This is a genomic window from Anaerostipes faecis (assembly GCF_910574135.1).
GTDB classification, from domain to species: domain Bacteria; phylum Bacillota; class Clostridia; order Lachnospirales; family Lachnospiraceae; genus Anaerostipes; species Anaerostipes hominis.
This window is the reverse complement of the sequence record NZ_CAJSYK010000004.1, coordinates 1-115,343: the sequence shown is the minus strand read 5'-3', so window position 1 is coordinate 115,343 and position 115,343 is coordinate 1. Positions and strand designations below refer to the sequence as shown.

104 protein-coding genes, 1 tRNA gene and 3 pseudogenes (1 of these 108 running past the window's edge) are annotated in these 115,343 nt (G+C 39.3%); 17 read left to right on the top strand and 91 right to left on the bottom strand.

Annotation, left to right across the window (positions count from 1 at the left end):
• From QGT46_RS04715 to QGT46_RS04640, 16 genes are all read right to left on the bottom strand, one after another.
• Nucleotides 1–218, bottom strand: the beginning of a protein-coding gene (locus QGT46_RS04715) for an LTA synthase family protein (RefSeq protein ID WP_024726604.1). Its footprint begins 2,161 nt before the window's first position; the window shows 218 of its 2,379 coding nt (coding positions 1–218); its start codon is at nucleotides 216–218; its stop codon lies off the left edge, out of view.
• A gap of 49 nt (nucleotides 219–267) precedes the next feature.
• Nucleotides 268–1,434 (bottom strand): CDP-glycerol glycerophosphotransferase family protein, encoded by a 1,167-nt coding sequence (locus QGT46_RS04710; RefSeq protein ID WP_148458613.1) that lies wholly within the window; start codon nucleotides 1,432–1,434, stop codon nucleotides 268–270.
• Between the two features lie 14 nt (nucleotides 1,435–1,448).
• A complete protein-coding gene (gene galU / locus QGT46_RS04705) occupies nucleotides 1,449–2,342 on the bottom strand; it encodes a UTP--glucose-1-phosphate uridylyltransferase GalU (protein WP_148458614.1) in 894 nt (297 codons plus the stop codon).
• 16 nt (nucleotides 2,343–2,358) lie between these two features.
• Nucleotides 2,359–2,781, bottom strand: coding sequence for a glycerol-3-phosphate cytidylyltransferase (tagD, locus tag QGT46_RS04700; RefSeq protein WP_024726601.1), 423 nt, complete (start codon nucleotides 2,779–2,781; stop codon nucleotides 2,359–2,361).
• A gap of 26 nt (nucleotides 2,782–2,807) precedes the next feature.
• Nucleotides 2,808–3,554, bottom strand: a complete 747-nt coding sequence (locus QGT46_RS04695; RefSeq protein WP_024726600.1) for an ABC transporter ATP-binding protein — start codon at nucleotides 3,552–3,554, stop codon at nucleotides 2,808–2,810.
• A 9-nt stretch (nucleotides 3,555–3,563) separates the two neighbouring features.
• Nucleotides 3,564–4,346, bottom strand: a complete 783-nt coding sequence (locus QGT46_RS04690) for an ABC transporter permease (protein ID WP_024726599.1) — start codon at nucleotides 4,344–4,346, stop codon at nucleotides 3,564–3,566.
• A 22-nt stretch (nucleotides 4,347–4,368) separates the two neighbouring features.
• Nucleotides 4,369–5,394, bottom strand: coding sequence for a ribitol-5-phosphate dehydrogenase (locus QGT46_RS04685; protein ID WP_024726598.1), 1,026 nt, complete (start codon nucleotides 5,392–5,394; stop codon nucleotides 4,369–4,371).
• A gap of 1 nt (nucleotide 5,395) precedes the next feature.
• Nucleotides 5,396–6,106, bottom strand: coding sequence for a 2-C-methyl-D-erythritol 4-phosphate cytidylyltransferase (locus tag QGT46_RS04680; RefSeq protein ID WP_024726597.1), 711 nt, complete (start codon nucleotides 6,104–6,106; stop codon nucleotides 5,396–5,398).
• Nucleotides 6,107–6,191: 85 nt separating this feature from the next.
• The gene (locus QGT46_RS04675; RefSeq protein WP_024726596.1) at nucleotides 6,192–7,580 is read right to left on the bottom strand and encodes a polysaccharide pyruvyl transferase family protein; all 1,389 of its coding nucleotides are present in this window, start codon (nucleotides 7,578–7,580) and stop codon (nucleotides 6,192–6,194) included.
• 77 nt (nucleotides 7,581–7,657) lie between these two features.
• Complete coding sequence (locus QGT46_RS04670; RefSeq protein WP_148458615.1) at nucleotides 7,658–9,442, bottom strand: CDP-glycerol glycerophosphotransferase family protein; 1,785 nt, start codon at nucleotides 9,440–9,442, stop codon at nucleotides 7,658–7,660.
• An 18-nt stretch (nucleotides 9,443–9,460) separates the two neighbouring features.
• Nucleotides 9,461–12,280: a bifunctional glycosyltransferase/CDP-glycerol:glycerophosphate glycerophosphotransferase gene (locus tag QGT46_RS04665; protein WP_148458616.1), complete on the bottom strand. Its 2,820-nt coding sequence runs from the start codon at nucleotides 12,278–12,280 to the stop codon at nucleotides 9,461–9,463.
• Nucleotides 12,273–13,337 (bottom strand): acyltransferase family protein, encoded by a 1,065-nt coding sequence (locus tag QGT46_RS04660; RefSeq protein ID WP_148458617.1) that lies wholly within the window; start codon nucleotides 13,335–13,337, stop codon nucleotides 12,273–12,275. The genes QGT46_RS04665 and QGT46_RS04660 overlap by 8 nt, the downstream gene beginning before the upstream one ends.
• A gap of 202 nt (nucleotides 13,338–13,539) precedes the next feature.
• Nucleotides 13,540–14,835 (bottom strand): O-antigen ligase family protein, encoded by a 1,296-nt coding sequence (locus QGT46_RS04655; RefSeq protein ID WP_148458618.1) that lies wholly within the window; start codon nucleotides 14,833–14,835, stop codon nucleotides 13,540–13,542.
• A gap of 87 nt (nucleotides 14,836–14,922) precedes the next feature.
• Nucleotides 14,923–16,302, bottom strand: a complete 1,380-nt coding sequence (locus QGT46_RS04650; protein WP_148458619.1) for a glycerophosphodiester phosphodiesterase family protein — start codon at nucleotides 16,300–16,302, stop codon at nucleotides 14,923–14,925.
• 85 nt (nucleotides 16,303–16,387) lie between these two features.
• Nucleotides 16,388–18,232, bottom strand: a complete 1,845-nt coding sequence (locus tag QGT46_RS04645) for a polysaccharide biosynthesis protein (RefSeq protein ID WP_148458620.1) — start codon at nucleotides 18,230–18,232, stop codon at nucleotides 16,388–16,390.
• 63 nt (nucleotides 18,233–18,295) lie between these two features.
• Nucleotides 18,296–19,579, bottom strand: coding sequence for a hypothetical protein (locus QGT46_RS04640; RefSeq protein WP_148458621.1), 1,284 nt, complete (start codon nucleotides 19,577–19,579; stop codon nucleotides 18,296–18,298).
• A gap of 1,033 nt (nucleotides 19,580–20,612) precedes the next feature.
• Between QGT46_RS04640 and QGT46_RS04635 the strand changes: the two are divergent.
• The 5 genes and pseudogenes from QGT46_RS04635 to QGT46_RS04610 all read left to right on the top strand — a co-directional run bounded on the left by QGT46_RS04635 (nucleotide 20,613) and on the right by QGT46_RS04610 (nucleotide 27,873).
• A pseudogene (locus QGT46_RS04635) lies at nucleotides 20,613–22,090 on the top strand (transposase).
• Between the two features lie 392 nt (nucleotides 22,091–22,482).
• Nucleotides 22,483–22,902, top strand: coding sequence for an IS66 family insertion sequence element accessory protein TnpA (gene tnpA, locus QGT46_RS04630; protein WP_148458622.1), 420 nt, complete (start codon nucleotides 22,483–22,485; stop codon nucleotides 22,900–22,902).
• Nucleotides 22,896–23,240 (top strand): IS66 family insertion sequence element accessory protein TnpB, encoded by a 345-nt coding sequence (gene tnpB, locus QGT46_RS04625; protein WP_148458623.1) that lies wholly within the window; start codon nucleotides 22,896–22,898, stop codon nucleotides 23,238–23,240. The genes tnpA and tnpB overlap by 7 nt, the downstream gene beginning before the upstream one ends.
• Before the next feature lie 125 nt (nucleotides 23,241–23,365).
• Nucleotides 23,366–25,012 (top strand): annotated as a pseudogene (tnpC, locus tag QGT46_RS17470) (IS66 family transposase).
• 1,382 nt (nucleotides 25,013–26,394) lie between these two features.
• Nucleotides 26,395–27,873, top strand: a complete 1,479-nt coding sequence (locus QGT46_RS04610) for a nucleotide sugar dehydrogenase (RefSeq protein WP_148458624.1) — start codon at nucleotides 26,395–26,397, stop codon at nucleotides 27,871–27,873.
• An 80-nt stretch (nucleotides 27,874–27,953) separates the two neighbouring features.
• On the opposite strand, the gene QGT46_RS04605 is transcribed toward QGT46_RS04610, so the two are convergent.
• From QGT46_RS04605 to QGT46_RS04535, 15 genes are all read right to left on the bottom strand, one after another.
• Nucleotides 27,954–29,042: an NAD-dependent epimerase/dehydratase family protein gene (locus QGT46_RS04605; protein WP_270430847.1), complete on the bottom strand. Its 1,089-nt coding sequence runs from the start codon at nucleotides 29,040–29,042 to the stop codon at nucleotides 27,954–27,956.
• Between the two features lie 172 nt (nucleotides 29,043–29,214).
• Nucleotides 29,215–30,645 (bottom strand): flippase, encoded by a 1,431-nt coding sequence (locus tag QGT46_RS04600; protein ID WP_301589772.1) that lies wholly within the window; start codon nucleotides 30,643–30,645, stop codon nucleotides 29,215–29,217.
• Complete coding sequence (locus tag QGT46_RS04595) at nucleotides 30,632–31,105, bottom strand: serine O-acetyltransferase (protein WP_270430850.1); 474 nt, start codon at nucleotides 31,103–31,105, stop codon at nucleotides 30,632–30,634. The genes QGT46_RS04600 and QGT46_RS04595 overlap by 14 nt, the downstream gene beginning before the upstream one ends.
• 23 nt (nucleotides 31,106–31,128) lie before the next feature.
• Nucleotides 31,129–32,058 carry a glycosyltransferase domain-containing protein gene (locus QGT46_RS04590; protein WP_148458627.1) on the bottom strand — a complete coding sequence of 310 codons (930 nt, stop codon included), beginning with the start codon at nucleotides 32,056–32,058 and terminating at the stop codon, nucleotides 31,129–31,131.
• A gap of 12 nt (nucleotides 32,059–32,070) precedes the next feature.
• Complete coding sequence (locus QGT46_RS04585; protein ID WP_148458628.1) at nucleotides 32,071–33,177, bottom strand: EpsG family protein; 1,107 nt, start codon at nucleotides 33,175–33,177, stop codon at nucleotides 32,071–32,073.
• 28 nt (nucleotides 33,178–33,205) lie between these two features.
• Nucleotides 33,206–34,162, bottom strand: a complete 957-nt coding sequence (locus QGT46_RS04580; RefSeq protein WP_148458629.1) for a glycosyltransferase family 2 protein — start codon at nucleotides 34,160–34,162, stop codon at nucleotides 33,206–33,208.
• Nucleotide 34,163: 1 nt separating this feature from the next.
• Nucleotides 34,164–35,432, bottom strand: a complete 1,269-nt coding sequence (locus QGT46_RS04575) for a hypothetical protein (protein ID WP_148458630.1) — start codon at nucleotides 35,430–35,432, stop codon at nucleotides 34,164–34,166.
• Nucleotides 35,425–36,237 carry a hypothetical protein gene (locus QGT46_RS04570; protein WP_148458631.1) on the bottom strand — a complete coding sequence of 271 codons (813 nt, stop codon included), beginning with the start codon at nucleotides 36,235–36,237 and terminating at the stop codon, nucleotides 35,425–35,427. Before QGT46_RS04570 ends, QGT46_RS04575 begins: the two co-directional genes overlap by 8 nt.
• 12 nt (nucleotides 36,238–36,249) lie before the next feature.
• On the bottom strand, nucleotides 36,250–37,020 hold the full coding sequence (locus QGT46_RS04565) for a glycosyltransferase family 2 protein (protein ID WP_148458632.1): 771 nt from the start codon (nucleotides 37,018–37,020) through the stop codon (nucleotides 36,250–36,252).
• A gap of 7 nt (nucleotides 37,021–37,027) precedes the next feature.
• Nucleotides 37,028–37,711 (bottom strand): sugar transferase, encoded by a 684-nt coding sequence (locus QGT46_RS04560; RefSeq protein ID WP_148458633.1) that lies wholly within the window; start codon nucleotides 37,709–37,711, stop codon nucleotides 37,028–37,030.
• 26 nt (nucleotides 37,712–37,737) lie between these two features.
• Nucleotides 37,738–38,940, bottom strand: a complete 1,203-nt coding sequence (locus QGT46_RS04555; protein WP_148458634.1) for a DegT/DnrJ/EryC1/StrS family aminotransferase — start codon at nucleotides 38,938–38,940, stop codon at nucleotides 37,738–37,740.
• A gap of 959 nt (nucleotides 38,941–39,899) precedes the next feature.
• Nucleotides 39,900–42,701, bottom strand: coding sequence for a YfhO family protein (locus tag QGT46_RS04550; RefSeq protein WP_148458635.1), 2,802 nt, complete (start codon nucleotides 42,699–42,701; stop codon nucleotides 39,900–39,902).
• Between the two features lie 26 nt (nucleotides 42,702–42,727).
• A complete protein-coding gene (locus QGT46_RS04545; RefSeq protein ID WP_148458636.1) occupies nucleotides 42,728–44,707 on the bottom strand; it encodes a S8 family serine peptidase in 1,980 nt (659 codons plus the stop codon).
• Nucleotides 44,704–47,370 (bottom strand): YfhO family protein, encoded by a 2,667-nt coding sequence (locus QGT46_RS04540; protein ID WP_148458637.1) that lies wholly within the window; start codon nucleotides 47,368–47,370, stop codon nucleotides 44,704–44,706. Before QGT46_RS04540 ends, QGT46_RS04545 begins: the two co-directional genes overlap by 4 nt.
• A gap of 16 nt (nucleotides 47,371–47,386) precedes the next feature.
• Nucleotides 47,387–50,032, bottom strand: coding sequence for a YfhO family protein (locus QGT46_RS04535; protein ID WP_148458638.1), 2,646 nt, complete (start codon nucleotides 50,030–50,032; stop codon nucleotides 47,387–47,389).
• 196 nt (nucleotides 50,033–50,228) lie between these two features.
• Here QGT46_RS04535 and QGT46_RS04530 point away from each other — a divergent pair, with 196 nt between their 5' ends.
• Complete coding sequence (locus QGT46_RS04530) at nucleotides 50,229–50,654, top strand: GtrA family protein (RefSeq protein ID WP_137329606.1); 426 nt, start codon at nucleotides 50,229–50,231, stop codon at nucleotides 50,652–50,654.
• Between the two features lie 4 nt (nucleotides 50,655–50,658).
• The gene (locus tag QGT46_RS04525; protein ID WP_148458639.1) at nucleotides 50,659–51,408 is read left to right on the top strand and encodes a PIG-L family deacetylase; all 750 of its coding nucleotides are present in this window, start codon (nucleotides 50,659–50,661) and stop codon (nucleotides 51,406–51,408) included.
• A 17-nt stretch (nucleotides 51,409–51,425) separates the two neighbouring features.
• On the opposite strand, the gene QGT46_RS04520 is transcribed toward QGT46_RS04525, so the two are convergent.
• The 27 genes and pseudogenes from QGT46_RS04520 to QGT46_RS04390 all read right to left on the bottom strand — a co-directional run bounded on the left by QGT46_RS04520 (nucleotide 51,426) and on the right by QGT46_RS04390 (nucleotide 77,778).
• On the bottom strand, nucleotides 51,426–52,352 hold the full coding sequence (locus tag QGT46_RS04520; protein ID WP_095142868.1) for a glycosyltransferase family 2 protein: 927 nt from the start codon (nucleotides 52,350–52,352) through the stop codon (nucleotides 51,426–51,428).
• Between the two features lie 10 nt (nucleotides 52,353–52,362).
• A complete protein-coding gene (locus QGT46_RS04515) occupies nucleotides 52,363–53,592 on the bottom strand; it encodes a YbbR-like domain-containing protein (RefSeq protein WP_148458640.1) in 1,230 nt (409 codons plus the stop codon).
• The gene (cdaA, locus tag QGT46_RS04510) at nucleotides 53,570–54,394 is read right to left on the bottom strand and encodes a diadenylate cyclase CdaA (RefSeq protein WP_051405177.1); all 825 of its coding nucleotides are present in this window, start codon (nucleotides 54,392–54,394) and stop codon (nucleotides 53,570–53,572) included. Before cdaA ends, QGT46_RS04515 begins: the two co-directional genes overlap by 23 nt.
• Before the next feature lie 59 nt (nucleotides 54,395–54,453).
• Nucleotides 54,454–55,410: a hypothetical protein gene (locus tag QGT46_RS04505; protein ID WP_024726564.1), complete on the bottom strand. Its 957-nt coding sequence runs from the start codon at nucleotides 55,408–55,410 to the stop codon at nucleotides 54,454–54,456.
• Entirely contained in the window at nucleotides 55,388–55,843 is a 456-nt protein-coding gene (locus QGT46_RS04500; RefSeq protein ID WP_024726563.1) for a hypothetical protein, read from the bottom strand. Before QGT46_RS04500 ends, QGT46_RS04505 begins: the two co-directional genes overlap by 23 nt.
• Nucleotides 55,844–55,935: 92 nt before the next feature.
• On the bottom strand, nucleotides 55,936–56,856 hold the full coding sequence (locus QGT46_RS04495) for a metallophosphoesterase family protein (RefSeq protein ID WP_024726562.1): 921 nt from the start codon (nucleotides 56,854–56,856) through the stop codon (nucleotides 55,936–55,938).
• Entirely contained in the window at nucleotides 56,853–57,974 is a 1,122-nt protein-coding gene (locus QGT46_RS04490) for a DUF4474 domain-containing protein (RefSeq protein WP_024726561.1), read from the bottom strand. The genes QGT46_RS04495 and QGT46_RS04490 overlap by 4 nt, the downstream gene beginning before the upstream one ends.
• Before the next feature lie 236 nt (nucleotides 57,975–58,210).
• Nucleotides 58,211–59,680, bottom strand: a pseudogene (gene lysS / locus QGT46_RS04485) (lysine--tRNA ligase); the annotation flags it as partial.
• A 12-nt stretch (nucleotides 59,681–59,692) separates the two neighbouring features.
• Nucleotides 59,693–60,172, bottom strand: a complete 480-nt coding sequence (gene greA, locus QGT46_RS04480) for a transcription elongation factor GreA (RefSeq protein WP_024726559.1) — start codon at nucleotides 60,170–60,172, stop codon at nucleotides 59,693–59,695.
• A 115-nt stretch (nucleotides 60,173–60,287) separates the two neighbouring features.
• Complete coding sequence (locus tag QGT46_RS04475; protein ID WP_148458641.1) at nucleotides 60,288–61,214, bottom strand: glycosyltransferase family 2 protein; 927 nt, start codon at nucleotides 61,212–61,214, stop codon at nucleotides 60,288–60,290.
• Between the two features lie 11 nt (nucleotides 61,215–61,225).
• A complete protein-coding gene (gene dusB, locus QGT46_RS04470) occupies nucleotides 61,226–62,215 on the bottom strand; it encodes a tRNA dihydrouridine synthase DusB (protein WP_148458642.1) in 990 nt (329 codons plus the stop codon).
• The gene (locus QGT46_RS04465) at nucleotides 62,199–62,966 is read right to left on the bottom strand and encodes a type III pantothenate kinase (RefSeq protein WP_024726556.1); all 768 of its coding nucleotides are present in this window, start codon (nucleotides 62,964–62,966) and stop codon (nucleotides 62,199–62,201) included. Before QGT46_RS04465 ends, dusB begins: the two co-directional genes overlap by 17 nt.
• A 3-nt stretch (nucleotides 62,967–62,969) precedes the next feature.
• Nucleotides 62,970–63,299, bottom strand: a complete 330-nt coding sequence (locus QGT46_RS04460) for a DUF6145 family protein (RefSeq protein WP_148458643.1) — start codon at nucleotides 63,297–63,299, stop codon at nucleotides 62,970–62,972.
• A gap of 12 nt (nucleotides 63,300–63,311) precedes the next feature.
• Entirely contained in the window at nucleotides 63,312–64,295 is a 984-nt protein-coding gene (locus tag QGT46_RS04455) for a biotin--[acetyl-CoA-carboxylase] ligase (protein WP_148458644.1), read from the bottom strand.
• Nucleotides 64,296–64,298: 3 nt separating this feature from the next.
• A complete protein-coding gene (gene argF, locus QGT46_RS04450; RefSeq protein ID WP_148458645.1) occupies nucleotides 64,299–65,237 on the bottom strand; it encodes an ornithine carbamoyltransferase in 939 nt (312 codons plus the stop codon).
• Nucleotides 65,238–65,275: 38 nt separating this feature from the next.
• Entirely contained in the window at nucleotides 65,276–65,929 is a 654-nt protein-coding gene (locus QGT46_RS04445) for an SGNH/GDSL hydrolase family protein (RefSeq protein WP_148458646.1), read from the bottom strand.
• Nucleotides 65,930–66,003: 74 nt separating this feature from the next.
• Nucleotides 66,004–66,753, bottom strand: coding sequence for an amino acid ABC transporter ATP-binding protein (locus QGT46_RS04440; RefSeq protein ID WP_006565743.1), 750 nt, complete (start codon nucleotides 66,751–66,753; stop codon nucleotides 66,004–66,006).
• Nucleotides 66,743–67,426, bottom strand: coding sequence for an amino acid ABC transporter permease (locus tag QGT46_RS04435; protein ID WP_024726550.1), 684 nt, complete (start codon nucleotides 67,424–67,426; stop codon nucleotides 66,743–66,745). Before QGT46_RS04435 ends, QGT46_RS04440 begins: the two co-directional genes overlap by 11 nt.
• Before the next feature lie 11 nt (nucleotides 67,427–67,437).
• A complete protein-coding gene (locus QGT46_RS04430) occupies nucleotides 67,438–68,244 on the bottom strand; it encodes a transporter substrate-binding domain-containing protein (protein ID WP_024726549.1) in 807 nt (268 codons plus the stop codon).
• Nucleotides 68,245–68,317: 73 nt separating this feature from the next.
• The gene (locus tag QGT46_RS04425) at nucleotides 68,318–69,289 is read right to left on the bottom strand and encodes an SPFH domain-containing protein (protein ID WP_024726548.1); all 972 of its coding nucleotides are present in this window, start codon (nucleotides 69,287–69,289) and stop codon (nucleotides 68,318–68,320) included.
• Nucleotides 69,290–69,299: 10 nt separating this feature from the next.
• Nucleotides 69,300–69,725, bottom strand: a complete 426-nt coding sequence (locus QGT46_RS04420) for an NfeD family protein (protein WP_024726547.1) — start codon at nucleotides 69,723–69,725, stop codon at nucleotides 69,300–69,302.
• A 2-nt stretch (nucleotides 69,726–69,727) separates the two neighbouring features.
• Entirely contained in the window at nucleotides 69,728–70,501 is a 774-nt protein-coding gene (locus QGT46_RS04415; RefSeq protein ID WP_024726546.1) for a TrmH family RNA methyltransferase, read from the bottom strand.
• Between the two features lie 61 nt (nucleotides 70,502–70,562).
• Nucleotides 70,563–71,207: a potassium channel family protein gene (locus QGT46_RS04410; protein WP_024726545.1), complete on the bottom strand. Its 645-nt coding sequence runs from the start codon at nucleotides 71,205–71,207 to the stop codon at nucleotides 70,563–70,565.
• A gap of 23 nt (nucleotides 71,208–71,230) precedes the next feature.
• Complete coding sequence (locus tag QGT46_RS04405) at nucleotides 71,231–72,589, bottom strand: TrkH family potassium uptake protein (protein ID WP_024726544.1); 1,359 nt, start codon at nucleotides 72,587–72,589, stop codon at nucleotides 71,231–71,233.
• Nucleotides 72,590–72,657: 68 nt separating this feature from the next.
• Complete coding sequence (gene pfkA, locus QGT46_RS04400; RefSeq protein ID WP_006566089.1) at nucleotides 72,658–73,647, bottom strand: 6-phosphofructokinase; 990 nt, start codon at nucleotides 73,645–73,647, stop codon at nucleotides 72,658–72,660.
• Between the two features lie 81 nt (nucleotides 73,648–73,728).
• Nucleotides 73,729–77,190 carry a DNA polymerase III subunit alpha gene (locus QGT46_RS04395; protein WP_148458647.1) on the bottom strand — a complete coding sequence of 1,154 codons (3,462 nt, stop codon included), beginning with the start codon at nucleotides 77,188–77,190 and terminating at the stop codon, nucleotides 73,729–73,731.
• Nucleotides 77,191–77,208: 18 nt separating this feature from the next.
• Entirely contained in the window at nucleotides 77,209–77,778 is a 570-nt protein-coding gene (locus tag QGT46_RS04390; protein ID WP_235824517.1) for a GerMN domain-containing protein, read from the bottom strand.
• Between the two features lie 119 nt (nucleotides 77,779–77,897).
• Here QGT46_RS04390 and QGT46_RS04385 point away from each other — a divergent pair, with 119 nt between their 5' ends.
• The 3 genes from QGT46_RS04385 to QGT46_RS04375 all read left to right on the top strand — a co-directional run bounded on the left by QGT46_RS04385 (nucleotide 77,898) and on the right by QGT46_RS04375 (nucleotide 81,919).
• On the top strand, nucleotides 77,898–79,253 hold the full coding sequence (locus QGT46_RS04385; protein ID WP_148458648.1) for a UDP-N-acetylmuramoyl-tripeptide--D-alanyl-D-alanine ligase: 1,356 nt from the start codon (nucleotides 77,898–77,900) through the stop codon (nucleotides 79,251–79,253).
• Between the two features lie 410 nt (nucleotides 79,254–79,663).
• Nucleotides 79,664–81,052 (top strand): uracil-xanthine permease family protein, encoded by a 1,389-nt coding sequence (locus tag QGT46_RS04380; protein ID WP_148458649.1) that lies wholly within the window; start codon nucleotides 79,664–79,666, stop codon nucleotides 81,050–81,052.
• Nucleotides 81,053–81,076: 24 nt separating this feature from the next.
• A complete protein-coding gene (locus QGT46_RS04375; protein ID WP_148458650.1) occupies nucleotides 81,077–81,919 on the top strand; it encodes an MBL fold metallo-hydrolase in 843 nt (280 codons plus the stop codon).
• Nucleotides 81,920–81,977: 58 nt separating this feature from the next.
• Here QGT46_RS04375 and QGT46_RS04370 read toward each other — a convergent pair whose 3' ends face one another.
• From QGT46_RS04370 to QGT46_RS04360, 3 genes are read right to left on the bottom strand one after another with little or no spacing between them, the layout of a single operon-like run.
• Nucleotides 81,978–83,348 carry a sodium-dependent transporter gene (locus QGT46_RS04370; protein ID WP_148458651.1) on the bottom strand — a complete coding sequence of 457 codons (1,371 nt, stop codon included), beginning with the start codon at nucleotides 83,346–83,348 and terminating at the stop codon, nucleotides 81,978–81,980.
• Between the two features lie 2 nt (nucleotides 83,349–83,350).
• Nucleotides 83,351–84,712 (bottom strand): HAMP domain-containing sensor histidine kinase, encoded by a 1,362-nt coding sequence (locus QGT46_RS04365; RefSeq protein ID WP_148458652.1) that lies wholly within the window; start codon nucleotides 84,710–84,712, stop codon nucleotides 83,351–83,353.
• Nucleotides 84,709–85,383: a response regulator transcription factor gene (locus tag QGT46_RS04360; protein ID WP_024726535.1), complete on the bottom strand. Its 675-nt coding sequence runs from the start codon at nucleotides 85,381–85,383 to the stop codon at nucleotides 84,709–84,711. Before QGT46_RS04360 ends, QGT46_RS04365 begins: the two co-directional genes overlap by 4 nt.
• A gap of 121 nt (nucleotides 85,384–85,504) precedes the next feature.
• Between QGT46_RS04360 and QGT46_RS04355 the strand changes: the two genes are divergently transcribed.
• The 4 genes from QGT46_RS04355 (at nucleotide 85,505) to QGT46_RS04340 (ending at nucleotide 87,682) form a co-directional block, all read left to right on the top strand.
• The gene (locus QGT46_RS04355; protein ID WP_024726534.1) at nucleotides 85,505–85,981 is read left to right on the top strand and encodes an entericidin EcnA/B family protein; all 477 of its coding nucleotides are present in this window, start codon (nucleotides 85,505–85,507) and stop codon (nucleotides 85,979–85,981) included.
• A gap of 111 nt (nucleotides 85,982–86,092) precedes the next feature.
• Entirely contained in the window at nucleotides 86,093–86,743 is a 651-nt protein-coding gene (locus QGT46_RS04350; RefSeq protein ID WP_024726533.1) for an Ig-like domain-containing protein, read from the top strand.
• Nucleotides 86,744–86,762: 19 nt separating this feature from the next.
• Nucleotides 86,763–87,437 carry an Ig-like domain-containing protein gene (locus QGT46_RS04345; RefSeq protein WP_301589730.1) on the top strand — a complete coding sequence of 225 codons (675 nt, stop codon included), beginning with the start codon at nucleotides 86,763–86,765 and terminating at the stop codon, nucleotides 87,435–87,437.
• A 71-nt stretch (nucleotides 87,438–87,508) separates the two neighbouring features.
• The gene (locus tag QGT46_RS04340) at nucleotides 87,509–87,682 is read left to right on the top strand and encodes a YdeI/OmpD-associated family protein (RefSeq protein WP_022261054.1); all 174 of its coding nucleotides are present in this window, start codon (nucleotides 87,509–87,511) and stop codon (nucleotides 87,680–87,682) included.
• Nucleotides 87,683–87,736: 54 nt separating this feature from the next.
• On the opposite strand, the gene QGT46_RS04335 is transcribed toward QGT46_RS04340, so the two are convergent.
• From QGT46_RS04335 to QGT46_RS04235, 21 genes are all read right to left on the bottom strand, one after another.
• Complete coding sequence (locus QGT46_RS04335; RefSeq protein ID WP_301589727.1) at nucleotides 87,737–87,913, bottom strand: hypothetical protein; 177 nt, start codon at nucleotides 87,911–87,913, stop codon at nucleotides 87,737–87,739.
• A 338-nt stretch (nucleotides 87,914–88,251) separates the two neighbouring features.
• The gene (locus QGT46_RS04330; RefSeq protein WP_148458654.1) at nucleotides 88,252–89,043 is read right to left on the bottom strand and encodes an N-acetylmuramoyl-L-alanine amidase; all 792 of its coding nucleotides are present in this window, start codon (nucleotides 89,041–89,043) and stop codon (nucleotides 88,252–88,254) included.
• Nucleotides 89,030–89,347: a phage holin family protein gene (locus QGT46_RS04325; protein WP_148458655.1), complete on the bottom strand. Its 318-nt coding sequence runs from the start codon at nucleotides 89,345–89,347 to the stop codon at nucleotides 89,030–89,032. The genes QGT46_RS04330 and QGT46_RS04325 overlap by 14 nt, the downstream gene beginning before the upstream one ends.
• A 16-nt stretch (nucleotides 89,348–89,363) precedes the next feature.
• Nucleotides 89,364–89,648, bottom strand: coding sequence for a CTP synthase (locus QGT46_RS04320; RefSeq protein ID WP_118476334.1), 285 nt, complete (start codon nucleotides 89,646–89,648; stop codon nucleotides 89,364–89,366).
• Between the two features lie 620 nt (nucleotides 89,649–90,268).
• On the bottom strand, nucleotides 90,269–91,558 hold the full coding sequence (locus QGT46_RS04315; RefSeq protein ID WP_301589722.1) for a phage baseplate protein: 1,290 nt from the start codon (nucleotides 91,556–91,558) through the stop codon (nucleotides 90,269–90,271).
• A gap of 76 nt (nucleotides 91,559–91,634) precedes the next feature.
• Complete coding sequence (locus QGT46_RS04310; protein WP_148458656.1) at nucleotides 91,635–92,204, bottom strand: putative phage tail protein; 570 nt, start codon at nucleotides 92,202–92,204, stop codon at nucleotides 91,635–91,637.
• A gap of 13 nt (nucleotides 92,205–92,217) precedes the next feature.
• Entirely contained in the window at nucleotides 92,218–93,411 is a 1,194-nt protein-coding gene (locus QGT46_RS04305; RefSeq protein ID WP_148458657.1) for a baseplate J/gp47 family protein, read from the bottom strand.
• 14 nt (nucleotides 93,412–93,425) lie between these two features.
• Nucleotides 93,426–93,896 (bottom strand): DUF2634 domain-containing protein, encoded by a 471-nt coding sequence (locus tag QGT46_RS04300; protein WP_148458658.1) that lies wholly within the window; start codon nucleotides 93,894–93,896, stop codon nucleotides 93,426–93,428.
• An 11-nt stretch (nucleotides 93,897–93,907) separates the two neighbouring features.
• Nucleotides 93,908–94,204, bottom strand: coding sequence for a hypothetical protein (locus tag QGT46_RS04295; protein WP_148458659.1), 297 nt, complete (start codon nucleotides 94,202–94,204; stop codon nucleotides 93,908–93,910).
• Nucleotides 94,204–95,211 (bottom strand): XkdQ/YqbQ family protein, encoded by a 1,008-nt coding sequence (locus QGT46_RS04290; protein WP_148458660.1) that lies wholly within the window; start codon nucleotides 95,209–95,211, stop codon nucleotides 94,204–94,206. Before QGT46_RS04290 ends, QGT46_RS04295 begins: the two co-directional genes overlap by 1 nt.
• Nucleotides 95,212–95,223: 12 nt before the next feature.
• Entirely contained in the window at nucleotides 95,224–96,192 is a 969-nt protein-coding gene (locus QGT46_RS04285) for a PGRP and LysM peptidoglycan-binding domain-containing protein (protein WP_148458661.1), read from the bottom strand.
• A 15-nt stretch (nucleotides 96,193–96,207) separates the two neighbouring features.
• A complete protein-coding gene (locus QGT46_RS04280; protein WP_301589720.1) occupies nucleotides 96,208–97,950 on the bottom strand; it encodes a hypothetical protein in 1,743 nt (580 codons plus the stop codon).
• 32 nt (nucleotides 97,951–97,982) lie between these two features.
• Nucleotides 97,983–99,695: a hypothetical protein gene (locus tag QGT46_RS04275; protein ID WP_148458662.1), complete on the bottom strand. Its 1,713-nt coding sequence runs from the start codon at nucleotides 99,693–99,695 to the stop codon at nucleotides 97,983–97,985.
• Between the two features lie 161 nt (nucleotides 99,696–99,856).
• Complete coding sequence (locus QGT46_RS04270) at nucleotides 99,857–100,369, bottom strand: phage tail assembly chaperone (RefSeq protein ID WP_270433303.1); 513 nt, start codon at nucleotides 100,367–100,369, stop codon at nucleotides 99,857–99,859.
• Nucleotides 100,370–100,385: 16 nt separating this feature from the next.
• Entirely contained in the window at nucleotides 100,386–100,856 is a 471-nt protein-coding gene (locus QGT46_RS04265) for a hypothetical protein (RefSeq protein WP_148458663.1), read from the bottom strand.
• Between the two features lie 12 nt (nucleotides 100,857–100,868).
• On the bottom strand, nucleotides 100,869–102,278 hold the full coding sequence (locus tag QGT46_RS04260; RefSeq protein WP_148458664.1) for a phage tail sheath subtilisin-like domain-containing protein: 1,410 nt from the start codon (nucleotides 102,276–102,278) through the stop codon (nucleotides 100,869–100,871).
• 3 nt (nucleotides 102,279–102,281) lie between these two features.
• The gene (locus QGT46_RS04255) at nucleotides 102,282–102,452 is read right to left on the bottom strand and encodes a hypothetical protein (protein WP_158565688.1); all 171 of its coding nucleotides are present in this window, start codon (nucleotides 102,450–102,452) and stop codon (nucleotides 102,282–102,284) included.
• Between the two features lie 2 nt (nucleotides 102,453–102,454).
• Complete coding sequence (locus tag QGT46_RS04250) at nucleotides 102,455–103,141, bottom strand: hypothetical protein (RefSeq protein ID WP_148458665.1); 687 nt, start codon at nucleotides 103,139–103,141, stop codon at nucleotides 102,455–102,457.
• Nucleotides 103,142–103,594: 453 nt separating this feature from the next.
• Nucleotides 103,595–104,005, bottom strand: coding sequence for a DUF1492 domain-containing protein (locus QGT46_RS04245; RefSeq protein WP_270433298.1), 411 nt, complete (start codon nucleotides 104,003–104,005; stop codon nucleotides 103,595–103,597).
• 17 nt (nucleotides 104,006–104,022) lie between these two features.
• Nucleotides 104,023–104,295, bottom strand: coding sequence for a hypothetical protein (locus QGT46_RS04240; RefSeq protein ID WP_301589711.1), 273 nt, complete (start codon nucleotides 104,293–104,295; stop codon nucleotides 104,023–104,025).
• A gap of 86 nt (nucleotides 104,296–104,381) precedes the next feature.
• Nucleotides 104,382–104,594, bottom strand: coding sequence for a hypothetical protein (locus tag QGT46_RS04235; protein WP_148458667.1), 213 nt, complete (start codon nucleotides 104,592–104,594; stop codon nucleotides 104,382–104,384).
• 157 nt (nucleotides 104,595–104,751) lie between these two features.
• Between QGT46_RS04235 and QGT46_RS04230 the strand changes: the two genes are divergently transcribed.
• Both QGT46_RS04230 and QGT46_RS04225 read left to right on the top strand, forming a co-directional pair.
• Entirely contained in the window at nucleotides 104,752–105,075 is a 324-nt protein-coding gene (locus tag QGT46_RS04230; protein WP_148458668.1) for a helix-turn-helix transcriptional regulator, read from the top strand.
• Between the two features lie 7 nt (nucleotides 105,076–105,082).
• Nucleotides 105,083–105,802, top strand: coding sequence for an ImmA/IrrE family metallo-endopeptidase (locus QGT46_RS04225; RefSeq protein WP_148458669.1), 720 nt, complete (start codon nucleotides 105,083–105,085; stop codon nucleotides 105,800–105,802).
• A gap of 720 nt (nucleotides 105,803–106,522) precedes the next feature.
• Here the strand turns inward: QGT46_RS04225 and QGT46_RS04220 are convergent.
• From QGT46_RS04220 to uvrC, 9 genes are all read right to left on the bottom strand, one after another.
• Nucleotides 106,523–106,810: a hypothetical protein gene (locus QGT46_RS04220; protein ID WP_148458670.1), complete on the bottom strand. Its 288-nt coding sequence runs from the start codon at nucleotides 106,808–106,810 to the stop codon at nucleotides 106,523–106,525.
• Between the two features lie 119 nt (nucleotides 106,811–106,929).
• A tRNA-Thr gene (locus tag QGT46_RS04215) sits at nucleotides 106,930–107,002 on the bottom strand.
• Nucleotides 107,003–107,016: 14 nt separating this feature from the next.
• Entirely contained in the window at nucleotides 107,017–107,274 is a 258-nt protein-coding gene (locus QGT46_RS04210; protein ID WP_024726500.1) for an HPr family phosphocarrier protein, read from the bottom strand.
• The gene (gene whiA, locus QGT46_RS04205; RefSeq protein ID WP_024726499.1) at nucleotides 107,271–108,197 is read right to left on the bottom strand and encodes a DNA-binding protein WhiA; all 927 of its coding nucleotides are present in this window, start codon (nucleotides 108,195–108,197) and stop codon (nucleotides 107,271–107,273) included. Before whiA ends, QGT46_RS04210 begins: the two co-directional genes overlap by 4 nt.
• Nucleotides 108,198–108,200: 3 nt before the next feature.
• Entirely contained in the window at nucleotides 108,201–109,055 is an 855-nt protein-coding gene (gene rapZ / locus QGT46_RS04200) for an RNase adapter RapZ (RefSeq protein WP_024726498.1), read from the bottom strand.
• A gap of 11 nt (nucleotides 109,056–109,066) precedes the next feature.
• Nucleotides 109,067–109,975 (bottom strand): UDP-N-acetylmuramate dehydrogenase, encoded by a 909-nt coding sequence (gene murB, locus QGT46_RS04195; RefSeq protein ID WP_024726497.1) that lies wholly within the window; start codon nucleotides 109,973–109,975, stop codon nucleotides 109,067–109,069.
• Between the two features lies 1 nt (nucleotide 109,976).
• Complete coding sequence (locus QGT46_RS04190) at nucleotides 109,977–110,915, bottom strand: ROK family glucokinase (RefSeq protein WP_148458671.1); 939 nt, start codon at nucleotides 110,913–110,915, stop codon at nucleotides 109,977–109,979.
• A 5-nt stretch (nucleotides 110,916–110,920) separates the two neighbouring features.
• Nucleotides 110,921–111,856 (bottom strand): HPr(Ser) kinase/phosphatase, encoded by a 936-nt coding sequence (gene hprK / locus QGT46_RS04185; protein WP_148458672.1) that lies wholly within the window; start codon nucleotides 111,854–111,856, stop codon nucleotides 110,921–110,923.
• Nucleotides 111,857–111,885: 29 nt separating this feature from the next.
• The gene (gene uvrC / locus QGT46_RS04180) at nucleotides 111,886–113,769 is read right to left on the bottom strand and encodes an excinuclease ABC subunit UvrC (protein WP_148458673.1); all 1,884 of its coding nucleotides are present in this window, start codon (nucleotides 113,767–113,769) and stop codon (nucleotides 111,886–111,888) included.
• A gap of 225 nt (nucleotides 113,770–113,994) precedes the next feature.
• On the opposite strand from uvrC, the gene QGT46_RS04175 reads away from it, so the two are divergent.
• Nucleotides 113,995–114,942: an EcsC family protein gene (locus QGT46_RS04175; RefSeq protein WP_301589701.1), complete on the top strand. Its 948-nt coding sequence runs from the start codon at nucleotides 113,995–113,997 to the stop codon at nucleotides 114,940–114,942.
• Nucleotides 114,943–115,343: the final 401 nt, after the last annotated feature.

Genomic DNA, 115,343 nt, shown 5'->3' with positions numbered 1-115,343 from the left:
AAATACTTCAGTTCTCTCTGTGCTGCCGTAAACTCTAGCTTCTTCTCCCAGCCGTCACAAACTACTTCCGTCTCCGGCGAGTCAATCTTGTACGCCTTAAATATATCTCCCTGAAAAATCTTGTACTGGAATGCCGCAAAAATAAAGTATAGTATAATGACAGCCAATCCGATCCATTGGAAGATATGCTTCTTCTTCTCGTTTTTTCTCGTTAACATGCTGTTAAACCTTTCATATAGATAAAAAAGAAGAGTTTCCTCTTCTTTTTTATTGTCCTGTAATCTTTTTCACGATCTTATCTGCCGCTTTTCCATCATCCCTGCAGTTAAATTTCTCGTGATAAGCATCGTATTTGTCTTTCCACTGTACTGGATCATAAGTGAGGATGTCTTCGATCAGCTGGTCCGTATCCCTTGAAATAGGCCCCGGTACTTCATTGACAAAATCAAAATAGAATCCTCTTAAATTATCTTTATAATCCTCCAGATCATAGGCAAAGAAAAACATCGGACGTCTTAAAATACTGTAATCAAACATTACAGAAGAATAGTCCGTGATAAGAAGGTCAGACACCAGATAAAGCCATGCAATATCCTTTGTCTCATCAAACGTGTAGACAAATCCCTTGTATGGGCTCCAGTCAATGGACTCTGAGACGAGATAATGGTATTTTACGATAAATACATACTCATCTCCCAGTGCTTCTCTGGCCTTATCAAAATCCAGCTTTGATGCAAACTTATATTTTCCTTTAGAGTGGAACTCATTGTCTCTCCATGTAGGAGCATATAAGATAATCTTCTTATCCAGAGGAAGACCCAGCTTCTGCCTCATTTTCTGAATGGCTTCCGTATTGTCATCGTTGATCAAAATATCATTTCTTGGATATCCGATTTCCAGGATAGGTTTATCTTCAAAAGCAAAACAACTTTTAAATATCTCCGTGGAAAACGGATTCTGTGAGATGAGATAATCCCATAGAGACGTGGCCCTGCGGAACTTATTATGGTAGCCTTCGATATTCTGGCTTCCGCCCATATCCATCTTATCCATGTCCAGAGCAAGTTTTTTAAGAGGTGTTCCATGCCATGTCTGAATATACATACAGGAATCTTTTTTCCTCATGTACATAGGCTGCCTGCTGTCAAATACCCAGACTCCGGCCCTCATCAGATACCAGAAATATGGAATATAATTATTTCTTATTTTTTTGCAGCGGCCCGGGATCTCGATTGTGGTATCAAACAATAACCAGACCAGAGTATACTCTTTATCCAGCCCCTGACGCACCATCTCTTCATATATATATCTTGGATTTCCAGAATAATTTCTTCCGTTGCTGCTTTGGAATAGAATGATTTTTTTGCTTGTTGGTATAATATATGTTAATCTTTTGTATATCTCAATTATTAATTGTTTGATTTTTTGTTTCATAGTTGTCCACTCTCTTATAATTTCTGACTAATTTCTTTTAAATAAGCAGCAACTTGATCATACAGTTCTGGTCTTTCCAAGGCAAGATCAATAGTCGCTTTTATAAAACCAAACTTGTCACCCACATCATAACGGATACCCTCAAAGTCATATGCATAAACTGCCTGTGTATCTATCAGCCGGCAGATAGCATCTGTCAGCTGAATCTCCCCGCCTGCACCGACTCCCTGGCTTTCCAGCAGTTCAAAGATCTCCGGAGTCAAAACATACCGTCCAAGCACAGCCATACGGCTCGGAGCATCTTTCTGCTTTGGTTTCTCCACCATGTTATCAAGCTTTACAGCTCGTCCGTCTGCAGGTACATTTTTATTTGGGGCCACGATCCCGTATTTGCTTACTTGGTCCTCTGCTACTGTCTGGACACCTACAACAGATGCATGGTGTTTGTTATAAGCCTCTATCAACTGTCCAAGGGCCGGTTTGCCCCCTTTATTGATTACAACATCATCCCCAAGCAGAACAGCAAAAGGATCATTTCCAATAAATGATTTAGCACATAATACTGCATGCCCGAGCCCCTTAGGCTCTTTTTGCCTTACATAATAAATATTTGCGAGATTGGATATATCATTAATCATCTTGACTTGGTCCATTTTCCCTGATTCAGCCAAACGTTCTTCTAATTCGTATGCTTTGTCGAAGTGATTTTCCATACAGTGTTTATTAGAATTTGTAATAATCAAAATCTCCTCAATTCCACTGGATACCGCTTCTTCGACAATATACTGTACAGTAGGAACATCTACTATCGGAAGCATTTCCTTAGGAATCGCCTTTGTTGCCGGCAAAAACCTAGTACCTAATCCCGCTGCTGGAATGACAGCCTTTCTCACTTTCTGTGTATTCATAGAGCCCTCCTGTTTATTACAATTCACTTGATTCTTGTTTCTGCTCTCCCATTAATCCCAGATCTTGCTTTATTTTTGTGGTAGAAATACCTTCTGTTCTTGGAAGATATACCACATCACAATACTCTTTTAAAAAGTCAAATTTGCCTTCCCAATCATTTCCCATAACAAAAGTATCGACATGATATTCCTGAACATCGGAGACTTTTTGTTCCCAATTATTTTCCGGGATTACTAAATCTACATACCTGATAGCTTCCAGAAGCTTTTTTCTCTCTTCATAACTGAAATAACATTTCTTCTGCTTTTCGTTCCAGTTAAATTCATCCGTAGAAAGAACAACAATCAAATAATCTCCTAATTCTTTTGCTCTTCTTAATAAATTAATATGTCCTGCATGAAGCAAGTCATAAGTACCATAGGTAATTACCTTTTTCATTAAGTAAAACCTCCTCTATTTTGGCTCTAATTCGTTTTCTCTTCGTAAATCTTGCTGACTTCCTCTACTGTGCCACTCGCAATAATCTGTCCAGCTTCCAACAGTATGGCCTTATTGCACAATCTCTTTACCTGTTCTAACGAATGTGATACAAACAATACAGTAACTCCTTTGTCAAACATGTTCATGATCTTCTTTTCGCTCTTTTTTCTAAACTTGGCATCTCCTACAGACAATACTTCATCTAAAATCAAGATATCCGGCTCCACCAGTGTTGCTACAGAAAAACCAAGTCTGGTTTTCATTCCTGATGAATAATTTTTTACTGGGACATCAATAAACTTTTCCAGCTCTGAAAACTGTACAATTTCTTCATATTTTTCATCTAAAAATTTTTTAGAGAAACCTAGTACCGCACCATACAAATAGATATTTTCTCTTCCTGTATACTGTTGATCAAATCCTGCACCAAGTTCTAATAGGGGTGCAATTTTTCCTTTTGTGGTCACTGTACCTTCCGTCGCTTTCAGTACTCCGGCGATAACTTTCAGTAAAGTACTTTTACCTGCTCCATTGAGCCCCAAAATGCCCAGGCGATCCCCCTTGTTTAATGTAAAGTTTATATTTTTCAAGGCCCAAAATTCATTATATTGAAGTTCTCTTTTTAACAATTTAATTACATAATCTTTTAAATCATCAACTTTTTCCTGACTTAAATTAAATTTCATTCCGACATTTTCAACTTTAAGGACCTCTTTTTTTTGCTTAGCCATAGTATCCTCCTAAATGTGTAAAATAAATTCATCCTGCTTCTTGTAGAAGAAATAAAGACCTATGATTACAGAAAAAACAGCAAACACAGTCGATGCAAGGAGGAAGTGCGTATTCATTGGGCGACCATAGACAGCTTGACGGAAATTATGAATTAATAAGTATAGAGGATTACATTTCAGTACAAATTGATATATTCCTGGTTTATTTAATAATTTCTCTGCAGGATAAAAAATTGCTGACGCATACATAATTAACATTAATGCAACAGACCATAAGTATTCTAAATCCCTAAAAAACACTGCCATAGTAGATAAAATCATACCCACCCCGAATGCAGTTACCAAAATCAAAACCAGAGGTACAACAGCCTGCACAAGATATATTGTTGGATATACCTTAAGAACAACAGCAACTGCCACAAGAACAATCAAAGACAGCAGAAAAATAATATAATTAAAAAGTACACTGGACAAAGGGTATATATATTTTGGTACATAAACCTTTTTAATCATTCCTGCATTGTTACGTATCGACTTCATTGCCCCGCTCGTCGCAGAAGAAAAGAAAGTATACAACAGTCGTCCCGTCAGGATATATACAGGGAAGGTTGGATCTGGATTTCCAAACATTGAACCGAAAACGATTGTCAGCACAATCATTGTAAGAAGCGGCTCAAGAAGTGTCCAAAGAATCCCTAAATACGAACGCCTATATTTTAATTTTATACCTTTTTTTACAAGCTCCACTAAAAGAAATCTATATTTCTTAAAATTCTCAATATATGTCTTCACTTTCTTTTCTCCCTGACCCAAATCATTTTTTCCATACCATAATAGTCTTTCCAAAAGCTTTCTGGATATCTAATTCAAATGCCTTTGTCATATCTTTGATCGTATTTACTTCAACGACAGCTCCGACAATATTGCTGAGATAATCCACAATTTCAGGATTCTTTTCGAAAAGTTCAACTGTCTTAACAAAATCTTTTCTGCCACTTCGGCTGCTGCCAAACATACGCAGACCTTTTTCCAGTATCATTCGAGTCTCCACCGGTATCGGATACTCTGATACCCCTAAAATAGAAATAGTGCCTTCTGGATTTATAAAATCTATAATCTGTTGAATCGCCTTCTGAGAGCCGTCCCCTCCTACACATTCAATAGCATGATCAATGGACAGATCATCTGGGATTTCCCGAACAAGATAGGTCTCGTCAACGAATGAAAAGTCATCTAATTTGTCCTGATTTACACCAAAAACATATAGTTTTGTATCAGGGAACATCGCCTTAAATAATAATGCTGTAATGAATCCTAGATTTCCATCTCCCCAAATACCAACACTTTCACGCCTTTGATGAGCAATAGAATCAAATCTGCTCAATGCATGTACACTAACAGAAATAATCTCAGTAAACGCTGCAACTGTTTTATCTATATTTTCTGGCAGCCGTACAATGCGGTCTCTATCAAGAGCGACATTATCCTGCATGAATCCATCAAAGCCGCTGCCTCTGAATTTGCTGCTGCGTAAATAATTTTCAGATACAATATCATCACTTTCCGTTGGGGTATTCGGTACCATAACCACTGCATCTCCAGGCTGAAACTCGCCTTTCGGGTCATAGACCACCTCTCCGATCCCCTCATGAATTAATGCCATCGGTAATTTTTTAGCTAAAACTTCGGGTGCTCTTTTCCCTTGATAATATCTTTGGTCCGCATTACATATAGATAAATGGGTAGGTCTCACAACTACCTGTTCCCCAAATAAATCGATTTCATTAAACTCTACTTCAAAATGACGGGGTGCCGTCAAACGATAAACCGTATTTAGCATATTAGAGATCTCCTTTAATCATTGTCTCCATCACCTGTAAATCAAAAGGATAAGTTATTTTTGTATTAAATACCTCACCTTCCACAAGATATACTGGTTCTCCCTTTAATACACATATCCTACATGCATCAGGAAGAGTTTGTCTCTCTTCTTCCGATAAGGAATTATATAATTTTCTGATCTTTGCTGCCTGAAATGACTGAGGTGTCTGTCCCTGGCACATTCTTCTTCTATCCGGAATATCAGCAATCATATGGCCTTCTTCAGTTCTTTGTACAATTGTATCCGCTGCTGAAACAACTGTATCACATGCTCCATATTCCCGTGCTGCCTGTATATTTTCTTCCAGTATTCTATGTGTAACAAAAGGTCTCACTGCGTCATGCGTCACTATGATCGTGTCATCAGTGACACCATATTTTTTTTCAATATAGGTTACTGAAGCCATGATTGTTTCATTTCTTGTCTCTCCACCCTCAATAACTATAATTTTCTTATCATTATTCAAATATTTTTTTACTAAATTCTTTGTATGCCCTATCCATGATGGAGGACATAAAATGATCACTTCATCAAAATTCTTATTTACAAAAAACTTTTCCACCGTATGAATAATAACCGGTTTTCCTCCAAGATTTAAATATTGTTTGGGCTTTTCAACATTTCCCATCCTGCTGCCGATTCCACCTGCTAATATGACTCCGAATACCATAATACACCTCACATTTTATAATTGAAATTCTATCTAATCTATTCTACCGTAAATCTGCATTTAATTCAACTACTCTTGATGATTCCTACCTTTTCAACAATTTTCTCAAACTGACCGCATATTTTACGGGTTTACTTTCCAGAAGTTCTTTTCTGTACTGAGATTCCTTTTTTTCTCGATTACATTCCCTTTTTAAATCCCGAAAATCCACTCTTAATTGCTTTTCTCTTATTTCTCTTTCTCGATAATACTTGTCTACCCTGTGAATATTGTCTTCATAGCTGTGCCCATTTAATGTGTCAACTGGTGGGGGTAGTTTTACATTGTTTATCCTTTTATCCAAAGGTGCTTCTTTTGGATTCTGCCCATTTTTAAAAATATGTTCAATACCATTTTCCTCGAGAAACTTTAAATATGCGTGAAAGTTCTTGTCATGATCTTTTAATACGGACTTAAAATCAATCTTCTCTATTAATTCAAAAACATCCTGCCCTGGTCTTAGATCTTTTGCGTGGATATGAGGCAGGTGATGAAACTCAGTTAATTCTTTCATTCTGGAGTCATGAGGAATCAGCAAAGCCGGGGTCCCTGCAACAATTGACGCAATATTACCATGGAGCCTGCCGCCAATACTTAAGTCTACTTTTTCAAGAAAATCAAACCAAGTTTTCGCATTTAAAAAACACCTCACTCTGTTTTCCCTATAGACTTCATCCAACATACTATCTGGATAATCCTTTGCATGTTTCTGCTTATGGATGTAAGGCTCTCCTGCAAAAGTCATTTTCAATTCTTGAAGCCTTTGAGGCAAAAAATAATAGTCCGGTATTTGCCTCATCACATTACGCAAAAACTGATTGACATTGTTTGGTGCTACAACAGAAGCGTTGATCGAAATCCTTGAATCTGTTGACAATCTCGGCTGTCTGACTGTCAGATCCGCCCCATTGGTATACATGGAAGGGCACCCTATAACTGTAAAGTCTATTTCTTCTCTAAACCCAAGCTTTTTTAGATATGCTGCGGTAACTTCTCCCCGTATACCAATCTTGGCAGAATGGTCAAGAACTGCTTTAACAAATTCCTTTACCTCTTCATCAAACGGAAATTCTCTTGTTATATCAGCATCCATAGGTGCCCTCAATCCGACTCCAACAATGACTACAGGTATTCTAAGCTTACGGATAAGATGTGTTAAATCTTTAAGAGTATCGACCATATCTAATCGAAAAGCATCTGCAAACGGCATAACATAAGCATCATAGGTTTCGTTGATAAAATCAGCATGAACACTTTTTCTAAGTCTGTAGCGATTTGGAATTAATTCCTGATGATCTGTGGTCAATGCCCGATAAAAACCATTTAGATAGATTAGATTTCCTGTATTATCTCCTATTGCATTGTCTAAAATCACTTGTGCTGCATCAAAGTTTTCATATGGAGCCATTCCTGCTCTTGTTAAAATCTGTTTCATTTTCTCCCTCTATTGTTGTCATTTTTCTATTGCAAAATAGAGCCATACTCCATACATAAAGTATTGGCCCTAAATCGTTATCCATTCATAGTATCTAAGATCAACTCAGCTACTCTCTCAGATGATTTTCCATCCAGATCGTCAAAGAATCTAGTCTTAAAATTTTGAATCTTCTCTTCCTCAAAGTCCTTTTCTTCCATTGCAGTGAGCATCGCTTTCTCACTGTCTACAATTTTTCCTGGAACAAACAATTCATACTCATAGTAAAAACCTCTGGTAGAAATATATTGATGTAGATCAAAAGCATAAAAAAGCATCGGTATATCTAATAATGCCGCCTCAAATATAACAGAGGAGTAATCTGTTACCAATAAATCAGTAACAAACAGCAGGTCATTAATTTCTGCCTCCTCAGACAGATCGATAATATACTCTTTATACTCCTCTGGAATTTCATTCCGGTCTTGAACAAATGGATGATGTTTGATGATGATTGCATATTCTCCATTTAACGCTTCATACACCTTTTTCAAATCAAAACGGAAGACCGGATAATATCCGCTGACTTTTCCCTGTCCTCTGAAAGTAGGTGCAAACATAAGAATTTTCTTTTCTTTCAGCTTAGGATAGTGTTTATAAAATTCTTCCTGCATTCTCTTCTTATATTCTACGTCAAAGAATATATCCGTTCGTGGAATTCCAGTAGCCTTTGCCTTTTCAATAGATAGTCCAAATCCTTCTGCATAGAAATCAGCAATCTCCTGAGAGCTGACAATAGTATAATCATAGTTTCTATGACTTTTTTCCCTCTGCTTTTTCTTGCTTTTTATAAAATTGGCTCTGCTAAACCCAAATGTCTTAAATGCACCGCAAGCGTGCCACAATTGAAAAATTGAGGTCCCTTTTCTCTTAGGTATTTTGTAAAGCATAAAATAGAAATCATCGACTAAAATAATCCTAGATGTTGCCAAATATTCAGCCAGCTTAAATGATGTGGAAAGTTTCATTTCTTTTCCTTCAACAGAAGAATCTAATAGATATACAAAATCTAAACCTTGTCTTTGTCTTAGAACCTCATATACATATCCCAAATTTCCTGACAATTCATCCCTTCGGTTTGACAGAAACAAAATACGGTTTTTCTTTATTCTTCTTAGACACATAGCTTTATAATAGAATTTAAATAGATTCAGCTTAGCTCTTTTGACACCAAACTCCATACGAGAAAAATTACCATATCTCCATCGGATATGATTAAAAAATCGTTTTCCTCGATTCACTTTATTCTTAGGCGCCGATGCAGCACATTGAAACTGTTCTAGAACTGCCTCAGCAAAGAACACGGGTGTGAGCAAGACTGTTACAATCATCAAAATAAAATCCCAAATACCTCGTACACAGCTCGTGACAAATTCCATTATCTCATTGAGAATCTTAGTAGGCGCAAATTGGCTGTTTGTAATTTGTATTTCTCGTTTATTTTTTGATAGTACGGCTTTGTATTTATCATCTCCAGTTATCCTCATTCCATCTTCCAATTCAAAAGGAATATTTTTAATTCTTTCATCTCCATAGATAAACTCTAAATATACAGAGAAACTTTTTATTTCTTCTTCCCCATAGTAAATATAATTCAAATCATAGTTATGTTCTGCAAATAATACAAAAGTTTTTAAATCCTTTTTTGGATAATAGGATAAAATTCTCATTGGAATTCGGCGTATTTCCTTCCCATTATCAAAGAAAACTGCTATTTTGGGTTCTCGAACAATAGGCGAATACTCCCCTTCAATCTCAACCTGAATTTTCAACCCATCATTTTGTATATTAAGTTCCATTATTGTTAATTTATAACTATCCAACTTCAACCTCTTCTCGTGCTAATTTAAATATGATTTTATTAATTCCGCAACTCGTTCAGTAGCAAACCCATCACAGTTTCCCATTGTTTTTTTCCGAAACTTCTCAATTCCCGGAATCTCTTTCTTAGAAAGAGATTGATGAATACTATGAGGAAGTTCATTCGGATCTGTGATAAATTCTCCATATAAATCTTCTGGAAATCTGATATAAAAATCTCTTTCATAGTCATCATAATCCGGGCAATAAAAGATTACTGGTTTATTATATAAAGAATACTCAAATATGACGGAGGAATAATCTGTGATCATCAGCTCTGACACATTCATTAATGTGTACGTCGATATGTCATTTACATTCTTTATTTTAGAATATTTTTTGCCTCCGAGCAAATCATACTTCATAATGGGATGTTTTTTTATCAATAACACCTCATCATCATGTAAAGAATCATTTAAATCCTTCCAGTTAATTCTTGTATCATACTTAATTTGCTTATTCTTTTTCTCTCTGAATGTAGGACAAAAGATTATGATCCTTTTTCCCTTAAACTCAGGATATTTGTTAAAGAAATTGTCTCTGTCTTCCTGCTGTTTCCTTTTGTCTAATAAAATATCCGTCCTTGGAACCCCCAAAGCTTTTACTTTCTCCATACTAATTCCAAAAGCACCGGCGTAATATTTTCTTGTGTCCTCTGAGCTGACAATAACAGAAGAATACTGTGAGTGAGTAAATTTTTCCGTCCGCCGGTCGCTGGCCGGATAATCTAAACTAAATTTTTTGAAAGCGCCGCATGCGTGCCAAATTTGTACGACTTTCTGCTTTGGGCGAAGTTTTACTTCTCTTAAATATTTACAGTAATCATCTGTTACTATGACCTTACTCGTAAGCATGTTCCAGTAAATTCCTAATTTCTCTTTTTTGGTGTGTGGAAGACGACTTGCAAAGATGACTCTCTTAACGTCAGGTAAAGCCCGATAAACAGTCTCACTATTTTCTAAAAGAGCTCCGTCATTACGTATGCTGAAGAAAAATACTCTTCTAAATGTTGGAAGCACCGCTTTTAACAAACTGAAAAATTTACTTTTTCTAATCTGCTTTTTTTTAAGCAATTCTTCTTTGTGTCTTCGTTGATAAAGCTTCGTTCTTTTAAATTCAGTTCTGTATTTGTACTGATAAGTATAACGAATAGGAGCCAGGATAAAGATATGTCTTAAGAAATCCTTGTCACTTAAATTCGTAATAATTGGGTGGTCAATCAGCTTCTTAAAACGGAAATTACGATAAAGGTGCCTGGTGTCTTTCCATGGCTGGTCTGTAAATACAAAATTCCTATTTTTTAAAGCACTTAACCGTATAAGTTTATTTGAAAGAACATTATCCAGATGATTATAACTTGTCTTAGCCTTTGCTACCTGCCTGTAGCACAAGACATTCACAACTTCCTGTACATTAATATTCTGGATATTCCCATTGGCTAGCTGCTTCATTTTCATAACAGACATATCGATTTTATGCCCACTTAGTTCCTTATACATTCGTATCAGACTTTTGTTACCGAACAAACTTAATTGGTCGATAAACAAGACTGCCATTCCTTTTGCCACTTTCAAAGCCTGGTTTTTGGTTTCTACTGCACTTTTTGTATTTAAAGACTTTAAATTTAGTTTACTTTTATAGAATTCTTGTAATGAATCATACCTATTTTTCTGAACCAAAACTTCAAAAGCTGGAAAAAACTGATTATAAATAGAATCAACAACTAACTTTAGTTCATCTTCTTTTACATTATCTGTAATAACAATCGAGATTAAAGGTTTCTTTATCAGGTCCTTCGTTGAAAGAACAGTTTTGTTAATCCTCAGTTCCGGATTCTCTTTTTTCAATTCCTCCCACCGTTGAGGAATAATATAATTTCTATATTGCTTTACTTTTTCTAAAATTTCGTCAGTTACGTTATCATTCTCTTTCCATATCTGACGATAGAATTGATCTAGTATACTTTTCACAAGTTTTTCATATAAAGCTGAAATATAGCTAAGTTCTGTGTATCTTAATTGGAGCCCTTCCCTTGATTCCTTGTTGACAATATCTCCCCAATCTTTTTCTATTGATTTTTTTGCCATTTCAATAACATTCTCATATGCATAGATGAAGTCGTTAAATAATTCCCGGTTAACCATTTGTGTAACAGACTGACCTTCCCAGAAAAATCTCTTCCTATATTTGTTTGTTATTTCTGGACATCCTGCTATTCGATTGCTATGATAAACACACTTCATTGTAAAGATAGCATCTTCAGAATATTTAACTTTCTCAAACCTAACTTTATTTTCCTCAATTAACTCTCTCAAAAATAATTTGTTTCCAAGCATCATTGACCATATCAAATCTTCATCATACTTGCTTACAATCTTCTTTTTGGACAAAAGATCTGTATGCTTATATATTCTTTTTTTAGCAAGGCTGAATTCCTGCATCTTTCCTACAACAATCTGTGCCTTCTGTTCTTTTGCAATCCTGTACATGACTTCCAGTGACTTTTTAGGCATCAAATCATCACTATCCAAAAATGCAATGTATTCCCCTTGAGCCTTATCCAATGCATAATTCCTTGCCTTAGAAACGCCCTCATTTTTTTTAGAATAAGAAATGAATCTTGAATCTGCCCTAGAATACTTTTTCATTATCTCTAAAGAAGCATCTGTTGAGCCGTCATTAACCATCAAGACTTCATAGTCATCGAAAGTTTGATTTTGTATAGACTGTAATGAATCTTCTAAAAATAATTGTGAATTATATATTGGCATTACAATTGATATTTTTATATCGTTAATCATGCTTTTCCTCCACCTCTAAATCGTATAATAATGTTTTACCTATTCTCAGAAAAATAAACGAAATCTTTTTAAACCACTGACTAATCCATTCTCCAGACAAAAATATTGTAACAACAACTGATAAAATAATTAAAATTATTTTTCCCTGTAATGCATTTGCTATATCATAGACAAATTGTTTATGATTTAAAAAATATACATATATAAATGTATGTAATATATAAACTTGCAAAGTATTTTTTCCCCATTTTGTATATATGTGCTCATTTGGAGATATGATACACATAAACAAAACTCCAAACCACACTGCCAAAAGCAAAAAAAATCCCCTGAGTACAATTCCTTGCAGATTATTGACATTACATATATGATAGGAATATCTTCCTGTTGAAAATATCGTTAATTTCACTATATAATTGTGACAAATATATGTAAGAAAGAAGGATATTAACAATAAAATTCCTGCAAGTACCCTATACTTTTTACTTATTGTTATAAAAAATGGGGTCTTCGCTTGCTTAAAGTACATACCTCCATAAAAAAAGATACCAAAAACAAAGATTCTTGACAAGGCCATATAATCCCCGATACTCTGTACACACCCTGCTGCCAATCCGATAAGAATCAACACTATCTGTACCTTTTTTCTTTCCAAAAGTAGAATATATGGTATCAACAATTGCCAAATAATAAGAGCTATTAGATACCAAGGTACCCCTCCATCTAAAAATAACGAAAGTCTCGAACTACTTTCACCAAGCAAAAAGTAATGTTCAAAAAACAATCCAAATTTAAAAAGAATATACCATCCAAATAAATTAATTACTTTTAGAAAATTCTTTTTTATGCTAAATTTTTCATGATAAGAAAAATAACCCGACACGAACACAAAGAGAGGCATATGAAAAAAGTAAATTCCTGAGCGGATTACACTCATTATAAATGAAGAATCTTTTAATAAATCTGACATGTGTCCTATCACAACCAGTAATATTAAACCAAATTTCAAATTATCAAAATAAGGATTTCTGGTATATAAACAGTTCTTTTGTAACATGCAGCATTCTCCCCTACAACATATTTTTAATTTTCAGCATATTTTATCGTCAAATTTTACTAGTTACATTTCTAATCTTTCAGAATATTAAAACAGTCTTCTACATCCATTTAAGGCAAAAGCCAAAACCAGTCATTTTACTGAGGTGAAAAATAGGGTTATATCAAAACAATCTATGAATTTTTGTTTTGTACTTTGCCTTTTAAATCTTTCTCTCTATTCCTTCTTCCTTCTTAATCTTTGGATTTAATATCAGCATCAGCATTATTGCCGTCACAGGATAATTAGGTGATGCAATTAAAAATTGACACTCAAATAAATTAACCACTAAAAAGAAGCAAGCGCCCAAAGCCCATTTATCATTAGAAAGACGTTTAATTTTTAAAAACAGGATCATGATAAATAAAATAAAACATGGGATACCCACTACAAATAAAGTTCCAAAATATCCATTATGAAAATCAAATGTAGAATATTTTTTAAATCTTATCATCCCTAATTGTGGATTTGGATATTCCTTATTTATAATCTCTTTTCTTTCATTTTTGCTATTTTCTAAACTTCCAGAACCCCACAATAAGTTTTTTTTGGCTACATTCACATCATACTTCCATATAAGATATCTTCCAGTACTATAATTGTTTATCATTTGTTCTTTTTTAGTCATATCTTCTAATGGTTTCTTTCTACTGCTATTTTTTATAGCAAAGCTTCCTATTCCTAAAGTAGAAACGATGCTGGCCATTAATACGAAAAAAGCAAACTGCTTCCCATCCATATTAGTAAACCGAACAATTAAATAACCAATACCACAAGCTAATAATGCTACTTGCGCACTTCTACATTGTTGAAAATGAACAAACCACAGAGAAAAAATAAAATATATCCAAAATAGAATATTCCTCTTTTTAGACACTGCACATGCCAATATAATTGCAATCCCTGTTGCAACTCCTGCTATATTCGGATTTACATACAATGCTGAAAACGGATAAGTACCATAATTTCCGACTGTAGATACCCACTGAATAAAGAATGGGATTTTTGAAAAATACCCAGATGGTATACCTATATACACAAAAACTGTTCCTAAATTTAACAACAAATTAAGTATTATATAAAATCTAAATAAAAAAGTAATATTTGTTATATTTTTCAAACAAAAATGTCCAATTACAACCAAATACAAAAATTCGAGTAAAATGGTTTTATTTGTACTTACATTAACCGTAATTTTTCCCAAATAAAAACTAGCAATACGAATAATAAAATATAAAATGAGAATCCAATTTTTTTTAAGTAAATGAATCAATTCATTTTTCTCAGAATGAATTAATCCCCATATAAATGGAATCAAAAGCAGATATCCAATAAAAGAAACTATATTAAGTCTTAAATCCCATTGTAGCATTCTAGAAATCACAGTATAATGCAGAAAATATACAGATACTATAATCAAAAAAAACATATATGTTATTATATTATTTATTTTTTTCATTGTCTCTCCTCAAAACTTGCAGCCCTAGTCCTTAAAAGAGCTGTACGCATATCAAAATTGCGACAGCTCTTTATTATCTGATATAACTTACCACAATTTTGTATTTGTAGTAATGTAATCTGCGTCTCTCTGAATATAATTCCATGCAGTTTCTTTGTCATCTATCACCCATGCGCATATTGTCAGTCCAGCACTGTGAAAATCGCTAAGCGTATTAAGAGTTACATTTTTATAATTACAATCTAGCTGAATACCACGTCTTCTATAATATGATAGATTTTCCATATCAGGCGAATTCACTATATGACGAAGACTCACATTATCGGCATCATTATCTTTCTTTTTCAAGTGGCGCATACCAATGACTGTCTCTAGATTAAAGGAAGTAAATGTATAAGGTTTATTACCCATGATACGTTTTACCTCCTCATATAACCTCTTCATATCCTCATCTTTCATATTAAGCTTTTCACCGTTTTTTTGCTCTACCTTCAATTCAATCAGTGGAACTTTATCATATTTTATACATATTTTTAGATAATCTTCAATATCTGCAATTTGAGTTGCATCTTTGTTGTTTTTATATTTCGATATATTATTTCCACCAGTTATTTTCAATGCTCTTACTTCATCATAGGTCATATCTTCCGGTCTTTTATCTTTTCCACACATTTTTTTCAATGTAGTGTCATGAAGCAAAATAAACCTATTATCTTTTGTCATGCGAACATCCGTTTCCATACCCCAATATCCTTCCTTTGCTGCCAGTTCAAATGCCAGCCTTGTATTTTCTGGAGCTTGGGCACTTAGTCCTCTATGTGCAATAAATCGAGTGCTGTCACTTTTTATCTTCCCAATTACTCTGACTTTGTAACTGCCCTTTTTCTTAGAACCGTCTTTGGCGGTCGCTGTAATTGTAGCGTATCCTATTCCTCTGGCAGTTACTTTTCCTGTACTTGATACAGATGCAATTTTCTTATTAGATGATTTGTATGTAACACTTCTGTTATATGCATAAGATGGTGAAACACTCGGTTTCCTCGTATACGTCTGTCCAACCTCAAGACATTTTTGAGAAGAACTAAATTTTACGCTAGATACTTTTTTAGTCTTAACCGTAATCTTACATCTTACTCTTTTTGACTTTTGTGTCTTAACTCTGGCTGTCACATAAGCAGTTCCATTTCCAACAGCCTTGACCAAACCTTTTGAATTCACTCTGACAATTTTCTTATTACTGGAATACCATTGGAGTTTTTTCTTTTTTGCCTTTGATGGCGTAATTTTCACCTTAAAATATTTTGAGGTTCCCTTGTACATAGTTCTCTTTGTCTTTACATTAGACCATTTAATTTTTTTCACAGAATAACTTTTGGCAGATACGGAACTACTATTTGTTACAAGAAGGATTGCTATCAGCATAAAAATTGAACATAACCTAATAATCTTATTTTGAATTCTAACCATTAATAAATCTCCTCTCTCATAGTAACCATTTGTATCCTAACTTTGTCATTATATCATCTTTTTAGTAAAAACACTATCTTCGGATTCACTTTTCTATTTTATATGTATCCACTAAATCACCAACAAATTCTTTTATACTTTCTGTTTCAGAATATGCAGCATCATACAATATTTTTAATGAACTCATTAACCTATTTTTATCAATGTTGATTGGTTTTCCTATTTTAATCAATTTATTAGGTGTCGTTTTCATCCCTTCTTCACCCATCAACAATTCCTCATAAAGTTTTTCTCCCGGTCGAAGGCCTGTAAACTCTATTTTGATATCAACGTCAGGAGTATAACCAGAAAATTTGATTAAATTAGTTGCCAAATCCAATATTTTAACTGGTTCTCCCATATCCAATACAAAAATTTCTCCCCCCTTTGCATAAGCTCCTGCCTGCAGCACAAGGGAAACAGCCTCAGGAATTGTCATAAAATATCTAATAATATCTGGATGAGTAACTGTAACAGGTCCTCCTTCTTCTATTTGCTTTTTAAATAAAGGTATTACTGATCCATTTGAGCCGAGCACATTTCCAAAGCGGACTGCCACAAATTCTGTCTTTGATTTTCGCCCAAAAGTTTGTACAATCATTTCACATATTCGTTTGGTCGCTCCCATAATGTTCGTGGGATTTACAGCTTTATCAGTTGAAATTAAAATGAATTTCTCTGATCCATATTTATCTGCTGCTTTTGCAACGTGGAAAGTTCCAAACACATTATTTTTTACTGCCTCATTAGGCGAATCCTCCATCAGTGGAACATGTTTATGAGCTGCTGCATGATAAACAATATCTGGATGATATTTTGCAAACAATTTATCTATTTTTTTTGAATTCCGAACTGATGCTATTAACACTTTTAAATCCAGCATAGGATATTTGCGGATCAACTCCTGCTGAATATCATAGGCATTGTTTTCATATATATCAATTAACAACAACTGTTTAGGTCCATGCTTAGCAATTTGCCTGCAAAGTTCACTCCCAATAGACCCTCCTCCACCAGTCACCATAACAACTTTATTATTTACGTACCCCATAATTTCTTCAGTATTGATCTTGATTTGATCTCTTCCCAGTAAATCCTCAATTTCAACATTTCTTAGAGCACTGACACTCACATCACCATTTAAAATTTTGTACATTCCTGGCAAAACTTTTATTTTGCAATCTGTCTGACTGCAGATATCAATGATTTCTTTTCTTTCCAATCCAGTAATACTCGGAATTGCTATATATATCTCATCAATTTCATATTTTTCAGCCGTCTCTACAATCTTATCACGTTTTCCAACAACCTTTTTCCCCTGCAAATATCTTCCTTGTTTCGTCTCCATATCATCAATAAAACATACCACAGTTTTATTAATCTTATCTGATCCAGCAATCTCTTTTGCAATCTGGTTACCTGCTTCTCCAGCACCAATAATCATAATTTTACTTGCATCTTTATGAGACCTTTTGAATAGCCCTCTTTCCTGCAAATATAATCGAACAAACCGATAAAAAAATCGTACTCCTCCCGTTAAAGCTGTCAAAATTAGGGAGAAAATAAAGTACCATGACCGAAACATATTAACGCCCAATAAAACAAACATAACCATATTGAAAGCTGTCGTCATTAGATTACCAATAATTATATTCCTCAGTTCATAAATACTAGCATAGAGCCATAGACTAGTGTAAAATTTCATAAATATAAATATAAATATACATAAAATAACAACTAAATATATATATTTATTTAGTGCCTGGAGATAATATAATTCAATTTGTCCGTTAAAACGTATCCATAACGCTCCATAAGCCGCAATAAAAATTGAAATTATATCGAATATAAATAGGCTCATCCTCCTTATAGTAATGCTTTCAAATTTCATTTCTCTCTCCCTAATTTTTTGTAACTTGTATCAAATTTAACTGATTATTATTCTTTTGTTATATTATTTTAGAACTGCTGATCCCAAAATATTAATATTTAAATTTTCACATTTTTCGATTTCTAACGCAATATTTCGGTAATCTGAAATTCCAACTTTCTCAATTAATAATATATTTTCAAATTCTAATGCCTTTTTTAAGCTATCCTTTTCTGTTAAAATGCTTTTTCCTGCCTCAGCAATTATACCTTCCTTTCCTAAAATATCCACTAACTTTCGAATATAATCTCCAGTAAAGTTTGTCATGATATACAATTTAACAACTCCAGACTTTTTACAAAACATTGTTATTTCCGAAATTGTTTGTTCATTTAAGATCCCAAATAATTTAAGCCCAAAAATATCTCTCAATTCATACTCATGTTTTAGAGAGAAATCATGAGTATACTTAATAAAATATGCCATACACAACAGTAGAATGGCTGAGCATATTCCTACAAAAGTATACTTTATGTTAAACACTTTATATATTTTGTTTTTATCCTCATTTTTTTTATTTTCTTCCTTTTCCAAGACAAATTTTGCATTAGAACTTAAAGTTGTTTCCAATGTTTCTATCCCTGTCTGCTTTGTAGTTATAGAATTAATTATATCGTCCTGATATTTCTGAAGCTCCATATTTATATCTATTTTTGAACTTCTAGACAACATAACTAGTTTATAACTTTGCATTAATGTAGTAAATTTGTGTTTCTTGATACTTACATCTACCATTTCTGCAATTTGTTTGCACTTACTTTTGCTATAGTGAATGACTTCAACTTTAAAAGTAGTCTCAGAATTTTTTGTTCTTTCTTTTTCCGAACCATAAACAGTTATTAGCTCTCCTAATACTTCCTGTTCATAATTAAGTTTGGGGGCTATTTCATTAACTAGAGTTCCTCCCTTTATATATGTTTGATAAGCTTCTGAAATAGTCCCACTATCATCTTTTATACTTTTTATACTATACTGCAAAGTTACTTTAAATTGCCGATAAGCATTTATCTTCATGAGTTCTGAATTATTTTTATATTTTATTAAAGATTTTAACTGTCTCTTCATCAGTCTCATATTCTCAACATTTTCTTGTTCTTCCTTTGTCAGAGATTCTTCTGTAACTTTCTCTGATAAATTGCTTTTATCAGATTTAATATTCTTTATAAAATAGATACTATTAAACAAAATTACAAAAACTAATGAAACTACAACAAAAGATTTGCGCTTTGATAGAAAATAAAAAAACAATTCGGAAGCTCCAATTTCTCTCTGTTCTATTTTTTTTCTATGATCCTCACTTAAAAACATTTTCTCTTTTATAATGCTTTTCTAAAAAAGCACTATATTTCCTTTCTCTTTTATTAGTATTATTCCCATATATTATTTCACCGCTATGCAAATGCAAAATTTGGGGTTCTCTGCATTGTGATTATAACAGTTTGCTTTTATATTGTAAAGAATAGGGAAGAGTATTTTAATAAGAATACACCAAGTATTATATCTTGTATTAATAAATATAGCTTCTTCATATACAAAACCTACTGACATGCTGTTATCTGAAAATCTCAGTTGAGCAAATGATATCAATATCTACCAAGTAAATAAGAAGCAGAAAAACTAAATCAGTTATTTAATAACATATAAAATACTGTTCTCGAAATGTTTCTTAATTTCAATAATAAATTATAAGTATGCAGTGCCAAACCTCGTATCTTATTTATTGCTTAGCCCCCCGGAACTCTATCCATGACTGCCAAATTCGTTACATTGTTATTCATTTTCTTTTATTGTAAAAACTTTTATCGTCGACGCTGTAAAATTCGTTCAACAGTTCCTTGATCTACATATTTTTACAATGATTATTTCTTTCTTTACTAAAAAATATATAATATAAAATACTGGTTGAAAAGCGTGCAACAAAAATTAGAATAAACAAATTAATACAGATGACAGAAAGCTATGGAAGACAATCCTTCAGACTCAGAAGCAGTCTCTCCGAGATGGGATCACAGATATTCCTTCTCCCTTAAAAAATATGGAAGAATTCAAATCCGCAATGTGGACAATCATGTCCAATTCAGCTATCATTTCTCATAATCCAGAACTTAATAAGACACTTAATGCCCCTTATGTCATCTGATACTCAATTAAATTGCAACGGCGCTACCACCTTTGACTCCTCATATAATTATAAATCTTAGGCATTTGCGAAACGCCACAAGCCGCATAAATACGGCATTTTTTGTTTCTAAAAATCAAATAACTCCTCACTGGATATGGTACAATAGAGTTGTCTAAAAACTATAAACCACCATCCAAGAAAGGAGTTATTCTGATACCTATGATACCATATAAACAGCTTTCTTTGGCAGATATTTTTCAAGATTGCCAAAATAAATTTGATAATGACAAACCTGCGTTTCTTTCTCTATTGGAAACCCATATCGACATCGATGAAATTATTCCGATTTCTTTCAGAAATCATTTTTATGCATCAACGGGCAGAACCCGTAAATACCCTTTGCAAGCTTTCCTGTGGGCTTTGATCATTCAACGTATTTTCTCAATTCCTACAGACCAGCTTCTCTTGACTTTTCTCGCTTACTCAAAACCACTTCGTGAATTCTGTGGTTTTACCAAAGTCCCCGATGCTTCCAAAATCACTCGCTTCAAACAGGACTTTTCAGATGATTTGCAGCTCGTATTCGATCACCTTGTTGATGTTACAGAACCCATCTGCCAGGCCATCGATTCCACAAAAGCGGATATGACCATCTTTGATTCTTCTGGAATCGAAGCATTCGTTACCGAAAATAATCCAAAGTACGCTAACCGAATCATCAAGCAACTTAAAGCGTATGCGAAAGCCCCTGGCTTTGATAAGCCCTACGATCCTTATAAGGCTGCCTACGGTTCTATGCCTTCCCATGCTTCTGCAAATCCTGAAATCAAGCAACTGTATATCAATGGACATTTTTGCTATGTCTTCAAGTTTGGCATTGTCACCAACGGTCTCGGTATCATCCGTCATATCTCTTTTTATAACAAAGACTTTATGACGTCTCATCCTGATATTGTTGTTGAAAAGAAATCCGATTCCCCTGACGAAGATAAATGTGTTCACGATTCAAAACTTTTGATTCCAACACTGAAAGATTTCTTTTGCAAACATCCACTCCACTGTTCAATCCGAAAACATTCCTTGGTGATGCAGCTTTCGATACCGTAGGGCTCTATAAGAGCCTTCTTACCGGTAATACTTTTGGTGATAACAAACATTTCTCCAAAGCTTATATTCCTCTGAATGCAAGATCCGGACTTGAAAATCAGGATTATACCATCAATGAAGACGGTATTCCATGTTGTCCCAATGATTCTTCTTTATCCATGAAATACGAAAGTACTTCCAAACTTCGTAGCGGCGTGACAAGATATAAATTCGTCTGTCCAAAAATCAAATGGGTTCGGGATGATACAACCGGAAAATATCACAGACTTTGTTGTTGTGAAAATCCTTGTACTTCTTCATCGTACGGTCGTATGGTCTACATCTATCCGGAAAAGAATCTTCGTGCTTATCCCGGAACAATCCGCGGAACCAAAGAATGGGATAACACCTACAAAATCAGGACAGTTCTTGAAAGAGACATCAATCACATCAAGGATAATCTTTGTCTTGCAGGACGCCGAACTCAAAACGAGAATACTTTACATGCTGATCTGATCCTTGCCGGCATCACACAGCTTATTACTGTTGTCCTTGCAGATAAGATCAAACATCATGAATACATTCGTAGCTTGAAACCTCTCATTGCATAGGACTTACCAACTCCATAAAGCCTATGGCTTATTAAAGTGCGCCTAAAATGTCCGGTTATCCACATTTCATTCCAGAATTCGTGCAAAGCACGAATTCTTCCTTGTTTTGGTTCAAGATTGCGAACGAGCTTAGCGAGTTTCGCAATTACCTATTATAAATCTGATCCTTTTGTCAATCTTTTTAATATGTCCAAATTTACGAATTTCAGATTTTGTTAGCTGTTAACCAACAAAACTGTGTAAACTGCAACAAAGCGAAACCTATAGTAAGCGCTTAAATTTTGGTCGGGTCGACACTGGGTAGAAATTCCATCATAATGATAGTGATAGTTTTTTACTACAATACATAACAGGTAGTAGATAGACTTTTACTACAATTACGGAGGAGTTTCATGAGCAATGCTAATACACCCACTCGTTCTCTAAAAGAATGGATGGAACTGATCACAGAGTGTCGACAAAGCGGCCTGTCTGATGCCGCCCGGTGCAGGCAACACCAGATTTCGGTTAGCAGTTTTTACAATGCAGCAACCCGGCTTAGAAGAAAAGCCTGCACAATACCAGATCCGGTTGATAAACCGACCACGACCAAGCTTGACTTAACATCCAATCATCAGGATGTGGTTAAGATAGATATTCAATCTGAAGGACTCCAGCCTGATATTGTTCGGACTATGGATCCTTCCATGCACCTCGACAATACACATACGATCGAACTTAAGATGGATGACGTTTCCATTAAGATCAGCAATTCGGCAGATCCATTTTTGCTTCAACAGATCATCCGGATGTTGCGTCCGACACAATGTTAGCGGATATCTCCGGGGTCGATGCAATCTACATCGTGACCGGCTATACGGATATGAGAAAGTCTATCGATGGTCTGATGGCTCTTATCCAGGATCAGTTTCCGAAGAACAGTGATGAGAATGCACTCTTTCTTTTTTTTGGAAGAAAGAGTGACCGAATAAAAGCTATTCTGAAGGAATCTGACGGTATCGTTATGATTTACAAAAAACTGACTGCCCAGGGTCGCTACCGCTGGCCAAGAAACAAATCGGAGGTAAGAAATCTTACCTGGAGGGAGTTTGACTGGCTCATGTCAGGCATCGATATCGACCAGCCAAAAGCCATAAAAACGTCTTCATAAAGGGAATGAATTATGCCCATGAAAAGCTTGTTTTTCCCTTTATTTTCAACATTTTTCAGGCCTTGTTTTCCTGTAAAAACACATCTTTTTCTGGTATAATAAATGTCAGAAAAGAGGTGAAAACAGTGGCTCAGAATGCAAAAGACTTACAGCTGAGAGAGTTAAAAGACCTTGTAAATGAACTCAGGGAAACAACAAAACTTCTCAGAAAAACGCTCGAAGATGTACAAAAAGAAAAAGCAGCAATCCAGCAGGAACGTGACAACTTCAAAGAACAGGTGGACTATCTGACTAAGAAGCTTTTTGGTTCTTCCAGCGAAAAAGGCACCTGTGAAATCCCGGGTCAGATGAATCTCTTCAACGAAGCTGAGGAAGAAGCCACTGTTTCTCCGGATCCGGAAAATCCTGATGCAGCCACTGGAACCTCTGAAGAAACCAAACAGCGTCGGAAACGTTCTACAAACGAAGAGCGTTTTAAAGGTCTTCCTGTAAAAAAAGTAATGCTCGAACCGGACAAAGAGAATCTTGTCTGCAGCAAATGCGGCGGTGAAATGGTTCCAATCGGTACAGAGTTTGTACGCCGTGAGCTTAAGATTGTACCTGCCAGAGCAACAGTCATAGAATACTACAGCGTGAACTATGCCTGCAAAGAGTACAAAAAGAATGCCGAGGTTCCCACCATTGTTAAAGGTAAGGATGGAAAAGCCCATATGATGTATGGTATGGCATCAGCATCTACCGTTGCATGGGTGGTTTAGCAGAAGTTCTGTAATGGCATGCCTTTATATAGAATCTCACAGGATCTTGACCGGCTTGGTGCTAAAATCAGCCGTGCTACACTGGCAAACTGGGTAATCAAAAACTCGGATGCTTTCTTCACTCCGATGTATGACTTTTTTCGCAGGAAACTGTTGGAAAGAAAGTTTGCAATGGCTGACAAGACACCGGTACAGGTACTTCACGAACCAGAACGCCGTGCACAGACAAAGTCGTTTATGTGGCTGTTCCGCAGCGGTGAGGATGGTGAGCATCCGATCATCATCTACAAGTATTCCGAAACAAGAGCAGGTGATACAGCAGTAGATTTTCTGGATGGATTCGACGGTTATCTGATGTGCGATGGATACAGCGGTTACAACAAGGTAACAACTGCAACACGTCTTGCCTGTTGGGCACACATCCGAAGATACCTGATTGATGCAATTCCCAAAGGAAAACAGCTGGATTATACACAGCCTGCAGTGCAGGGAGTCATGTATACCAATCAGCTCTTTGATCTGGAAAACAAGATCCGAAACAAATATAAAACGTTCGATGCCATCAAGGAAGCCCGGCTGAAACAGGAAAAGCCGATCATTGAAGGCTTTTTGTCGTGGCTTGAGATGCAGGACCCGGTTCGTAATTCCAGACTGGACAAGGCAGTGACCTACATTCGTAACAGAAAGGATTATCTTTCCAACTATCTGGAAGATGGACGCTGCAGTTTCTCAAATAATCTGTCCGAAAACTGCATTCGCCCGTTCGTAGTTGGAAGAAAAGGATGGCTGTTCTGCGATACCCCTGCCGGAGCACAGGCAAGCGCCATAGCCTATACTATGGTGGAAATGGCCAAAGCCAACAACATTAACGTTTACCATTATCTAACATTTCTGTTTGAACATCAGACCAGTTTCCAGATGACAGATCAGGAACTGGAGAAGCTTACGCCATGGAATGAAAGTGTAAAAGCAGAAATTCAACGACGCGTCGATGTTCAGAACAACGATGTGTAATCAATAAGTTTAAACATATGTGAATTGTCAAGGTGCTTCAGGTGGATAAAAGTCCGGCTGAGGCATTTTTTATGCCTAACGGCTGAAATTTAAGCGCTTACAACCTATACGCAAAAAATAAAGATTTCTATCCTACAACAGATAACAAAAACAATGTACAGGAACACGAATATAACACCAAGAAAAATCTGCAACTATCCTTTGAAGAAGCCGAAAAACCAACTACCTCTCGAGAAGAATTGAAAGAAATCGAAGGATAGCTAAATGACATCAATCAACAGATTCATTATACCGACAGTATCTGGTAACTAAATCTTTTTTACAGACATTAAAAGCAAGAAATAAAAAAATTCATTAAAGAACATTCCACAGAAGCACCAATTTTATAAAGCTACCGTTAAAAATTTGAAGAAGAAAAATTCAAATGACAGCTATTCCTCTATGAGATTGATCAAAGAAAAAAGCTGACCATGAAACGTTCAGCCCAAAATAACAAATGTTCATATTTTAGATCTTATCATAAAGAACACTGTACTATATGTGCCAATGTCGATGATATTTTGGAGATATCCATACCCGTCAGCTGGAAGGAGAAAAATCTTAAGGCGTCTTATAATGACAGGGATCTGGAAAGCATTACTCCTCTAATTTTAAGGATATTCCTATTTTCCGAATTTTTCCTCACGGAGATTAGTACAATATGATCAGTGCTCCCTTTCATACAAACTCGACATACTAATAGACACATTCGGTTTTAGATATTCTTTTCAATATTATCTCACTTCACTTTACTGTTTTACAATATTTGAGATAAGTGGTATATAATATTTCAAATATATTTCATCATACTGCCTGCATTTGGTTAATCGCCCTAATTACCATTGAAAATAACATCTTAAAATATTATTCGTTATTACCACTTTCTACTATGTATGAACCTTAATAGGAGTGTTATCTATCTCCACAGCCATTTCCATTAAAAATACTCATTGTTAAAGTACTGCCAAAAAATGTGTTCAATTTACGACAAGAATTTCCATTATGATAGCTGTCAACAATCGCATCACATGATGTCAGTTCTTCTATTCCGAAAGATAAACCAGATTTCTGTAACTATTCTGATCGTGCCCTAATTTTTTCTACACTTTGTGTTTTATACCCTATTTTTATAAAATCATTCTTTCTTTTCTATACTCAAAACGTTTTTAGTCATTTAAAATAACTTTTTTATTTCTCTGTATATGCTATATTTTCATTTTTTGATAATATTCATTGCATTTTTGAGTTGAATTTGTTATAATAATATAGTTTTAAATTATAAATTGAGTATCATTTTTAGTCATTTTAAATGACCTTCATTATAAAATGAAAGGAACACACAAATGAAGAAATTATCTTTATCCCTTTTAGCAAAACAGATCCTAGATACCAGAAAAGAAAAAAAACTTTCCCAAAAACAATTATCGGAATTGACAGGGATCAACCGCGGAATGATTGTCCGTCTAGAAGCACAGGATTATATACCATCTATTCCACAGTTGGAAAGTCTTGGTGAAGTGCTTGATTTTGAGCCAACTTCTCTCTTTGTTAATGAAAGTAATGAAAATGCTTTAGAAAAATGTTCTCCACTGAATATTGCTGTGGCTGGAACTGGGTATGTTGGATTGTCCATCGCTACCCTGCTGGCACAACATAACCATGTAACAGCCGTTGACATTATTCCAGAGAAAGTGGAACTGATTAATAATAAGAAATCTCCTATCCAAGATGATTATATTGAGCAATATTTGACTGAAAAAGACTTAGATCTGACAGCCACTCTTGACGGAGAAGAAACCTATAAAAATGCTGACTTCGTTGTTATTGCTACTCCAACTAATTATGATAGCAAAAAGAACTATTTTGACACTTCTGCTGTGGAAACTGTAATAGAACTGGTCCATAGAGTAAATCCTAATGCAATCATGGTAATAAAATCCACTATTCCCGTCGGATTCACTGCTAACGTCCGTGAGAAATACAACACAAAGAATATTATTTTTAGTCCGGAATTCCTGAGAGAATCCAAAGCACTATATGATAATCTTTATCCAAGTCGTATTATTATGTCAACCGACAAATCAGATGAAAGACTGGTAAAGGCATCTCATACTTTTGCTGCATTACTCCAGGAAGGTGCTTTAAAAGAAAATATTAATACGTTATTTATGGGGTTTACAGAAGCTGAAGCAGTAAAACTCTTTGCTAACACTTATCTGGCTCTAAGAGTTTCCTACTTCAATGAATTAGATACTTATGCAGAGATAAAGGGATTAGATACTCAGGCGATTATCAACGGAGTATGTCTCGATCCACGAATCGGAACACACTATAACAACCCAAGTTTTGGCTATGGCGGTTACTGCTTACCAAAAGATACAAAACAGCTTCTTGCAAACTATAATGAAGTACCTCAGAACATGATAAGCGCTATCGTAGAAAGTAATAGAACCAGAAAAGATTTCATTGCTGACCGTGTGTTAGAACTTGCTGGGGCATATGAAGCAAACAGTTCCTGGGACGCAGCTAAGGAAAAAGAAGTGGTTGTTGGTGTATATCGGCTGACAATGAAGAGTAACAGTGACAACTTCCGTCAAAGCAGTATTCAAGGTGTTATGAAGCGAATCAAAGCCAAAGGTGCAACTGTAGTGATTTATGAACCAACGCTCGAAAATGGCACCACATTTTATGGTTCAAAGATAATTAATAATTTGGATGAATTTAAGAAAATCAGCAACAGTATTATTGCTAACAGATATGACACCAGCTTAGATGATGTAAAAGAAAAAGTCTATACAAGGGATCTCTTCATGAGAGATTAAAAATTTCATCCCAGGGCATTGTTGTAGCTCTGGGATAAATTTATGGCATGATTTTTTTGAATCAATGCATTAAAGCGTTCCTATACCTGATAGAACTTCTTATACCACTCGGCAAATCTGCGAAGCCCCTCACGAAGATTCGTACTTGGTTTAAAGCCAAAATCTCGTTCTAATGGGGTCGTATCTGCATAAGTGACAGAAACATCTCCCGGCTGCATTGCAACCAATTCTTTATGTGCCTCAAAATTATAGTCTGCTGGTAGCACTTCTGCTCCAATCAGCTCTTCCTGAAGGATTGTTACGAAATCAAGCAGATTTTCCGGCTTATTATTTCCAATATTATAAACTCTATAAGGTGGAATTGGTAGTCCATCTTCTCCCTTCTTTTTTTCAGGAGGTGCCTGCATTACACGTTTCACACCTTCTACAATATCATCTATATATGTAAAATCTCGTTTACAATTTCCATAATTAAAAATCTGAATTGTTTCACCTTTTAATAATTTGTTTGTAAATCCAAAATATGCCATATCAGGTCTTCCCGCAGGACCATACACAGTAAAGAATCGAAGTCCGGTAGATGGAATATTATACAACTTGCTATAAGCATGAGCCATCAATTCATTGGATTTCTTTGTAGCTGCATATAAAGAAACAGGATTATCCACCTTATCATCCGCCGAATATGGAACTTTTTTATTAGTGCCATACACAGAGGAAGAAGAAGCATATACTAAATGTTCCACTCCCTTTGCTGCATTGTCATAAGAATGACGGCAAGCTTCAAGAATATTGTAGAATCCAATCAAATTAGACTCAATATAATCATCTGGATTTGTTATGGAATAACGTACACCAGCTTGTGCTGCCAAATTCACCACAATATCAGGTTTATGCTCTTTAAATATCTTATCAACAAGTAATTTATCTGAGATAGAGCCTTTTATAAATTTCCACAATGAAGTCGGATAATTTTCGAGTTCCTTTTTTATTTCTGCAAGTCTCCACTCCTTAATACTAACATCATAATACTCATTCAAATTATCTACACCGATTATTTTAAGATTTGATTCTTTTTTTAGTAGATCCAAAATTAAATTCGAACCAATAAAACCAGCTGCCCCAGTAACTAAAATTGTTTTATTACTTATTTTTATATTTCTTAACATGGTTGTTTACTCCGTTCTTCACTTTAAATCACTTTTCTTCTTTGTATTTAATCTTCTCTAACATCCAAAATATTTTAAGCTTCTTTTCTATGTGCTCATATATTTAATCAACTTTACAGCAGTTCTGTATATTATACCAATTCATTGATTGATTTCATATATAGAATATTAATCAATGAATTAATTCCTTAATTGATATTTTTCTTATTCTAGTATAAATAAATGCTTGAAGCAACAAAGTTATAATATATATAAGCACACCAATAACTATTTTCAAAAACAGCAACCCTATAATTCTTATATCACTGCTATTGAAATTATAAATAATTAGAAACATAACAACACTAGAAACCAAAAACGGAACAGTTGTAAAAATATATTTTCCCAATTCTACTTTTTTTCGAATCATGTAAGATTGATACACACATACCACTATTTCTGAAAGCAATGTTCCAACAGCAGCTCCCACTGCAAAGTATTTTGGAATCAGTAATGAATTTACTATCAGATTAGTTACTGCGCCAAAAAAAGCAGATGTAACATATATTTTATCTAATTTTTTCGGAATCAAATATTGAGTTCGCAATACATTCCCGAATCCCAAGAAAAAACAACTTGGTAATAAAATCAAAAATAAATTAATACATTCCTCATAACCAGACCCATAAAAAATGGGAATAAATTCCTTTGAAACTCCCATTATTCCAGCTGCCATTGAACTTGATAAAAATGCAGCCAAGACAATACTTTTATAAAGCAAATTCTTTGTTTTATCACTATTTTTTTCAGTTGCAAACATATTTGTCATTCTAGGAAGCATGACTGTTCCCAATGAAGTAATAAGTGAAGTTGGAATAAGAATAATTCTTTCTGCTGACTCATAAAATCCCACTTGTGATGTATTCGATAACATTCCAAGCATAATTTTATCCATGATCTTATACAAACTAACTGCTATCACGGTTAAAAATAATACTAAATTAGGTTTTATATGCACTTTTATTTCAGAAAATGAAGGAAAATAAAAAGGAACTATTTTTTTTATGTATGGCCATAAAGCAATTTGACTTAAAAATATACCCATCACCATTATCAAACAATATGTGTATACATCTTCTGCGTTACGCACAAAAATAAATATACATGCTGTTGTTAATACTTTAATTAAAGTATTTCTGATTACTGTTGCCTTAAACATTTCTATCCCAAATAAAAACCAGTTAATATCAAAGCAAGCAGAAATCACGTAAATAGACATAATTAATGCAGCAAATGTATTTCTTGCAATACTGAAACAGTAAATAAAATATATTAAAGAAACAGATATACCTAAAAATAATTGCATGAAGTATATACTCCAAAAATTCTCTTTCAATAATTTTTTATCGTTTCTAATGCTTGCTATTGTTCTATTTCCATAATTATTCAATCCTAACATTATGAACAAAACATAATATTGAGAAACAGAATATGAATAAGAATAAACACCTATTCCATTTGCGCCTAATACTCTGGAAATGTATGGAGTTGTAATAAGTGGCATTGCTATAACCAGCAGCTGATAGATTGAATTGTAAATAAAGTTCTTTTTAATAGAATTCATTTTCATCCCCTCTATATTTTAATATTTTAGCTGGTATACCTCCAACTACAGCATTAGCTGGAACATCACTATTAACAAATGAATTTGCACCTATAATTGAGTTTTCACCTATAATTATTCCACCTACTATCTTCGCCCCGGGATAAATAATCACATTGTCTTTAACTGTTGGGTATTGCCCTTTATTCTGACCTAGTGTTACTTCGTGATATATTTTGCATTTCTTTCCAATAATCGAACCATTCCCCAATACTATCGCGTATGGATGCGGTAGCCATATATCATTCCCAATTTTTACATTGTCACCAATTTCAATATGTTCTTTCCGATTTAATCGCTTTCTCAATATGAAAGAAATAAATCTACTTCTCGTATTCACGGTCAACCAGACCATCTTTCCTAATCTAAATGCTCTATTTGAAACACACAAATATACATCACCCAAAATATGCTTTATCATAGTTTTCATCCTATACTTTACTATTAATGACTGTAAACTCTTATTTTAGTATTCTTATACAAATTTTTCCCTAATGTACCCACTTCGGATATTTTTATATTATTTTTCCATAAAATGAAAGGAAAAGATAGTTGATCTCTTAAACTTCCTTGTTTCAAAAATTCATCCCACCATTGATTATAAATCTCTTTTGCTTTTTTTGATTCTAATAAGGTTACCATTACTGTACATTCAATCATTCCATAGTGTTGTGGAAATCCTTGCTTTTCATATGAAAAAATCTGTTTACGCATTTCTTCTATTTTACCTTTTCCCTTTAATTCACAAGTTTTTTCCTCAAGATATATACAATCTCTAAATCGATGCTGATGGGCTGCTATTCCTATTTCCTTATTTAACATTTCACCAAATACAGATATGTCTGAAATTGTTTGTACATTTCCATCAATATATATTGCCAAATTGTACTCATCCTCAAACAATTCATGTGGATGCATCTTTATATACCGATTGATTAATATATTAGGATAATCAAGTAATTTTTCGGGAATTTCATGAATTTTCCACAATGAATTTGATAATTTATTTTTATCTATTCTATCTGTAAACATTATGTAATCTATATTATTTAATTTAAGCAATGGCTCTTTAGGAGAATCATAACCTCCTGTGATACATGTATATATTACAACTTTTTGATTTTCATTTCCAAAGTGAAGATATTTCTTCCAATCATTTTCTGAAATATTATCCGTTTCTTGGACATCATAAATTTTACTAGCTTTACGATGTTTAAAAAAGCCTGAAACATGAGAAAGTATTTCATGATTTTTAATAATTTCTTTCCACCTAAGAATTTTTTCCCCCTCAACATATTCTTTTGAGTCATACACATTTTTTAATTCTTTATTCATCATTTCTAATGCATATAAAAGTTTTTCATCCTTATTCATTCTTTAACCTCATCATATCCAACCAAATCTATTAATTACTCTTACTGCGTTACCAACTATAATTATAAAAAACAAAATAATTTTCCATGAACGAGAAATCGATCGTCTAGTATAAACCTCATGTAACATAGGTACATTCATTAACGTAAACAAATCTGTGATTCGGCTGAAACCTGGAATTGTTGCCAAAAAAAGCATAATAATAAATCCATAAAAATAGGGATTAAACAGTCTATAAATTTCATCTTCATCATAGATTGTAAATAAGGTAACTGTTCCTATTGCCCAATCTAACATAACAGCTTTTCCAGCTTCATTTACACCAACAGCTGCATTTACAAATCGAAGATAATCAAAAGCAGGAATTTTTTCAACAATAAATCCTATTATAGTACTCGAATAAGTATATAATATAGTAGAAAAATTTACAAACATTAGAATTCCTACTACAAACCAAGCAACTTGCATTATTTTCTTATCAATTTTTGGCGCAAAAATCATTATAAAAAATACGATAATAGTAATTATACTCAATTTATGAAAACTAAACCCCATGATAGTTAGTAAAATTGCACTTGGTATCTTTTTATTAATAAATCTTGCAAATGCAATCAACATACATCCTATAGCTATACCTGCTCTGATTGTCATTCCACAATAATACAGTCCAAAATATGATGTAAAAATGACGAATAGCATTGGCAAATTAAGCTCATACCTATCTTTGTCATTCCTATGAATATACGTAATTATTTTTAAAAGTCCATATAACCAAGAAATACAAATAAAAAATGATGACATGAAAAAAAACACTCTAGGATTTATCGAAATAAATTTTTTAAATAATACAATAAACCAGATAAACCCATATTCAAAACCAAATTTTCTATTATCACTTACAAACGAAAAGCCATAATTATTGCTTGTGCTTATTTGCTCAAAACTATAATTGTACCAATTTGTATCAGGTACTTCTAGACTTCTATTTGCCATAATTAACGATAATAAAAATGCTATAACCACGCAGAAAAAAAGCTTCATGCTTTTGTATTTAGGGAATTTCAACATGACAATAACAAGTATTGTAATTTCAAATATCAATATTCCTGCTGAAAACATATATTGTATTACTCCTCACTTTATTTCATTAATGAAATAATATAATAAATATATCCTTCATAAATGAATGTTCTGTTTTTGATGAATATTTCCCATAAGTTCCATTTAAACAGTTATGTATACTTTGAGCTAGTGAAATAATTCTTGATGTATTCAACAAATTGGATTTCCATTCATAAAAAGAATACGCATTTTTAAGTTCCTTACCAAACACTTCATTTTGGGAAGCTAAATTCATAACATCCGCGAATTTATTCTTATATCTATTATTACTTTTTTGAACATTATAAACTGTATCCTTAATGCTCACAAATTTTCTATGTCGAGAATCTCCTATAACATTATTCGAATGCTGACGATAATAAACTAATGGTTTATCTATATAATCGACCCTACCCTTCATTAAGGCATACCATCCAATGCACTCATCATGAAGCATATGTTTGCTAAACCAAAAACTATCATCTATTAAATTACGCCTGAGAGCCATGCACATACCCGTAAAAATATTTCTTTTAAGCATTTCTATTTGCAAACATTCTTCAAACTCTTGCTGTGAAGGTCGAAAGTTTATCGTATCCCATAAATATTTTCCTGTAGGCTTCAAGTCGACGTTTGTGATATATGCATTTGAAAACAACAAATCAACATCTTTCTCTTCCTTAAATTTTGATATAAAAGTAGCAACCTTATTAGGTAACCAAACATCATCTTGGTCACAAAAAAACACAATATCCCCTGTTGAAGCAAATAAAGCTTCTTTAAAACTCGACACAACCCCCTGATTAATGTCATGTTGCAATATACTGTATTTTATATTTTCTCCGCCTAGTTTATCGTTACAGATTTTGAGTGTTTCATCACTAGAAGCATCATCGCAAATTATGATTTCATTAACTCTAACAGATTGAGCCAAGATGCTCTCTAATTGTTCCTCGATGTATTTTTCCCCATTATATGTAGCAATTACGACACTTATATTCATATCAATCTACCTTTGTCATATTTAACGGCATCAAGCAAAGTGCCCTCGAACCAGTATGGCTTGAATCAAAACACAACCAGTTTGCGTCTGGACTTATACGAGGATGTAAATCACATGCCCAATGATGATAAACATCAGGTGATTGAAATTTTTTCGGTGATTTTACATCGACAAGCAACTCTACTTCATCAGTTTTTATATTAACCAAATAAATTTTACTTCTTCTACGTTTGTCAGGATAGGTATCCGTAACAAAATAATCTGTATCCGTAACATATGATTGATGTCCATCCGAATTCAAACTTGCACCAACTCTTTTTGCTGATTCCATTTTATAATCTGGAAATATATAATGTCCATCTTGTCCATCTACTTGGCAGTATGCCAAAATTCCATGTTTGTGATTCCAATCAAAATGTGATACCATACCAGTGGTACATGATACACGAATATCAGAACCATCTAATTTACAGGTAACTAACCTAGAGTATCTTTTATCAGGATTATCACCATACGTCCATCTATGCAAAAATGCAATTCTCGATCCATCTGGTGAAAACTGAGTGTGTGTGACAAAGTGATGTGCGCCATTCATCGTTTCATTCGGAATAATCTCAGATAATTCTCTTAACGAAACAATCAGTTTTTTTTCATTATTTTCAATATCACATAAATATAATCCCGTTTTATCTGAACTATTTTCTTCAAAGAAAGGTTCATCACTAAATAAATATCCATAGCCAGGCATATACCTATTTAACCGTTCATAGCTAAACGATGTTGCATACTTTCCATTTGAACTAATAGTGTCTATTGGGAAATCAACTACTATTATGTTTTTCTTCAAAAGCGAATATATTTTTGATACATAATGTTCATTCTCATAGTCATTAAAAATAAATTTATCGTTTGTTTCTCCAAGCCACTGTAATCTACATCCTTTATGGTAATTCCAAGCCTTTGTTTTGTCTACCACTGTAAACTCTGAAAAATTGCTATTCCAATAACCCACTTCTAACATTTCGTTTTCAACCGGCATATGAAGATCAACTAAAAGTTTATTTGCTAATATATATTTCTCATTTTGGGAAAACGGACTACAATCATGAAACCCAAAAAAGAATCCTTCCTTAACAACAGTTTGTTTTCTAAAAAAGTCTTCCTTATCTGGTAGCAAATCGAACATAGACTGATACGTGTTTCTAATTAAATTTTTTATTGCAGGATTTGACTTCACTAAGTCATACACAATTTTCTCTATTTTATTCATTGTAAAACTCCTTTATAATCATGTCTATCGATAGATAATTATATTTATAATACTCTTTGCTTTTCATTTTACCTGTACTAACATGATCCATATCTTCTACTATTAAATTATTATTATAATATACTTTTAAATGCATTTCATCTAACTTTTCAGCAATATATATTTCCTCTCCAAATAAAAAAACTGGATATTTTAAATCTTTAATAAATTGTCTTGCCGCATTAGTAAAAAGAATAAAAGAACCATGCGGTGCATAAATATATCCATTTGGATAATTTTGAATTTTATCCCTTCTTTTTTTATAAAAGATTTTTGTATACACTTGATTAATAATTGGATATTTGTACATTAATCTTAATATTTTTAATTTTTTTAGTTCATATCGATTAATGACTTTTGGATTTCTATCTATCCCTTCTGCTATAGAATATATTGATGGAGCTATACATCCTATATCTTCGGCAATAACTTCCTTTTTCAATTTCAAGAAAAAATCATTTTTTAATTTTAAATCTACATTTGATATAACAAAATAATTAAAATCATCCAATTCATTAATTAATTCATCTCTTAAATGCATTATACCACCAAAATATCCAAGATTTTGATTTGTAATATATTGTTTCACTGTTATTTGATTGTATTTAGATGTATCCAATTCTTTTACTTTTATTGAATTATCTGCAATACAAACTGTAATATCATCTGTTTTTTCCAGTACATTGGTTGCTAATTCTATTGAATCCAAATAAACATTTAATTCATCATATGAATTATAATTAACACAAAAAATAATAACTTTCATATTTTAATCACATCACTCTCTAATTATTTGCTCATATTTTTTTTTCTTTTGAATACCATATATCATATTCCAACACGCAAACCACATGGCTACCATTACTGGTTTTTTATCGCAATAGTGAAATAAATCATAATGACTTTTTAGTTTTTTAATCAGTTTATCATGTGAAATTGATTTCTTTCGAATACGATATTTTGCGAGATTCTCTTTCAACAAATAACAGTCAGCTTTTTTACATAATTTCAGAAGTATGGCGTAGTCATTATTTTTTTTGATATCCTTAATTTGTATCGTCCCCATAGCCTTCGCGCTGTACATGAATGTCAGACATCCCGGATATCCATAGTTATACATTTTTCTTTTTGTAACGATCTTTGGTCCTGTCACATATATATTTAAAGGATTTGACTCCTCATCAATTTTAACATAATCATGATATGAAAAAATTAAATTATGTTTCTTCATAAATAGGATTTGGTGCTCTAATTTTTTAGGCAACCATAAATCATCTGAATCCAAAAATGCAATCCACTCCCCATTCGCTTCTCGGAGAGCACGATTTCTAGTAATTGCAGCTCCGCTATTTTTTTCATTTTTAAAAAATTTAATTCTATCATCATTAAATTTTCTTACTACCTCATTTGTGTTATCTGTCGAACAATCATCTACTATTAAAAGTTCCCAGTTTGCATATGTCTGGTTTATAACAGACTCAATTGATTCCGCTATAAATCTTCCTGTATTCCACGAAGGCATGATAATTGATACTAATCCATCTATCATAATTGTTTCACCTCATAACCGCAAATACGGTTTTTATCATTGTCATTATTTCATTTACAAAACTAAATTTATTAATACTATCTAAATTATACTCCATTTTCCTTGGCAACACTTCCTTTACATATGTCTCATCAATATTATGAGTTGACTCAAGAAGTTTTTCTTCATCTTTATATTTAATACTTGCTTCTGAAGTTACCCCAGCTGGAAGAAGTAATGTTGCCATCATTTCAGGTGTATATCGTTTCACATATTTCGTGACCTCGGGTCTTGTGCCCACGTAGCTCATATCGCCGAGAAATATGTTAATCAGCTGCGGTAGTTCGTCTATTCGATACTTTCTGATTGCAGCCCCAACTTTGGTTACTCTCCTGTCTTTTTTTACAGTAACTTGTGAACCTAATTTGTCTGAATTTGCAACCATGGTTCTAAACTTAAAAATACGGAATTTTCTCCCATATTGTGTGATTCTTTCCTGCCGAAAGAATACCCCGCCTTTTGAGTCCATGACAATCGCTATTGATATGATTAACATCATAGGGGAGAGAAATATCAGCATAAAGACAGACATGACCACATCAAATATTCTCTTCAATGCAAGGCTAATTTTTTTCTTTTTCAGCTTTTCATAGTATGGTCTGACTGCTTCCGTCTGCATGTATTTAGGAAGATGTTCCCACTTCTTAAGCATAATATTTCTCCTTCTAATTACTATTTCTATAAATATTTTTTTACAATTTTTGAGTATTGCTCAATAATATAATCCACTTCTTCATCGGTCAGTTTTGTATGTAATGGCAATGTAACCTCATTAACAAAATGATCATAAGCATTCGGATAATCCATAATATCGAATCCGAGATTTTTGTAAGCCGTCATCATTGGAAGTGGTTTATAGTGAACATTACAAGCAATTCCTGCTTCCGCCATCTTTACAATAATTTCCTGTCTCTGTTCCAGTGTCGCACCTGAGATTCTTGTGATATATAAATGTCCCGAAGACTGGTGTTCTTCTGTATAGTGAGGAAGTACTTCAACACCTATCGGTTTAAATGCAGCGTCATAACGTGCAATAATGTTCTTACGTCGTTTCAACATTTCCGGATATCTCTCCATCTGTGCCATCCCAATGCCAGCAAGCACATCTGTCATATTGCATTTATACCAAGTACCGATAATATCGTATTCCCAAGCACCTAACTGTGTTTTTGCAAGCGCATCTTTTGACTGTCCATGAAGTGAAAGCAACTGATACTGATGGTAAATATCTTCATCATCAATTCCTGGAATAGACTTCCAAGTCACTGCTCCACCTTCTGCTGTTGTAAAATTCTTGACTGCATGGAAACTAAAGCTTGAAAAATCTGCAAAGCTTCCTGCAGGCTGTCCGTGCCATGTTGCTCCAAATGCATGAGCCGTGTCTGCCATAACAATAACTCTGCCAATTGCCTTTTGGATTTCATTCTCCGGATGGAATAAATGCTTCTTACTTTCGACTACTTCAAAAATCTTGTTATAGTCACATGGAATACCTCCAAGATCAACAGGAATGATAACCTTAGTATTCTCTGTAATGGCATCAGCCAGTTTATCGTAATCCATTTCCAACGAATCTATCTGAGTATCCACCATTACAAGTTTTGCGCCTACATGGCAAACTACAGACGCACTGGCTGTATATGTATAGGCGGTAGTGATGACTTCATCTGTACTTTTAATTCCAAGAAGATGTAAAGTCATTTCTGCACAAGCGGTCTGTGAACCAAGACATACTGCACGATCTACTTCACAGAATGTTGCTACCCGTCTTTCAAGTTCTTTTGTCTTAGGACCTGTTGTAATCCATCCAGACATCAATGCCTTTTTTACCTGTTCTGCTTCCATAACTCCTACATCTGGAGGTGAAAATGAAATTTTCATAATTTATTACTTCCTCTCAAAAAATATTTTTTATTTGGATAATACATTCTATTTAGATTGATATTTTATTTCTTTTTTATTCTTACTTATTTAGTAGTAAGCGTAATATACTCTTCGTCATGATAGTATATAATTTTATTTCAACTGTTAAAAAGCTCAAGCTCTTGCCTGTACTAGGCAACATAATCTTTTACCCATTTTGCTACTCATCAAGCATACAAACAACAGAATCTTCAATGCCTATAACCGTTTTCAATTTACAATTCATTTCATCCTAAATCTACCATTTATTGAATCTTCCATATTTATTGAAGCCTTATATAATATTTTTTCTCTAGAACGACAAAAAGCCTGCAATGACTGGTGTCATTCACAGGCTAATTGAATCCTATTATGATAATTTTTCGCTGATTTAGGATTAAGTCAAAAACAAGTTCCAAAGAAGCCATTCAATTACTGAAACAACAGTCCCCCTTAACTAATATAAAAAATTATCATAACGAGATCCAATTAAACCGCTGAGACCCTAGTAAAATCAAGGTTTTTCTCCTTTATCCTTATTATACCTCCAACACCATTTACTCTGTTCCATAGCTCTGACAACAATTCACCGTTCTCTTGTATCTGTCATTGCCCTAAATTTATATAAATAAAATATCGTAGAAAAAAGCTACTTGAATTAGCTTTTATATCATACCACATATTGACCAATTTGCAAACTTTGCACTAGCTTTGGAGAAGATTTACGATTTAAATACGTTAGCATCCTTATATGTCACAAATTATTATATTCCAAAGAAAAGATTTAAAATTATAATACTGTAGACAAAAAATCAGCTGTACAAAATGACATGGCAACCCATCAGTTGCCTATTGGAATTTAGAAAAATTTTTCGATAAAAACATGTAAAAGCATAAATGAATATATAACCGTAAATATTAAACTTTATTCTCTATTATTAAGTTTTGCATCGCTTTCTATAAAGACATCCCAAAACAAAGCAACCCAAAATGCAGGTAATTCCAGATATAAATAAACCAATTTTTAGTCCTGGAGTTTCGTATCGAAGCACTATCTGATGCTTTCCACTACTTAAATTAACCCCTATATATTGATCATTTATTTGTTCAATGGCTTTTTGCTCTCCATTTACCTCGACCTTCCAGCCTTTACTATAAGGTACTGAAAGACATAGCACTCCATTTTTCTTTAAATTAGCATCACCCGAAATCATATTGGTTCTCATTTTTATATTTTTTAGAGAATTATTCTGGAGTTTCTTCATATTTGATCGATAAAGGTCCATGTTTTGCAATGATACTTGAAGGTTATCAATCGAATACACCCCTGTCTTTTGAAAAGCTATTGTTAGCTCTAAATCTTTATCATTACTTTTATCACCGAAATTTAGTAAAAAATCTTCTTGTCCAAAGTAATAGTCGTTTTGTTCAGTTTTTAGATTTAAAACCTTGGTACAATTATTCGTTCGAATCGTTACATTACTATCTTTTGCTTCCTGCCAGAACTGGCTTTGCATTTTGATTTGGTTTTGTGTTATTTTACTCTCTTTTTTATAATGTTTTAACTTTCTTTTATTATAATTCTTGGATTGAAAATTCAGTCCCTTAATTTGCAGCTTAACTTGTCCCTGACCCTGATTTGGTAATTTCAATGTTATTTTAGAATTTTTGGCTGTTACATAAATTTTCCCTTTTTCATATCGAATATGCTTACCTTTTTTCAATTTAGAAAGGATCTGCTCATTATTAGCCAGTATCTGATCTGCACTCTTCATTGAATATTCCTCTATATTTTTTGGTAAAGTCTTCATTATTGCTGCCCCAGTTTGCGCCTGTTCCCTCTCATTCAAATTGAGGTCCAAATAATCTTCATACGAAAGCACATCCTGGTAAACATATCCTAAAGGTAAATAATACTGATTTTCACAGATCCACCCATTGATTTTCTGTCCAAATGCGTTCTTTGAATGATATCTTTTTAATTTTTTAAAACCATAAGGAATTTCTTTTTTTGAACGACTATCACTCACTGCAATATATTTTACCGATGCCAAGCTCAATAATGGTGCTCTGTTACCAAATCCTTTTAACTGAAATGCTTTCTTAATATCCTCATTTCCTAAATTGACAGAATAATCAAACATATTTTTGCTGGATAAACTATAAAAGCTTGTCGTCGAATTAGCATTTAATATTAACCCAAAATTTCCATTTCTTAGTTCATGTTCCTGTACTCTATATATATTCTTTTTGTCTAGATTGGCCATTTCCTTTTCTACTGAATCATTGAGAAATCTATAAACACTATTACTGTTCATGAATTCGCTAACATAATTATTTGCAGCAATTGAATAACATCCAAACGCAAGAGAGAAAGCTGAGACACAAGTTAGTATTAAAATACTAAGTTCTTTTTTTAGTTTACTTCCATTTAAACAACAAATACATCCGGCTACAATCAGTAGTACAATTGCACCTCTCATATTCTCCTGAGTCCTATTATAACGGATTAATACAACAAACAATCCAAAAATTATCGCACATAATTGAATGGCTCTTTTATCTTTTTCTTTTAAATTGAATAAAATGGGTACAATTTCAACAGTAATTAACGATGCCACAAACGCGTAACAAAATACCCAACGGTTTACCACATATGCAAAGCCATTGAAAATCAGACCTGCCGCTGGTATAAGCAGAAAAACTGTTAGCGTAAGAAAAATAAGTTTTAGCTTTCTTGAATTTTTTGTTCTGTTTCTGAACAATACTGCCAGACCTATTAAGGAAACTGCATTTAGCCCCACAATTGTCCAGTACCCAAACATATCTCCCTTCAAGAAATTTGTCACTGTATTTAGATAGTAATTCAGATTGTAATGTAAATAATTGATATGAGCAGATATATCCCCTCTTGAATTTCCTAAAAATGCAATGCATACTGGTAGAAGTATAAATGCAGATAATGCAATCGCAATTAAATACTGGCCAATAAATCTAATTAATAAAGAAAAGAATTCTTTTTTAGTTCTATTGATTTTTTGGAAACAAAACTTTATTAACGCATATAAAAATGCAAATATCGTGATCATATATAAAAAATAAAAATTGCTGATTGCAGTTAAGAAAATGCTGAAGATAAAAATACCATTTCCCTTTTTCTTAAACACTTTTTCAATTCCGATGAAAACTAATGGAAGATAAATCATAGGATTAATGAAAAAAGGGTGCCTCAAAGCCATCAATGCATAACCACAGAAAATATATGTCAGACTTCCTATCATCGTTTGGAATCTATCTTTACCTATCTCAAAACAATATGCTGAAAAAAGGCATCCCGCTAGGTATAATCTTAAAATTATTAATAAATTATAACAATATTCCATTTTATTTGGACTAAAGAATACAGCCAACAAATCTAATGGATCTCCAAAAGAATAATAATTTAATGAGGTTAAAATATCTGCTCCTAAACCAATTTTCAAGTCCCACATAGGTAGATCAAAAGATCCTGATAATAAATTATTCACAAATTCTCTTACATATTGGCTAAAATATATAAGAGCCGGAAAATGTTGATTCAACCCATCAAAACTCCAAATAAACGATTTCTTATTTATATAAAAACTACCGAAAACAAAACACAGCATTATAAAAAATATTAACGTGTAAGTAATCCAATAGTTCCGCCTTTTATGTTTTTCTTTAGTCAGATAATTTTCTAAATAACGCATTATTTTCATAATGTATCTCCTCTTAAACTAAGATATTAGAGTTTAATTTTTTTAACTTTCTCGTTTCCGCTTCGGTCTACCACATAAACCGTATAATACCTGCCCCGCTTCGCCTGGAAGCTGGCACTGCCTTTTTTATTCTTCAGCTTGCTTCCCTTTTTCCCTTGCTTAAAATAAGACGCAGATTTTTTTCCTTTTGCATATCTGAATTTTAATATCTTTTTGCTCTCGTCTGAGGCTTTTATCTTAACTTTTGCTTTTGAACGGCTCTTTTTATATACTTTGACTTTAAGCTTCGGCGGCTTCCCGGCAGTGATCTTTACGGTCCTCACTGTCTGGTTCCCTGCGCTGTCTCTGGCATAAACCGTATAATACCCGGTCTTTTTTACTTTGAGTGTCCCGTTTTTTACGTTATATCCCTTTTTCCCGTTGGAAAAGTAAGCGGAAGTCTTCTTTCCCGTTATGTATCTAACTGCAGCAACTGTTGTACTGCCTCTCTTTTTCGCACTGACTTTTGCCAGAGAATAATTCTTCTTCTGTGTTGTTTTAACTGTAATATATGGTGGATAGTAATTGGAATTCACAGTCTTTTCAGCATTCAAATATCCGCCGGACGCCACTTTTCCATTTAAGCTGCTGATTCTGGTTGCTCCGCGCTTCAACGCATTTTTCGCCATAGCAGGGGTTATTCCCGGGTACTTTGCGTAGATCAAAGCGGCCGTACCGGTAACCATAGGCGCTGCCATAGAGGTTCCGGTCTCAACGATCCCCCGTTCATTAACACCCAGGCTGAATATGTCCGTCCCCGGCGCTGCCAACAGAACACTTTTCTTTCCATAGTTTGAATAGGATTCTAAGTAACCTGTGTAATCAAGATTTGCAACCGATATCACGTTGCTGTAATTATAGCTGGCCGGATAAGCAGGATACCTGTCATTGTTGTTTCTCTCATTTCCCGCAGCGCAGATAAACAGCATATCTTTACTATCTTTTATCACATCCCTGAGCATCTTATCGTTCTGGTAGGATCCAAAGCTAAAATTACATATCTTGGCCCCCATCTTTTTGGCATATTTTATGCCCTTGATGACACTCAAGGTTGTTCCTTCTCCTTTTCTCCCGCCCAGAACCTTGATGGTCATAAGCTTTACATTGGTGCCCGATGCAATCCCCGCTATTCCATAGCCATTGTTGCGCACAGCGGCGATAGTCCCCGCTCCGTGGGTCCCATGGTCATCCTCATAATTATTGTAGCTATAAGCCCTGTTTGAATAGACTTTGTTATTGTTATTATAAAAATTCCAGCCATAAATATCGTCTTTGTAGCCGTTTTTATCACTGTCTTTCCCGTTTTTCTTTTCTTTCGGATTCTTCCACATAACGGACTTAAGGTCAGTACTGGTGTAGTCAACTCCGGTATCAATATTGGCCACAATGACCTTACTCGTATTTTTTTTGTTCAGCTGTTTCCAGAGATTCTTTACATTAATATCCAATCCCTTTTTCTGTGGAATCGTAACACCCTGTCCCCCACCCTGAGTGCGGACAAAGTCTGTAAGGTTTGTTCCATAGTTATAGAGCCCCCACTGTGCATAAAAGAAAGGATCGTTAACACCAGCCGTCTTCATGGCGCGCGCTCTCTCTGATACTCTGCCGTTCCCGTCTACCAGCCGATAGACATAGTTTGGCTGTATATATTCTACGTCATCATTTTTGTTCAGTTCTTTCACTGCGGCTGCCGTCTCTTTTTTCGTGTCTGCCTTTACCACCGCTACCGTCCCCGTTACCTGTTCGGCTTCTCCTGGTGTTTCCTCTATGATATTTTCCTTTTTTGTCTCGGATACACCGTCTTTGAATTTTACAATGACCTCTTTTGTCTTATATTCATTTGGGTCTGTCACTGATGCCGCGGTACTCTCAGAATTATCGGCCCGGACTGGCTTTGTCCCTGGCTGAATGAAAATAAGGCCCCCTGCAAGACAGATTGCAGTCAATGTACTTATGGCTCTTCTCATACTCTTTTCCTCTTCTTTCTGGATACTACAATATAAATTATCAAGATGATCCCTGCAGCTGTACTGACAGCAACCCCCGGGATCAGCCACGGAGTTGTGTAATTTAACGTGATCTTGTGTTCACCCGGCGTAAGGACTAACCCCATATACATACCGTTGGTTTTTAATATTTTGGTCTTCCTGCCGTCTACTTTCGCTGACCATCCCTTAGAATATGCCACCGGAATACACAACAATTTTGTTTTCCTGGTCTTGATCTCCCCTGAAAATACATTGTCTTGATAGGTAATATTCTGAAGTGAATTCTGCTCTCTGTTTTTCAGCTCTTTCTGCATCTTTTCAGGATTTACAGAGATCAGAGAGATGGACTCTACACTGTATGTTCCGGAGCTTAAAAAATTCACTTCAAAGTCCCCGTCACCGGTAATTCTCATTAGATAATCATGGCGTCCGAAATAGTAGGAACTCATCTTATCCTGAATATAAATATGCTGTTCCTTTGAGCCGTCCATGACATCGATCCCTTTGTTGCCTTTTTTCCCTTTTAAGGCAATATCTGAGATGTTGGATTTGTTTTTTGTCAAAGGGCTGTACCGGAGATTCTTAATATAGATGTAATTCTCCTTTTGGGAATTCAGTTTGACACGATACTTTTTGGTCTTTCCTCCCTTATTGACCGACAGGCTTTGTCTGCCGGAAAGTCGTTTCTCTCCAACATGTACAGAAGAACGTTCCTGCTTCTTAAGGCCTTCTACACCCTCATTCAGAACCGCCGACTTGATCATCGCCTGCTCACGTTCTGCCCCGTTCATGGAGTCGTACTCCTTTTGGCTCATCCATGAATCATACGTATACCCAAACGGAAGGGCATATGGGTTTTCATAGAGCCTGACCCCATCTGTCTCATGGAGCAGACGGCAGCCCTTCAGGTTTTCATTTTCAGGCACCATAATATATTTGACCGAGGCAAGGCTTAACAGCCCCTGTCTCAGATCCACACCATGATACTTGTCAGCATACTGCATGCCCAACGTTTCATAGCTGCGCACTGTCTCCATTGTCTCCTTTGGGATAATACTATAGTAAGCGCTGACTGTATTCAATTCGTCCAGAACACCATAATTGTGGAACCTCTGAGTTTCATTGTGGACTCTGACCATCTGACCTGCAGCCTGCTTTTTCAGCTGTTTATTTTCATCAGAAGAAAGCAGTTTCAAGGCTTCTCCATGGTTTAAAAACTCACTGATATAATTTCTTCCGCCGTCACCGAAACGGTAAAATCCATGGACCCCGATGCTGATCACAATCAGCACTGAGATAACAATTTTGGTAGCTATATTCTTACTGTCCATGTTTTTCCACTGAAAAAACAGTAACACCAGGTAAAACAAAAAGAGAAAAATACCGGCTATATAGGCTCCATCATTTTTAAACACATCCGGCTTGCTCAGCTCAGCCACTCTGATGATCAGATTATAAATAGAGATGCCGATCAGGATCCCCATGATCTGGCGCTTGGACATATGAAAAAGTCTCGGATACATCTCTGCCACAAGCAGTGCAATGATGAACGTAAAGACAAAACTCCAACGGTTTGTGACGTAGGAAAAACCGTTAAAGATAAATCCGAACACTGGAAGTGCCAGGAATATGATACAGCCCAAAAAGGCCAGTTTGTATTTTTTATGTTTCATTCGGCGGGAATACATCAAGAACAGAACAACGATGCCTGCAATAGGAATAAAACCTACATTGGTCGACTGTCCGCTGTTTCCATATCCCACAAAATTCTCCAGGAATAAAATATAATACTTGAACGGATAGGCGATTAGATTGTGGACCTGTCCACCTCCACGTCCGTTTCCTAAAAAGCCATAGACAGCAGGCAGAAGAATCACTGCTGAAAGAGCCACTCCCAGAATATAATATCCTGCGAATCCCCTGAGCAACACGAGAAAGTTTTTAAGCCTGTCCTCGGCATAGTATTGATAAAACCGGATCAGCGCATAGATGACTGTAAAAATCGTCAGCATATATAAGAAATAAAAGTTACTCATCGATGCCACCGCAGTGACTGCGATAAACAGGTAAGGACGTTCTTTTTTATAGATCTTTTCAACGCCCAGGCACAGCAGTGGAAAATAAATCATCGGATTAATAAAAAATGGATGCCTGAGTCCTGAACGGAAAATAAAACCGCAGAACACATACACAAGAGCCCCCATCACAGAGGCAAAATTATTTTTGTTCATCTTTCTGCAATATAACATAAAGGCTGTTCCCGCTAAAAACATCCGCAGAAGGATCATAAAATTATACATAACTTCCGTATGTTTCATCGGCACGAAGATATACAGAAGATTCAGCGGATCACCGATGGCATAATAATTTAACGTGGATAAAATATCCCCTCCGTAGCCAAGATTCATATTCCACATAGGAAGTGACGAATGCCCTGAGAAAATGCTTTTCACTGCTTCCCGCAGATAATGACCCCAATAAGCCAGAGACTCAAAATGCTGAGTCAGTCCGTCTTCCACGCCTGCGGCCCAGATAAACGATTTTCCTTCTGCGATAAACGGATAAAAAGCCGCAAAACACATTACAATAAATAATATGAAATATAGCAAATAATATTTCTTTGTACTCCTTTGTGATGTCATATCTCTGTCGCTCCTTTTAGAATCTTCTTCGTTTCCTCAAAACCAAAAGCAGGCCAAGGGTAAGTATACTGACAGCCGCACCGGGTACAAGTCCCGGCGTCCGGTAAGTCATCTGGATCTTATGTTCTCCCGGTGTCAGCAGCCAGCCCATATACATGCCATTTACTTTTTTGATCTTCAAATCCCTTCCGTTATCCTGGGCCTTCCATCCGCTGGAATAGGGGATGGGGATGCAAAGCATCCTGTTTTCCTTCACAGAAATTTTTCCTGAGAAGTCATTATCCTTATATGAAATCTCCTTCATGACACTATTGTCTTTCAGACGAATCAGCTGATGCAGAGTTTTGTCCTGGCTGACAGCCAAAATCTTCAAGTTATCTACTTTATATTTCCCGCGTTTATTAAAAATAATACTGAGAGTCTTGTCCTTCAGCCTTCCAAGATGCAGTATATAGTCTTTTCTTCCAAAAGAATAACTGCTTCCTTTCTGCTGGATCCTGAGTTTCTGTCTCCAGCCCTGGCCTGACAATGTTATAAAATATGTATTTTTTCCTTTTCTGTTGTTCTCATATTCCAATCCCTTTATATAGAGATAATTATCCTTTCCCGGTACCATATGAATTGGAAGCTGGTACATCTGATGCCCTTTTTTAATCTTTATCGATTTTTTCTCTAATGAGACATTTCGCTCTGTGATTGAAAACTGCGGATCTCCTCTGCGGATGCCCTGCTCCTTTTCGTCCAGCACAGCACTCTGAAGCATTGCCTGCTCTCTCTCAATCCCGTTCAGCTCCTTGTATTCATCCGCTGTAATATAAGAGTCATAGGAATATCCAAATGGAAGAGCATATCTGTTTTTTAAGAGCAGCCTGCCGTTTTTTATAGATATTGGATCAAAGCCTTTCTTTTTCCATGCTTTTGACGCATTTTTGCTATATTTTACAGAAATATATTTGACTCCATTCAGACCATACAGTCCAGTCCTGTGGTCCAGTCCCTTGAACTTAAATAAATACGTCAGATTTAATGTCTGAAAGCTTTCTACTGTCTTCCCTACATTTCCGTTTGTAACGCTGTAGTAGTTATTTACTGTATTTAAATCAGCAGCCTGTCCGTAGTTGTGATTCAGGCTCTGATTGGTATTCACACGGAAAACGCCAGAATCTCCTGTACTTTTTAAACCCTTCGCTGAGTCATCCACCAGCGATTCATATCCCGTTCCGCTGTCTAAGAAGTCTTTGGTGTACTTTCCTTTCTTAGGCCCGAACCGATAATAAGAATGTATTCCCAAGCTGCCGATGATCAACAAAGCTATCATCACAGAACTGATCACGCTTTGATATGCCGCTCCTGTCTTCTGGATCAGGCAGATACATAAAAAACTGCCTGCCAATGCTATGATAGCACTGTTAGAACCATATGTATAGAACCCGCCTCCAACAAATTTTTGAGCAAACACACTATAAACAGCCAACAGGCCAATCACAGCGGCAACCAGCCATTTTTCTCTGTTCGTCATTGAAAACAGCTTCGGATACATTTCTACAAAAATCAATGCGACAATAAATCCTATGACAAATGTCCAGCGGTTTGTCACATATGCAAACCCATTCAAACCATAACCAAACACTTTGACACAGAGAAAGATCAGTGCCAGTCCAAATGCAGCTTTGAATGGTGTATATTTTCTGTCTTCATTCTTTGCCGCAAACAGGAGAAGAACGGCTAATCCTGCCACAGGAACAAAACTTAAAGAAACCGAATTTCCTGAATTTCCAAAACCAACGAAATTCAGCATTACACGGCTGTAATACCGCAGTGGGTAGAATAATCCCACCGATATATTCTCGCTGCTCCGTCCGTTTCCAAGAAATCCTATGACTGCCGGCAACAAAATAACTGCGGAGAGTCCCAGTCCCAAAAAATAATAGCCGGAGAATCTTCCCACTGTCCGTATAAAAGTCATAACATAATTTTCCCGGACATAGGAAAAAAAGCGGATCAATGCATATAAAAATGTAAATACAGTGAGCATATAAAGAAAATAATAGTTGCTCATAGCCGAAATACATACAGAGAATATAAACACATACGGTTTCTCTTTTTGAAATATCTTTTCAGCGCCAATCAAAAGAAGCGGTAAATAGATCAGCGGGTTCAGGAAAAATGGATGCCTTATGCCTGCCCACAGTGTAAATCCTGTAAACACATAGATCAGAGAACCAAATACAGTTGCCCTGTGCCCCTTCTTCATATATAAACAATAGGACATAAAGGAAAGACCTGCCAGGTACATTCTGAAAATGATCATAAAATTATACAAATACTCTGTATTCTCTTTAGAAACAAGTGCATATACAAGATTCAGCGGGTCCCCTATAGCATAATAGTTTAATGTAGATAATATATCTGCGCCGTATCCAAGACTCATATCCCACATAGGGAGCGAGGGATGTCCTGCAAAAAGATTCGAAAAAAAGCTCCGCAAATACTCGCCCCAGTAAGCCAGAGAATTTAAATGCTGACTTAGTCCGTCTCCCGCCATAGAGATCCAGACCAGAGATTTCCCGCTCTGATACATAGGGTAAAACACAATACAGGACAGGACCGCAAACAATCCCGTATAGATCAATCCACTTTTTAATTTTTTGTTCTCTCTCATAAATCATACCACCTATCCAAAAAATGCCACGAAACTAAAGTATTCGTTTATTATACCATAAGTCGGTAATAATTTAAGGCATTTCTAGTCATGTCTCTGGATTGTAAGAAAATCTTCACATTCTTGCAAACTTTTATCAGAGGTTTTATACTATAATAAATTTTAAACATATAATATATAAGAAAAGGATACTATCATGATGAATTTAATTAAAAAACTTTGGTATAATCAAGGGCTCCGCTATCTTTTTTTCGGCGGTTGCACTACCCTTGTAAACCTGGTGATATTTAATGTACTTGTTTATACGTTCCATATCAATTATACCATCAGTAATATTATTTCTGTCATTGCGGCAATTCTCTTTGCCTATGTGGTCAATAAGCTTTTTGTCTTCTCTTCCAGCTGCAGCTCCTGGAAAGAAGTATTTTTAGAATTTTACAGGTTTGTGCTGGGCCGTTTATCTACTATGGTCATTGAAGTCGGCGGCGTCTATGTCCTTGTACAGTTTATTGGACAGGCCAAATGGCTGGCCAAACTGGAAACACAGGTGATCGTGGTGATCGTAAACTACTTTATCAGTAAATTTTTAGTTTTTAAACATACACAGCCAGAAAGAGATTAACATTATGAAATTAGATAAAGCACAAAAGATAATGCTTGCACTGACTCTAGTCTTTGCCCTGTGTCTGGGAGTCATCGGCTCTTCATTTCCCGTCAAGGAAGATGCCACACCCCAGTACCTTGACACCTTAGATCTTAGAGGTATCGACAACATTATGATCGTGGCACATCCTGACGATGAGTCTCTATGGGGAGGAGCGCACCTGGCAAAGGACCGGTACCTTGTTGTATGTCTCACCAATGCCAATACATATCATCTCACCAGATACAAAGAATTTAAATACGCTATGAATGTAGCCGGTTCTCCCAGCATCATGCTGAATTATCCGGACTATGTAAACAGAAAACGGGTTTCATGGAAACCATACAAAAACAGGATTGAAAAAAACATCCGCACCCTTTTAAGATACAAAAAATGGAAGGTCATCGCCACCCATAATCCGGAAGGTGAATATGGCCACCCTCATCATATTGGCACTTCAAACATTGTCACATCCGCCGCGAAGAAAGAACATGATTTTGATCACTTATACTATTTCGGTAAGTATTACCGCCAGCTGCCTCCAGAGAGGCCCATCGGTCCCCCGGAAGACCCGAAATATATGAAGATCAAAAAAAAGATGTTCCCATTCTACAACCGGGAACGCCGTACAATCTGGAAACACAGACAGATGCACTACTTTGAAAATTGGGTAAAGGCTTCAGACTGGAACGAAGGAACAAAAAGCAAAACAGCGGAAGGAAATCAGCCTTGATTTCTTTCCGCTGTTTTTTATTTCTTCTGTTTTGTGATCTCCGAAATAATGTATCTCGGCCTCATTTTAACTTCCTCATATATTTTAGACAGATAATATCCGATCACTCCTAAACTGAACATCAAGATACTGCCAATGATCAACAAGAGCAGGATCACTGTGGTAAAGCCTGCCACTGCCTTTCCGCTGAAATATAGGTAGAGTGACTGTACCGCCAAAACAACTGCAAATAAAAAGAAGATGACGCCACAGAATGTAACAACCTGCATAGGTACTGCACTGAAAGACGTAATATTATTGATCGCATATCTGAAAAGTGACTTCATAGACCATTTTGATTCTCCGGCTTCCCTCTCTTGTACGTGGAATTCTACATAAGTAGTCTTAAAGCCCACCCAGGAGGACAGAGCACGGAAAAATACATTCCGTTCTGGCAGCTTAAGAAATTCGTCCACAGCAGTCCGGTCCAGAAGTTTAAAGTCCGATGCTCTTGACATATCCACACCTGTGGCATTGCTGATAATCTTATAAAATGTCTTGGCAAAAAACTTGTGGATCATCCCTTCTTTTCCTCTGGATGCCTTTACTCCCTCGATCACCTGATAACCCTGCTCCCAGAGCCTGTACATAGTCACCAGAGTCTCAGGAGGATGCTGGAGATCGCAGTCCATGACTGCCACACAATCTCCAGAGGCATTGGCGATCCCTGCAAACACAGCTCCTTCTTTTCCAAAATTCCTGGAAAAGCAGACTCCTTTTATGTTTGGATTCTCCTCAGATACTTTAACAATCTTTTCCCATGTCAGGTCCTTAGACCCGTCATTGACAAACACCAGTTCATAACTTATGTTTTCTTCTTCCATAAGCTCTGGTATGATCCTGGCCGTCTTTTCTATCATTTGTTCTTCATTGTAAGCCGGAAGAACGATTGACATTGTCTTCATAAATAGGCTCCTATTCTGATACTGTAATCTTCACCTGGACATTTCCGATAATATCCATATTCTTTACTTCTTTGAGCTGTACCTGCACCGTGTGTGTTCCGGTCTCATAGACAGACACATCAATCTTTGGATTCAAATCCTTAGCTGTCAGTTCATCCACAACTGATTTTAATCCTGTAACCTTGATCGGCACTTCAGATTGGTCAAACTCTATATGATAGTTATTCTTATTGTTGATCAGCTGAATCTGGTCCGTACAAAGAGTGATCGTGCGCTTTTTATTCTTCTCAATATTTGCCTTGACTACAATATCCTCGATCTTGCTTGTATCCTTTACAAACGTAATTCCCTCCGGAAGCTTGATATCTTCTGCTTTGATGGTTTTTTCGATACTCTTGGTACTGCTGCTGATATCAATGGTGGACAAAGCGATCTCGTCCACCTCATCCAGAACGTCCTTTTCTCCGGTGATCTCGATCTCTTCCGGAGAGTAGTCGATACTTCCCAGAGCATATCCCTTTGCAGGAGTTCCTTTTGTCTTTACTACGATCGGTACAGTCTTGGTCCTGCTAAACTTGATCCTTACTTTGACTTCGTCGTCATCCAGTTTCAGCCTGGACTGGTCTACTTGCTCTCCTTCACTATCATAGCAGACAACTTTATGAGTGATGGATACGTCTCTCTTTAGTCCAGAAACATCTACAATTACTTTGATGGCTTTCACCTGCTTAACCACACTCTTAGGACCGGAAATAGAAATCAGGTTCGGTGCCGCAGTCCTGCTGCCCACCGCATATCCCGATGCCGGTTTTCCTGTTGTCTCCACTGTCACCGGCACCTGTACTCTGCGCAGGTCTTCCAGTTTTACTTTGACACTCTGGTTATTTCCTGATACAATCTCCAGCTGGTCAGCAAACTTCAGCGGTACGATCTTGATCGGGATGGAATTTACCTTAGACATGGAGGACACATCTGCGGTTGCCCTGAAATCACTTTTTTTCAATTTGTCAAGAACTGTCTTTTTCCCTTTTACCGTAAAGCTCACGGTTGAGCCCTCTGTGATCTTATACGTCCGGTTCAGCTCATCCAGTACCTGCTCATTGAGCATATCCACAGGGATATTTGAAAAAGACTTGGTTATCACCGGATCTTCTGTGTTGATGACAAACAGCCAAAGCAGGATGGCAAGGACAAGAGAAAATATTTTTAAGACAAGATCATTTCCTAATTTTTCTTTCATTGCGGTTCAATCCTTTCCAAAGCCTGAATTTCCTTCCGTCGCTATAATCGTTCTTCACCACAGCCAGCCGGTCTCTCAGCTGCTGCGGAGTCAATCCTCTGTAAATCCTGCCGCCCTGTGCAATGGAAATACCTCCCGTTTCTTCTGAGACAACAATCGTCACACTATCAGAGACTTCACTGATCCCCACTGCCGCCCTGTGCCTGGTTCCCAGTTCCTTTTCAATCTCCAGGCTGTCGCTCAGAGGCAGATAGCAGGTAGCTGACACAATGCGGTTATTTCTCACGATCACTGCCCCATCGTGAAGCGGGGTATTGTGTTCAAAAATATTGATCAGCAGCTGACTGCTCATCTTGGCGTCAACAGGAATTCCTGTCCGCTCAAATTCACCCAGAGGGACTTCACGTTCCATCACGATCAGTGCACCGGTCTTGACCTTCGACATCTCAATGGTAGCCCTAACGATCTCCTGAAGAGTCCGGTCTGTATATCCCACCTTCTCATCCCGGCTTTCGTCGGATGAAAACAGATTTACAATAGGATTCTTCCTGCCCAGCTGCTCCAGGGCATTCCTGAGTTCCGGCTGAAACACAATGATCGCCGCAGTGACACCCACACCCATGGTATTATTGATCAGCCAGGATATTGTGTGCAGCTGACATACATAAGCTGCCATAGCTACAAAAACAAGCAGCATAATGCCTTTCAGAAGGGTCCAGGCTCTGGTATTCTTGATCCATTTGGCGATTTCATAGATCAACACGCTGACGATCAGGATATCCAGGATATCCGTGATTGACATCTGGGGAATGGATAACCAATATAAATATTTTTCGATGACTGATAAAAACTGCTCCAAATCTACTCTCCCTTATGTTTTTTAAATCCAAATTTCTTCCCGGCAGGATTGATCTTCGTGATATTGATCTCTTCCTCATTGACCCTGCTCTTGGGAATCGCCTTGACATAATAGTAATAATCCTCATCCTCAAACTCCAAGGTCTCTTGTCTGGAGTAGTCAATGACGATCTTGAAAAACTGCATGATCATCACAACCAGAATGCTTACCGCCGCAATGATCAGCTCTCCGCCGATATCTACGCGGTTTCCAGTAAAAAATCCGCCAACCAGCACGATGGTCACATAGGCAATACCTCCGATAAAGATTGAAAAATACCATCCGTAATCCACCTGCATCCTGCGAATCCCCACAATCAGGGCTGCCACAAAAATAAAACACAGAATATAGATAATTAACTGCTTATTCTCTATCGTTCCCTGAAGTACAAAATTATACAACTGGCTGCCAAATGAACCGTTATTTACCTGTACTACTCCGCTCTGGACTGTCTGTGCAAAGATGTACAGAAATGTTCCCATAACAATCGCCGGGATTCCCGTGATCCCAATGAAGCTGCCCACAAACAGTGGAATGACGGCAGTCAAATGGAAAAAGAAAAATACCGGGGTCATAAAAAATAAATATCTCATTTCAGGAAACATCCGCTGATACAGCAGATAGTAAATACCCATGATAATAAAATACAATATTGCGATCTCCATCGATACCACAGATAAATGAATGATAATGATCAGATTGCACAGCAAATATGTCATCGAAAATGGCAGGAATACGCAGATACCCGCCAGGATCAATGTGCTGAACGGCTGACTTAGTATTTTAGAATATCCAAACAGTGAATTGATCACATAAAATATGAACACCCCTCCTATGAACTTTCCCAGAGGTCCGCAGACCTGCCAATGGGATGACAGGAATTTTAATAGCTTTTCTCTATAAATCAATAATTTTTCCATCTGCCAACTCCTCTGTATCTATCTTCGGGCTTTTATCTTCGTTCTCTTCTTCCTCATAAACTTCCAGAAGCTTCTCCAACTGTCTTTCATATGCATTGATGCGCACCATAGCCTCATTATAGCGATGCTCCGCTCTGGACCGGGTGGTCTTTACATAGCAAAAGAAAAGGATTCCAAAACAGAATAAAATCAATATTGCCGGTACAGCGATGGTCCCTTTCCGCATCATAGAAATTACGTTTTCTATCTGAAATATGATTATGATCCCGCTGAGAAGCAAGAGCGCCACCACTAGAGCAACTCCTACTTTCATTGTTTCCATTCTTACATAATCACTGCAGCTATAACGGTTGATCCTTAAATCCTTGACGCCCTCTTTTTTTTCGTACTGGGCGAGCGAAGTCATAATCTTTATTTTTTTTTCTGAAATCATAGGATTCACCCCTCCTTTTTAGCTGCACCGCCGGACATGGTGACATTATATCACAAAATGAGGTACAGACCAAGGCGTCTGTACCTCATTGTTTACTCTTTTATTTTCTTTCTCATCCGTGTGTACTCTGTGAGAGATGCCGGCCCCTCCAGCACTTCCCGCTCCACTCTTAAGATTCTGTCTCCTCCGGAACGGACAGACCATTTCACCAGAGAGATCTCATTATCTTCAATCTCAATACATGTGATACACCGCGGATGCACACAGCTCCCGGAATTAAAATAGAATCCTTCCTCCGGTGTGGAGAATGCGGGCCGGTGTGTATGCCCGGCGATCAAGATCTGCTGCCTGTTGCAGCTGTAGTCAGCCAGCCTTTTCTCAACTCGTTCTTTGGCTTTTCTAGGGCGTCCGGCACCGGTTGGATCCAAAAATCCTATCAGCTCCATATGACGCCACACATACCGCACTAAAAACCGGGCCAGCGGCCATAGTGTATCATTCAGGAAATCTCCCTGGAAACCGTGTACCATAAATATTTCATTTCCATCTTTCCTGTTTTGGAAGACCAAACCTTCTTCCACAGTAATTCCGGGAAGAAGAGGCTGTTCAGTATGGGCGGAATTACAATAATAATTGTGGCAGTGGCGGTTCATATACCCCTTATTCCGTTTGACTATGTCATGGTTTCCATACACCATATAAAGCCGTTTTTGTTCGTAAAATCTGGACAAGATCCAGAAGATGTCATCGTGAACCTCCGCAATGGTCTTCAGTCTCCTATTTTCCCACAGTTCATCACCGTCTCCAAGTTCAATATACGTAAATCCTTCATGGAAATAATATTCCAGAGCGCCAAGACACACATCCTGATTGGCCAGAAAATTATCTCCTGCGTTCCCCTGTCCTCGGTGACAGTCGCTCATGATCACCAGTTTTGAATCAGAATCAAACGTTACAACCGGTGCATGTTTATAAACCTGATCCAGTTTTCTCTTTACGGTCCTATAACTCATTCTTCTTTCTGCCCTTTGCAATCATCACAGGAGTCTGTATTCTGGCAACGGCAGTCATGCGGCTTGCATTCCCGTTTCGGAGGAGAAGGGTAACAGAGATGACATACGGGCCCCTGCGGACATGAAGGGTCTTGAGAACACGGCGGCTCTGGCGGACGCGGTGGCTTCGGCGGTCTTGGATCCGGTCTCTTACCTATCAGCCAGTCTTTGATCCATTCAAATGCCCCATAGAGACCTTTTGTATATAGGGAGTCCACAAATATCGCGTAGAGCTCCGGCATGATGGCTTTTATATATTCCACCTTATCAAGTGTGTCACTATACTTTTCAGTAGAGAATTCATATAATCTACAGTTATTTCTGTTTGTTTTCTGAACAACAGCTTCCTGCAGTCCATCCCTTGCTTCCGGCTGCACTGAATGAGGTGTCGTATAATGGATACGCACCGTGTTCCTGCGTACAGAAAATTCCCTTTTTCTATATCCAAGATTCCTTAAACTGTCTATAAATACATCTCTCATTTCCCGGTTAGGAAATGTTATGGATGCATCCATAACAAGTGAATCCGGTTCTGAAAATTCCCCCAGCTTGAAGCCAGTCAGCCACCAGTGGACATCCTTACGGCGCAGAATAACTTTTCCATTTCTCTTTAGAACATATGACATTGGCAGTCTTTCATCATCCCGTATATTTTCATAAAAAGTTCCTTGAAACTTTTCATGATCGATGTCTTCCCTCTCCGTATTATATATACCAATCTCCCCTCCGGTAGTGATTCCGTACTGACCTTTCCACAGTTCTATCAGCCATCTTTTTCCCCCATAAGAGAAAGTGATAGGCTCACAATCCATAATCATATTAAACAAGGGCGCACCCTCATCATAAAGACGACAATATCCAACTTCCCGCTGCCAACAGTCCATCAGAGAATAGAAGTAATCACCATTTATTTCATATGCAAACCCGGCTTCTTTGAGGTCGGCATTTAATTCCATTTGTTGTTGCCGTTTATTCGCATTCGGACGAAACCTGCGGCTTCTGATCCGCCATACGATGACAACAGCCAGCACAGCTATTATGACAACAGCTGCAATAATTATAATAGGCGTCGCTAACACAATAATCCTTCCTTTATTTATCTTAGTAATACATTTTATTCCACACCTCCTTCTTTCGTTACATTTGGCACGTGTATGATACTCTTTTTTGGACTTACTATTTCATCCACGCAAATGTCACTATAAACAACAAAAGAAGACCACTTCTCAGTAGTCTCCCTTTCTTTTCATTATCTCTTATATTTATTGTATAAACAATCGTCTAGTTCTGTTGATTACAGCTGCCTCTATTTATCCAGGCTCTTCATCGTCGGGAATAACAATACATCCCTGATCGCAGATGAGTCTGTCAGCAGCATGACCATTCGGTCTATTCCAAAACCAATGCCTCCTGTTGGCGGCATACCAATTTCTAATGCATTCAGGAAATCTTCGTCTGTGGAATTTGCTTCTTCGTCACCCTGGGCGAGCAGTTCTTCCTGTGCCTTAAACCGTTCTCTCTGATCGATGGGATCATTAAGCTCGGAGTAGGCATTTGCCATCTCCCATCCGTTCATGAAAAACTCAAACCGTTCCACATAGTCCGGATTTTCCGGCTTCTTCTTCGTAAGAGGAGAAATCTCAACCGGATGATCCAATACAAATGTAGGCTGTACCAGATTGTCCTCCACGAACTCCTCGAAGAACAGATTAAGGATATCGCCTTTTTTATGGCGTTCTTCATATTCTACGTGATGTTCATCCGCAGCTTTTCTTGCCTCTTCAACCGTATGGATCTCGTCAAAGTCAACACCCGCATATTTCTTTACAGCCTCAACCATTGTGATCTTTTCAAACGGTTTGCCCAAATCCATCTCAATGCCATTGTATGTGATCGTGGTGCTTCCCACGACTTCCTGTGCCAGATAGCGGTACAGATTCTCTGTCAGTTCCATCATTCCATTGTAATCTGTATACGCCTGGTATAATTCCATCAGAGTAAATTCCGGATTATGTCTTGTATCTACACCCTCATTTCGGAATACACGGCCAATCTCATACACCTTTTCCAGGCCGCCGACGATCAGTCTCTTTAAATACAGTTCCAGGGAGATGCGGAGTTTTACATCTTCATCCAATGCATTATAGTGGGTCTCAAACGGTCTGGCCGCCGCTCCTCCGGCATTCGGCACCAGCATCGGTGTTTCTACTTCCATAAATCCCTGTCCGTCTAAGAAGGAACGGATCTTGCTGATGATCTTAGAGCGTTTAATAAACGTGTCTTTGGATTCCTCATTCATGATCAGATCCACATACCTCTGGCGGTATCTGGCGTCGGTATCCTTTAAGCCATGGAATTTCTCCGGAAGGGGCTTCAGGCTTTTTGATAAGAGTACAACCTCTTTTGCGTGGATGGACTTTTCGCCGGTTTTGGTCGCAAATACAGTACCTTTGATTCCGATGATATCTCCAATATCCATCTTTTTAAAGTCCTTGTATTCCTCCACACCGATTTCGTCTCTGGCCACATATGCCTGAATCCGTCCCTCAAGATCCTGTATATTACAGAAAGAAGCCTTTCCCATGACCCTCTTGAACATCATCCGGCCTGCAACAGACACTTCTTTTCCTTCCAGTTCTTCAAAATGGTCTTTGATCTCCATAGAGTGATGCGTTGTATCATACTTCATGATCTCAAACGGATTTTTTCCTGCACTCTGTAATTCTTCCAGTTTATTTCTGCGTACCTTGACAAGTTCGCCCGCATCTTTGTTCTGTTCTGCCACTTTCCAATCCTCTTACTTTCTCTTAACGTCTAAAACTTTATATTTATTCACCTGGCCTACGCCTTCCACTTCTACCACATCTCCGATCTTCGCCCCGAGCAGTGCCTTGCCAATCGGTGCTTCATTGGAAATCTTGTTATTCAGAATATCAGCCTCTGTGGAACCGACGATATGATAAGTAACTTCTTCATCAAATGTGATGTCTTCTAACTTTACAAGGCAGCCAAGGCTGATGACACCGTGCTGAAATTCCTCATCGATCACCTCTGCATTTTTCAGGATCTGTTCTAATTCTTCGATCCTTGCCTCAATGTCCCTCTGCTCATCTTTCGCAGCATCGTACTCGGCATTCTCTGATAAGTCTCCCTGCTCCCTCGCTTCTTTGATCTTCTGGGCTACTTCTTTTCTTTTGACAACTTTTAAATCCTGTAATTCATCCTCTAATGTCTTTAAGCCCTCCTGAGTCAGAATATTCTTTTTTGCTTCTGCCATATTTTCGCTTCCTTTCCTTCTATATCAATCCTTCTGTCCGTCTGGTTCGTACACGCTCATCCGTAAATTATATCTCAGCGGTAATTTGTTTGTCAACTAAGGATGTTCTCTTTCTTTAGTTTTTCTCTTTTACAATGAAGATCGGCCTGTTTTTTGTCTCCAGGTATGCTTTTGATAAGTACAGTCCTACAATACCAGTACATAGAAGCTGTACTCCACCCAAAAATGTTATAATACACACCAGAGAGGGCCAGCCCGCTACTGGATCACCAACCAATAATGCCCTAATAATAATCACGAGCAAAAGGATAAACGACAAAAAGCAAATTACCATTCCAATGACGGATACAATTGACAGAGGTGTCGTTGAAAAAGCAATAATTCCTTCCAAAGCATAACGAAATAGTTTCCAGAATGACCATTTGGTTTCTCCGACTACCCGTTCAACATTTTCATACTCAAGCCATTTTGTTTTAAATCCGACCCATCCAAAAATACCTTTTGAAAACCGGTTGTATTCCTTCATTGATAGAATAGCATCCACCATAGACCGCTTCATAAATCGGAAATCTCTGGCACCATCAACAATATCCGCATCTGACATCTTATTAATAATCTGATAAAACTTCCTCGCAAAAAATGACCGGATCTTAGGCTCCCCTTTTCTTGTTACCCGCCTGGTAGCAACGCTGTCGTACTCGCCTTGCTGAATCACCTTATACATTTCCGGAATCAATGACGGAGGATCCTGTAGATCCACATCCATCGTCACTGCATAATCTCCGCCTGCATTCTGAAGCCCTGCGTAAAGTGCTGCTTCCTTTCCAAAGTTTCTTGAAAAAGAAATATACCTGACTCCAGAATCCTTTTGAGCAAGTTCTTTCAATACCTTAAGTGTCCCGTCACAGCTTCCGTCATCCACAAACAGCAATTCAAAATCCAGTTCAGGGACTTTCTGCATGACCTTCTGCATTTCTTCATAATAATAGGGTATAGCCTCTTCTTCATTAAAACACGGCACTATACATGTACATACTTCCATACCAAGCCCTCCTATCCTTCGTTTTTGTATCCGCTCAGAAGTTCAGCCAGCTTTCCGATACTTTCCGCATGATTTACCTGATCTCTCAGCTTTGCTGCTCCGGCAAGTCCATGCGTATACCACGACACATGCTTTCTCATCTCCCGAATCCCAATGTATTCTCCCTTACAGTCGATCATCATCCTGGCATGCCTAAGAACCATCTGGATGATCTCTTCCATGTCCGGCCTGTCAAGGAGTTCCCCTGTCTCAAAATAATGACTGAGTTCCTTAAAAATCCAGGGGTTTCCTTTGGCGCCTCTGGCAATCATCAGGCCGTCGCATCCAGTTTCATCCAGCATCCTCTCCGCATCCAGCGGTGAATTGATATCCCCGTTTCCTATGACTGGAATAGAAACTGCCTCTTTGACCTGCCTTATAATGTCCCAATCCGCTTTCCCCGAATAATACTGCTCTCTTGTTCTCCCGTGTACAGCGACCACAGCCGCTCCGCTCTGTTCTGCGATTTTTGCCATCTCAACTGCATTTACATGTTCGTCATCAAAACCTTTTCTGATCTTCACCGTCACCGGTACACTTAACCTGTCTGCCATGGCTTTAATGATCTTTCCTGCGAGGACAGGATTTTTCATCAGGGCCGATCCGTCTCCGTTATTTACAATCTTCGGCACCGGACAGCCCATGTTGATGTCAATGATGTCAAAACCCATATCCTCGATCCTGACAGCCATGTCTGCCATCAGTTCGGGATCGGAACCAAAAATCTGGGCTGCAATGGGCCTTTCTTTTTCCTCTTTTGCAAGAAGAGGACCTGTGTTGGGGCTGTTGTAGTACATTCCCTTGGCACTGACCATCTCCGTACAGAGAAGCCCAGCCCCCATCTCCTTGCACAAGAGACGATAAGGAAGATCCGTGACCCCTGCCATAGGCGCCAGCACAAAGGGATGTTCAATTTTAATATCTCCAATGTACAATGGCTTTAGTCTACTGCTGCTTTTCATAAATAATCCGCAATCCCTTCAGTGTCAGTGTGTCATCAAAACAGTTAATCTCCGGAACCTCCCTGGAGATCATTTTTCCCAGACCGCCAGTGGCCACAACCTTCATGTCCTCAAATCCAGTTTCCTTCTTCATCTGCTCAATGATATATTTTGTCTCTCCGATGACCCCGTACATAAGTCCTGCCTGCATGCTCGTGATCGTATTGGTGGCAAGTATACTCTCCGGCGTCTTTATCTCGATCTCCGGAAGCCTTGCCGCTCCCTTCCACAAGGCATTGGCAGAGGTCCGGATGCCCGGCGCGGTGACTCCGGCCAGAAATACTCCGTCTTCCGTAACCACGTCATAGGTGGTCGCAGTCCCGTAATCGATCACCAGAGTAGGCCCTCCGTAAATTTCATAGGCAGCTACAAGATCCACGATCCGGTCTGCTCCTACTTCCCTGGGATTCAGCCTTCCCAAGTTAATCCCGGTCTTGATGCCGGGCCCGACGATCACCGGAGTCACATCAAAATATTTGATGATTCCGTTGGTGAGAGAATACATGATATTCGGCACTACCGATCCGATGATCGCAGCGCTGATCTCCTTTGTATCCAAACCCTTGGCGGCGATCATATCCCGGATCAGAATTCCGAACTCATCTGAAGTTCTCGGAAGTTTCGTTGTGATGCGAAACAGTTCCACCAGATCCTTCTCCACAAAAATACCGGCTGTAATATTGGTATTTCCCACGTCCATTGTCAATAACATTGCTTATACCTCTTCTCCCAGAAAGAACACCCGAAAAAACAGTTCCAGCGATTGCCAGAGGTCCGCTCTGTCCCGCTGCATTTCTTTTATCTTCAGTGCACTTCCGATTTCATCATAAAAATAATCATTTTCCGCGGCTGTCGTTTTAAATGACAGCTTCCCGTCCTCATCAAACTCAAGCGTTAAAATGCCCCCGATCTCTTCTGTGTACAGCACACAGGCAATCTTTAATTCATCCTTGATCTGCTGTGGAAGGGATTCAAAATCTTCATTTAAATAATACTTCTTTTCATATCCATTAGAACCGCATAGAGTTATGGTCTCCTGATACATACTTCCTCCTGTTTATACACTGTAACCGTGGATTCCCCGTATCGATACTTCTCCGGAAAAAATCTCTCTGGTCCGTCCGAGAGAATCTTCCACGATCAATTCTCCGCGCCGGTTGATCCCCCCGGACTTACAGATATATTCATCATTTCCCCTTACAACTTTGATCTCCTGTCCGCGATGTGCAAGAAAACTGTTATATTCTTCCATCAGAATGGAAAAATCCTGAGTTTTTTTAAAGATTTCATAATCATACTCAAAATATTCCAGCACCCTGCAGAGAAGTTTGATCCGGTCGGCAGATTTTCCCGTCTCTAAAAGCAGAGATGTAGCTTTGTCCCTGACTTCTTCCGGAAATTGTCCAATATTGGCATTGATCCCGATTCCTACAACAATATAATTCAGTTCATCCATCTGAGCGCTCAGTTCCGTGAGGATTCCGCATACTTTTTTTCCGTTGATCAGGACATCATTGGGCCACTTAATCTTTCCGTCAATGCCTGCTGCATCTTTGATTCCTTTTTCTACGGCCAGAGCCGCCACAAGAGTCAGCATGGAGCTGTTTTCCAGCTCGACATCCGGTCTCAGTACAAAACTCATCCAGACACCCTGTCCCGGCATTGAAACCCAGGAGCGGCCTCTTCTGCCCTTCCCTGAGGTCTGTTCTTCCGCTGTCACAAGTGTCCCGTGGGAAGCTCCCGCCTCCGCGAGTCTCCTCGCCTCCAGATTGGTGGAATCCACTGTTTTCATCACCTTGATCGTTTTACCAAGCCAGGAAGTTGAAAGACTGCTCTTTATATCTTCTGCCAGGAGAATATCCGGACATTTCACCAGTTTATATCCCTTATTACTCACAGAGTCAATAACATAGCCTTCTTCTTTCAGAGCCTTTATGTGTTTCCAGACTGCGGTTCTCGACACCCCGAATGTTTCGCACAATTCCTGCCCGGATACATAGCCTCCGCATCGTTTTAATTGTCTGAGGATCTTTTCTTTCATTGTTTATTTTTCCCCAAGAGTTGCGACCATAACCGCCTTAATCGTATGCATGCGGTTCTCCGCCTCATCAAAAATCACTTCCGCATGCTTTTCAAATACATCTTCTGTGACTTCATTTCCTTTTACCGCCGGCAGACAGTGCATGACAACGGTTGTGTCTTTCTCTGTTTTCTTCATCAGTTCATCGTTGACCTGGAATGGCTTCAGCAGAGCCACCCTCTCTGCGGCTTTGTCTTCTTCACCCATAGAGCACCAAACGTCGGTGTAAATACAGTCGGCTCCCTTTACAGCATCGGTGTCTTCAGTAAAGGTAAGCTTGGCTCCGGACTCCTGGGCATACTTTCTGCACTGCTCTGTCAATTCTTCTTTTGGCCAAAGGCTTTTGGGGGCCAGACAGGTGAAGTTGATCCCCATCTTTGCACATCCTATCATGAGAGAATTGCCCATGTTATTGCGTCCGTCCCCTGCGAAGACGAAGTTTAAGCCCTTTAATTCTCCGAACTGTTCTCTCAGCGTCAGAAAGTCTGCCAAAATCTGTGTCGGATGATAATCGTCGGTGAGGCCGTTCCATACCGGAACACCGCTGTATTTCGCCAGCTTTTCCACATTTTCATGTAAAAATCCCCTGAATTCGATGCCGTCGAACATTCTTCCGAGGACTCTGGCCGTATCCTCCACGCTTTCTTTATATCCAAGCTGGATATCGTCCTTTCCCAAATACTCAGGATGTCCGCCTTCATCAATACATCCGATGGTAAATGCGCATCTCGTCCTCGTGCTCGGTTTTTCAAAAATCAGGGCGATATTTTTACCCTTCAAACTGTCTCCTGTTTTGCCTTTTTTCTTATCTTCTTTTAACTGTGCCGCAAGGTCCAGCAGATAACCGATCTCTTCCGGGGTAAAATCCTTCAGTGTTAAAAAATTTCTTCCTTTTAAATTCATCTTTCTTCCTCCGTTTTATGGCCTTTGCATAACAATCATTATATAGCACCCAATATGTTTTCACAAGCCTTACTGATGGCTTCTCCCAGCTTTCTGTGCCCCTTTGCACTCAAATGGCATGCATCTTTTTCGGACGGTTCTGCAAACTGTGCGGCATCCATAAAATGAATACCGTAAAGGTCTGCCCACTCTTTATAAACAGGCGCCAGACGCCTGGAATATTCACACGCCCGCTCAAAGCCCATTGTCTCTCCATCTGCCACTTCTCTTATATTCTCCCCGATCAGGATCGGCGACACCAGGAGAATTTCGGCCGGTTTCCCATCCTCTCTCTTCTGAGGCGTGATCTCCAATATCTTTTTGATCAGCCGTTCAATGGCTTTCCCAATATCCACCGGTGTCAGCTGAAACCGGATCTTCAGATCGTTGGTACCCAGCATAAGTACCACGAGGTCCAAAGGCCCATGCGAATGGAGACAGGGCTCCAGGTAGGCAAAACCGTTTCTTCCAGGACGGATCTCGTCTTCAAAGCAGGTGGTCCTTCCGTTGAGGCCTTCCGGGATCACCCTGGCCCGTCCCTCCATATTTTTCTCTAATATACTCGTCCATCTCAAGTCATATGGATACCGGAAACCGTTTTCCGGGTTATAGCCGTATGTATTTGAATCTCCGTAACACAGAATTGTCTTCATGAGAAACCTCCTTATAGAATAAAAACAGCCGCTTCTTATTTTCGTCATAAGAAGCGGTTGCTCTGTATCGTTTATTATAATACCTGATTTAAGAAATTAATGGTTCTTGGTTCCTTTGGATTGGCCAGCAGCTCATGCGGTTCTCCCTGTTCGACGATATATCCACCGTCCATGAAGATGATACGGTCCGCAACTTCTCTCGCAAAGCCCATCTCATGTGTCACAACAACCATGGTCATTCCGTTTTTGGCCAGCTGTTTCATAACATTTAGAACTTCACCGACCATCTCCGGGTCCAGCGCGCTGGTCGGCTCGTCAAACAGCATGATGTCAGGATGCATGGCAAGCGCTCTCGCAATCGCCACACGCTGTTTCTGTCCTCCGGAAAGCTGTGCTGGATAGACATCGGCCTTTTCTTCGAGTCCCACATCTTTCAGTAAGTTTCTTCCGACAGTCTTGGCTTCGTCCAATGTCATTTTCTTTAACTGTACCGGGGCCATTGTGATGTTTTCCAGTACGGTCTTGTGCGGGAACAGATTGAAGTGCTGGAATACCATGCCGATATTCTCTCTCACTTTGTTAATATCTGTACCCTTGTCCGTGATGTCGAATCCGTCGACAACAACTTCTCCGCCAGTGATAGTTTCAAGGCGATTAAGGCACCTTAAAAATGTACTCTTTCCGGAACCGGAAGGTCCGATCAGACATACGACCTCTCCGTCTGCGACTTCCAGATCCATTCCTTTTAATACCTCTAACTCACCGAAACTCTTGACCAGCCCTTTTACTTGAACCTTCACTTTTTTATTATCTTTATTTTCCATAAGACAACTTCCTTTCCACAATATTTGCCACCTTAGAAAGGATGGTGCAGATCACCAGGTAATAGATAGCTGCCATCACATAAATGCTCATGACAGAGGTCGGCTCGTTCGCCGTAATGATCTGGCTGTTCATCGTGAGTTCCCGGATACCGATGGCATACACCAGAGAGGTATCCTTAATGGAAATAATGAACTGGTTAATGATAGAAGGAAGCATTGTCCTGATCGCCTGCGGAAGAATGACCTTTGACATGGCCTTTCCGTAAGGCAGTCCGAGGCTTCTTGCCGCCTCCATCTGGCCCTTGTCCACAGACTCGATCCCCCCGCGGACGATCTCAGCCATATATGCGCCGGCATTTAAACTGAGGGCTACTACGGCAGCCATAAAAGGACCTCCGAAATCATCCCAGTTTAAATCCATAGGCTGCAGAAAGGCTCCCGCCACTCCGTAGTACATGATAAATACCTGTACGACAAGAGGAGTTCCCCGGATAATATCTACGTAAATCTTGCAGATAATATTCAGTATCTTGTTTTTTGATACGCTGAACATACCAAAGATAATACCGATGATGCTGGCACAGATCAGAGAAGCCAGGGCAAGCTGCAGTGTCAGTCCCAGCGCCGTCGAGAATGACGGAAAATACTGTTGAAATAGTTCTATAAAGTTCATAATCTGTCCGCCTACTTAGTCTTTGTATATTTATCTACAATTTCCTGATATTTTCCGTTGTCTTTAATCTTCTTTAATCCGCTGTTAAACTTCTCTACGAGTTCAGAGTTTTTGCCCTTCTTTACAGCAAATCCATACTGGCTTCCGCTCTCGGATGTGAAAGCTACCTGTAATTTCAGATTCTTCTGCCCAATCTGATAAGAGATGACCGGGAAATCTTCAAAGCATGCGGCTGCATTTCCTGTCAGCACTGCCTGGTACATTGTCGGTGAATCCTTGAACTGTCTTACTTTATAGCCATACTTTTCAGCATTTTCATTGGCATATGTGGCACCTACCGTACCTACTTTTGCTGCCACTGTCTTTCCTTTCAGGCTGGAAAGTGCTTCTTTTTCTGCTTTTTTCTTGTCTTTAATATTATCAAATGTCTTTCCGCCTTTTTTTACAGCGAAAGCGACTTTAGAATCATAGTAAGCTTCAGAAAAATCGTATTTCTGCTTTCTTTCCTTGGTTATAGACATACCGGCGATCATTGCGTCGCTCTGTCCGGACTCTACAGAAGCCATGGCAGCATCGAAACCAACCGCTGTCACTTTGTACTTGAATCCTTCTTCTTTTGCAATCGCATCTAATAAATCAAGGTCGATTCCTACACGGTTACCATCCTTATCCTCAAATTCAAATGGTGTAAATGTTGTGTCAGATGCAATCTTATATGTCTTTTCCTTGGAGTCTTTCTTATTTCCGCCGCCGCATGCAACCAGGCTGATCCCCATGACAGCTGCGAGACCTACTGCTAAAACTTTTTTCAATCTCATTCCTTTTTCCTCCTAAATGATAATATTCGTGCCTTTTCGTTTTGAAAAAGTACACACTAATGGATATTATATCTTATTTTGAAGAATTGGTCAAACTCTCTTCAATTTCGTCCCTTAGAGAAGGTTTTTCGTCCGCGGCCACTTCCGTGATGGATTTCACCAGTCCTGCGATTCCCTGGATCTCAGATGGGACAATGATCTTCGTAGCTTTTCCGTCTGCCGCCTTTGCAAATGCTTCCAGGCTCTTTAACTGGAGTACCGCATTATCTGGGGAGGCTTTCTTTAAGAATTCGATACCGTCTGCGTTAGCCTTCTGGATCTGTTTGATCGCTTCCGCCTGTCCCTCAGACTCCCTGATGGTCGCTTCTTTATTCGCCTCTGCACGGAGGATCGCAGATTCTTTGTCACCCTCTGCTTCCAGGATCACTGATTCCTTATGGCCTTCTGCGCGGAGGATGGCGGATTTCTTTTCACCTTCCGCACGGAGGATCGCTTCTCTTCGCTCCCTCTCCGCCTTCATCTGTTTTTCCATGGCATCCTGGATCGCTGACGGCGGAATGATGTTCTTTAATTCCACCCGGTTGACTTTGATTCCCCATGGGTCTGTTGCTTCATCTAAAGTAGCACGCATCTTCGTATTAATAGTTTCTCTGGATGTCAATGTCTGGTCAAGCTCCAGGTCACCGATGATATTTCTCAATGTTGTAGCTGTCAGATTTTCGATGGCCATGATCGGATTCTCAACTCCATATGAATAAAGCTTTGGATCTGTGATCTGAAAATAGACGACTGTATCAATCTGCATGGTAACATTGTCTTTTGTGATAACCGGCTGAGGTGGAAAATCCACAACCTGTTCCTTCAGGTTTACTCTTCTTGCCACTCGGTCAATGAACGGGACCTTGATATGAAGCCCTACAGACCACGTTTCCTTGAATGCTCCCAGACGTTCCACCACATAGGCATTTGCCTGCGGAACGATCCGGATGCTGGAAAGCATCGCCATGATGATAATGAAAAATAAGATCAATAATAAAATAAACATTCTGCACCTCCTACTTCTTGCTCACGATTAGTTTCACACCTTTAATTTCCTCTACGATTACCTCTGTCTCTTCCGGGATTTCCTCATCATCGGCAGAACGCGCCGTCCAATCCATACCCTGGATGTAGACCATTCCCTGGCCTTTAATATTGATGATTCTTTTTTTAACAATACCTGTCTTCCCAATCAGGCTCTCTGCATTGGTCTTTTCTGTCTTGCTGTTCAGATATTTTTTGGCCCACGGCCTTGCAAATACAAAAACGACACAGGAAACTGCCGCGGCCAGGATCAACTGCCCGAAAAATGGCAGGCCCAGTCCCGCGCCGATGGCTGCTGCCAAAGACCCGACCGCAAACCAGATGCTCGTAAGTCCCAGGGTCAATATCTCCAACAAGAGGAAAACAGCGACCGCTATCAACCAGTATACCATATACATAATCAGCTACCTCCTTTTCTCTGCCTCCTGGCCTCATACATGAGAAGTCCTCCGGCCATAGCTGCATTTAATGATTCGACCTGGCCTTCCATCGGGATCCTGATCCTCTTATCTGCCAAAGCCGCAATTCGGTCTGTCAGCCCATTCCCTTCGTTGCCTATGAGAAATGCACTGATTTTATCATAGCATTCATCCGTGTAATCTGAACCGTCCAGATGCGCCGCGTAAACATGAATGGAACGCTGCTTTAACAGTTCCACTATCTCAGCCAGATCCTCCACATAACAAAACGGCACCCGGAAGATGGAACCCATAGTAGAGCGTATGACTTTTGGGTTGTAGATATCCACCGTATCTTTACTCATGATGACACAGCAGACTCCTGCTCCTTCTCCGGTCCTGATCAATGTCCCCAGATTTCCCGGATCCTGTAGGTTCTCCAGCAAAAGAATGCTGTTGCCGTCCCTTTTGAATATTTCAGAAATCGGGGTCTGCTCCATTCTCACCAGGGAAAGAATCCCCTGGGGTGTCTCTGTATCAGAGATCTCACGGAAAACTTGGGGAGATACCTCCTCAAAAGAAATTCCCCGGAGTATTTCTCTATGCTCCTTTATAAAATCACTGGAGACAAATACTTTTTCTCTCCGGTCCTCCGGTATCTCCCGAAACATGCGGAGTCCCTCAATAACAAACAGTCCGGTCTTTTTTCTCTCTCTGGAACTTTTCAGTAATTTTACCACCTGTTTGATCTGTTTATTCTGTGATGTTGTAATCATAAGTTTTTCTCCACTATCTAAAGCCGGTACAGGAAAACCCCAGTCCGGACATCACTTCCATTTATCTAAGCTTGATCAAATCTTCTTTATTTCCAATCACAATCAGGCTGTCGCGCTCATTTAATATCTGGTCTGGATCCGGCGCCCCGTTAAAATCTTCTCCACTGTGGATGGCCACAACATTGATGTTATATTTCCCACGGATATCCAGCTGGCGCAGGTTTTTCCCAACCCAGCCTTTTTTCAGATGGATTTCCACGATACTGGTCTTGGATGACAGGTCAAACAGGTCCATCACTTTTCCACTCACAAGATTGTAGGCAGTCCTGGCACCCATTTCCTCCTCAGGATATACCACCTCATCGGCGCCGATCCTTTTTAGAATCTCTCCTTTCAGCCTTCCATCTGCCTTAGCAAGGATATACGGAACTCCGATCTCCTTTGCGATCATCAGTGCCATAACACTGGCTTCCAGACTTTCCGCAGTGGCAATGACCACCCCGTCCATCTCTTCCAGCCCGATGCTGTTCATCACTTCCATATCTGTGACATCCGCACAGACTGCACAGGTAACATAATCCACAATATCCCGGACCAGCTCTTCCTTCTGGTCTACTGCCAGCACTTCCGCCCCATCTTTCATCAGATTTAAGGCCACACTCTTGCCAAATTTACCAAGCCCAAGCACTGCATATGATTTTCCCATTATCCTTACTCCTTTATATGCTTTTATCCTAAAATAATATCTTCTTCCGGATACGCTGCCAATACTTTCTTTTTACCCCGGACTGCAAATCCCACTGCCAAAGAGACAGGACCGACCCTTCCCAGATACATGGTGACGATGATCGCCAGCCTTCCGATCACACTCAAATCCGGTGTCAGTCCCTTGCTAAGACCCACGGTTCCAAGTGCGGAGACACATTCATAACATGTATCCATAAAGGATGCGGTGTCAGATACCAGTACGATCAAAATAGAAGACAACAGTACAATCAGATTGACACAAATGATCGTCAGTGCCTTTGGTATAACATGCATTGGTATGGTTCTCTTAAATATATGGATCGCTCCCTCCTGCTTGACCGTTACGAGCACACAGTAAACCAAAACAACAAATGTGACCGTCTTAACTCCGCCTGCTGTTCCCACAGGAGAGCCTCCGATGAACATAAGAATCATAGAGATCAGAGAGGAGCCCTCGGTCAGCGCCGCCTGGGGAACAGTCTCAAATCCCGCCGTTCTTACTGTGACAGACTGGAACATAGATGCCATGAGCTTATTGCCAAGAGAAAGGTTTCCTATTGTTTTAGTATTTGCATATTCAAAGATAAAAATAAATACGGTACCGATAAAAATTAAAATCACTGTGGTGGACAATACGATCTTAGAGTGAAGTCTCAGCTTTCCGAAAGCTCTGCGAAGCGGGAATTCCCTATGGATCAGTTCCCTGAATACCCGTAGCAAGTCCCTCCAAACGATAAAACCGAGGCCTCCTAAAATGATCAGCCCCATGACAGTAAAATTCACTACTGGGTTTGTAATGTAGCTTCTGAGACTATCCATCTGCACGATATCGATCCCTGCGTTGCAAAAAGCGGAAATAGAGTTAAAAACAGATGCCCATATGCCGTATTTTACACCGAATTCCGGAATAAACTGTGTTGCAAATAATGCCGCTCCGATCCCTTCTATAATAAAAGTCCCCTTTAAAATCTTGCGGACCAGTTCTATGAGACCGGACATTGTATTCAAGCTGAAGGACTCCTGGATCAGGATTCTGTTTTTCATTGTCAGCTTTTTCTTCAGAAACAAAAACATTCCTGTGGTGAATGTGATAACACCCAGACCTCCCAGCTGTATCAGCACCAGGATCACCAACTGTCCGAAAGTACTCCAGTAAGTCATCGTTGTCTCCACCACCAGCCCGGTGACACACACAGATGTTGTGGATGTAAACAATGCGTCAATATAAGGCGTGGCGTGGCCGTTCCTTGACGCGATCGGCAATGTCAGCAGCACAGACCCAATCAGTATGACAAATAAGAATCCAAATAATATAATATGGACCGGCTTAATCTTCTTCATTCCCTTTCATTTCTCCTTATATACAGAAAAAGCCATCTTTAAAAGATCGCTTTTTCCATAAAATCTTTTTATTTTCCAAGTAAATGGGCAATCTGTAATTGATAGTCATCCACATGCTTTTCCATTGCCAGACCCTCGTCCATATCGATGTCCATGAACTTTCCGTTCTGATATCCGACGATACGGTTGCTCTTTCCTGCACATAAAAGATCCACTGCATAGGCTCCCATCATAGAAGCATACACCCTGTCTTTTGCTGTAGGGCTTCCGCCTCGCTGCATGTGACCTAAGATCGTAGCTCTTGTCTCAATTCCTGTAGCTGCCTCGATCCTCTTGGCCATGCCGTAGGAATGTCCAACACCTTCCGCATTAATGATCATATGATGAGTCTTTCCTAACGCTCTGTTCCTGAGCAGATGTTCGATGATCTGCTGCTCTAACTTCGGCATGTTGCCGTCAAAGCTTTCCGGGATCAGGATATCTTCCGCTCCGGTTGCCATTCCGCACCACAGTGCGATATATCCGGCGCCGCGTCCCATTACCTCAACGATACTGCAGCGCTCGTGGGATGTGGATGTGTCCCTGATCTTATCAATGGCTTCCATCGCCGTGTTGACTGCTGTATCAAATCCGATGGTATACTCGGTACATGCGATGTCAAGGTCGATGGTGCCGGGAATTCCGATGGTGTTGATCCCAAGTTCCGCAAGTCTCTGCGCTCCCTGGAAAGAACCGTCTCCACCGATGACAACAAGTCCGTCGATTCCCTGTTCGCGGCACACCTCTGCGCCTCTCTTCTGTCCTTCCGGTGTCTTAAACTCATCACAGCGGGCAGTAAATAAGATGGTTCCTCCCCGTGAAATACTATCTGCAGTGTGTCTTGAAGTCAGATCGATGATATCTTCATTCAATAAACCATTATATCCTTTTCTGATACCCTTTACATTTAAACCGCGCTCTAAACCGACTCTAACGACTGCTCTTGTGGCAGCGTTCATTGCGGGTGCATCCCCTCCGCTGGTCAGTACTCCAATTGTTCTTACTTTCGGTGTTCCCATGTTAAAATCCTCCAAATAATAGCATAAAATTATATTTTGTTAGACTCATTTTAATGCATTTGTTAAAGATTTTCAATATAATTATTTTAACCCTGTTTTCTTGATCCTGATATTTTCTTTTCCATATCGTTCTCCAAGTACATATATGAGTTCATTCTCACTGTTCACCGCGAAAGCCCGGTCCAGTCTGTTCACGGCTCTCTCCTTCCTGCAATAGACGATCACCGGATTGCTGCCCCTGTAAGGCTTCAACATCTCATAAAACCGTTCCTGCTCTGCAAAAAAACAGTCCTTGTCATCAAACTGTACCCAAATCTCCTGGGACAGGTCGTCAAACGTGCTGATCTGGCTGCAGATCATCTTACTCTCTTCCTCTGAGATAGAGGTGTTTCCTTTTACAAAGATCTTGGCATCCTCTTTGAGAAGATGCTGGTAGTTGTTAAATTCTCTCGGAAATACGATGACTTCCACTGTTCCCATCAGATCTTCCACCGTCAGAAACGCCATATTCTGGTTGTTTCTGGTGAGTTTTATATTCATGTCACTGATAATGCCTCCGATGATACAGGTCTGCTTATCCTTTAATACCGGCTGCCCCGTCTCTTCTTCCGCAACAAAATCGGATGTACTGGCTGTTGTGAGTCTCTCCAGGATCTCAACATCGTCTTCCAGCGGATGTCCGCTTACATAGATGCCCAGCACCTCTTTTTCGATTGCCAGTCTCTGTTCTTTGTCATATTCCCCAACGTCCGGGTACTTTATCTCAAAGCTCTCCTGCTGGTCCTCCGACATAAAGTCTAAAAGGCTCATCTGTCCGGAGATCTCCTGTTTGCGTTCCTTCTGGACACTCTCCAGGATACTTGCGTAGACGAACATCTGCTGTTTCCTTGTCCGCCCAAGTCCGTCCAGTGCCCCGGATTTGATCAGGCTCTCCACGGTCCGTTTGTTCATTTCCTTGCTGGACAGCCGTTCCACCAGATCTTTCAGGCTCCTGAAAGGCCCATGTTCGGTTCTCTCTTTTAGAATCTCTTCTATGACCGGCTTTCCAAGACTCTTGATGGCACTGAGCCCGTAGCGGATACATCCGTCATCCACGGAAAACGCTCCTTCACCCTTATTGATATCCGGCGGCAGTATCCTGATCCCCATCTTCCGGCAGGCATAGATATATTCTGATACCTTATTAGTGTTTCCCAAAACGGAGGTCAGCAATGCAGCCATGAATTCTTTTTGATAGTAGCATTTCAGATAAGCTGTCTGATAAGAGACCACCGCATAGGCTGCCGCATGGGATTTATTAAAGGCATACTTTGCAAAATCCAGCATCTCATCCCAGATATGGTTCGCCAGTTTTTCATCGATGCCATTTTTGATGCAGCCGGGAATTCCTTCCTCTTCATTGCCGTATACAAAGTTCTTCCGCTCCTTCACCATAACGTCGCCCTTTTTTTTGGACATGGCTCTGCGCACAAGGTCACTGCGGCCGAGAGTATATCCTGCCAGCTCCATTACGATCTGCATTACCTGTTCCTGATATACGATACATCCATATGTGGGCTTTAAGATCTTCTCCAGCTGCGGGCAGTCATAGCGGATGCTCTCTTTATCCACTTTTCCCTTTACGTATCTCGGGATAAAGTCCATCGGTCCCGGCCGGTAAAGAGAGATACCCGCGATGATCTCCTCCAGGCTTTCCGGCTTCAGTTCCTTCATGAAAGATTTCATGCCGCCGCTTTCCAGCTGGAACACACCCTCTGTTTTACCCTGGCCGATCATCTCATAGACTTTTGCGTCTTCCGTATCGATATCATTAATGTTAAACGGCCTGCCCTCTTTCTTCTCAATCAGGTGCACCGCATCCTGGATGACAGTCAATGTCCGAAGTCCCAGGAAATCCATTTTGAGCAGTCCCAATTCTTCGATGGTGGTCATGGTAAACTGCGTCGTTATGGCATCGTCTGTACCTTTTGCCAAAGGCACAAACTCATCGATGGAATCCTTGCCGATCACGACGCCTGCGGCATGCATGGATGCGTGCCTCGGCAGTCCTTCCAGACGCTTCGACATGTCGATAAGATATTTTGTTTCTTCATCTTCCGCATATGCCTTTTTCAGATCAGGACTTTTTTTCAACGCCCCCTCTATGGTGATATTCAGCTCATTGGGCACCATTTTTGCAATGCTGTCCACCTTGGCGTAAGGAATATCCAGAACTCTTCCCACGTCCCGGATGACCGCCCTGGCCGCCATAGTTCCAAACGTTATGATCTGAACCACCTTATCTTTTCCATACTTCTCCACCACATAGTCAATGACCTCCTGCCTGCGCTCATAACAGAAATCAATATCAATATCCGGCATGGATACACGCTCCGGATTCAGGAAACGCTCAAACAGAAGCTGGTATTTGGTGGGTTCAATATCTGTGATCTCCAGACAGTAGGATACAATGCTTCCCGCCGCAGATCCCCGCCCGGGTCCCACAGCGATACCATGGTCTTTGGCATAGCGGATAAAATCCCATACGATCAGGAAATAGTCCACATATCCCATATTTTCAATCGTGTCCAGCTCAAATTCCAGGCGCTCTCTGAGTTCCCCGGACACCTCTTTGTAACGGCGGCTGATGCCCTCATCACAAAGCTTTTTTAAATAAGAAGTAGATGTATAACCCTCAGGCACGTCAAACTTCGGCACCTTCTGCTCTCCGAAGATAATCTCCACATTGCACCGCTTTGCTATCTTTTCTGTATTGTCTATGGCTTCTCTGGCATACGGAAAAAGCCGTTCCATCTCCTCAGGTGATTTGAGATAATATTGTCCGCCTTCATACCGCATCCTGTCCTCATCCGCCACTTTTTTTCCGGTCTGGATGCACAGCAGGATATCATGGGGCTCCACGTCCTCCGCAAAGGTATAGTGGAGATCATTGGTGGCCACCAGCTCGATCCCTGTCTCCTTGGACATCTTCAGCAGGGCCGAGTTGACTGTTGTCTGCTCACTGATCCCATGATCCTGGAGCTCCAGAAAGAAATTGCCCTTGCCGAAGATCTTCTCCAGCCTCAGGGCAGCTTCTTTTGCCTTCTCATAGTCTCCTTCTCTGATATAAGTAGGGATCTCTCCTCCCAGACAGGCACTCAGCGCAATGATGCCTTCACTGTAAGTCTCCAGCACTTCATAATCTACTCTCGGCTTATAGTAAAACCCTTCTGTAAATCCTCTGGATACAATCTTCATCAGGTTGTGATACCCCTGGTCATTTTCAGCCAAAAGGACCAGATGGAAATAATTGTTGCTGCCCTGTCTGCCGTCCTTTTCAAATCTGGATCCAGCCGTCACATAGATCTCACATCCAATGATTGGCTTGATGCCTTCTGCTTTGGCAGCCTTATAGAAATCAATGACTCCATACATGGCACCGTGATCTGTGATGGCAATACTGTCCATCCCCAGTTCTTTGGTCTGATGCACAAGCTCCTTGATCTTACTGGATCCATCCAGCAGACTGTATTCTGTATGAACATGTAAGTGTGTAAAACTCATGGACTTTCTCTCCTGTACTTATTCTTCACCCGGTCTCTGAGGCTCATCGTAAATATTATGTCCGGTCTCTAATACTTTCCCCTCCACCGTAAACTTCATTGACTTTGTGCCAAGATTCTCACAGATGGTCTTTGTCACTGCCTGAACTGTCAGCACTTCACCGGAGCTGCCCATCCTGCGCAGGGTCTTTTCAAATGTATTATTAAAGTCGACGTAGGCTGTCTGCTTCTTGATCTGGAAAGAGTTGATCTTCGTCCCCTCTTCCAGGGTTCCCATCTTGATCATCTCTTTCAGCAGCTTCTGCGCCGTCACATCCTGGATCTTTACCTTTCCCTGAATCAATGTCTCCACATTGTCATCCGGCGCATAGATGGTACACTCTTTTACAACCGGCTTCTTTGATTCTGCCGTTGTGGCTGCGGCTTTTTTCCCTGTTGTCTTTTTCTTTGCCGTGGTCTTTTCTGCCTCAGTGGAAGCTTTTGTGGCCTTTTCTGTTGCCTTCTTTGTATTATCATTACTGCATCCGGCTAATCCCGCTGCAGCAGCCACAGCCAGCAGTCCGGCAAATATCAGTTTTTTCTTTCTCATAACGTGTCCTCCTTCGGTTGATCGAACAACAATTCTATACAGATATATAGATTTTACCACAAAACCATTTCCTGTGCTATAATGCTAAGGAAAAGATAAGAAGATAAAGGAGTAAGATTATGGAACATATGACCATTCAGGATATTTTAGCTGCAACCGGCGGCACCCTTCTGTGCGGCGATTCTTCTATGCCGATCAAACGCATAAGCACAGACTCCAGAACAGTGGGGCCGGATACCTTGTTTGTACCCATCATCGGTGAACGGGTAAACGCACATAAATTTATCGACAGCGCCCTGAAAGACGGCGGAGCTGCTCTGACTCAGGAACATGACCACGCAGAAGGTCCGCATCCATTTATCAGGGTGCTGGATACCTTAAAGGCCATGCAGCAGATCGCATCTTATTATAGAAATAAAATGTCCCTTCCGATCATCGGAATTACAGGAAGTGTTGGAAAAACCACGACCCGCGAGATGATCGCCCATGTGCTGAAGGGCAAATACCGTGTGTTTGAGACCATTGGAAACCAGAACAGCCAGGTCGGTGTGCCCTTGACCCTGGACCGCCTCACATCAAAGGATGAGATCGGAGTGCTGGAGATGGGTATGAGTGAACCGGGACAGATTACGATTCTCGGAGAGATCATTCGCCCAAATGCTGCGGTAGTCACAAATGTAGGTGTCTCCCATATTGAACAGATGGGAAGCCGGGACAATATCTGCCGTGAAAAACTGGATATCCAGAACGGTCTGGCCAAAAACGGCGTACTGTACTTAAACGGCGACAATGATATGATCCGAAAACATATCGGTTATGTGACACATTCATATAAATTTTTTGGATTTTCAGAAGACTGCTCCTATCGTGCTGAGGAAGTAGAAGAGATCAATGGTCAGACCCATTTTACTTTCGTCCATGAAGATATGAGGGAACCAATCATTTTAAATGTTCTTGGGGATCACAATGTCTCCAACGCCCTTGCCGCAATCGCCCTGGGCCTTGCCTATGATGTTCCAATGGAAACGATCAAACGGCAGCTTGCCACATTTTCCGGACAGCGCCAGAACATTCTCAAAATGCATGGATACACGGTCATTGATGACGCCTACAATGCCAGTCCCGATTCTATGAAAGCAGGTCTTAAAATTTTATCAGATTATCAGGACAGTGGAAGAAAAGTCGCGGTTCTGTCCGATATGCTGGAGCTGGGACCAGATTCTCCGGATTACCACAGGGAAGTCGGCGAATTCCTGGGCACGGCAGATATTACGGATCTATACATCACGGGAACCCTTTCCAAAGAATATGCAAAAGCTGCACAAAAAAAGAATCCCTCACTAAAAACGAAATGGTTCGCTTCCAATCATGATCTGATATCTTATTTAAAGAATTATCTATCAGAACATGATGTAGTACTGATCAAAGCATCCAATGGGATGAAGCTGTATGAAGTGGCAAAAGCTCTTGACTAAGAAAAATTTTGACGGATGCAAAAATGAAAGGCCTTCCACCTGGCGATGGAAGGCCTTTCATTATACCAAAATACACTTAATGTGTGAGAGAGGGTTATCTCTAATTCAAGGGAGGGAACCTTGAATTTAGATTTATTATACATCATATTTCAGATTTTTGTGCGTCAATGTAATAAGTGGCTGTTTTATTGTCATGAAAACTTTTACTGACCCTTATTTTTCCTTTTTTATTACCGTTTATCTTATATTTCCCCCGTTTATTTTTTATGGATTCTTCTGTGATGCGTCTTTTTTTGACATTCTTCGTCTGCTGTGCTACTTTAAATAGGCAAACCGGAGAAGATTCCCTCAGGGAAGAGAAAATTGTCCTCCGGTTTTCTTCATTATCTAATATTAAAAAGGAGATTTATATGAAAAACCAATCATTTTCGTCCGCTCATGATCTGGAAGGAAGAATTCCCTTTCCCCAGGCTGTCCTTTTAGGACTGCAGCATGTCCTGGCAATGTTTGCAGGAAATCTGACTCCGATCATCCTGATCGCCGGCGCCTGCGGCATCGGTGCAGGCAGCCCTCTTCAGGTATCTATCTTACAAAATGCCATGCTGGTAGCCGGCCTCGTAACCTTTGTACAGCTGTTCACCATTGGACCAGTGGGTGCCCGCCTTCCGGTCGTCATGGGTACCAGCTCCGGGTTTATCGGAGTGTGTTCCGGGGTGGCAGCCTCTATGGGCGGCGGAGTGGCAGCATACGGAGCCATTCTGGGAGCGAGCATCATCGGCGGCCTGTTTGAAGGGGTTCTGGGATTTTTCTTAAAGCCCCTGCGAAAGTTTTTTCCGTCTGTGGTCACCGGTACAGTGGTCATGGCCATCGGTCTGTCCCTGATCTCTGTGGGGATCAATTCTTTCGGAGGCGGCTCCGGAGCTGGGGATTTCGGTTCCCTCCCGAACCTTTTTGTGGGAGCTGTGGTACTGATTGTGATCGTTGTCTTAAAGCATTTCACAAAAGGTGTAACCAGCAGTTCCTCTATTCTGATCGGTGTTATTGTGGGCTACATTCTCTGCGCTGTCATGGGCCTGTTTCTGCCCACTACCTATACAAATGCAGAGGGTGCCGTGCAGACAGCTTCCTGGGTTTTAAATTGGGATAAAGTGGCCGATGCCGGCTGGTTCTCTCTTCCTAAGCTCATGCCCGTCAAGATCGTATTTGACCTGAAGGCTATCATACCGATCGCCATTATGTTTATCGTGACTTCTGTTGAGACGATAGGCGATATTTCCGGCATCACAGAGGGAGGATTGTCCAGAGAAGCCACCGATAAAGAACTCTCCGGCGGCGTGATCTGTGACGGTTTGGGATCTTCCTTCGCTTCTGTTTTCGGAGTGCTCCCAAATACATCCTTTAGTCAGAACGTAGGTCTTGTGGGAATGACAAAGGTTGTCAACTTATATTCTATTTCCATGGGCGCAGGCTTCCTTGTAATCTGCGGACTGTTTCCCAAACTGGCGGCATTGGTCTCCATCATGCCCCAGTCCGTGCTCGGCGGAGCTGCGGTTATGATGTTCGCTTCCATCGTAGTCAGCGGAATCCAGCTGATCACCAAAGACGGAGTAAGCAACCGGGTTGTAACCATCGTATCTGTGGCTTTAGGACTCGGCTATGGACTCGGTGCCAACGCCCAGGCCCTGGCAAACCTTCCTCAGGCAGTTCAGCTGATCTTCGGCGGCTCCGGGATCGTTCCCGCCGCTCTGGTTGCCATTATCTTAAATGCAGCAATACCAAAAGAAAAATCAGACAATTAACCACCATTTCAGGAGGAAGATCACATGAAAGTCACGACTCTCATTGAAAATCAGGCTCCGGACTCTCTGTGCAGAGAACACGGGCTGGCAATACATATTGAGTATAAAGGGAAAAACTATCTTCTGGATACCGGTGCCTCCGGACAATTTGCAGAAAATGCGCACCGGCTGGGCATCTGTCTTTCCGATGTGGATGCGGCGTTTCTCTCCCACGCTCATTACGATCACTCCGGCGGGTACCGGGAATTCTTCTCCGAGAATTCAAAAGCGGTGCTTTATCTTCAAAAGGCTGTCAGAGAAAATTGTTATTCTAAATTCCTGCTGTACAGACAATACATCGGTGTACCGAAGGGTGTTCTTAAGAACTATCGAAACCGTCTCAGGTTTATGTCCGGCACAGTGGAAACAGAGCCAGGCGTCTGGACGGTCTCACACAGCATTCCCGGACTTTCGGAGAGAGGCCGCCGCGGACACATGTATATTAAGTCAAAAAACGGTTTCAGTCCTGATAATTTCAGCCACGAGCAGAGTCTCGTATTTGAGCGTGAAAATGATCTGGTTCTGTTCAACAGCTGCTGCCATGCAGGTGTTGTTTCTATCATTGACGAAGTAAATTACGCCCTGAAGACAGCAGATAAGAAGGTCTCTTATGTATTCGGCGGTTTTCATACCATGGGGCTCCGGGGTCCGGGCAGTATGAGCGGCAGGCCGGAAGACATCCAGGAGCTTGGAAGACAACTGCTTAAACGGAATATCTCCTGTGTCTATACCGGCCACTGTACGGGTATTCCCGCTTTCCGGGTATTGAAAAAAACAATGAAAGAAAAAGTGCGCTATATGAAAACAGGCAGCGTGATCAGCTTATAGGTTAAGTAAAGGGAAAGGGCCTTGGATAATTCCAAGACCCTTTTGATATTCTGCCTTTTTATTTAAATTTGTCAATATAACCCTGTATAAATATAAAAATAACAATCAGCGGAAGAATAAACGTAACATATTTCCTCGTCCATTCCGGATATTTGATTCCTTTTCCCGCATTGGCCTCTTCGCTGAAGTTTTTCCATCCCCAGCCGTATTTCGTCACACAGAACAGCAGATACACTAAAGACCCCAGCGGAAGAATATTGTTGCTCACAATAAAATCCTCCAGATCCTGGATCGTACTTTTCGCCCCAAAAGGCATGATATGGCTCCACACATTGAATCCGAGTGCACACGGAAGCGACAGTATGGTGATCAGTATCCCGTTGAAAACACTCGCTTTCTTGACTGTCCAGCCCCATAAATCCTGTGCAAAAGAAATGATATTCTGAAACACTGCTATGATTGTCGACAGCGCCGCAAAGGACATAAACAGGAAGAACAGGGCTCCCCATATCCTGGCACCCGGCATCTCGTTAAATACATTCGGCAGTGTGATAAATACCAGGTTTGGTCCGCTGTCCGGCCGCACTCCGAAAGCAAAGCAGGCCGGAAAGATAATCAGTCCTGACATAAGAGCTACAAGTGTATCCAATACGGCCACGCTGACAGCTTCTCCTGTCAGACGGTAAGACCGGTCAATATAGCTTCCGAAAATTGCGATAGCTCCGATCCCAAGGCTCAGCGTAAAGAACGCCTGTCCCATAGCCGCAGAGACTACTTTCATGATTCCCTGCTCCTTCATGGCCTGGAAATCCGGCACAAGATAGAATGCAAGCCCTTTTGAGGCCCCCGGAAGTGTGACTGCTCTTATGACCAGCACAAGAATAACCACAAATAAACAAGACATCATGACTGTAGTAATCTTTTCCACACCATTCTGAAGCCCCAGAGAACAGATTAAAAATCCAACAATAATGACAACCAGCATCCAGAAAATCAGCACTTCCGGCTTTGATAAAAGTTCTCCGAACACAGCCTCAACCTGTTTCGGATTTTTACCCACAAAATCGCCTTTCAGCATCTTGAAGAAATAACTGATCATCCATCCTGCCACAGTCGTATAAAACATCATCAGCAGATAGTTTCCTGCCATTCCGAAATAGCTGTACCAATGCCACTTTGTTCCCTCGGGCTCCAATGTCTGAAACGAAGTTGCGATACTTTTCTGGCTGGCACGCCCCACTGAAAACTCCATGACCATGATCGGCAGTCCCAGCGCAAATAAGAAAAACAAATATACCAATACGAAGGCAGCTCCTCCGTACTGTCCGGTTACAAACGGAAACCTCCACACATTCCCGATTCCTATGGCGCATCCTGCCGATATTAAGATAAATCCAATCCTCGACGAAAACTTTTCTCTCTTTTCCATAATTACTTTTCCTTTAATTCAAAGATAAATTCTGAACCTTCTCCTTCCTTACTTTTTACCCAAATCTGTCCTTCATGTATCCTGACAATCCATCTTACCATAGACAGGCCCAGACCGGTACCCCTGACTTGATTTTGGCTGTTCCTGCTCCTGTCAGCGCGGTAAAAACGGTTCCATATCTTGTCTAAATGTTCCGCTCCGATGCCCTGTCCGTCATCCTTCACTATTCCCCGGATTTTCCCGTCTTTTTTGAACAGCGATACTTTCACTATTCCATTTCTCTTTCCATAGTCAATGGAATTCTCCACCAGATTAATCAGCATCCTGGTCAGAAGCATCTGGTCTCCTCTGGCTGTGAGGCCGGGCTCGATCTCACTCAGCAGATGAATCCTTTTTTCATCGGCTCTCTGTGACAGTTCCTCCAATGTCATTTCTGCCAGCATACTCATATCCACAGGCTCAAACTGGAAATTCTCTTTTCCTCTCTCGCTCCGGGCAATCATCAAAAGCTGTGAGATAAGATCCGACATTTTCTTAGCCTGCCGGAGAACAATCTGAATCTCATGTTTCTGTTCATTACTGAGTGTATCTTCCTCCAGGGCATATTCACACTGTGCTATGATCACAGAAACCGGAGTCCTTAGTTCGTGGGAGACATCGGAAGTAAACTGTTTTTCATCCTCAAATGATGCTTCCAGACGGTCAAACATTTCATTGAACGTACATGTCAGCTGACGCATTTCATCTTCCGATTTTGGCTCCGGGAGACGTTTTGACAAATCCGCACCGCTGCTGATGTCCCCTGCGGTAGTACATATATCATCTACCGGCTTTAGAGCTTTCTTCGTCATCATGTATCCGATCAGCCCAATGGCCAGAATCAGGAGCGGATATACAGCTAAAAAGGCCAGCAGAACCATATGCATAATCTGTTCCATGCCATGTATAGAAACGATCCCTCTGATCCAGATGGCCTTTCCTGTACCGTACTGATAAGCGGCGTCATAGATCATCCACTGCTTGCTTCCCTTCTCTATGTTTCGGACTTCATGAGACTGAAGCTTTGTTTCTTTCGGAAACTCCACGGGCATACTGCCGTGCAGCAGCCTTCCTTCCTGATCATAGATACAAAACATGACGCCGTCGTCATAATAGTCTACCTCCGGGTCCAGATAATAGGTTCCGTTCTGGAACTCTATATCGTGAGCAAAGTCGGCTACCATTCCCTGAAGATCTTCCTCTGTCTTGGACAGTTCCAGCTGATTGATAAATATGAAAACCCCTGCAAATACTGCTGCCAGCACGACAGCGATCATCCCTGTATACCAAAGGGTAACTCTTTTTTTAATCGAAAATCGTCTCATACTTCTTTCCTCAGAACGTATCCAACGCCTCTCACCGTGTGGATCAGCTTACAGCCAAATCCTTCATCAATCTTCTTCCTCAGATAACGGATGTAGACATCCACCACATTAGATCCGCCCTCAAAATTATAGTTCCATGCATGCTGTTCAATCTGATCCCTGGACAGCACAATATTCTGATTTCTCAGCATATATTCAAGGACCATAAATTCTTTGCTGGAAAGAGATATCTTTTTATCTGCACGGGTAACTTCCTTTGATTCACAGTCCAGGACCAGGTCATCAATCGTCAGCCGGTTAGAAACCAGGGCCGGTTTCCTCCGCATCATGACCCGCACCCTGGCCATAAGTTCTTCAAACGAAAAAGGTTTTACAAGGTAGTCGTCGGCTCCAAGGTCCAGGCCCTTCACGCGGTCTTCAATGCCGTCTCTTGCAGTCAGAAACAATACCGGCGTGTCGCTGCCCTCTCTCCGGATCTTTCTCAGCAGTTCCAGTCCGTCAAGTCCAGGAAGCATAATATCCAGAATTATGCCGTCATAATCTGCCATGGAGATATAATCCAGTGCATCCAGGCCGTTTCCGCAGTCATCTACGGTATAATGCTCTTTCTTCAGTTTCTTTTTTAAGATGCTTCTTAAATCCCCTTCGTCTTCCACAATTAACAGGCGCATGTCATACCTCCATATGGAACTATTATAATATAAATGTAATTTTATGAAAATGTTTTAATTTAATTTTAATAATCGGGAACTATAATAAAGTTATCAAAAATATAAGAAAGGAGATTTTATTATGAAAATTAAAATAACAGCCATATTAGCCTGCCTTACATTTGTATTCTTATTTGCAGGATGCCAGAGTACCCCGAAGGATCAGGCCGAATCAACTACCACACAGGATATCGCCACAACAGCGAAGGGAACTGAAAAAGCCACTGAAAAGTCAACAGCGACTCAGACAACCACTTCCGACACACCTGATTTCAGCAAATATGAGACAAAAATCTCAAAGATTACAAAGAAAATCCAGGCGGCAAAACCCGCTTCCAACGCTTCCAAGAATCAGGATAAATTTTATAGCTTAAAGAAAGAACTGGATGCGATCGACCATGAACTTGATACTCTGGATGACGATTACGAGCATCAATATGATACCGGAAAACTCTCTGCCGAAAAATATAAAGACATCGAGCGCAAGATTGACGCTCTCGAAGACAAACTTGATTTTGCAGAAGATTCTTTAGAAAACAAGTTCGGTATTGATGATTAACAGCTGAATTTAATTTTAAATATCTCAGGCCTGCTTCCTGTCAGCATACGAGGCAGGCCGGAAGATATTTATCACTGCAAACGTATTTAATGACGAAGGAGGTAAAAAGCCATGAAAATCAAAAAAATTTTGTTAATGTTTATGGGATTCATGATGGGACTTTCCCTTTCCCTGTCCCCTGCAGTAATCCATGCAGACAGCGATGACCCGAAACCCACTTCTATCCGAAAACTCAACTATAAAAAGAGGACTGTCAGAGTCGGGCAGAAATTTGAATTGAAGGCTTATGCCAGACCATATGATTATGATGACGATCAGCTCATCTGGTCTACCGGCAACAAAAAAATCGTAAAAATTATCAGCAAAGACCGCAGAGACGATGATATTACATTAAAAGCCATGAAAACCGGAAAAGTAAAGATCACCTGCCGCATCCGCGGAACAAAGAAAAAGAAAACCTGTACAGTAACCGTAAAGAAAAAAGTGAAAAAGAAATACATAAAACCGACAAAGATCAAACTGGATGATAAACGGATGGATGTAGACGTGAATGATACTGAGGATATTGATTATAAGGTATATCCAAAAAAAGCTACGAACAAAAAAGTAACCTTCCGTTCCAGCAACACAAAAATAGCAACAGTAAACTCCCGGGGTGATGTAAGAGGAATCCGCCCGGGCAGAACAAAGATCACACTGACATGTAAAGCAAATCCGAAAGTAAAAGCTTATGTATATGTTATTGTAGAATATGACGATTAAAGATTCATGGGAGGAAAATATGAAAATTAAAAAATTACTGCCTGCTGTACTGGCAGCATTGTTAAGTCTGACGGTCATTATGTCACCGCTCAGCATCCATGCCGACGAAGATGATCCAAAACCGACCTCTATAAGAAGGCTGAATTACTCTAAGAAGACCCTGCGGGTAGGACAAAAATTTGAACTGGAAGCCTATGCGCGTCCTTCTGACTACGACGATGACCAGCTGATCTGGTCTACCAGCAACAAAAAAATTGTGAAGATCGTAAGCAGAGACCGCAGGGACGACGACATCACCGTAAAGGCAGTGAAAACCGGAAAAGCTAAAATCACCTGCCGTATCCGGGGTACAAAGAAGAAAAAGACCTGTACTATCACGGTAAAGAAAAAAGCAAAAAAGAAGTATACAAAGCCAACCAGAATCTGGGTGGAAGACCGCTACACCGATGTAGATGTTCATGATTGGGAAGACATTGAATACAAGGTTTATCCCCGGACTGCCACAAACAAAAAGGTATCGTTTTCTTCCAGCAACAAAAAAGTTGCGACTGTCAATTCCAAAGGTTATATCTATGGCAAAAAACCTGGAAGAGCAACCATCACGCTGACTTGCAAAGATAACCCGAAGGTAAAAGCCTATGTCCACGTCTATGTGGAATGGGACGACGACGATGATTATGACGATTACGACTGATTGCAATGCATAAAATGTTATTTCCGTATTTTTTGTCTGATTCCGGTCATACTATTTCTGAGGTGATGACTATGAGAAATGAAGATATTCCAATTGGCTTTACGATGGAACTGGCACAGCACGAAAATGCCCTGTCTGCATTTTCTTCGCTGACTTCTGACCAACAGCGTCAGGTCATCGACGGTGCCAAACAGATGAAGACCCGGCAGGAAATGCGGAATTATGTTGAAAACCAATTCAAATAAAAAAGAACAGGAAGCAAAAGTTTGATTTTGTTTCCTGTTCTTTTTGTTTTCCTGTCACTGTTTTACAAACTCAGGATTTTTCATCACATAGTTTATCTTGGTCTTATCGTTCCAATACCCTGCGAGAGCCACCGGAAACCATCCGATTAACACGTTTACAATGAGCGTTACGATGAGAAGCTTCTTCTTATTTTGATAAGACTGCACCAGATCTACAGATGGATTTTTCACTTTTTCCGCCTGCACAAACCTTAAAATAATAACGACTACATTATAAATGGCTCCAAACCAGACAAACCAATAACTTAATGCTAACCATGCATAGAAAAGTGTTACAACACTCCAAAAGATACCGGTATTCCGCTTTTTCCTGCTCAGGAACAGACGAAATTACTGGTCCTTTTCATTTAAAGCCTCCAGCTTTAAGCCGCACCATTCGCGGTACAGAGCATCCTCCCTGTTCTCTTTGCCGCAATTATGACAAATTATCTCTATCCCTCCGAATCATTGTATTGTTGTAACTAAATTATAACACAGAATTTTACCCACAAAACAATTCCCTTACTGGATCATTGTAATATTTTTATATATTTTGAACTACAGTAACCTGTACGTCCATTATAAGTGACCTTATACCATTTATTTTTTTCACTTAAAACTTCTACCTTAGCCCCTTTCGGCATCCTATAAATAATTTTTCCCATTAAAGATGCTTTGTTTCTCAGCCTTAAGGGGTCCTTCTTAGTAATTACTTTTCCTATTTTAATTTTAGATTCATTACTTGCTTTTTTTGATGTTTTATTATCAATATCTTCCATAAGAATCCCTTTCGCAATAGCCTCTGCAATTTTTTTATATCCAATCTTTTTATAAATCTCGTAATCATCTTTGTCATCAACAAAACATACTTCTACTAAAATTGCTTTATTAACCGTATGATTTAGATAATAAAGATTGTTCGTTGTTTTCGTCCCCCGATCCGGAAATCCAAGATTAACCATATTTTTTCGGATTTGTTTTGACACTTCTTTCTTTATACCGATATCTGCCGAACAATATATTTCACATCCAGCTGCCTTCTGATCTCCCTTAGGATCATTTCTTCCTGAATTCAAATGTATGGAAATATCAAGAATTACGCTTCTTTTATTACATTTTTCAACAATCTTTTTTAAAACATCCGATTGACTTTTGCCATTATTACATGTGCAGTCATAAACTTTTTGTCCATAGGATTTTAAAAGTCTGATGACTTCTTTTGTAATTAACCGATTTTCTCTGGATTCATCTAACAACCCACATGCCCCACATGCTGCTTTTCCTGGTGGGTTATGACCTGCGCTTATATTATAGCTTCCCATTCTGACCGCCTCCATCTTCCTTTTTATTCTCTTCTGATGCCCCGTTATCCACACCTTCCATCATTCTTGTAAAAGCTTGGTGCAGACCGGTACTTGCCAAACCAGTAATTGCGCCATATACAATGGACTCCATTGATAATGTTCCTTCTGTAATACATCCAAGAACTGCTCCCAGAACCACAAGGATTAATGGAATATATTTGTTTGGTATAAAATCCAGAGATTTTTTAATCACATAACCAACAGCCAGGCATGCAGCCAATACAATAGAAATATAATATTGTGATATAAAATCTAAACTCATACTTATGTACTCCTTTCTATTTTTCAATAATGCTTTCTAAAAGCTCGTCTCTTATTTTTTTCATATTATCAATACCGTTTCCGGTAATTTGGTGGTTCAGCATTGCAGCCAAACATTTTGACTGCTGACGCTGCATTTCTTCCAATTTCTTTAAGCGGCGGTAATCATTCTCCGAGTGTGCTTCTAAAAGTTCAACCCGGTTACTGAATTTAAATGCCGGATGTATAATTTTATATATGACTGCACCGGCGCCGCCTATAATGCTGATTCCGCCACAGATTGCTAAAATTTGTTCAAACATAAAGCTCCTTTCTATATAAAAAAAGACCACTGAGTATGGCCTTAAAAGAATTAAAATAAAAATATTCAGTTTGACAGCTAAATTCGGATTTAGAAAGTAATAGTGTTGATGTAAACGGTATAAAAAGCTCTTTAAGTAATAAAGTTGATAAAATCTCTGGCAAAGGACTATCTAGCTTTGACTTCAACAATAGTTATAAAAGTAAGATTGACACTTATTTATATGACTCTGGTTGGGTCAACTGTGGTTTAGGATATGGAATTGTACAATATGGAATTATTCCAATACAAGTGAGAAGAATTGGGGCAATTGTTCATTTAAGAGGTATTGTAAAAAATAATACTTCTTGGCAGGAACATAATAGTGTTATAACAATTCCAGCTGGGTTCCGACCAGCATATGAAGAAAATTTTGTCTTGCACGGAAGTGGATCAAATAGATATTTATTGACAGTACCTTCGAGTGGGGCCTGTAGTGTAACTAGATACAGTAATAACACAACTACAAGCAATACAGTTCCAACAGCAAGCTGGCTATGTCTATTTGCTACATGGTTCACAAGTTAAAATGAACCAGTCTGTAAATATAGATTAACTAAATTTAATTAATTTTCCTTTGAATTAAACAATACGCCTCCACATATAGCATGTAATATATGGGGGTAGATTTTTCCCCGCACCATTTTCACCTGTAAATGAAGTACTTGCTATATTAGTAGATTTATTTGTTCCACTTCCAACACATCGAGCTGCAGTACCTCCTGTTGCTCCGTCTGTAGCATATTTAACAGTTGTAGTATGTGCATGATTTATCACTACTGCATCTGTTGAACCACCAACCTTTTCCACTGTATTAAAATAAGAGCTTGATGTATTGACACCAACAAGAAATTTCCCTGAACCCCAAGATACCCATGTCCCTCCAAACATAGTACTTGGATTTGTAGAAGAAATTGAAATATAGATTGTATTAACTGGGTAAATTCTGTCAAATAAAAGTTTATTAGAATTAGTTAAATCCGAATTTAGCTGTGTAACCTGACTTTTAACTTCATTTACAGCTCCTACCAGATTCTGTTTTTCACCTGTCGTTAAATTTTGTAAGCTTCCCACTGCATTATCCAGCTTATTTAAAACTGCCGCCTGCTCTTTTGTCATTAAACCATTCATCTCTGTAGTTGCATTAGGAATTGAATTGGAACTAATTGCAACCCAGTCTATCCCATTAAATCTATATGTATAGTCTGTATCCTTAACATTTACTGTCCATCCATCCTGAGGTTTGGGGTACATTTCCAGAATATCAGTGTATGTATCTACCGCTTCTTTCCAATCTATATTCGTCTCAAATGCTGAAAACTTATTGTCAATCTCTGTCTTTGTATATTTATCACTGAATATTTTTTTTTCTTCCTGGCTTACATGTATATCAACATCATTTGCATGCTCTTGAAATGTTCTCATTGAAGTTAATCCTGCTGGAGTAATACTTAACTCAAATGGATTCTCTTCTGAATTTTTAAAATGGAAATTCCATACAATCGAGTAGCCCGGACTCTCCTGCTCTGTGGGGATATCTTTTCCCTTTGCTGCCTGAGCAATACAGTACAAAATTTCTCCTTCGTCAGGATCTTCTGCATAAAATCCTACCTGCCACAACTCATAACTCTCCGTCAAACCAATATTATCAAGCAATACTGGAATAATGATATTATCATCTACAATTGTAGCCGGCTGTATTGTTAACTCTTGTACGGGGTTGGCAACCTCTGTTTGCTGTCTGAGATACATTGCAGAAACCTTTCCCGCACCTGTCTTTACTTTTGTAATTTTTAATGTTTCTCCATTTATCAATTTATTTTGTAAATCTGCACCTTTTTCTGTCAAAGACGCATTTTCCCATATATCCATTACTTCACCTCTGCTTTAAATCTTTGTAATGACCGATCACTGCTTTCCATTGAAGCCATGTGCCGATGTTGTTTCTTTATAACACTTCTACCTTATAAAATTCATGTTCCGAAATACACATTCCATAGTAAATGTTTACTACTGCCTCAATGACTTCTGAAACTTTCAGCTCATAAATAAGATGTGCCGGTTTCACTCTGTCAAGAAATGATTTTGCAGGTTTCAAATCCTGTACATATCCTCTCACAAGAACACTAAACTGGTTCTCCCCCGTGTTCTCTTTCACCTCAACTTTATGTCCCAGCATTGAAGTGAGAACGTCCTCAATCCTTTTTGGATTATTAAATCTCCGACCCATTTTTTCCAGAAGATTTCTCCTTCGATCTTCTTCTGTGGCATCTAAATCAGGAACGATTCCATATTGTTTTTCCCAATAATCCAGGGACCATAAATCCGCAGTCTTAACTGAAAGCTGATCCCTAAAAGTATCAGGGAATCCATCTAACTCATCTAATACACATCCGATACAGTTAAATAAATGCAGTGCACTGTAAGCTTCTCCATAAACCGGACTTACAAAATCCATAATTTTTTGTGCTTCCGGGCTGGTCAGTATTTTATCCATTAATTCCGTTTTATTGTACATACGAGACCCTCCCCTAATTACTGCTTTCAGCCAGGCTCAAAGTAACGGCTGCCTCAGGAATAACATTTGGATCTACTGCAATATTATCTGTCTTTCCTTCCGCATCTCCGTCTTTACTGATTACAAGACCAGAATAATCATAGACGCCCTCTGTATCACCCAATATATTAGAAATTTGAGTGTACCTGATCTTTCCTTCATTTACTGTCGCTTTAAGATAATTATTCACAGACTTTCTAAATATATCTGTTACGGATGTGAGTTCCGCCCCCGGTTTCAGTTCAACGACTGCGTTAATATTGATGATTAAATTATCCGGAGTAACTACTTCCACTTTGGCATTGACCGGCGCCAGACGGTTTTCCGGATTGTCCGGACTCATAATGTAATTGGTCACTTTATCTTTTAATTCCTGTATATTTAATTCATCATTTGCAGGCGTAATAACAATCTTTACTTTTCCGCTGTTGTCTTCAGGACTGAAAACAATTGCAGTATCCACACCTTCTACTGACAAGGCCCAGCGTTTATAATCACTGACATTTCCAACAAAAGAATCTCCCTGAGACTGGTCATATTCCATAATTCTTTCTCTCAGGCTTTCATCGTCTTCCTCTTCTGCTCCTCCGATGATCGGTTCAGGGTTTGTAACCTCTGCAATTCCTTCGATGATATCTTCTTCCAAATTCACTGTATTTTTGGCGCTATTTCCGTTTAATCCAGCCTCTGTACATTGAATCTTTACATCGACACCATCTTCTACAGTTATTGTTACTTCTTCCAGCGTTTCATATTCTTTCTCAGGTTCATCATTGATGCTCTCCGTAGTAAAAATACTTCCCTCTGGGATTACAGTACCTAAAGTTCCTGTAATATGTAAAATTCCGGCAGCATTTATAGCCTCTTTCCGCTGAAGTCCCCTTGTCTCTGCGTGATAATCAAGAAAAGCACCTTCTGCATATCTTGGCCAGATTAGCTTCAGTGCTTCTACTAATTCAAATTCCTTCATTCTGGAAACTTCTATAGCGGTTGGTTTTGTAAGATCGTAAACATATCCACCTTCTGATTTATCAATATCATCCGGAAGATAATCCAGCATCTTTTTATGTATTTCTTCTTCACTGGAATTATCTAGAAATGACGGAACTACAAAATCATCCTCATCTAATTCTTCCTCATCTATCGTCTCTAAAAGTTCTTCGTCCATCTGTATCCTCCTTCCTACCTCTCAATCGTTGTATTTAGTTCAATCTCATTTGAATCAATTCCGAGTACATTGCAGGTAACTTCCAGCGAATCGGCATTCTTCCATTGAAATGTTACTGATTTTACTATATCCGTCCTCTGATATGGATCTGCTTCCAAAGCTTCTGTAATCTCGTTTTCTAAAATACTTTCTGCCTCTTTTCGAGACTCTGCCTGAAAAACACTCTCGATATCTATTCCAATATCATCACTGTAAGCCTGACAAACATATCGTTTCGTTTTCAGTACTTTCATACACCACTGAATCCATGCATCCACTCCGTCGGCTTCTACCAGTTTTTTTGTTCCGTCTCTTTTGAAGTCACCCAAGTTTTCGTCAAAGTAAATACTTTTTTTATATCCAATCGCTTCTTCATCCTGTCCGTCATCTATTTCATCCAGTTCTAATTCTTTCTCTTCAAAATCTTCCGGAAAAAGATTATCCATTTTATCACCTCTTATTCTTTTACTTTGGAAATTTTCCCAATCACTACCGGTGTTTCATCTGCCCAGAGGACAACCACTCTGTCTTTATCCTTTAATATATTTTTCTGCCCTCCTGCTGCCTCAGCAGTATCAAAACTGCAGACAACGTACTCATCTTTTCCCATAACATCTTTAGGAAAACTGTCAAGTATTAGCCCCTTAGCTGTTATAGTTCCAAGTTCTGCTGTCGGCGAGTAGCCGAAATCTTTAACTTTCCCCATTCTTTTCTGCAGGATTGCAGCCAGTCTGACACTTCCTTTTGCAGCCATTATTTTTCTACCTCCAATTTCATTTTTCCATTCAGGCAATCATGCTCAACACCAACAACAATATAGTATCCCTCCAGGGCCCCCGCATTGCTCTTAATTTTATGTCCTTTTCTGATATAAGGATTATTGACTGCTTCTAAAGTCCGCTCATATTTGGGCTTCCCATGTTCCTTCAGGATTTCTTTTGCTTCTTTCTTCGCATGTACTGCTTTTTTATCGTCTGAATCCCTCATAATAATTTCTTGTAAAGTACCATACTTTTTGGTATCGCCTTTCACAACTGTTACTTTCTTAGGCGGCTGTTCCTTTGTCGACTGAGACTCCTGTTCTCTGTAAATAGCAACCTTCGTGATAACGCCATCCATAGTAACTTTCGTGTTTTCCGTAAGGGCTGACTCTTTGCTGTTAATTGTATAAATCTTAGAATTGGTCCCCCGTTTTTTAACTGTCAGAGCCCCTTTTTCAAAAGAGATCACATATTTTGTGCCGGTTTTCTTTTTCACTTCATTCAGCACCGCAATAATCGCATCTGATACATTTACATCTCGTATGATCGTGCGTTTATGTTTGATGTTTTTATACTGAAAATTCAGTTTCACTCCCCATCGTTTACAGATTGTCTGGAGAATACTTTTCGTACTCTTCCCTTTTGCAAAGAAGAAGTTATCTTTCGTATTCTGAAGATATATCAGCCTGTCATATGCAGTCAGTGTCAAATCTTTTGTTACATCACTGGTGTAATCTTTTTCCCAGATTATTCCATGAAAAATTTCCTTATATTTTTTTCCTGTCTTACAGTATAAAACCAGGCTGTCTCTGACTGTAATATTGTTATACAAATACTTCTTTTTATCTTTAATATTTGGGATTGTGATTGTAACTCCCTGAGCCAGATCATCCTGATTTTGTGTTACTGTAAGTTCTGTCAAAATATTGGTGACATTATATGCAGCCTTTTTTGTTTTGATGGTACATTTGTAAATAGGATTCTGAAGTGTTCCGTCCATAATTCTTTCCTCCTAACTAACCATCTTGGTTAAAGTATCAATTCCTGCGATTCCATCAGCACTTAAATTATGTTTTCTCTGATATTTCTTAATTTTTGCTTTTGTTTTAGATCCGCAAATTCCATCCTTGGTTGCTCCGACTTTTCCCTGTACGAATTTAACAACTTCACCTCTGTTTCCAATTTTAATAAATATCTTTTTCAAAACAGCCTTCGTAGAAGCATCCAGTTTTCCGTTTGTCGGCACCTTTCCATACTTTTTGTCTTTGTTAATTGCTTTCTGCAACGCAAGAATCGAAAGCTTTTTCTTTTCAGCAGAAGTGGCCGGCGGAATCGTAAGCACTTGTCCCCTGTAAATTGTATATTTAGATTTTACTTTCTCTCCCTTTTTTTTCATCTCCGCATTCTTTTTGTCAATCAGAGCCTTATTTGCTTTATAAATTCTTTGATACTTTGATCCGTCGCCATAAAACTTTTTGGATATATCCCGCAATGTTTCTGATTTTCGTTTAACTTTATATTTCTTTGTTCCCTTTTTACTTTTTCTTACTGTACGGTTCAATTTCAATTCTGCTGCCTCTATGAATAAGATCGTATATTTATAATCTCCGGCAGCAGAAATAGTATAGTTAAACTCCTCTACATACATTATTTTTGATTTCAGAGGCGTTTTAGAAATCTGGACCTGGACTTTTTTGTGCTTTTTCCTCCATTTTTCGATCTTATCTATATATGTGCCTGGGTGATCCAGTTTGCCATGAATAAAATCAAAGTCCTCTCTGGTAGTTGCAGGGAAAATTCCTTCCCAGCCAATCGTACTCAGATTACGTCCTTTTGGAATACTTACCTTCCCCAAGTCAAGAATTTCATATTCCTGAAGTCTGGAGGAACTCTTGTATTCCAGTTCTTCCGGAGGAAGGGGAATCGTAATATTTTCTTTTTTATTTCCCAGTTCATATAATTTAATACTAACTTCCTTCACTTTTTCCTCCTTTTATTATGCTACGGGGATGTTTTTGTAGGCTCCTTCTACGGCATCTGCTATGATAGAACATAGTTCATCTGATACCTGTCCTTTCTGTGCCCTTAATAACTGCAGTAAATTTACATTTTTTCCTCCTCCGTCGCCGCTTCCTTTCACATTGATGGAAATATTTCCTACGGAAACTTTTACCCCAGACTTTTTATTTCCTGAAGAGGTTTTACCATTGCCCCCAGCTTTATGTACTGCATTCTTTTTAGGTTTCTTGACTGTCTCTCCCGGATTGGCACCCACGATCGCACCGTTGGCATAACCCGGCACTCCAAGCATAGCACCTGCCTGATTCCATAAATCTAAACCTCGCTGCCGGCGTTTAGCTCCAAGAGGAATGATTGCCTCTGGTCCGTCTTCACCGACATAACTAAGAGTAGTTTTATTAACAAAACCGCCGTTCGCATATGGGCTCACTGCAGTAGGAAATGGCATGTATTCACCCGTCTTTGATTTATGTACTGCTTCTCTTGCTATTTTTTCTCTTTCCTTTTTTGATAAATTTCTAGATTTTCTTCGTGTGGAACTTTTATTACCTGAATGTGATCCAGTACTGTGTTTTCCATTATAATTTGAATGTGAAGGCACGATAGAATTATTGCCTAATGGATTCCACGGCTGAAACAACGGAAGAATTGGTGGTTTTTTGGGTTTATATATTTTTTCTTTTTGTCCAGGTTTTCTTATAACTAAACCATCCGCAGTTTCTTTAATCCAATAAGTATCTTTATCTTGAGATGAAGAATTATTTTTTTTATTGGTATTTGAATCTAACTCTGGTTTTTTCCAATTTAAATTTGTATGATACATATCATAAGGCATTTGATTAAGTGCACTAGTTGATTTCCCAGTTTTCTGCTTCTTCCCAGGAAAAACATGATATTGATCATATGGGATATTCTGAGGATTTGAAATAGGCAGCCTTGATAAAGCTCCTAAAATTATATCCGCATGGCTGATTCTATTTCCACCGAAATCATCCCCATAATTTTCCAATGGCTTATTATCTATTTTTTTGAAAGAATAGGCATTAGATGTTGCAGTATCTGCTGATGTTGGCTTATCTGATTTTCTTCTTACATCTCCGTCTTTGAACTCTACTCCCATTATTTCTCTACTATTGTCAGTGACATTATCGCCCAAATAATCTGCAAATTTATCGAGTCTATCATTCACAAAGGCATCGACTATAGGTATACTATCTATTAGAAGGATAGCCTTCACCCCTTTATATCCAGCTTTAAAAGTCCCACCTAATACTTCCTTTACCAGGGCCTTTCCCGTGTCTTCTTCTTTTTCCAGTTTCTCTACTTTATCCTCAAGAAAAAGAGAAGTCTGAGGACCCATCAAAGGATTCTTTTGTAATTTTTGTACTGTATTGTATAATCCAGTAATTGTAGGTTTGATAATATCTTTTTTAATAACATTTTTTTTAAGCTCTCTAATCACTGGAGCATCATTCAAGCCACCATTAAACAAGTCAAATGTGATTCCCAAAATATTATCTTTTGCTTTTTGTCTCCATCGTTCTTCTTTAGATAATTCCTGATTATGTGTCTTAAAATAGGTATCTTCTTTCATCCATTGTTTGTTTGATGAATTCAATAAAGATAAATATTTCTCTATGTCATATTTCTTTTTTCCCCCTGGATTTTTCTTTTTCTCAGAATCCTCTTCGTCTCCTGAAATTATAATTGTATCTGGCATTTTTACCTCCTTTCTTTGCATAATTTTAACCCCTATACTGCTGTTGGAATATTTTTATATACCCCTTTCAAAGCATCAGCAATTACAGAACAAAGTTCATCTGAAATCTGCCCCCTCTGCTCTTTTAATAATTTCAGCAAGTCCAGATTTTTACCTGAATTTTCTGAGCTTCCCTTTAAATTCACAGAAACATTACCAACCGAAATTTTTATTGAGGATTCATCATTGTCTGCAGATTTTTTCACTTTTTTTGATGACTTGTAGATCTTTTTTTTATTACGATCCACCGGTACTCCAAGCATAGCTCCTGCCTGATTCCACAGATCCATTCCTCTTTGTCTGCGTTTGCTTCCGAGAGGAATGATCGCTTCCGGTCCGTCTTCTCCTACATAGCTAAGAGTGGTTCCATTTACAACTCCTCCATTAGCGTGGCGTTTTACTTTTGGCCCCGGCATAAATCCCATCATCATAGCCATTCCAAATTTGCCCCACTTTAGAGCTTCTTCTTGTTCTCTCTTTGTAGCCTTCCTTGCCTTGCTGTTACCGGCCCCATTTCTTCTATATACAGGAACATTTTTATCTGATTGATTGCTGTTGTTCATTCCCGGGGGCTTAACCAGATTCAATAAAGGTTTCTTCTCTTTCTTTAACAAAACTTTCTCTTGTGTAAATGGAAGTTCCACGATCAGTCCGTCATTCGTTTCTCTTATCCAGTATTTCTCTTGCTGCTCTTTTCCCACAGTGTTTTTATTCCTTGTCTGATTTAAACCTGAATGATACATATCATATGGTATTCTTGAAGCAGTATTTTTTGATTTTTGAGGCTTTACTTTTGTACCCGGAAAAATATGATACGGATCATATGGCATAGATGTTTGTACATCATTATTGGTTTGAATAGATATATTCTCTTTTGCATAATCATAAAGTTCTCCAATTTTATCTTTTGCAGCATCCTCTGCAAATGCTGATACTAGCAAAGCGGTTCCGGCAACTGCTATACCAGGCAGACCCGTCATTCCTACTCCAAATGCTCCAGCCACCTTTACTACTCCTGATGCAACAAGGCCTGATGTGACACTTCCGCCTACTTCCTGTAAAATAGCCTTAGTTTTATCCTTACTGTTCAGTACTTCGTAACTGCTTAAAGCAAGAGAATATAACCCAGCTGCTTTCAAGCCTTTTTCAGTTTTTTTGAGAATTGATTGATAAGCTGCCTTTTTATAAAAGTTTTCATAAACCTGTGATTCAAAGACTATCTTTTCTAATTTCTTATCTGCCGCTTCTGTATATATTTCATCAACTGCAGTAATTGAAATCTCCTCCAGCAATGAATTAAAGCTCTGCATTTGGTTTTGACCTGATTTATGTTTCTCTGCCCAGCCAGCTTTCATTTGTTCATATTCAGCTTCTGTTATTCCAGTTTTGTTGTAAAAGATAATATCTTCTATATCAAGTGCAACGCCTGTTTCCTGTAATATTTTAGCATATGCTCTATTTGTCTTTTCCGGGTCAGATTTATAATCAAAAACATCCGAATACTTAATCTTCTCTTTTCCGCCACTTTGTAAAATAATATTAAACGCCTCTGAAAACGTAAGATTTCCGGCGTTTATACCTGGCTTATTTTTCTTTGCACTGTTTCTAAAAGACCCATTATGATATTTAGAAGCATATTTTAACCTGCTTTTTTTATCAGAAGGAATTAAGTTACTGTCTATTCCAATCACAACTGTATCAGACATTTACTCTTCCTCCTTCCATTTTATAAGATTTTCCAATTCTATCTCTGTGGAGGCAAGGACAAATGCCCTCTCTCCCCGGCTTAAACCGAGGATTTCTGAGGGCAGTTTTCCCTGTTTCTGCCAGATGTAATGTAGCTTCCAGGCTAGCGGACTAGCCTCAATTAGTTTTTTGCGTAGTCCTCCACAGTCACTTCGGAATCATAGAATCCGCTCAGTTTATCAATCTGATCATCAATGGCATCTTTTTCTCCGGCTCTCAGCACAGTATTGATGACGTCAATTCCCTGCAGTACAGAAAAACCTTTTCTTTCAAGTCCATTCATCACCGCCGGATTTTCCCATACATTTTCTCTGTCCACAGTTGCCAGATAGATTTTCCATGCGGTAAATTCTTCTATTTTCACTTCTTTTTCAATCGGAGGTAATTTTGGATTATTAGGATTCGCCATCTTTACCACTGATTTTCTTCGTGCATTCAGTAACTCTTCCTCACTTAAAGGACGGATTTTAAAGGAAAAAAACAGCTTTCCTTTTCTTTTAATCTGAATTTCTGTCTGCATTTCGTCATCTGTTCTAAAATCAGCGGCAGACAAAAGCCCCTGCACTAAATCCATCTCATTTTCCTTTGTTACTTCGATATTCTGCATACTGTTTCTTTCTGCTACATTTTCCATCTTGTAATCTCCTCTCCTATTTACTGATTGATAAAATATCTTCAAATTGTGGAATACTATTAATCGTAAAGCTCTGCTGTCTGGTGATCACTTCGCCTGCCTTTAAAGTCATAATGTCGAAGTCTCCGTTTGGAATACAATCCCTCAGTGTTAATTTCTGTTCTTTGTTATCCAAGGTACGTGTCGCTGTACTTTGGAAATCATAAGACGGTATCTTGCCATCTTCTTTCAGACTTTTCAAAATTGGAGCCATCAAAACGTCATCTCTCACTACTGCCCCTGAAAAAGTCAAGGTAAACTTCACCTTATTAGGAATTGAGTACTCCTGGACATCTCCCAACGGCTGATAATCGATACTTCCAAAACTGGCTTTAATTTCATAATCTTTAATTTCTGCCAGAAAAGTCCTGTTGTTTTCACCATAGTAGATAAACAATTTCCCGTCATTTCCTGTCATTACTGTACGTACATCAATTTTTTCGCTCATTCTCTTTCCTCCTTATTCTCCTGAAAAACTGAACTGATAGTTCAAGTAAATTTTTTCTAAGCTGTCAATATCGGACGCCTCAATAATAAAGTGGGCATTATCCGGGCCGTGAGGCTGTTCCGGATCTTCATAGAAGTTAGCACCGTCCATTAATTTTCCTTCATTCACCATTGCAATCAAAACATCCTGTGCCACTTTCACCACATTGGAAATGCCATCGGAATCACAGTTAACTCTGCCAACCAGTGGCGTAATGGTCCTGTCAATCCGATCAAACATTTCATATCTTGTCATTGTACGGCGGATCTTTTTCCATCCTGCATCCTGATTTTCATTTAAGGTTGTCAGTGTGTTGACACCGCTGTCAAACCAGACCTCTCCTTCTTCATTAGGTGAAAGAAGAAGCATTCCATTTTTAATCGCCTCGATGTACTCCTCATTCTTCAAAACTTCCAGAGTATCCACTGCGTTCGGGACTAACGTATGTACAACAGACCGGTTGGATGGAGTACTTCCGATAATCCCTGCCTGCATTGTGACTGCCTCATAGCCGTCTGCACGGTTTCCTTCCATATCTACATAGCCGCTGCCCGCATAGATAAAGTATTCAGAGTCAAAAGCCTTTGCATGTGCCAGGCGGTCTTCAAATGCCACATCGCTTCCCTCACCTACAACACAGGAGCCGATGGAACCGTTATTCTTTAATCTTTCCATGTATGCCTTTAAGAGCTCATGGACTGCTGTATCAACAGTATCCGTAACAATAATATTCCATTTATAGGCTTCAAAGGCTTCCAGCGCTGCGCTGTAATCTTCATTTGTGACCGTCGGATTCGTTCCCGGAGTGATTTCCTGCTGGGATACTGCTGCAAGTTTTTTTCCTTCTGCTGCTTTTGCGGCATGAAAGACTGCTGATCTTGCATTTACAATGTCAGTAAGAATCTGACCTTCATCTCCTTCAGCCTGTACTTCATACTCAAATTTTTCTTTTAACACGGCTCCCTGGTAAACAAAAAATTCTTTCTTTGTCTCGCTGCCTAACTTCTGTTTCAGTGAGACCGCAAATTTAATATTTGAAGGATATTTTGTTTCCAGAGTAACTGCCGCTGCGTCTTCTGTATCCTTAAGCTCTGCCTTGCCAGTGGTGCCTCCTGTTCCAAGACGATATACATGGACTTTCGCTGCTCCTCCTTCAAAAAGGTTGAGTGCTCCTTTCACTGTTCCTCCCATGCCATACATTTCTTTCACACTGTCCTGTTTGGTATGGATTGTCACAGTTCCAACAGGGCCGAAGTCGGCCTTTACAGGGATTGCAAAAACTCCTGTCATAGCCCCTGCAACCAGTTTTTTATCCTGAGTTGTATATCTTCTGTAAACTCCAGGTCTTACTTTTTCTTCTCCTGCCTGATATGTTCCTCCCATAATCTAATGTACCTCCTTATTTTTAAACTCTTTGACTATCTTTTTGGCTTCTTTTTCTGTTGCTTCCTCAGTTCCGGTAAAAGAAAAAGCAGCTCTGATAAGATCTTCAGATGCTGCAAGAACTTCCGGATTGGAAGCAAACTCTTCTGCGCTGTATTTCATCTGTGTTTTCAATATTATCCCTCCTGAATATCAATACTGCGAATCGGTTGCTTTTCTTCTTCTTTCGGCGTAACCCCATATTGGCACTCAATAAAAAACTGCCGATGTTTCAGCGGATTGAGTGTATCATTATAATTGACTTTCATAATAAGCAAAGGCCCGCCATCACTCATTGTCAATTTCTCTGTCCCCGCCAGTTTTTCGCTGATCTCACGTATTATAGAAAGTTTTTTATTCTGCTCTGCTATAATATGGACTCGGATTCCAGCAGTAATCCAGGAACTGTACCATGTATCTTTATAAGGCCCCGGAATCAGACTTTCTAATCTGCAATATACTGTTGGTTCACTATTCTCTGCTTTCCAAATATCCCCCAGTGGATCTCTGCCTAAAATAACTGCATTTTCATACATTTTTTTAATCCAGCTATTTAATGCAGTCACAGGATCTGGTTCCATCGTCTCCTGCTTTGAAAATAACATTCCGTCGAAGGCATAAATACTTTCCTCCACTGCAATCTGATTTTCTGTGACACCTGAATCTGTATGATTCCACTTTGTACCCAAGATTACATTTTCCTTAGAAAAAAAGCAGCAGTCCATCGCCTCCAAAATCGTTTTTTTAAAGTCTTCTGGTTTAACCGGCTGGCCGCTCTTGCAGAGCACATGTAAATGGATTCCTCCGGTAAATTCCCTTTCCATCCCCTCTTTTAATTCTATTTCATATATTATCTGAGGGTAGGGATCTCCTTCCCACAGTTCATCTGAATCATCTGGAGCCTTTCTCTGAAAAATTGCCGGTTTTCCATTATATTTTGCCAGAAGATTGACAAGATCTGCAGAATCACACAATCTCTGATAAATTAATTTTTCTATTTTTCACACCTCCTATAAATCCTTTAATTATTACAGCTGTAACAAATGACGGGTCTGGAATTCCTGTTCCTGTCTTTGTAGAGAAAAAGGCCGGAAGACCAAAATTATAAGTTGGGATCTCCTGCCTTTTTTCTCTAGTATAATGATATCATTCTGTCCACGGACATTGTGGGCAAGTTTCCTTCCCGCATATATCCTCAGAAAAAAATAAAAGACAGAAAAATCACTTTGTCCTAAAATGAATTTCTATCTTTTATTTCCTATGATAACTATATCACTTTAAGCCGGGACATTGCGGGCAAGTTTCTCCTCACAAAATCTCTGATACTTCCTTGACGCAGTCCTCCTGTCCATTCCAAGTTCTTCCCCAATCTCCTGCCATCCAAGATTATTGATGGAACGAAGCCGTATAATAAGCCTGAGTTCCGGGTCTTCAATCTCCTGCAGGAACCGTTCGATTTCTGCCCTTGTGTGCAGAAGTTTTTTAATGGACAGGTCGATCAGCTCCCGGATCTCCTCCATTCGTACCGCATAGTCCGCTGTCTTGTCGCTGACCCCGGTCCCAAACGGCATCCCCGTCAGCAGCGGTGACTTTATCATACTCTTACATTCCATCCAGCTGAGTTCTTCATTCAGTTTCTCAATTTCCCTGTTCAGATAGTGCATCTGACCCAATTCCTTTTCTGTCAACTTAATCCCTCATTTCTTTATCTGATGTGTTTCCATCCTATATACATTGCTCCGGACGTCGGTCTGTAAACGGTCACAAGAGGCCTCATCTTATTTACGGCTCTTCCGTTAAAGCGGATCTGCCTGTCTCTGATCTCAGTCGCCGCTCTGCTCCGGTATGCCCCGATCCACTCATTGATTATTCTTATGGAAATTCCATAAAATTCTGATAACTGCTCCTTTGTATAGTGATGCAGCAAAATACTGATAACTGCGTCAGTTCTCCCTTTTTCAGTCTGAAAGTCAAACATAGTACTCCTCTCTAAATTTTGTCTATTATACCTATTGCCTTTTCCAAACAAATGTTCTATACTCATTATTATAAAAAGTAAAACTGTTACGGCTTAGACGTTGTATGTACAAACAGATATTCCAGCGGCATTCGGGGGAAATACCTTTTTTTCAGAAGCATTGCTTCTCCTATGGTGAATCTCCCTGAGCCTTCCAGTTTGTCCAGCACGTCTTCTGTCCGCAGCCTCAATACATGTGCAACTTCTTCATTTGTAATATTTGTTTTTTTTAATTCAGTTTTTAAATTTAAATATGGCAACAGCTCACCTCCTGATATTACTCGTTTGCGTATCTTATATTGATATAATATACGCATATGAGTTATATGTCAAGATAATTATACGCATTTGCATATTTTTTTATTTACTTCTGGTTTTTGTTATGCTATTCTTTCTATTAGAAAGGCGGTATATTTTATGGGAATTGGAGCAAAGTTGGAGCTGTTACTGCAGGAACATCACATGAATGCCAATGAACTGGCCAAGAAAATCGATGTGGCACCTACGACTATTTATTCGATGATCAAGAGAGACAGCAGAAAGGCAGACATAGAAGTTTTATTAAAGATTTCGAAGGAACTCGGTGTCACCACTGAGTATTTCTGCGACGATGAATTCCTGACCTCTGACAGCAAAAAAGAACCATCATATGAAGATTTGAAAACACTGATCGCAAGAAACGGAAAAGAAATGTCTATTGAGGAAAAATTAGAACTTATAAAGATGTTATCTGAATTATAAAGGACTGGTGGATTTGAATTATCACGATATACTTGTTAAGATACTCGATGTTTACAGAGACTGTGAAGTCCAGTCATTTCCGATTGATTGTTACAGCATTTTAAGGCACTATGGATACCGTATTTTCACTTATCAAAATATACGGGATATCAATGAACGGCTTTACCAATACTGCAGGAATTATTCGGAAGACGCTTTCCGTTACGGAGCCAAACGGATCATAGCCTATGATGAGAACAAATCTCCTTTCAGGATTCGGTTCTCCATTATGCACGAACTGGGACATATTATGCTGGGACATTCCAGAGAATGTGCCTGTAACGAACAGCAGGCCAATTTTTTTGCAAGCAATATTCTGGCCCCCAGAATGGCCATTCATTTTGCACAGTGCCGGAATGAGGATGATGTCTCCTCGGTTTTCCAGATCAGCAGAGAGGCCGGTTCCTACGCATTTCAGAATTACAGACTTTGGAAAGAATCCGCAGGAAGAGAAGTAAGTGATGTTGACGAGGCCATGTACCGTCATTTTTATCATGATGATATGGAAGAATTTATTTACAGTATAAAGCCCTGCATGATATGCGGAGAGACAATTTATAATTCATCAGAAGATTTATGCCTCCACTGCAGGATGGAGCATATCAGAAGGCAGCACACCCCGCTATATACATCCGGAAATGACAGAATGCTTCTGCAGATTGAACAGCAGCTGCTTAACAATCTATAACAGAACATATTTGACTTGGCAAAAGCCTTACAATAAAAAACTCATATCATACGCCCAACAGCCATGTGATATGAGTTTTTTATTATCTCAATTATTCTTTTTAATGTGCCCCGTTTAATTTCATACAATAGTAAGATGCCATTACTGGCTTCCCATTCTTATAACCGACGATTTTGATTGGTAAAGAAGCAGTATGTTTTTTGGGGTCTTTGTGTTCCGGTATAAACTGTTCTGACCATCCGGGTTTTATGATTCCATCGCAGTTGGACAGTCCGGGCATCTTTCCTGTATAAGGTCTTCCCTTTTACCACTGTTGCCGTGTCATACACTTTGTTTACGAACATTTTCCAAAGGAGGAAGTGCTGATTTTTATTTAGTTCCTGAGCTTAATTCTCTCTGCATCATTATTTATACATTTATAGGCCGCATCTGAAGATATCCAAAATTTTTGAAAATTAAAATTATGTTTTAGTAATTTCTTATGAAAACTATTATCTTTTATTACATCACGCTTAAAGTCTTTATTTGATTTGCTTCCTGTCAACTCCTTAATTTGCCTTATATCACAGCTTCGTATTAATTCATCCTCTAAATTTTTCACTTGTGTAATACACAAAACTTCCTTTACAGTACTTTACAATCTTCTCCTTCGACCAAATAATGATAATATTTATTTTTTCTCTTTTCACTCATTTACTATCCTCTTTTGCATAAAAACTCTTATTTTAAATCAGCTATTTTATAAACATAGTCTACACTTGGCGCTGACGAAAACAAATCATTATCCACTGCATTCCTTAAAGAATCTGTGTTTCGCTTTAAATATTGAGCAGCACTAATACATTTAATTGGTTGAGACTCATCATTTGAATCTTTTCTCAAAAATACAAACGAATGCTTTGGTAAAGGCAAATCCAGTATATCAGTATTATGCGTTGTAAAAAACAACTGATCGTTACCTTTTGTAACAATCCTATACAGATCATATGTATTGATAATAAAATCCATAGAGAAAGAAGCTTCCAATTTACGATACATTGAAAAAACATTGAAAAGACCGTTTTCGATGTTTCTAAAAAGACATAAAAAAATAGCGCAAACACTGATATCTACAGTGTTTGCGCCAAAGCTGAAAACCGGATTTGAACCGGCGACCCCTTCATTACGAGTGAAGTGCTCTACCAACTGAGCTATTTCAGCATGTCAGGAGCCTTTTATGCTCCTTTTGTCAAATATTCTTCAATTGTTGTGATGGCAGTTTCTTCATCTGCTCCGTCAGCAACAACAGTGATATTGTCTAAATCATCCAACCCAAGACTCATCATACCCATGATACTTTTTCCATTGATCCTTTTGTTGCCTGCCTCGATTAAAATCTTGCTCTCAAACTGGCTGGCCATCTGGACAAGAAAAGCAACCGGACGTTCTTCCTTGTTCTCGGTCACATGAATATCGATACTCTTAGAAATCATAATGATCCTCCCATTCTCATATCTTCAGCGATCTTACTCAGCTTCTTAAGACGATGATTGACCCCTGATTTGCCGACGGGGGGATTCAGCATCTCTCCTAGCTCTTTCAGAGTAGCCTCCGGATGTTCCAATCGCAGATAGGCGATGTCTTGCAGTCCCTGGTTCAGTTCACTAAGCCCTCTATGCTCTTGTAAAAATCGAATATCCTCGGCTTGCTTCACGGCTGCTGACACTGTCTTGTTGATGTTGGCAGTCTCACAGTTTACACGGCGGTTCACCGTGTTCCTCATATCTTTCAAGATACGGACATTTTCGAGGTTCATCAAAGCTATATGTGCTTCCATGATGTTCAGTACATCAACGATCTTGGCACCTTCTTTGATATACACTACATAGTACTTCTTACGAATAACTATTTTAGCATCTAATTCAAAAAAATCAAGCACATCTTGCAATTGTTCCGCAAATTGTTCATGAAGAGTTACAATTTCAAAGTGATAATTCTTCTCCGGATCACTCATGGAACCGGCTGCCAGAAATGCTCCCCGGATATAGGCTCTTTTACAGCACGTGTTCTGCAGGACTAATCCAAAGTTTTTCGGCTCGAAATATTTCACTGCTTTCAATAATAAAACACAATCCTCATGTTTGTCAACAAAAACCGAATAATTTCGACTTCTTTTCAGATATTCGTTGCGTTTTACCTGAAGTTCTCCATGAATACCGAATGTATCTTTCAGCAGCGTAAAAAATCGTTTCGCCACAGATACATTCTCCGTATGGACCTTTACCAGATAGCTTCCCTGCTCTTCGCGGACTTCCCCGCAAAAGTTAAGAATACCGGCAAGCTCTGCGATTTTACAGTGTCTTGCTCCGCTCGTAAGTCTTGCAAGTTCTTCTTTCACTTCACTTGAAAATGACATTTCCTACCTCGTTATATCTCTATGCTCAACTTTCACCGGATATGGCAGCTGTTTTAATTTTTCTGCCAGTGCATTCGTGATGGTGACAGAACGGTGTTTCCCTCCGGTGCAGCCGATGCCTATGACAAGATTATATTTTCCTTCTTTGATGTAGTTGGGAATCAGAAATTTGAGCATATCTTCTAATTTCTCTAAAAATACTCTGGACTCCTCATGCTTCATGACAAACTCCTGGATAGGACCGTCATTGCCGGTCAGAGGACGCAGGGAAAGGTCATAATAAGGATTGGGAAGGAATCTTACGTCAAACACCAGGTCTACATCTGCCGGTATGCCGAATTTGAACCCAAAAGACACTGCTGCCACATTGAAATTAGCATATTCCTCTTCCCGGACAAATATCCTGTCAATTTCAGCCTTCAGCTCCCTTGTGAGAAGCTGGCTGGTATCTATGACATAATCCGCATATTTTTTTAATTCATTCACTGCTTCCCGCTCTTTTTCAATGCCGTCTTCAATCCGGCCGCTGCGTGCCAGGGGATGATTTCTTCTGGTCTCCTTGTAGCGTTTGATCAAAATACGGTTGCTGGCATTGAGAAACAGAATCTCAAATTTGACACCCATATCATGGACTTTTTTTAACTCATCCAAAAATTCATCAATGGATGCTCCGCTCCGGATATCAATGCCGAGAGCGACATTGGATATATTTGCAGTCTTGTCAAGGGTAAGCTCAGCAAATTTGCACAGCAGTCTGGTTGGAAGATTATCCACACAAAAATATCCAATATCTTCCAGCATTTTGAGAGCACTGCTCTTTCCCGCCCCCGACATCCCGGTTACAATTACAAACCTCATACGTAATTCCTCTAAAACTTTCCGACCCGTTTCACTTCCGGTTCCAGGTCCACTCCGAACTTCTCCTTCACTGTTTTCTGAACGTCTTCGATCAGCTGAAGAACATCTTTCGCCGTTGCATTCTCCTGATTTACCACAAATCCGCAGTGTTTATCTGACACACGTGCACCTCCGACCTGATATCCTCTGAGTCCTGCATCATCAATCAATTTCCCTGCAAAATAACCTTCCGGGCGCTTGAAGGTGCTGCCTGCACTCGGCAGTTCCAGAGGCTGTTTCGTCTTTCGGGCCAATGTATACTCATCCATCTGTTTTTTTATTTCAGAAGGGTCTCCCTCCTTCAAAGAAATCGTACCGCCAAGCACCGTGTATCCGCATTTAATGACATTGCTGGTTCGGTATCCAAGTTCCAGTTCATCGGCAGTAAGGGTAAGGATATCTCCTTCTTTCGTGAGTACCGTGGCTTCTTTTAACACCTGGATCATTTCTCCTCCGTAGGCTCCCGCATTCATAGTGATCGCCCCTCCGAATGTTCCGGGTATGCCTCCCGCGAACTCAAATCCCGTGAGATTCTGGTTCAGCGCTTCACTGGCAATGGAACTCAGCAATGCCCCTGCCTGAGCCGTGATCTCGGTCCGGTTTACTGTGATCTCATTCATATTTTTATAAATCTGAAGGACAATGCCGTCGATTCCACGGTCCCCTACCAATAGATTGCTTCCATTTCCTAAAATAAACATGGGAATTCCGTATTTCTTTGCGGTTTTCACTGTCCACTGCACTTCCCCGTAAGTTTCAGGAACGACGTACAGTTCCGCCTCTCCGCCGATGCGGAAGGTCGTATGTTTTTTCATCGGTTCTTTTGTAAGTACCCGTTCAGGTGCGATCTTCTGTCTCAATTCTTCAAGAATCGTACTCATGCTATTCTCCTTTAATCAGCCTTGCAGCGCCGTAAATTCCCGCGTCGTTTCCAAGACTCGCAAGAATAAATTTCCCTTCTTTTACAGCGCCGAAGGTATATGTCCCATAATGCTTTTTAATGGCGTCAAGAAGGATATCTCCCGCCTTTGACACGCCTCCCCCGATGACAAATACGTCAGGGTCTACTGTCAATGTTATATTTCCGAATGCCATTGCCAGCTTCTCTCCCAGCCGGTCAACCTGTTCCATGGCGAAGGCGTCTCCTTCTTTTGCCAGATCAAAAATATTTTTTGCCGAAAAGCCGTTCAGCCGGCGCAGCGGCGTTTCTATGTCAGATGCCTCCAATGCTTTTTTTGTCTCATAAACAATTCCTGTCGCTGAAGCATACAGTTCCAGACAGCCGGTCTTCCCACAGTTGCATCTGCGTGTCTCCGCCGGGTTTACGGTCATGTGACCAATTTCGCCGCCGTATCCGTGGCTGCCGTTGATAATTTGTCCATCGACGATCATGCCTCCGCCCACGCCTGTTCCCAGAGTAACCATGACCGCACTTCGATAATCTTTTGCGGCTCCTGCCCAGAGTTCTCCCAGTGCCGCCACATTTGCATCGTTGGTAACTTTGACAGGACAGCCCAGCTGCTTTCCTAACGCTTCTGCCACATTGACCTGGCCCCAGCCCAGGTTGACACATTCATTGACCTTTTCAAAAGAAAGTACTGCCCCGGGGACACCCACACCTGCCCCGATCAGCTGTCCGGCTTCTATCCCACGGGATGCGATATTTTCATTCAGCGCCGCTCCGATATCCTCTATGATATGTGCTCCGCCGTCCTCTTTTCTGGTGGGAATTTCCCACTTTTCTATAAGGCTTCCGTCCTCCTGAAACAGTCCCAGTTTTACGGTGGTGCCTCCTACATCGACTCCATAAATGTAATTCATGCTGCTTATTCCTCCAATTTCCCGGTCACTCTTTTGTATAATTCTTCCGCGGCATTATATCCCATCTTCTTCTGGCGGTGATTAATGGCCGCAGCCTCAACGATGATGGCCAGATTTCTTCCCGGACGGATCGGCAGCGCATGTGCCACTACCTTATTCCCCAGGTATTCTATATAATTTTCATCCAGTCCAAGCCTGTCATAATCTGTTTCTTTGTTCCAGTCTTCCAGCTGAATGACAAGGTCAATGCTCTGAGTCATTTTGACGCTCTCCACACCGAACAGATTTTTGACATCGATGATGCCGATGCCCCTTAGTTCAATGAAAAACCGGGTCACTGCCGGTGAGGAACCGATCAAAGTATCTTTGCTCACACGCTTGATCTCTACCACATCATCCGAAACAAGCCGGTGGCCTCTCTTTAGAAGTTCCAAAGCTGCTTCGCTCTTGCCAATGCCGCTCTCACCCGTGATCAGAATTCCTTCGCCGAATACATCCACTAACACTCCATGGATGGAAATCCGGGGCGCCAGTTCCACACTCAGCCAGCGGATGACTTCTGCGGTAAACTCTGAAGTTGAGTCCTTGCTGATAAAAACTGGAACTCCGTGTTTTCTTCCGAAGTCAACGATCTTATCACACGGCTGTTTTCCGCGGCAGAATACCAGACATGGAATCTGGGCACTGAAAAGGCGGTCCAGAATCTGGTCACAGTTCCCATTCTTTTCTAAAATATTATTAATATATATATATTCTACATTTCCGATGATCTGCACCCTGGAAGATGAAAAATGGTCAAAAAAGCCTGCCAGCTGAAGAGCCGGTCGGTTTACTTCGGCCTGGGTGATATAAATGTCATTGGTGTTAATTTCCGGGATCACCGGGATCAGTTCCAGCTTCTTTGCCAGTTCTGCCACCGATACCTTGTATTCCTCGCTCATAATGAATCCTCCTTGTCCGATTGTTATTATTAGTTTATCACATTTTCTTCCTGAGACAAATGGAAAAACGAATAGATCTCTTTTGCGGCTTTCCTTGTCATTCCCGGAACCTGCATAATCTCATCTTCCGTGGCCTCTTTGATGTTCTGTATCTGTTTAAAATGTTTCATCAGCTCTTTTCTGCGCTTTGGACCGACGCCTTTGATATCATCAAGCACAGAACTGACTTGTCCTTTTGCTCTCAGTGACCGGTGATACTCAATCGCAAACCGGTGGGCTTCATCCTGAATCCTGGTCACAAGCAGAAAAGCTTCACTTCGTTTTGGAAAGTAGATTTCATCATTATTATAGTACAATCCACGGGTTCTATGATTATCATCTTTTACCATGCCGCACACAGGAATTTCCAGATTCAGATCCTTTAAAACCCTCTCCGCAACGTTGACTTGTCCTTTTCCTCCGTCCATCAGCAGCAGGTCCGGAAACTTCGTAAAACTACCGAATTCCAGGTCCTGGTTTTTCTCTTTCAACTCCTCGATCTCCCGCTGTCCGTGCAACAGTCTTCTTGTAAGGACTTCTTCCATACTCTTGTAATCATCCGGACCGTCCACAGACTTCAGGCGGAACTTTCTATAATCCCGCTTTCTGGCTTTACCGTCCTCAAACACGACCATGGATGCCACCGTCTGAAATCCGCTGATATTGGAAATATCAAAAGCCTCCATCCTGTGAAGTCCCTTAATCCCCAGAAGCTGCTCAATTTCCTTAACCGCCCCGATTGTGCGCTGTTCTTCCCGTTTCAGCTTTTCCTTATCCCTGTTCAGGACATTCCGTGCATTTTCTTTCGCCAGTTCCACCAGACGGTGTTTTTCACCTCGTACCGGGATCCTGATATGGACACGGCCTCCCCGTTTCTTGGACAGCCATTCTTCTACGATTTCTATGTCATCCATACCGCATTCCAGAAAAATCTCCCCTGGAAGATATGGTGTCCCCGCATAAAACTGCTTTACAAATGCACTCATGAGCTCCTGATCCGAAGTTTCCTCGTCCTGGGTCATATGAAAATATTCTCTTCCTAAAAGCTTTCCGTCCCGTATGAAAAAGACAGAAACTACTGCATCTGTTTTTTCTTTTGCAAAGGCAATGATATCCCTGTTTTCAAATCCATGGCTGTTGATCTTCTGACGGTCTGCGATCTTTGCTATGCTTTTCAGCAGATTCCTGTACTCTGCGGCCGATTCAAATTCCAGCTCGGCAGCCGCCTGGTTCATCTTTTCGGTGAGCATTTCGGATACATCTTTATAATTTCCGTTTAGAAAGCCCAGAACTTTCTCAATGGATTTTTGGTAATCTTCCTTAGAAATATATCCCTGACAAGGCCCTTCACACTGCTTGATCTGATAGTACAGGCAAGGACGGTCTTTTCCGATATCCTTTGGAAGTTTCCTGCTGCATGTCCTGATCTTAAAAAGCTTCCTCAGCAGCTCAATGATATCCTTTACTGCTCCTGCGCTTGTATATGGCCCGAAGTATTTGCACTTGTCCTGCTTCATCTTTCTGGCCAGCATGATCCGGGGATATTCTTCATTGGTGGTAACTTTGATGTACGGATAATTCTTGTCATCCTTCAGCATGGTGTTGTATTTGGGCCGGTGCTCCTTGATCAGGTTGCACTCCAGCACCAGTGCTTCCAGCTCTGAATCTGTAATAATATACTCAAAATATGCAATATGAGATACCATATGCTGGATCTTTGTGGTCAAATTTCTGCTGCCCTGGAAATACTGTCTCACACGGTTGCAGAGTTTGATCGCCTTACCTACATATATGATCTCATCTTTGTCATTATGCATGATATAAACCCCGGGCTTTGCCGGAAGTTTTTTTAATTCTTCCTGTATGTTAAACATCCTGGCTCTCCTCCATCATCCCAACATGTGTGTACCATGATATCATACTCTAAAGAAACAGAAAAGAACAAAGTAGACAAGCCCCCATCATAACGCCCATAGGGCTTTTTTATTCTTTCGGAAGCTGCGACGACTATCAAAAGCTAGGACTCAAGCAGACCTATGGAATAAAATGATGCTCCTGCTCCTATTATTGATAAAAAGGAAGCAGACACACTCGATATTTTGACAGAAAAATACACTAAACTTATTGAATCCAGCAAACTTGCAAAGTTAGGTACAAAGGCAGGTCAACTTGTACCAGAAAAAATAAAGAAATGGGGGAATGATATTAGCCTTAATATATCGGAGAAAAAATTATATTCTCAAATGATGAATGTAATCGGAAGTGGATTTAAGACTATTGAGGAACAGGCGGCTAAATTTTCTATTAATGAGAAGCAGATCATCACTAAGGTAAACCAAAACTCTGGTTTTGAAATACAAAAATTAGATGAAATTTGTTTAGTAAGAAGTTATGACATAGCAAAATTGGTCAATACATATAAAAATCAAGATACACTTGTCGCCACAATAGAGGGTGGCGGAACAGGTGCATTTGGATTTTGGGGATTGCCTTTTAACATTGTTTTAAGCACTTTTCTGTATTTCAGAGCAGTACAATCAATAGCAATGTTCTATGGATATGATGTAAAAAACGATAGTACTGAATTAGTAATAGCAAGTGAAGTATTTACAAACGCATTAAGTCCAAGTACAAGCGATACCAACAATGAAGCAACGAATATTATTGGTAAGATTATGTTGATGAGTCAAGCTGCCGTTGTGAAGCAAACAGCGAAAAAAACATGGACGGATATGGCAGCTCGTGGTGGAATACCATTATTGTTGGCACAAATGAGAGCGCTAGCACATAAATCCGCACAAAAGGCACTTCAAAATGTAGGGGCAAAGGGATTGGAAAACAACATTTTCAAAGAAGCCTTTGAGCAAATTGGCCGAAAACTGACATTAAAAGCGATAGGAAAAGCAGTGCCGATTGCTTCCGCAGTTGCGGGTGCATTGATTGATACAGCACAAATGAAAAAAGTGCTTGAGTATGCCAATATATTCTATCAGAAAAGGTTTATTGTGGAAAAAGAAAGTCGTATTTATAATCTGATCGGTGAATAAGAAATTTTAAAAAAAATAGATAATCCAAGCAAAGGCATTTCTCCTTGAAATGTTATAAAGGCTCTTTTTCTGGTTCTATAAATATTTGCAAAAAATCATAAGACGATTTTTGTCTATAAAATCAAGAACAAAGTGGGCAAGCCCACTTCATCTCCCCAACCCCTCACTCTTTGAGGGGCTTGGCAACTTTGCGTGCCAGATGCGATTTGCCGCAGGCAAATAATTTCCTTACGCATCTGTGCACAGCCCGCGGAGCGTTTTTATTTCATAGGATTAGGGTGTCAAAAGACACATTAATAAATATCTGATTTTGTTTGTACCTTGAAAATTTAACACGAATTGGTTTGAGAATATTAAATTTAGAACAATCAACAGAAGGTGAGCTTGATGTTTTGAGTATT

Excerpts from the sequence above, each read along its gene's own strand:
- QGT46_RS04555 (WP_148458634.1), bottom strand. The coding sequence starts at position 38,940 with ATGAAAATTTCATTTTCACCTCCAGATGTAGGAGTTATGGAAGCAGAA.
- QGT46_RS04645 (WP_148458620.1), bottom strand. The coding sequence starts at position 18,232 with ATGAAATTTGAAAGCATTACTATAAGGAGGATGAGCCTATTTATATTC.
- hprK (WP_148458672.1), bottom strand. The coding sequence starts at position 111,856 with ATGAGCGAGGAATACAAGGTATCGGTGGCAGAACTGGCAAAGAAGCTG.
- QGT46_RS04370 (WP_148458651.1), bottom strand. The coding sequence starts at position 83,348 with ATGGAAAAGAGAGAAAAGTTTTCGTCGAGGATTGGATTTATCTTAATA.
- QGT46_RS04565 (WP_148458632.1), bottom strand. The coding sequence starts at position 37,020 with ATGATAGATGGATTAGTATCAATTATCATGCCTTCGTGGAATACAGGA.
- QGT46_RS04210 (WP_024726500.1), bottom strand. The coding sequence starts at position 107,274 with ATGATTTCTAAGAGTATCGATATTCATGTGACCGAGAACAAGGAAGAA.
- QGT46_RS04275 (WP_148458662.1), bottom strand. The coding sequence starts at position 99,695 with ATGTCTGATACAGTTGTGATTGGAATAGACAGTAACTTAATTCCTTCT.
- QGT46_RS04270 (WP_270433303.1), bottom strand. The coding sequence starts at position 100,369 with ATGGAAAATGTAGCAGAAAGAAACAGTATGCAGAATATCGAAGTAACA.
- QGT46_RS04550 (WP_148458635.1), bottom strand. The coding sequence starts at position 42,701 with ATGAAAATAATGCGTTATTTAGAAAATTATCTGACTAAAGAAAAACAT.
- QGT46_RS04460 (WP_148458643.1), bottom strand. The coding sequence starts at position 63,299 with ATGTATCAGGAGACCATAACTCTATGCGGTTCTAATGGATATGAAAAG.
- QGT46_RS04540 (WP_148458637.1), bottom strand. The coding sequence starts at position 47,370 with ATGACATCACAAAGGAGTACAAAGAAATATTATTTGCTATATTTCATA.
- QGT46_RS04325 (WP_148458655.1), bottom strand. The coding sequence starts at position 89,347 with ATGAGTTTAGATTTTATATCACAATATTATATTTCTATTGTATTGGCT.
- cdaA (WP_051405177.1), bottom strand. The coding sequence starts at position 54,394 with ATGTCAATCACGGATATCCTGGATATCCTGATCGTCAGCGTGTTGATC.
- QGT46_RS04415 (WP_024726546.1), bottom strand. The coding sequence starts at position 70,501 with ATGATTACAACATCACAGAATAAACAGATCAAACAGGTGGTAAAATTA.
- murB (WP_024726497.1), bottom strand. The coding sequence starts at position 109,975 with ATGAGTACGATTCTTGAAGAATTGAGACAGAAGATCGCACCTGAACGG.
- QGT46_RS04660 (WP_148458617.1), bottom strand. The coding sequence starts at position 13,337 with ATGTTACAAAAGAACTGTTTATATACCAGAAATCCTTATTTTGATAAT.
- QGT46_RS04445 (WP_148458646.1), bottom strand. The coding sequence starts at position 65,929 with ATGAAGACAATTCTGTGTTACGGAGATTCAAATACATACGGCTATAAC.
- QGT46_RS04300 (WP_148458658.1), bottom strand. The coding sequence starts at position 93,896 with ATGGATAATCTTTTTCCGGAAGATTTTGAAGAGAAAGAATTAGAACTG.
- QGT46_RS04710 (WP_148458613.1), bottom strand. The coding sequence starts at position 1,434 with ATGAAACAAAAAATCAAACAATTAATAATTGAGATATACAAAAGATTA.
- uvrC (WP_148458673.1), bottom strand. The coding sequence starts at position 113,769 with ATGTTTAACATACAGGAAGAATTAAAAAAACTTCCGGCAAAGCCCGGG.
- QGT46_RS04330 (WP_148458654.1), bottom strand. The coding sequence starts at position 89,043 with ATGGGAAGCTATAATATAAGCGCAGGTCATAACCCACCAGGAAAAGCA.
- whiA (WP_024726499.1), bottom strand. The coding sequence starts at position 108,197 with ATGTCATTTTCAAGTGAAGTGAAAGAAGAACTTGCAAGACTTACGAGC.
- QGT46_RS04520 (WP_095142868.1), bottom strand. The coding sequence starts at position 52,352 with ATGAAGACAATGTCAATCGTTCTTCCGGCTTACAATGAAGAACAAATG.
- QGT46_RS04530 (WP_137329606.1), top strand. The coding sequence starts at position 50,229 with ATGATGAATTTAATTAAAAAACTTTGGTATAATCAAGGGCTCCGCTAT.
- QGT46_RS04585 (WP_148458628.1), bottom strand. The coding sequence starts at position 33,177 with ATGTTTTCAGCAGGAATATTGATATTTGAAATTACAATACTTGTTATT.
- QGT46_RS04500 (WP_024726563.1), bottom strand. The coding sequence starts at position 55,843 with ATGATTTCAGAAAAAAAAATAAAGATTATGACTTCGCTCGCCCAGTAC.
- QGT46_RS04435 (WP_024726550.1), bottom strand. The coding sequence starts at position 67,426 with ATGAACTTTATAGAACTATTTCAACAGTATTTTCCGTCATTCTCGACG.
- QGT46_RS04475 (WP_148458641.1), bottom strand. The coding sequence starts at position 61,214 with ATGGAAGTATGTACATGTATAGTGCCGTGTTTTAATGAAGAAGAGGCT.
- QGT46_RS04595 (WP_270430850.1), bottom strand. The coding sequence starts at position 31,105 with ATGATAAAGCATATTTTGGGTGATGTATATTTGTGTGTTTCAAATAGA.
- QGT46_RS04240 (WP_301589711.1), bottom strand. The coding sequence starts at position 104,295 with ATGTTTGACTTTCAGACTGAAAAAGGGAGAACTGACGCAGTTATCAGT.
- QGT46_RS04345 (WP_301589730.1), top strand. The coding sequence starts at position 86,763 with ATGAAAATTAAAAAATTACTGCCTGCTGTACTGGCAGCATTGTTAAGT.
- QGT46_RS04675 (WP_024726596.1), bottom strand. The coding sequence starts at position 7,580 with ATGAAACAGATTTTAACAAGAGCAGGAATGGCTCCATATGAAAACTTT.
- QGT46_RS04420 (WP_024726547.1), bottom strand. The coding sequence starts at position 69,725 with ATGTATATGGTATACTGGTTGATAGCGGTCGCTGTTTTCCTCTTGTTG.
- greA (WP_024726559.1), bottom strand. The coding sequence starts at position 60,172 with ATGGCAGAAGCAAAAAAGAATATTCTGACTCAGGAGGGCTTAAAGACA.
- QGT46_RS04385 (WP_148458648.1), top strand. The coding sequence starts at position 77,898 with ATGGAACATATGACCATTCAGGATATTTTAGCTGCAACCGGCGGCACC.
- QGT46_RS04535 (WP_148458638.1), bottom strand. The coding sequence starts at position 50,032 with ATGAGAGAGAACAAAAAATTAAAAAGTGGATTGATCTATACGGGATTG.
- tnpA (WP_148458622.1), top strand. The coding sequence starts at position 22,483 with ATGAGCAATGCTAATACACCCACTCGTTCTCTAAAAGAATGGATGGAA.
- QGT46_RS04410 (WP_024726545.1), bottom strand. The coding sequence starts at position 71,207 with ATGGGAAAATCATATGCAGTGCTTGGGCTTGGTAAATTTGGCAAGAGT.
- QGT46_RS04220 (WP_148458670.1), bottom strand. The coding sequence starts at position 106,810 with ATGGATTTTATTATCAATACATATGATCTGTATAGGATTGTTACAAAA.
- QGT46_RS04640 (WP_148458621.1), bottom strand. The coding sequence starts at position 19,579 with ATGTTTTTAAGTGAGGATCATAGAAAAAAAATAGAACAGAGAGAAATT.
- QGT46_RS04505 (WP_024726564.1), bottom strand. The coding sequence starts at position 55,410 with ATGGAAAAATTATTGATTTATAGAGAAAAGCTATTAAAATTCCTGTCA.
- pfkA (WP_006566089.1), bottom strand. The coding sequence starts at position 73,647 with ATGGGAACACCGAAAGTAAGAACAATTGGAGTACTGACCAGCGGAGGG.
- QGT46_RS04495 (WP_024726562.1), bottom strand. The coding sequence starts at position 56,856 with ATGAGTTATAGGACCGTAAAGAGAAAACTGGATCAGGTTTATAAACAT.
- QGT46_RS04350 (WP_024726533.1), top strand. The coding sequence starts at position 86,093 with ATGAAAATCAAAAAAATTTTGTTAATGTTTATGGGATTCATGATGGGA.
- QGT46_RS04360 (WP_024726535.1), bottom strand. The coding sequence starts at position 85,383 with ATGCGCCTGTTAATTGTGGAAGACGAAGGGGATTTAAGAAGCATCTTA.
- galU (WP_148458614.1), bottom strand. The coding sequence starts at position 2,342 with ATGAATACACAGAAAGTGAGAAAGGCTGTCATTCCAGCAGCGGGATTA.
- rapZ (WP_024726498.1), bottom strand. The coding sequence starts at position 109,055 with ATGAGGTTTGTAATTGTAACCGGGATGTCGGGGGCGGGAAAGAGCAGT.
- QGT46_RS04190 (WP_148458671.1), bottom strand. The coding sequence starts at position 110,915 with ATGAATTACATTTATGGAGTCGATGTAGGAGGCACCACCGTAAAACTG.
- QGT46_RS04685 (WP_024726598.1), bottom strand. The coding sequence starts at position 5,394 with ATGCTAAATACGGTTTATCGTTTGACGGCACCCCGTCATTTTGAAGTA.
- QGT46_RS04250 (WP_148458665.1), bottom strand. The coding sequence starts at position 103,141 with ATGGAAAGGGAATTTACCGGAGGAATCCATTTACATGTGCTCTGCAAG.
- QGT46_RS04320 (WP_118476334.1), bottom strand. The coding sequence starts at position 89,648 with ATGTTTGAACAAATTTTAGCAATCTGTGGCGGAATCAGCATTATAGGC.
- QGT46_RS04390 (WP_235824517.1), bottom strand. The coding sequence starts at position 77,778 with ATGAGAAAGAAAAAACTGATATTTGCCGGACTGCTGGCTGTGGCTGCT.
- QGT46_RS04355 (WP_024726534.1), top strand. The coding sequence starts at position 85,505 with ATGAAAATTAAAATAACAGCCATATTAGCCTGCCTTACATTTGTATTC.
- QGT46_RS04575 (WP_148458630.1), bottom strand. The coding sequence starts at position 35,432 with ATGAATAAAATAGAGAAAATTGTGTATGACTTAGTGAAGTCAAATCCT.
- QGT46_RS04600 (WP_301589772.1), bottom strand. The coding sequence starts at position 30,645 with ATGAATTCTATTAAAAAGAACTTTATTTACAATTCAATCTATCAGCTG.
- QGT46_RS04515 (WP_148458640.1), bottom strand. The coding sequence starts at position 53,592 with ATGAAAGAAAAATTAGGAAATGATCTTGTCTTAAAAATATTTTCTCTT.
- tnpB (WP_148458623.1), top strand. The coding sequence starts at position 22,896 with ATGTTAGCGGATATCTCCGGGGTCGATGCAATCTACATCGTGACCGGC.
- QGT46_RS04560 (WP_148458633.1), bottom strand. The coding sequence starts at position 37,711 with ATGCTTAAGAAGTGGGAACATCTTCCTAAATACATGCAGACGGAAGCA.
- QGT46_RS04525 (WP_148458639.1), top strand. The coding sequence starts at position 50,659 with ATGAAATTAGATAAAGCACAAAAGATAATGCTTGCACTGACTCTAGTC.
- tagD (WP_024726601.1), bottom strand. The coding sequence starts at position 2,781 with ATGAAAAAGGTAATTACCTATGGTACTTATGACTTGCTTCATGCAGGA.
- QGT46_RS04365 (WP_148458652.1), bottom strand. The coding sequence starts at position 84,712 with ATGAGACGATTTTCGATTAAAAAAAGAGTTACCCTTTGGTATACAGGG.
- QGT46_RS04455 (WP_148458644.1), bottom strand. The coding sequence starts at position 64,295 with ATGAAAGAAAAGATCCTCAGACAATTAAAACGATGCGGAGGCTATGTA.
- QGT46_RS04260 (WP_148458664.1), bottom strand. The coding sequence starts at position 102,278 with ATGGGAGGAACATATCAGGCAGGAGAAGAAAAAGTAAGACCTGGAGTT.
- QGT46_RS04570 (WP_148458631.1), bottom strand. The coding sequence starts at position 36,237 with ATGAAAGTTATTATTTTTTGTGTTAATTATAATTCATATGATGAATTA.
- QGT46_RS04315 (WP_301589722.1), bottom strand. The coding sequence starts at position 91,558 with ATGGATATATGGGAAAATGCGTCTTTGACAGAAAAAGGTGCAGATTTA.
- QGT46_RS04395 (WP_148458647.1), bottom strand. The coding sequence starts at position 77,190 with ATGAGTTTTACACACTTACATGTTCATACAGAATACAGTCTGCTGGAT.
- dusB (WP_148458642.1), bottom strand. The coding sequence starts at position 62,215 with ATGAAAAGCAGCAGTAGACTAAAGCCATTGTACATTGGAGATATTAAA.
- QGT46_RS04655 (WP_148458618.1), bottom strand. The coding sequence starts at position 14,835 with ATGAAAAAAATAAATAATATAATAACATATATGTTTTTTTTGATTATA.
- QGT46_RS04310 (WP_148458656.1), bottom strand. The coding sequence starts at position 92,204 with ATGTACAATAAAACGGAATTAATGGATAAAATACTGACCAGCCCGGAA.
- QGT46_RS04375 (WP_148458650.1), top strand. The coding sequence starts at position 81,077 with ATGAAAGTCACGACTCTCATTGAAAATCAGGCTCCGGACTCTCTGTGC.
- argF (WP_148458645.1), bottom strand. The coding sequence starts at position 65,237 with ATGAATTTAAAAGGAAGAAATTTTTTAACACTGAAGGATTTTACCCCG.
- QGT46_RS04680 (WP_024726597.1), bottom strand. The coding sequence starts at position 6,106 with ATGGTATTCGGAGTCATATTAGCAGGTGGAATCGGCAGCAGGATGGGA.
- QGT46_RS04280 (WP_301589720.1), bottom strand. The coding sequence starts at position 97,950 with ATGCCAGATACAATTATAATTTCAGGAGACGAAGAGGATTCTGAGAAA.
- QGT46_RS04695 (WP_024726600.1), bottom strand. The coding sequence starts at position 3,554 with ATGGCTAAGCAAAAAAAAGAGGTCCTTAAAGTTGAAAATGTCGGAATG.
- QGT46_RS04545 (WP_148458636.1), bottom strand. The coding sequence starts at position 44,707 with ATGAGAAGAGCCATAAGTACATTGACTGCAATCTGTCTTGCAGGGGGC.
- QGT46_RS04430 (WP_024726549.1), bottom strand. The coding sequence starts at position 68,244 with ATGAGATTGAAAAAAGTTTTAGCAGTAGGTCTCGCAGCTGTCATGGGG.
- QGT46_RS04610 (WP_148458624.1), top strand. The coding sequence starts at position 26,395 with ATGAAGAAATTATCTTTATCCCTTTTAGCAAAACAGATCCTAGATACC.
- QGT46_RS04465 (WP_024726556.1), bottom strand. The coding sequence starts at position 62,966 with ATGTTATTGACAATGGACGTGGGAAATACCAATATTACAGCCGGTATT.
- QGT46_RS04580 (WP_148458629.1), bottom strand. The coding sequence starts at position 34,162 with ATGAATATAAGTGTCGTAATTGCTACATATAATGGGGAAAAATACATC.
- QGT46_RS04265 (WP_148458663.1), bottom strand. The coding sequence starts at position 100,856 with ATGAGCGAAAAAATTGATGTACGTACAGTAATGACAGGAAATGACGGG.
- QGT46_RS04440 (WP_006565743.1), bottom strand. The coding sequence starts at position 66,753 with ATGGAAAATAAAGATAATAAAAAAGTGAAGGTTCAAGTAAAAGGGCTG.
- QGT46_RS04305 (WP_148458657.1), bottom strand. The coding sequence starts at position 93,411 with ATGGACGAAGAACTTTTAGAGACGATAGATGAGGAAGAATTAGATGAG.
- QGT46_RS04650 (WP_148458619.1), bottom strand. The coding sequence starts at position 16,302 with ATGGTTAGAATTCAAAATAAGATTATTAGGTTATGTTCAATTTTTATG.
- QGT46_RS04590 (WP_148458627.1), bottom strand. The coding sequence starts at position 32,058 with ATGAATAAGGATGAAAAACTTTTATATGCATTAGAAATGATGAATAAA.
- QGT46_RS04290 (WP_148458660.1), bottom strand. The coding sequence starts at position 95,211 with ATGGACGGAACACTTCAGAATCCTATTTACAAATGTACCATCAAAACA.
- QGT46_RS04230 (WP_148458668.1), top strand. The coding sequence starts at position 104,752 with ATGGGAATTGGAGCAAAGTTGGAGCTGTTACTGCAGGAACATCACATG.
- QGT46_RS04665 (WP_148458616.1), bottom strand. The coding sequence starts at position 12,280 with ATGATTAACGATATAAAAATATCAATTGTAATGCCAATATATAATTCA.
- QGT46_RS04340 (WP_022261054.1), top strand. The coding sequence starts at position 87,509 with ATGAGAAATGAAGATATTCCAATTGGCTTTACGATGGAACTGGCACAG.
- QGT46_RS04405 (WP_024726544.1), bottom strand. The coding sequence starts at position 72,589 with ATGAAGAAGATTAAGCCGGTCCATATTATATTATTTGGATTCTTATTT.
- QGT46_RS04605 (WP_270430847.1), bottom strand. The coding sequence starts at position 29,042 with ATGTTAAGAAATATAAAAATAAGTAATAAAACAATTTTAGTTACTGGG.
- QGT46_RS04380 (WP_148458649.1), top strand. The coding sequence starts at position 79,664 with ATGAAAAACCAATCATTTTCGTCCGCTCATGATCTGGAAGGAAGAATT.
- QGT46_RS04425 (WP_024726548.1), bottom strand. The coding sequence starts at position 69,289 with ATGTTTATTTTATTATTGATCTTATTTTTCATTATCATCATGGCGATG.
- QGT46_RS04295 (WP_148458659.1), bottom strand. The coding sequence starts at position 94,204 with ATGGCTGCAAAAGGAAGTGTCAGACTGGCTGCAATCCTGCAGAAAAGA.